We start from the raw sequence: 115343 nt of genomic DNA, 5'->3' as shown, positions 1-115343 counted from the left end.
AATACATCTCGATTAACAAAATGCGGATGGCTAGCTAATATTTGGGTGAAAGGTGTTTGCGGCCAACGTTCTATTTCGGCTGTTATAACTGAATTTTGGTAAGGAATGGTTGCTGGAACAACATCCAAACCAACCGGATAGACATGAATACCTAAAGGCTCACCGGCCTGTCTTAACATACGCCCTAACTGGCCATTTCCTAAAACACAAACTGATTGAATTGTCATATTAGATGTCGACTCTCGGATCTGGATTATTTAAAACTTCATCGGTTTGACTTAATCGCCAATTTGATAAACGTTGATAGATATCTTGATTATGCAATGCTAAAATTTGTGCGGCTAATAACGCGGCATTTGCGGCCCCAGCTTTACCTATGGCTAAAGTCCCGACAGGAATACCTTTCGGCATTTGCACGATGGAATAAAGACTATCCACACCACTGAGTGCTGCACTTTGCACTGGAACACCCAATACCGGTACTAACGTTTTCGCGGCTAACATTCCGGGTAAATGGGCTGCGCCACCTGCTCCGGCAATAATCACATCGAAACCTTGTGATTTGGCAGTTTGCGCAAATTCAAATAATTTATCTGGTGTTCGATGTGCAGAAACAATTTCGACATGATAAGCGATGGTTAAGTTATCTAAGATATCGGCAGCGTGCTGCATAGTGGCCCAATCACTTTTTGAACCCATCACAATGGCAATTTTAGGTTGAGTTTGCATAAACAATTTAAGCGAGAGATAAAATATTAAGTGCCCAAAGTATACACTAAAATTAAATGATAGGGCTAGCAAGAAGTAAGGTTAATTATCAATAAGTTAAATTGCTAAATAGAGCATATGAAATCCGCCAAAACATGGCGGATTAGAATGAGTGATATTATGGATTAACAGCGGCAACAATTTTGATTTCAATCAAATATTCTTGTTTCATTAACCCCGCATTAACGGTACAACGAACTGGGGCTTTTCCTTTGGCGACCCATTCGTCCCATGCTTGGTTCATGGCGGTAAAATCACTTTTGTTTACTAAAAATAGCGTAGCATCCAAAATGCGAGTTTTATCACTATTTGCCCTTGCCAAGATCAGATCTATCTCGGCTAATGCACTTTTTGTTTGTAGATAAGCATCATCGCTCAAATCAGTGGGTACACTAGTGTAGTAAATTACATTGTTATGAATTACCGCCTCTGACCATCTTTCTGCCGGATCTATTCGAGTTATTGTCATTCTATTTTCCTTGAAAACTTCTTATTTAAGATACTTTTATAAAATCTGAACGTAATTTTTTAATCTCATCACGTAATACCCCCGCTTTTTCAAACTCCAGATTTTGAGCAGCTTCGTACATCATAGCTTCAAGCTCTTTGACTCTAGCTTGAACCTCTTTTATTGAAACATAATTATACTGACCACCTGGTTCAAACGCTTGAATTTTAGCTGTGGCTTTTTTAGTGCTTAAACCTGCATCTAAAATATCTTTGATCTCTTTGCGCACTGATTTCGGCATAATACCATGTGCTTGGTTAAAATCTTCCTGTTTTTTACGACGCCTTGCTGTTTCATCAATAGTGAGCTGCATGGCTGGAGTAATTTTGTCTGCATACAATATTGCTTTTCCATTAACGTTACGCGCGGCACGGCCAACAGTTTGAATTAATGAACTTTCGGAGCGTAAAAAACCTTCACGGTCAGCATCTAAAATCGCAACTAATGATACTTCAGGAATATCTAATCCTTCTCGTAGTAAGTTAATACCAACTAATACATCAATCTTACCTAAACGAAGATCACGGATAATTTCCATTCGTTCCACAGTGTTGATATCGGAATGCAAATATTTAACATTAACATTATGTTCAGATAAATAGTCAGTTAAATTTTCTGCCATACGTTTAGTTAATGTTGTGACTAAAACGCGTTCATCTTGATTTATGCGTAATTTAATCTCAGACAATAAATCATCAACTTGAGTTGCTACCGGCCTAACTTCAATGATTGGATCTAATAATCCTGTTGGCCTTACCACTTGCTCAATGATTTCACTACTTGATTTTTCAATTTCATATTTAGCCGGGGTTGCCGAAACATAAATCGTTTGTGGCATAATATTTTCGAATTCAACAAATTTTAATGGCCGATTATCTAAAGCTGATGGTAAACGAAAACCATACTCGACAAGATTTAATTTTCGCGATCTGTCGCCATTATACATCGCCCCCAATTGAGGGATCGCCACATGTGATTCATCAATAAACAATAAACCATCAGCGGGTAAATAATCAAATAACGTTGCTGGTGGATCACCAGCCTTACGTTGTGCTAAATAACGAGAATAGTTCTCAATACCTGAACAATAGCCGAGTTCAGTCATCATCTCTATATCAAATAGGGTTCGTTGTGTTAATCGTTGCTCTTCTAAAAGACGATTATTGTCCAATAAAACTCTTTGGCGCTCTTGGAGCTCTTGCTTAATTTCGACAATCGCATTATCCATGATATTTCTTGGTGTGACATAGTGTGTTTTGGGATAAATGGTAATCCGTGGTACTTCATTAATTGCATTACCTGTTAACGGATCAAATATAACAATCCTTTCAACTTCATCATCAAAAAGTTCAACACGCACAGCATGTTCATCAGAATCAGCAGGGAAAATATCAATAACATCACCACGAACTCGAAAAGTACCACGACTAAAGCCAATCTCATTACGAGTATATTGTAATTCGGCTAAACGCTGTAAGATTGCCCGTTGATCAGTAATAGTACCTCTTGCCAAATGTAATATCATTGACATGTAGGTTTCTGGTGCACCCAACCCATAAATAGCTGATACCGAGGCAACAATGACAACATCACGACGCTCTAATAACGATTTAGTTGCCGACAGTCGCATTTGCTCAATGTGTTCGTTAATCGATGCATCTTTCTCTATAAAGGTATCAGTTGAAGGCACATAAGATTCTGGCTGATAATAATCATAATACGAAACAAAATATTCCACCGCATTGTCAGGGAAAAAGGCTTTCATCTCACCATATAATTGCGCGGCCAAAGTTTTATTTGGCGCTAAAATTATGGTTGGGCGATTATGCTTAGCAATAACATTAGCCATAGTAAAAGTTTTACCGGATCCTGTCACGCCTAATAATGTTTGATGTGCAATTCCATCATCAAGATTTTGATTAATACGTTCAATCGCTGCTGGTTGATCTCCAGCCGGTTTAAAATCAGAACATAGTTTAAATTTTCTCATTACATCGCAACCTAAAATTTTACCTATTAATAAAAATTATCCCCAAAAACACTTGACCTTCAAAAATGTTATATTTTTTGTTCAGTTAAGTTAAAAGTATGTAAAGATATGTAAAAAAAAGAACCTTGATTTATGATAACATATTGATAAATATATATTATTATATTCATGCTTAACTTGTAACCAAATTAAATAAAAACCTGATAGGCATTGAAGTTAGCTCACTTTTCAATTAACTATTCACAGACTTATCCACAGGCAACGGGGATAACTTGCTAAGTGTAATCAATATAAACTTTTTTGAAGTTTTAGGCTAATAAATAGCCGCTAGAAAAAAGTTTTTATATCGATTATTCCTATTTTTAAATCATGTTTTAATAGTTTTTATCTAATACTTTATTTAATACTCTCTATTTTATATTGATAGCCAACAGTCTCATTAGGCACAAATGTTAATCGATGAGTGATGCATTTTGGCGCATCTTCTGCATGATGTGAAACAAACAACAATTGCGTATCACCTTTATCAATTAAATTATCTATCCAACTTTTAACCAATTCTCTGTTTAGCTGATCCAGTCCTTGTAACGGTTCATCTAAGATAAGTAAAGTTGGATGTTTAACTAACGCCCTAGCAATCAGTATTAATCGCTGTTGACCCCACGATAATGAGTGAAAAGGTTTTTCGGCTAAATCGGTTAAATCTAGTAATTGCAACCACTGCTTAACTAATTTTGACTGCTTATCACTAATCGCTTGGTAGACGCCAATTGAATCAAAGTAACCTGATATCAATACATTTTCTACACTCAAGCTAACGCGATAATCAAGATGTAAACTACTACTGACGTAACCAATATGGCGTTTAATGTCCCATATGGTTTCACCAGATCCTCTTTTACGCCCAAACAGTGTTAAATCGTTACTATATCCCTGAGGATGATCACCCGTTATTAGACTCAACAATGTCGATTTGCCCGCCCCATTTGGCCCAACTATTTGCCAATTTTCATTCGCTTTTACTAACCAATTTAGTCCATTAATAATTGCTTTACTATCATATTGAACATAACCATTATTTAAAATAATGCGGTCCAACGTATCGGGTAGTTGAATGGGAGTTTCATCCGGTTCGGGTAAAGTAAAGTTTGATAATTGTTCTAAATTTGCCAGTTGCTTGATGGCTACGTCATCTAATATGGTGTCTTTAGGTCCAAATTTCAATAGTTGACAATTAGCCAGTAAACCAATATTTTTTACAAATGTTGGAATTTCATTAAAACGATTTAATACCATTATAATCGTAATAGTTTGTGCAGATAATTGGCTTAGTTTTTCAGCTAAATTAGCTCGAGATGCCACATCTAAACCATCAAAAGGTTCATCTAATATTAATAGATCCGGTTGACTCATCAAGGTACGGCAGATCAATGTCTTTCGAGTTTCGCCAGTTGAGAGATATTTAAAACGGCGCTCTAAGAGATGTTCAATACCAAATTGCTGCGCTAAGTGTCTACAAAGTTCTGCGTCTTGATGCGTTTCCTGGATGATTTCAGCAGTTGTTAGTCCGGTATCATCTTCGTTGTCACTAAGCATATCGGTATTATTACGTTTCCATTCATCGTCTATTATTTTTTGTAGATGTTCAAATGAAATATGGGCTATTGATTTAAATTGATTAATTACTTCACCTGACAATAACGGTTGATCACCAGCTAATGCTTTAGCTAATACCGATTTACCCGCTCCATTTCGTCCCACAAAAGCAACAATATCACCATCATTAATGGTTAATGATTCAATAGTAAATACACGGAAATCACTTATCTTGAATACTGCATTTTTAATTTGTAACATAAATAATACCTCAAACAGCTAGACTAATGTAGCAACTATGATGTGCTGGGGATGAATGGATATAGTCGTTTGTTGACCTTCAATTAGTTTTAGTTGATTAACCTCATTAGTTGCTTTACTTGCATAAAGCATTATTCCAGACGGTAATGAAAATGAAATTTCAGATAATTGACCATCAATGACTATTTTTTCCACTTTAACTATTAACTGATTCTCATTTAAGTTATTCAATTCTATTAATGGCGCTTTAATCAGTAACAGAACCGTTTTATCAATGTTCAGTTTTAAACGTTTAATACTTTGCTGTGTAATATACGCTTTTAATTCGGTTTGATTATCATTCAATTTTACTTTTACCAAACCAGCAATATGAGTTGCTTCAATGCTTGAGACACTACCATAGATTTGATTGCGAGCACTAGTTTGTAAGGATAATTTAGCTGTTATTTTTAAAATATCATCAAGCAGTATATTGTCATCATTTAGAATATTAAAGGCTTTATATTGTAATTGGGTTAATAGGTCATAAAGCTGAATGAACCTTACCGCATAAGCACTGAGTTTTGTACCTCCACCATTTTTACCCCCGGTTGCGGTAATTAAAAAAGGTTTAGGTGCTAACTGGTTGATTTCATTTATCGCATCCCAAGCTGTTTTATAACTAATCCCTATTTGCTTTGCCGCTTGACTAAGTGAACCACTCTGTTCTATTGCTCTTAATAAATCAATTCGTCTTGGATCAGTAAATAATTGCTGATTGATATTCAAAGTTAATAATATGTCAGGTGACAGCATTATGTTATGCCTTAATTAAAAAAGCTACTTTTAGTAGAAAAGTCATTCTATTGTAGACGCTTTTTTCTTTTCCTTCAAAAAATGTACTCAGCAAAATTGATTAAAAGCAGTGTAATCTGCAAACTTTAATTGTACTTTATAAATAAAGTTTGATAGCATCGCTATATATTAAATTACATAACGATTGTGAGGAGTAAAATGAAAAAAATCATTGGAGTATTATTATCTTTAGCCACTTTATTTGTTAGTTTATCAACATCTGCTAGTCAAAAAATCACAGTATTTGCAGCAGCATCACTGACTAATGCAATGCAGGAGATTGCAACTTCCTACCAAACAGAACATCAAGATTGTGAAATCGTTTTCTCGTTTGCTTCATCTTCTGTATTAGCCAAACAAATTGAACAAGGTGCGCCTGCTGATATTTTTATGTCAGCGGATCAAAAGTGGATGGATTACCTTATTGAACACAAAGTCGCAACGGATAAACAAAATTTGTTAAAAAACGGTTTGGTATTAATTGCCCCTAAACAATCTAAATTAGAAAACGTGGTAATCAATGCCAATACCAATTGGCAAGCTATTTTACCCAAAGGGGAAAGATTAGCGATTGGTGACCCTGACCATGTTCCAGCAGGCCTTTATGCTAAAGAGTCTTTAACCAATTTAGGGGTATTTGATAAATTATTACCGCAAATGGCACCAGCAAGCAATGTTCGAGATGCATTAATGTTAGTCGAACGCAATGAAGCAGCCTTAGGTATTGTTTACAGCACTGATGCGAAAGTAAGTGATAAAGTGAAAATTATTGGTAGCTTTCCAGCTGATACATTTAAATCTATTGAATATCCAATTACATTACTCAAAGCTGATGCAACAGAATTTTATCAATATTTAAATTCAGAAAAAGCCAAAACTATTTTTCAAAAATATGGATTCATAACTGACTAGTATTTAAATAAGATGATATTAACTGAGTTTGAATGGCAAACATTGCTGCTAAGCTTAAAAATAGCCGGTGCAGCAATTATCTTCAGTCTTCCAGTAGGAATTTTGACCGCTTGGATTTTAGCGAGATGTCAATTTATTGGCAAATCACTCTTTGATAGTATTGTTCATCTTCCTTTAGTATTGCCTCCTGTGGTTTTAGGTTATCTATTACTTTTAACCATGGGACGCCATGGTTTTATTGGTGAATGGTTAGATAAGTGCTTTCATTTAAGTTTTAGCTTCAATTGGCAAGGTGCCGCGTTAGCTTCTGCGGTGGTTGCCTTTCCCCTTATGGTGCGATCGATCCGATTAGCAATTGAGTCCATTGATTGCCGGCTAGAAAACGTAGCTCGAACCCTTGGTGCTAAGCCATTTCGGGTCTTTATGACAATCACTTTACCGTTAGCTTTTCCGGGTATTTTAATGGGAATCGTACTCGGCTTTGCTCGTTGCTTAGGTGAATTTGGCGCCACAATTACCTTTGTATCAAATATTCAAGGTGAAACGCGTACTTTACCGTTAGCGATGTATACCCTATTACAGATCCCAGACGGCGAGTCAGCTGCATTACGACTTTGTATTGTTTCGATTATTTTATCGTTAGTCGCCTTATTCCTTTCAGAAATGTTAAATCGCTGGCACAAAAAGAAATTAACAGGATCGAAATAATGTTAAATATTAATGTAAGCAAAAAACTCGCTTCGTTTGTTTTTGAGTTTAAGCATGAAATTAATTGCCAAGGTGTAACGGCTATCCTTGGGGTTTCTGGTTCAGGAAAATCAACACTCATTAATCTTATTAATGGTTTGATTAAACCTGATATTGGTTATATCAATCTAAATCAGGAAACGTTAGTAAATACCGAAAAACATGTTTGTATCGCCCCAGAAAAAAGACAAATTGGTACGGTTTTTCAAGATGCGCTCCTCTTTCCACATTATAGGGTGATTAAAAACCTAACCTATGGGGCAAAATCGCTAAATTCTGAAAGATTTGATGAGATTGTAACGGTGCTTAATATCGGCTCCCTCCTTAATCGTTATCCTGCGATGCTCTCAGGTGGTGAAAAACAGCGGGTTGCCATTGGTCGAGCTTTATTAACTAATCCGCAATTATTACTGATGGATGAACCTTTATCAGCTTTAGATATGCCTCGTAAAAAAGAGTTGTTAAGTTATATTGATAAACTTGTCAGTGATTTAAATATACCTATTATCTATGTCACTCATAATATCAATGAGGTAAAACGTATCGCACAACATGTAGCCGTATTGGAGCAGGGAAAATTAATCGACTATGGCTCGACCGAGCAAATATTACAAAGTAATTATTTAAAAGAGTGGTTATAGAGCTTTAACGTAGCACTATTCGCTTCTTGTTTTATATAACTAACACCATCATGCCAAGCACCAAGTACCAATCTGGTTACTGATTCATCATTAATGATAAGATGATGGGTAGCCGGTTTATGGGTATGCCCATGAACCATAACATTGGCATTATGCTCAATCATCATATCAATCACTGCTTGTTGATTTACATCCATGATAGTTTCAGATTTTATTTGATTATGCTGATTACTTTCTTTTCGTAATTTGCTAGCGATTTTTAAGCGAATAAACAGTGGCATTAATAAAAATAACCTTTGTAACCACTTTTTATGCATGATTTTTCGAAATTTTTGATATTGAGGATCATCAATACAAAGCAGATCACCATGTAAAAAAACAATGTTTTTATTCTGATTTGCTAAACAATTTATATCCCCTAATAGCGTCATATCACACCGCTTAGCGTACTGCTTGCCAATCAGAAAATCACGATTACCGTGAACAAAAAACTTTTTAATTTGCCTTGAGGATAACGCATTTAAAGCGTCTGAAATTTGATTGTGTAGTGTTGAACGAACATCATCACCTACCCAATAATCAAACAAATCGCCTAGAATATAGAGTTCACATTGATTAGGTAGTTGTTCAAGGAAAGACAAAAAGCCTGCTGTAATATCAAAGTGATGTGCAGCAGGCTCATTTTCACCGAGATGAATATCGGCAATAAAAAAACGAACAGGATTATTCAACCGTCACACTCTTAACAAGAACGTCTTCGACAGGCACATCAGAATGCATCCCGTTACGTCCAGTTTTGACTGCTTTGATCTTATCAACCACATCCATACCATCTACCACTTCAGCAAACACACAGTAACCAAAGCCATTGATATCAGAAGAACGATAATTTAAATAATCATTGTCCACAACATTGATAAAAAATTGAGCAGTCGCAGAATGTGGATCGGTTGTACGCGCCATAGCTAAAGTACCACGACTATTTTTTAAACCATTATCAGCCTCATTTTTAATTGGAGCTTTAGTTTTTTTCTGGTTCATACCCGGTTCGAATCCACCACCTTGGATCATAAAATTGTCGATCACTCGGTGAAAAATGGTATTGTCATAAAAACCTTCTTGGCAATATTCAATAAAGTTTTTGACTGTTTCTGGAGCTTTGTCATCAAAAGTATTAATCTTAATATCACCTAAAGAAGTATGAAATATAATCATAAAATGTCCCTTATTTTCATTTTATTAATACATAAAATTTGAAAAAAATAAGCCTTTTAATAATGGCTTACTCACTAAATCTTTCACATGCTTCTAATGTATTGCTCATTAACATTGCAACGGTCATTGGGCCTACACCACCGGGAACAGGGGTGATCCAGCCTGCATATTGGCTAGCAACGTCGAATTCAACATCACCAACGAGTTTGCCATCAGGTAAACGGTTTATACCAACATCAATCACGATGGCACCGGGTTTTATCCATTCCCCTTTAACGTAATTAGGAATCCCAACACCAGCAACAACAATATCAGCATTACGAACATGTTTTTCTAAATCAACAGTTCGGCTATGAGTTATTGTCGTAGTACAGCCTAATAGCAGTAATTCTAATGCCATTGGTCGACCAACAATACTCGATGCACCAACAACAGTGGCATTCAAGCCGGATAAATTAATACCTGTTGATTCTAACATTTTAACCACACCATAAGGTGTACATGGGCGTAAAATTGGATCGCGTTGTAACAAGTGGCCAATGTTATAAGGATGAAAGCCATCAACATCTTTACGCGGATCGATACGTTCTAGCACTTTTGTCTTATCAATATTATCCGGTAGGGGAAGCTGAACTAAGATACCATGCACGTCAGCACGTTGATTCAATTCATCAATTAACGCTAATAGTTCCTCTGTAGTTGAGGAAGGATAATCATAAGCAAAAGAAGCAAATCCCACATCATCACAAGCTTTCTGCTTATTTTTAACATAAATTTTTGAGGCCGGATCTGAGCCGACTTGTATAACAGCTAATCCAGGAACCGATAAACCTTGTTCAGTACGTGATGCTACCTTTTTGGCAATTTCGTTACGTATTTGTTGTGCTAACGCTTTACCATCAATTATTTTTGCAGTCATAAGCGATTACTTCTTTTACCTATTCATTGTGAATGAGGTATTCTCGCAAAAGTTTTTATTGTTGTCTATTCACTTGTCGATTGATTGGTGAAGTTCTGTCAAAATCTGTTGATATTGTTGATCTACATCAGTAATTACCGAACAGATATGCGCATCAAATGCCTTAAGTTTTGGTTTTTGAGTTTTCCATTCATTTTTTGAAATATCTTTGATAGCACCGAAGTTTTTAAAAAAGTTAAATTCTACAATACTCCCCCCAACTACGTTATAAAAAATGCGTTCACCAATATCCTCCCCATCTTTTTTTATATTATTAAAGTTTTGATAGTAAAACGTTGTAGTGCCATTTTCTGTATTAATTGAACGATGCAATAATTTAACTAACCGTTTATAAAGTTTATTTAATTCACTATGTAGTTCACGATCATCACTCAATTTTCTGGTTATTGCTTGATCAAAAGCAACTTTTACTTCTAACAATAAATTTAATGATTGTTGTTCTAGTTGTGGTAGTTGTAAACGTAGACTTTTCTGAAACTCATTAAGTTTTTTACGTAACGACTTATTCACTAATACTGTTTTTGCATTTAATACCACTTGCTCATCACTCATGATGGATAAATCATTTGATTGATTAACGATATGGATGTTATTTTTATTTATCACAATATCGTAACTTGGTTTGACTGGGCACTCTTTTTTAGCGGCAAACGCTGTTATTGATAATGTTAATAAAAAAAGAAATAGTATTTTTTTTAGCATGCTGACATCCATTTAATGATTGAAATTAAAATTATAGCGAGTAATATCAAATTAGCACTAAATTTAAAAGTTAAAAAAAACCATCCTCAACTTTTTAGATAAAAATCGATAAAATATTCGATTAATTATTCAATTGATTAAAACGCATACCTAACTCGCTATGCAAGTAAAGTATCAATAGATATAATCTATTATATTAACTAGGTTTAACTACTTTTTTTTATTTCAAACTAAAGTATAGTAAATCCATCAAGCAAATTTAACTTATTCGAGGTGATATATGTATGCTGTAATTTTCGGACGTCAAGGATGTCCATATTGTGTGCGAGCTAAAGAGCTTGCTGAAAAGTTATCTCAAGAACGCGATGATTTTTCTTATCGTTATGTTGATATCAACGCTGAAGGTATTACCAAAGAAGATCTTTCAAAAAGTGTTGGTAAACCGGTCGAAACCGTACCACAAATTTTTATCGATGAAAAACCAATTGGTGGTTGCACTGATTTTGAAGCCTATGCCAAAGCTAATTTGGGATTATTTCAAGGATAAATATTCTGCATAATAAATACAGATAGACCACCTCGGTGGTTTATCTGATCTTAACGACCCGGTAATTTTTGCCAAGTCACTTCATTACGTAAATAAGTTGGTTCAACATCTTCAACTTTAACAACGTCATTTTTCAACCATTTCTTATGGGCGATGACAACTAAATCTTGCGCTTCTGGTAACCATACTTCACTTTGCTTAATCTCTGGTAACATATTAGGATAAGTTTGCCACCCGGTACCAGCCAAATAATAGTTATTATCAATATACTGAATTTTTGATTTCACATATTCAGGTTTGATAACACATTCAGCAATAATCGCTTGCCACTCTTGATTTTGATATTGATATTGACCTAAATAGACCTCACCCATTCTAGCATCTATCGCCGGAATAACTTTCGTTGATCCAGTTGTTCTATAACATCCTTGCGCCAAAGTCATCAAGGTTGACACACCTATCATCGGTTTATCAATGCCCAATGCTAATCCTTGAGCAACCCCTATACCAATTCTCACGCCAGTAAAACTACCAGGACCTTGCGCAAAAGCAATAGCATCAAGTTGTGAAAGGGTACAGCCTGATTGATTTAAAATATTATCAACCATTGGTAAGATCTTTTTAGTATGATCTCGCGCCGAAATCATGAAATCGTGGGTGATTTCATTTCGATAAAATAATGCTACGGAACAAGCTTCTGTTGAAGTATCAATGGCTAAAATAGTACTCATTTGTTTTCCAAATTATCAGGTTCATTGTTAGATAATAAAAAATCGATTACCTTGTTAACATCTCGGGTTCTTGGTGATGGCGGTAAACTATTAATAAACGTTGCGCCATAAGGGCGCATCACTAATCGATTATCACAAATTATAATCGCTCCACGATCGTTATGATGACGGATCAATCGCCCCACCCCCTGTTTTAAGGTAATAACAGCTTCAGGTAATTGCACTTCATTAAAGGCATCACCACCTTGCATTTGGCAATCCTCCATGCGTGCTTTCATTAAAGGATCATCCGGTGAGGTAAACGGTAACTTATCTATAATAACACAAGATAAAGTATCGCCCCTAACATCAATCCCTTCCCAAAAACTACTGGTTGCGATTAATAGTGCATTACCGCTTTCAATAAATTGTTCAAGAAGTTTTGTTTTGCTAGTTTCACCTTGAACCAACACCGGTAATTTGGTAAGCAATCGAAATTTTTCAGCTAATGCATTCATCATTGCATAAGATGTACAAAGAAAAAAACAACGACCATTATTAGCCTCAATAACCGGTAATAAAATATCAACGAGTTTTTCTGCATTGCCTCGTTCATTTGGTGATGGTAGATAGCGCGGTACACACAAAATCGTCTGATTGATATAGTCAAATGGGCTTTCTAAAATTAAGGATTCAGCGTTGGTTAGCCCTAAACGTTTAGTAAAATAATCTAATTGATTATCGACTGATAATGTTGCTGAGGTAAATATCCAGCTACCTTCTCGCTGGGTTAATAATTCTTCAAATTTTTCCGTTACCGATAATGGTGTTAATGCAAAGAGAAAAGAACTATAGGTGCTTTCATACCAATAGCTATAACCAGGTACATGAGTTTCTGTCAACTTTTTTAACAATTGCTGGTACTGATTAACCCGGTCATAACAATTATCTAATGTGGTAGATCGACCTATGGCTAACAATAAAACTTCTTTACAAAAATCAAGAGCATCAAACAGATAAGATAATTCTTGTTTAATACTGGATTGATTAAATAGAAAACGAAGATTACCTTTGTTATTCTGCTGACTGATTAATATTCGCAAATCTTGAGTACATTTTTGCAGTTTATCAGCGCACTGCTGTAACTGAGACATATCTTTAACTTCGGTTCGATAAGCCAAATTTATCTCTTTAGCTAAGTCAAATAGTTGTCGACTCGTTAACTGCTCGCCAAAATAGTGACAGGCAAGATCGGGAAGTTGATGAGCTTCATCAAATATCATTACATTAGCTTTAGGAATTAGCTCGCCAAATCCGGTATCTTTAACCACTACATCAGCCAAAAATAGATGATGATTAACCACCACAATATCCGCATTTAACGCCCGTTTACGGGCTTTAACCACATAACAATCATTATAATGCTCACAATCACTGCCTAAACAATTATCGTTAGTACTGGTTAAGATTGGCCAAATTGGATTGTCTTCAGTCACCGTAGTACATTTACTGATATCACCATCTTTAGTTTTGATTGACCAGTTTTTTACCCGAACTAAATCTGTACGTAAACTCTTATCTAAATCTCCTGCTGTCGCATATTGGTGATACATACGCTCTAAACAAAGATAATTGGCTCGCCCTTTGAGAAGTGAAATTTTACCCGTATAGTCCAGCGCTTTTTTGATAATGGGTAAGTCTTTACTATACAACTGTTCTTGTAAATTTTTAGAACCCGTCGAGATAATTACTTTTTTATCACTACGTAATGCAGGAACCAAATATGCAAAGGTTTTACCTGTTCCCGTTCCCGCTTCCACTACCAGCGAATGTTGGGCGTTGATTGCTTCAGTGACTTTATTTGCCATACGCCTTTGTGGTTCTCGTGCAACAAAACCATCTATAGCCGTCGCAAGCAAACCATTTTCTGCAAAATCATCAATCACTTAAAATGCACCTAATTAAAAGATAAATCTAATTTGTCTATCCACACTGGAAAATTTATTTAATAAATAAGCTAACGTTAGAAAAAAACAATTATCTATTTGAAATGAAATTATTATCCTGAAATTGAACAATTAACCATCAAAATAACGATTTATAATATAGCAATAACTGAAGCAAAAATATAGACAAGAATAATCACTATAAAGAAAAAGCTTAGTTAGAAACTGATTAATTTTCTTAAATCTACAATCTAAATAAGCGCATAAAAAATAGAATTATTTACCCATTATTACTTTTTCAATTTAGTTTTTAAATAAATAAGATAGTGTTTTATCCCAGCTAGATATTTTTTTTGTTTAAACATCAGTTTTGAATAAGCGCGAATTGAAGAGGTCTTTTTAGGACTATATAATGGTAAACAATCATTTCGCCATGGTGATTTTTCTAAATAAGAATCAAATAATATAGATCGATAAGGTTCATGCCAAGGTTTATTCTTAGTTATGTAATGAATAAAGACTGTTTCATCGGGAATTTTCGCATCTTCATTACCATTAATTGATAATGCCAATAAATTATTAAATTTTCTTGGTAATATTAGCCTTTTTTCACCGACACAAATATTTAAAACATCTTGATCCGGATATTGATATTTTTCACCACCATTTAATAGTTTCAACGTTTTATCTGTAATTTCATGTTCGCACCAAAGTGGAATGTTAATGAGCATAACACCAGAATTAAAATAAGTTCCTTCAATAACGCTATATTTGGTACATTGAGATTTTTGCATGTATGGTTCGTCAGCAACAGCTGCAAGTAAAATGCCTGTAAGATCGATATTATCAATATCGGATAAGCTATTCGTACATAAAGTATCACTATCAACATAAAGTAACTTATCAGTGGTATTCTTTAGTATCATTGGTGCTATTAGGCGCACACAAGCTGAAAGCGGAAACTGTTCGGTATTTTGCTCATCGACTTTGAACTGATCATTAATAACATATTCAGTTATTGATATATTATTGAATTTAATTTCTCCAAATTTACGTCTATTCTCATCAGAAAGATTATGGGTAAATAGATGAAAATGAATTGGCCTTACAGCATTATTTTCAAAAACAGAGAAAATATTTATACCTGCTGATAACGCATAATTATCATCAAAACATAATAAAATATGTATGACAGATTGATCATTGTCAAAATTATGTGACAGTAATTCATTCCTTTTATTAACAAATCTATCAACTTGAATCACGATTTACATCCTTATCGCTTTTTAAAAGCTTTATGCTTGAGATAAAGTAAATAATATTTGAACGCCGAAAAATATTTTTTTTGACTTACTAACAATTTTGCATAACGTCTTGTAGTTGAAGGCGCATTTTCGTTAGCTAATAATAATTTTTGATTGGCCCATGGCGAAGAAGCAATATAACGTTGATAAAGTGGTGTTAGATATAGCTGATACCATGGTTTATTGCCGGTAACATAATGAATTATAACAGTATCATCACTTAATAAGTTATCTTCATTACCACCAACGGAGAGTGAGGTGAGTTGATTATAATTTTTAGGAAGAAAAAGAGTTTTACCTTGCATTAGTATATTCAAAACGTCTTGATCAGCAAATTTGTAAACTTTGCCGCTATTAATCATTGCGAAAGCTTTTTCTGTTAAGTTATTAGCTACCCACATATCAGTATTAATATAAATCATTCCTGCATTAAAGTATTCACCGTATGGAATATTGCAAGCTGGGCATTGTTTTTCTTGAGTCTTATCTACATCGGCAACTACAGCCGCATATTTGTCAGTTAAATCTTTATTTATTAAATCATCCAGTTTATTTGTACAAAGGATATCACAATCTAAATACAACACTCTTGAAGCTACTTTATTTAGCAGTTGTGGCACAATAAAACGTAAACATGTTGATGCCGAAACATGCAGTACTAAAGTATCAGGATTTATCGAGAAATCATCACTCACTTCATAACAAATTATCGAGGTATTCTTCTGACTAAGTTTATTAAAATTTTCAATTTTTTTATTAGATACTTTATTAGCAAATAAATGAAAAAACAGATTTTTATCGGGGTTATTAATAATAACTGATGACATAGCAATACCCGCTGGCATTGCATAATTATCATCAAAACAGAATGCAATATGCAATGTTTCTTGTGATTCAATAATATGACTAAATAAAGTGGTAATCTTACTAATAAAAAGATTTTCTGTTAACATGTTCTAGTAATACCAAGCATTTGAAATTTAATTTATTGTAGCATAACTAATTATTATAAAAAAATTAACTATCAATTTCATTTTTATTTAACTATTTTGTAATACATAATTAGCCATGATATATTTAAAACATTGTGTTAATGAGTGTTTGAAATGAATAATAGTATTATTAATATTGTATATTGTACAGATTCCAATTATCTAGAACATGTTGGTGTTTCTATTACATCGATCATACTCAATAATAAAAATAATAATATTCATTTTCATATTTTTTTGTATGATGTTTCAGATGAAGAGAAAAACAAGCTAAAAGAAATTAACTCCGCAATTACGCTTTATTCAATTCCAATTGATGAACTAAATAAATACATTGACATTAAGAATGATAAAGTAAAACATATCAATCGTTCAATGTATATTCGCTTATCTGTTCCAAGATTATTACCTGATTATATTGATAAGTTTATTTATTTAGATGCTGATATTTTATGCTTTGGCGATATTTCTCCTGTTTTAAATATCAATATTGATTCGGTAGTTTGTGCGGTAACAGCTGATTCTTTAAATGATGATAATCTTTTAGCAAATGCAAATCGTTTATCGTTAGGAAATAAAAAATACTTTAATTCTGGTTTTTTATATATTAACACCCAGAATTGGAAAAAATTTGACACAGAAAACAAAGCCAACCAAATATTATTATCACTAGAGAATTATAATTTAATCTATCCAGACCAAGATGCTTTGAACATAGTTTTGCAAGAAACTGTTGTGTTCATTGATGTTAAATGGAATTATTTATTTACTTGGATGAATGAAAAAGAAAAAGAATCTTTTTTTCATCATAAAAAATCGTTACCTTATTTTGTGCATTTTACAGGTCCAAGAAAAATATGGTACGCAGAACATAAAGGTTTAGCCCAAGATTTATACATTTTTTATAAACATTTTACACCTTGGAGCGCTGTACTATTGAAATCTTACCAAAGCAAAATGAGACCAGTTGATTATAGGGTATATGCAAAAGATTTTTTCAGAAAAAGAAAATTTCTAAAATGTATTAAATATTATTTAACTTACTTAGTTAAAAAATAGATTAAATAAGAAATTTTAATATCGTAACTTTTTATAATGCTACAACTAAAAAACTAAAATAATTATTTTATGAAGAAACAAAATATACTGATTTTTATATATTTCGCTATTATATTCATCTCATATTATATAATAAACATCAATAATCTAACTAATATTAGTTATACACTCTTATTCTATTTACTTTTATTAGTGATGTTACCAAATTTAAAATGGTTAAGGCTCTCAATATTCATAATAATAAACTTTATTTTAGGATTAGAATTATTCTTTAATTTAAAATACGGTTACATTTCTGAATCACTTTTAAGAACCGCATTAGAAAATGATAAAAATCAAAGCATTACAATGATAATCAACGATTTTCTACCTATTATATTACCTTCAATTCTTTTTTCTTTGATTTACACTTATTTTATATACAACAGAATTAAAATTTCTTTTAAAAATAGCATTTTATATTGGATAATCATTATTATTACTAGTTTTTTCTTATTCAAAAATACAGTTTACTACTATTTAGCTGATAAACGCCATATTGTTGAATTTAATGTTGATCCTTTTTTTTCTTTAAATAAATCTGTACGAGTTAAATATCCTATAATAATAGGTAATTCAACAATAATGCTTATTAGTTACTTAGGTTTTACAGAGAAATACACAAATGTTATTGAACATGAAAAATTTAATGCATCAATTCTTGATTCAAATAATATTATTACTAATAATAAATATAAGCATATTATTTTTATATTGGGAGAATCGGCCTATCGTGCACGACATAGTCTCTATGGTTATAATGTTGACACGACACCTGAGATGAAAAAGATTTTTACTCAAAATAATAGTTGTGTTTTAAACGAAGTGCATTCTCCTTCATCAATAACTCGCGATGCAATTCCCATGCTATTTTCATTTGCAAAACCAAATGATGAAAAACCACTACTTGAAGAAAAAAATATAGTTGAAATGGCTAATATCCAAAATTATAATTCTTCATGGATTTCTAAAAATGGAGAATCAGGGCCACATAGCAGTAAATACTCTATCATAGCAAAATTAAGCAACAATTTTGTTGAAGATCTTAATGATGATTTAGAACTTGCGAATCAATTAGTTAAAACTAATTTTGAAAAAAATGAAAAGAACTTTATTGTTGTTCATCTTGCGGGAAGTCATAAACCATATAATTTGGGATATGATAAATTTGATTTACAGGCATTGCCTCATGCCAATGATTATGATTTAACTATACATCACACCGATCGAGTTATTAAACAAATTTATTCTATTTTACGAGAAAAACTAGATAACTTCATCTTGATATATACTCCAGATCATGGAGAAATCGTCAATTTAGGGCATGGACTTCTGAGGAGATCGGAAAATTTTAGTAACCAATTTGAAATTCCTTTAATGATTTATTCATCATACGATAATTTTCCTTGTGAAGAGATTGAAAAGTACCGAAACTCACAAGGAATGATAAATACCTCAAACCTAGTTTACTTATTAAGTAATCTGTTAGGCTATTCAATAAAAATAGATCCATCTTTTATAAACAATGATTTAATATTGTCTGTCGATGGACAATCTTATGAGTATCAGACAATCATAAACCAATATCAAAACTGATCAATGTCTAACAATTAAAATTATATAATTTAAGTTATATAATTTTAATTGCTGTTTTTTACTAGTTTATTAAATAGATAAAAATAGTAAAATTTAACAGCTGTAAACACTCGACCTCTTTTTAAACAATATTTGGCATAATGTCTTAACCATGATTTTTTTAATGCTTTCGGTCGTTTGGTATTTTTCCAAGGAGATAAATCATAAAATTTTCTAAATAACTTAGAATCAAATGTTTGATACCATGGTTTATAGCCTGTTACGTAATGTAATAACACAGTATAAGGCGCAATTAATTGTTCTTCTTCACAAGAAATACTTATGTGAATTTTAGTATTATATTTAATAGGTAAAAGGATTGTTTGGTTTTCTAATAATATATTCAAAACATCCTGATCTGCAAAACGATAGACATTGCCATCGTTTACCTTGTTTATACATTTGTTGGTTAAATCATTTTTCATCCACTCATCAGTGTTAATTAATAAAACTCCCGAATTAAAATATTTTTCAACATCAATAGAATATAAATTTCTTACTTCATTTTGCATCGGTTTATCGTCAGGAATAACTCCAGCAACATAATTAGATATATCTGTGTTATATAGTTCGGAAATAGATTTCAAGCAAAGAATGTCACTATCAAGATATAAAAATTTTTTAGTCTGAGAATGTAATAAAGCCGGAAGAATAAAACGCGCACAAGAAACCACAGATAAATAACCTAATACCAATGTATTCGGGTTAATGTCAAAGTTATCATTTAAATAATATATTTTAATACTAACGTTGTTTCTAATAAGTTTTTTAAATTTAGTTATATTAACCAAAGATACATTATCAACTAATAGATGAAAACAAAAATTTAAATTGCTATTATTTTCAATTATAGAAGTTATAGTTACCCCTGCTGGCATTGCATAATTATCATCAAATGCAAATGCAATATGCAATATTTCTTTACTGCTATTTTGAGTAAACTCTTCAACTTTACTTATGTATTTATTGAAATTAAACATTTATTACTTCACTTTTTAAAATTTTTATTATTCTAAATAAATACTATAAAAGTGTAAATTTATTTAATCTGTCAAAAGTTATTAAATCTTCATTTTTTTATTTATATAAAGCTTTTACCTATATTTTGTTAACAAACGAATATATAATTAACATAATAGATTATTAACCATAACTTAAATTAGAACGGATTAAATGTTTAACATAAATAACTTTATTGATCAAATTGAACCTATAAGTACTAATCTTGAGCCGCATTTTCCAACTCTTAATATTGCTTTAGGATTTGACAATAATTATGCAATGCCAGCTGGTGTAGCAATATTATCAGTTATTCAAAATACACCAAATTGCAACCTACATTTTCATTTATTTATCGATAATGTGTCACATGTAAACCTTGAAAAGTTTAAAAAGTTCAATTATCCGAATGTATCAATTACGCTGTATTTTTTAAATAACAATTTTGTCATCAATCCCAAAACGTTAGTTTTGCATATTCCGACAGCATCAACCTGCATACGCTTTATTATGCCAAAACTCCTTGTTTCAGTAACTGATAAATTAATATATCTTGATAGCGATATAATTTGTTTAAAATCATTAGCCAAATTAGCGGAATACGATATTGAAAATTATATTGCAGGAGTTATAAGTGATAGCGAAGATATGCAACAAACTATTAGTGAAATGTATGATATTGATTCAACAAGATATTTTAATGCAGGCGTATTACTAATAAATACTACTAAATGGTGTGAAGAAAAGATTTCCGAAAAGGCATTAACTATGATTAATGATGGAAATATTTATAAGTTTGCCGATCAAGATGTTTTAAATATTTTACTGGAAAATAAAACACTGTTACTTCCAATAAAGTTTAATACTAAGATAAAAATTTCAGTCGATGCTCATCAGGAAAAAGAAATCAGACCTTATACTGTTATTTTACATTATATTTCACAAAATAAGCCGTGGTATAAAGTTTATCTTTCTGAAATTTTTAATAATTATTTTAATTTGTCTCCATGGAAAGACGATCAATTACCTTTAAGTGGTAATAGCTCATCTATAAGAAATTATGCTAAATATTTATTTAAACAAAAAGCTTATTTTAAATCTATTTATTACTTTAGTATTTATTTAAAATTTAAGTTATTTCTTAAAAAATAATTATCTATTTAAAATTTTATGATAAATAAAACTGTGCGTCTTACTATTATTATACCTTGTTATAACGTTGAAGATTATATTGAAGATTGTTTGATTTCAGTTACAAAAGATGATACTTATCCTCTAGAAATTATATGTATCGATGATGGTTCTACTGATAATACCTTACTAATATTAGAGCAATATCAATCAAAATTTAGTAATATCAAAATAATTAAACAACCAAATCTCGGTGTCAGTCAAGCCCGAAATAAAGGAGTTGAATGTTCGTCTGGAGACTACATTCTATTCATTGATTCTGATGACATTATAAATCATAATTTACTCAAAGAATTTAGATATTATCTAAAACTTATACCTCAATTAGATTTGTTTTACTTTGATTATACGTCTTTTAAAGATGGAGAAATGATATCTTGTATGACCAATCTTGAAAATAGTAAAACAAAAAACTTCATTTCAGGCGTAGATTTATTAAATCATTTATTAGAAAGGAGAAATTATTCTGGCGTTGTATGGCGATTTATTTTCCACCGAAAATTATTTACTGAAAAATTTATCGAGAAAAACCACGAAGACCACAGCGTCTCACTATCCATTATCTCGAAAGCAAAATTAACTAATTATTATATAAATAAAAATTCTTATTTTCACCGTGTACGTGCTTCTTCATTATCTGAACAATACATTGATGATTCTAATTTGAAAACTTTGAAAAGAGTTTTAGAACACTGTATAACAGAAATTAACACCTTACAATTATCAGATAATGCAAAACGCAATTATATCTGTGCTATGAATATCACTTACTTAGAATCACTGTTGAGATCTGATAAAACATTTCAAAAACAAATTAAAAATGAAATTATAAAAGAACTCGGTTTACTTAAACTAATGATACGAGTCTACAATAGTAAAAAATGTAATCCTATAAGAAATATTTTCTACATTTTAAAATTTGTAAAGAAAAATCCTTGCACATTCACTGCAAAAAAAATATTACTAAAATGCGCTATAACCAAAAAATATCCTTATATGAATATTGAAAAAGACTACAAATACTACTCATCCCTAAATAAATTCTAAAAACCTATTTAGAGTTATGATTAAAAATTAGTAAACCATTATTCATTAAAATTACTTTTATACAATTTTGTATATGCACCATCTTTATTTAATAATTCGGTATGAGTACCTTGTTCGATAATAGTTCCATCACCTATCACTAATATTTTATCAGCATTTTCAATAGTAGATAATCGATGAGCTATAACTAAAGAAGTTCTTCCTTTTTGTAATTCATCTAACGCTTTCTGTATTGTCTTTTCAGACTCAGTATCTAATGCTGAAGTGGCTTCATCTAAAATAAGAATCGGATTATCTCTTAAAAGCGCTCGAGCAATAGCTATACGTTGACGTTGACCTCCTGATAATAAAACCCCATTTTCACCAACTACTGTATCGAAACCTTTATCAAATTGTTTTATAAAATCATAAGCGTTTGCTTTTTTTGCTGCTTCCTCTATTTGCTCTTGAGAAAACTCACCAATTTTTCCATATGCTATATTGTTTGCAATAGTATCATTAAACAAATGTACGTTTTGGGAAACTAAGCCAATTTGGTTTCTCAAACAAAATAATGTATATTCACAAATATCAACTCCATCTATAGAGATTTCACCATCTGTAATTTCATAAAAACGCGTTAATAAATTTGCAATTGTTGTTTTTCCAGATCCTGATCTCCCAACTAAAGCGACGGTTTTGCCTGCAGGTACAGTAAAACTAATATTATTTAATGCTAAATCATCCCGAGTTTCATATTTAAATGAAACATTCTTAAAAATAATATCTCCTTTAACTCTATTCACATTTAAACTACCATTATCCTTTTCAATAGGTTGTTCAAGTATAGAAAACAGTGTTTGACAAGCTGCCATGCCTTTTTGAAATCCTGCATTAACACTTGTTAAACTTTTTATGGGTTGCATCAAAGCTACCAAAGAAGAGAAGACGACAGTAAATTCACCTGGTGTGATATTCAAATCTGGATTACTAGCAGTTAATAGTACAAAAGCAATTGCAAAAGAAATGACAACTTGAACAATAGGCGTTGATAAAGCGGAAATAGAGACTAATCGCATGCTATCTCGGCGAAATTTGTTACTCACTTTTTCAAAATTTTTAACTTCTTCTTCTTGAGCTCCAAATACAATTATTTCTCTATGCCCTTTTAACATCTGTTCAACCGACATCGTCACATTCCCCATTGAATTTTGCATATTTTTGGCTAAGCGACGAAATCTTATTGATATAAATGATATAAGAGCTATTACTATCGGAGTAATGATAATCAAAGACAAAGATAATTGCCAACTATTGTAAAACATTGTGTAGAATAGACCACAAATAAAAGCTGTTTCGCGGATTATTGTTATTAATGCGTCTGACGAGGATGCTGCAACCTGATCAGTGTCATAAGTAATACGAGACAATAATCGACCAGTTGAATTTTGATCATAATAGCTAACCGGAGCTTCAACAAAATGACTAAATAACCTTTGTCGAATTTTCATCACAATCTTTCCGGAAATTAGTGATAATAATACAGAATAACCATAGTTTGCAATTCCACGCAATAATACTAGCCCAAAAATATAAAAAGGCGCCATTAATAAAAAATTTTGGTCATTCATTGAAAAACCACGATCTAATAATGGTCGTAATAAGGCGATTAATGAGGTGTCAGCAAATGCGCTAGCAATCAATAAAATAATGGAAAAAGATAAGACCAACTTATGTTCCATAATTAATGGACATAATTTTAAAAAGGTTTTCCATGTAGAATAATCTTTATCTATATCATTAATATACTTCTGATTATTTTGTCGATTCATACTGTTCATTATCTATTCTATTTGCCTTAACTATTAAATTGCATTTTATGCATTTGTGCATAAATCCCATTTAATTTTATCAATGCCTCATGATTACCATCTTCTATTACTTTTCCATCATCAATAACTAGAATACGATCTGCTTTTTCAATTGTAGACAAACGGTGAGCAATGATGATTGATGTTCTATTTTTCTGAAGTACTTCTAACGCTTTTTGTATAAGTTTTTCTGACTCATTATCTAGTGCAGAAGTAGCTTCATCAAAAATTAATATTGGATTATCACGTAACAAAACACGAGCTATTGCAATTCTCTGCCTTTGTCCACCAGATAATAAGATACCATTATCACCTATTTCTGTGTTTATTCCATGTTCTAACTTATTAATAAATTCAATAGCATTTGCTTGTTTAGCCGCTCTTAAAATATCATCTTCACTATGAAGTTCTTTTTCACCGTATGCAATATTTTCAGCAATAGTACCATTAAATAAATGAACATTTTGAGATACATAACCAATTTGCTTTCGTAATGATTTTAAAGTGTATTGTTGAATATTTATAGAGTCTATTAAAATTTCACCTTTAGAGATATCATAAAAACGTGGCAATAAGCTTGCAATTGTCGATTTACCTGCCCCTGAACGACCTACAAGAGCTATAGTTTGACCCGCATCTATTTTTAAACAGAAGTTATTAAGTGCTGGAGTATTTCGTGTAGGATAAGTATAAGTGACATTTTTGAACTCAATATTTCCTTTTACTCGATCAACAACAATAGTTCCATTATCATGCTCTAATGGGGAATTAAGAAGTTCAAATAGTGATTCACAAGCAACCGCACCTTTCTGAAGCTCAACATGTAAACTAGTTAATTCTCGTAATGGGCGCATTACAGCAACCATTGCAGAAAAAACTACAGTAAATGAACCTGGTGTAATATCTAAATTTTGACTAGCTACTAAATAAAGTATGAAACCTAACCCAGTTGTTGCAATCAATTGGATTAACGGTGTTGATAATCTTGAAACTATTTCTATTTTCAACATTCCACTTCGAACTTTATCCGTTATAATATTAAAGTTACGTTTTTCATATTCTTTTGCATTAAAAATCAAAACTTCTTTATGCCCTTTTAACATTTCATCACTAGCGACTGTTATTTGTCCCATTCCAGCTTGCATTGAAGCAATGGTATGTCTAAATTTTTTGGCTATGAATTGAGCTATAAAAATAATCAATGGAACTAAAATAATTAATACTGAAGCTAATTTCCAACTACCATATAACATAACAATACATAAACCGACTGCATAAGTTATTTCACGAATGAGTATTATCAAAGCGTCGGAAGAGGCTTTCGATAACATTTGAGTATTGAAAGTAATAACAGAAACAAGATCTCCTATGGATTGCTTATCATGGAAACTAATAGGGCTTTTAATCAAATGATGAAATATCATCTGCCTAAATTTAGTCACAACTTTTCCTGATAACCACGAAAGACAGTATGTCGAAATATAATTAGATAACCCCCTAAGTAATATTAATCCAACAATTGTAATTGCAATAAGAATCAAAAGAGAATAATTTTTATCCATTAATCCATTGTCAAGTAATGGCTTAGTAAGTGATATTAATGTAGCATCTGTTGCTGCATTCAATAACAGTCCAAAAACGGCCACAAATAATGCTTTTTTAAAAGGTTTAATGAATGGCCATAGTTTTTTTAAAGTAGTAATTGAGTTTAATTTTTGAGGCATAATAGAATATTAAAATAGTAAATTATCAACAATTATACACTATTATAAGACTTTCTCGTTAATTTTATTCTATTGAGATTATAGAATAAAAAACAAATATTTATTTATAATCTTATGCATATTAGCTATATATATTTGAATTATTTTTTTATTTTTATCTTGATTCCTAGAAAACATAGAATATAAAACTTATCAGCATCCCAAATTCCAAATAAACGTTGCCTTTTATTTAAAAACAATTGATTTATTTTACTTATATTATGATAGTTTTTATTATACATAGAGTTTATAAAATCATTATCAGGAAAATAAGACGTTAAATTAAAGAGATTAACTATTCTAGTTGCTTGATTTAAAGCTAATATTCTATCTTTGTTAGGTACACGACGCATCGATTCTAACAACTTATGTTGAAACAAATCAATTAAAACAGGTTTGAATTTATCAAACAATTGCCAACGATCAACAAATTGCATTAAATATTCAAAACATAACAATGAATCTAACTCATGAGAAGTTACACTATACTTATGATTTTTTTCCGTATGGCTCATTATAGATCCATCTCTTATAAGATAGTTATAAAATTTATCGTTAATAAAATATGCAGCATTACACAATAATCCATAAGACCAAAAAAAAGGATTATCTTCATACCAAAGTCCGTCAGGGAAATAAATATTATGCTGTCTAATGATTGAAAGCTTATAGATTTTATTCCATACACAAACGTCCATATTTCTCATAACATCATTAGATAATTTAACAATACCTTTATATTTGTGTTCAAAATAACGCTCATCTTGAATTCGATTACAATTGTTTTCAATTATTAGCTTAGTCGAAAAGTAAATTAAATCAACTTCCGGTTGATTGAAGTGACAAATCGTTTTCTCATAAGTATCTAATTCAATAAAATCGTCTGAATCGACAAAAGTAATGTATTTTCCTTTAGCATTTTCAATACCCACATTTCTAGCAGACGACAAACCTCCATTTTCCTTATTAAGGATTCTTATTCTAGTATCAATTTCTGTATATTTTTTTAAAATAGAAAGAGAATTATCTGTTGAGCCATCGTTAACGCAAATAATTTCAATATTTTTGAAAGTTTGATGTATAACACTATTTAAACATTTGTTTAGATATTTTTCAGTATTATATACAGGAATGATTACAGATAAAATCGGTTGCATTAAAATTCGGCCTTAATTGTTTTTTTATTAACATTTAAAAAAATTGTTAAAATCGAGAAAGAATAAATCATTCTGATTTTTTTGAAAACATTTCCATTTTTATAATTTTTTTTTGTAATTTATAAACTTTATTCTTCACAAGACAATAAGGAAATAAATTTAATATATAAAAAAATACAACCCGTTTTATATATTTAAATTTTGAATATTGAGTTAACTTCTTTTCTTCAATAAATTCAGTTTTAATAACATCAAAATCAGGACCATGTTTAAAATTAATTGGATTTATATTTATTCCTTTTTTCCTCCAGAAATTAGCCCACCAAACTTCCATACAATAAAAATCTCCAGATTGTATATTATCCTCAAAGTCAGTATACAATGATGACGCATTATTAATAGTATTCGGACTACCAAAAAAAACTAAATCTGAACCGGCCAGAAAGTGAGGATCTTCAATCATATTTCCACGACCGAATGGATTAAAACCATGAAAAATGGTATTCTGAGGGATTGGTAACTGAAAATCTAAATAACAACTTAAAAATGAATCAATTCTAAATGTTTTTTTGAAAAAAATATCTGGTCTGGTTACTATCACCCAATCATATCTAATACTATTTTCAGTTTCAAATTGATTACGTAATTTATTAGCCATATAAATGGTATAAGAATTATTTAAACATCCTTTTTTAGCTCTAGGAAATTGACCGATTTTTTCAACTAATACTTCATCTATATATTCTAATTGAGGTTCAATAAGTATTTTTTTAGGTTGATAAAGTTTATTGACTAATAAAAGTTTCTCGTTAGTTAGCCTTTCTTGCGTTAAGACATTCCCATCGACATTACGATAATTGATAGTTGAATGCTCTAACTCATCCCAAGTATGAATGAAAATATCTATTTGGTAACCATCTTGTATGTTTTTTTCTAATAAATTCTTTCTAAATGAATCAAATGTATATTCAAAAGTTCTCAAATGCCCAAATAGTTGAATTGCAATTCTTTTTAAATTAGCCATTAAAACAATCTCTGATATTATTTATATATGTTTATTATTTTTTTCTACAAATAAATGCTAAAATCTTCCTTAAAAAAGATCTTTTTTTTCTAATCTTTTCCATCTTTGAAATAACATTTTCTACCAATTCAAATAAATCTCCATAAGTTCTAATATTTAATTCTTGTTGAATTGATGATAATTTGGAAAAGCTATTGTTAGATTGAGATGGTATATCTATTTTATTTAGATCAAAAAAATTGATATTGTAACCCCAATAACAATTTAAAGATGCTCGTAAGATATTAGAATTATTGAAAGAAAAATCTGAAACTTCATTTGTATTTTTGAATATTGATTTCAAAATATTTTGCCAAAACACAGGAGAAAAATATTTATTGTTTACGAGAATAAATTTTGATGATTCAAAATCATCATTTTCATCACAATAATCAATATATTTATGACTTATATAGTATACTTTCTTATCGAAAAATTCAGCTTCACTTAATACTCCAGAAGACAATCCAGATATTGCAGAAATATTTTGATTAGACATTAAATTATAAATATTTTCATTAATTACAATTAATTTACTATATTTTTCTAATAATTCTATTTCATGTTTATTATTATTCGAAAAAGGATGAGGTTTATAATAAATGCAGTCATAATTAGAAAAAATATCCGAAAGAGTATCTTTATAATCCGCCAAACAGACCATTTTTCCATCTTTTATTAAAGAACTATCTACTGAAGTCTGCCCTACATACAATATTGAATTAGGGATTATGTCAATTGAGTTTCGCCTATTATAATAAGCTTTCATATAATTTGCTAAAATATACAAATCGCTTCTTGGTAATTTGTACTGTCTTATAGTTTTACTAATTTCTAAATTATTAGTTTTAAAAGAAAAAATTAGATCCTCTGCAAATCTAAAAGAAGATTCAAATAGATTAATATAAATGATATCTAATTCATTTAAAATCTCTAAAAATGCAAAATTTGCATGATGAATAATCAAAATATATCCTGAGAATTTTCTCTTAATATATAATATTGCTTGCTTTGTCCATTCTTCTTTATCAGAAAGTGTTATCCATGATTCTTCAGAAAGTGGGAGATTATTTAACTCATAAAGGTAATCTCTATCGATTAACGAATGAGGCTCTCCTGTGACTAAAATAGGATCTAAGTTTGTAGCTAATTTTATTTGATAATTAAATAAATTATATATCCACTGTGTTGTAGATTTGAAATAATATGGATTGTAATTATCACCGATTCTAAGAAAGTCAGAGGTGATAACTATTCCTCTAATGTAATTTTTATCGCAATACTTTCTGTAATTATAAGTGAAGAGATCATAATCCCAAATACCTAATTCCCCAAGTTGATAAGTTGCTTTTGAGGTAGTCAAATCAGGCTCAATCATAGAACGGATTCCATGATGTTCAAAGTTTAAAAAAATGTAATTATTGGATAAAGCGATTTCAGATTGCTCAATGTTTACTGGGTTCCAATCAGAACAATCATCAAATTTAAGGTTTTTGAAATATCTTTTAAACGCTGAAAAACAATAATATTGATCACTTAAAAATCTTTTTTTATTAGATTGAATAATATTTTTTTCAGGATAATTGAATTTATAATCAAAAAAGTCTTCTTCAACTAATGGTGTATCATCAAAATAGATTTTTAAATCACTGGTATAACCAAAAAGCCAAGAATGTGAAGGATAAAATAAAACTGGATGCAAAATATTATTTGAAAAAGAATTAGAACAATTGCTTGGAATAAGTATTCGGTGATCAAATAATTTATAATGTTCATTTCTTTCTGGAAAACAATCAAAATATTTTAAAAACTCACTACTATCTAATAGTAAATCTGTTCGAAACTTTAAACAAAATTTACGTGTAGCCTTTTTTAAACCATTCTTAATTAGAAGTAATTCGCCATTAATATTTTCTAACCAATTGTGATTTGTTCTAATAAGATCATCAGGATACTCATTTAGTACTAAAATAGAATAATCCAAATTATCAACATTAGCATCTTCCCATACTGATAATATGATCTCAGCATAAGGAAAATGTTTTCTTAAGCTTTTGATAGAAGCATTTGTTATATGCTCAATAACAGGCCCTTCTATAACAATTGATAGATTATCATAATTTATTTCCGTCATCATCATCCTAATGTTTTTCTTTTTCAAGTATGTTTATTATTTTCTTTCTAATCTGATTTCTTTTATTTTTGTTTTTATTTCCGTAAAAAGGCATAGCTACAATGTTTGAAATCAGCTTGTTTAGTTTTTTTAATCTAAATTTTTTTGTTTTATCGCTTTTCTGTAATAAACCAAATTTTATAGCAGTTTTTATTAGACGTATCCTTTCAGGATCTTTTTTAGGTATTATAACTTGTTCATCAACATATTTGCCGTATAGTTTCAGCCATTCAATATGAGTAATACATGTCATGAAATCATTTAAAATAAAATCATTAAACTTTTTTGGAGCTATAAGATTTAATTGATTCCAATTATAAAATACAAAATTAGATACAAAGTACTTTTCTGTTTCTTCAACTACAGTATCATTAAGATCTGATTGATCGGAAAAATTAACTGTTTTAAAATTTTTCCGTAAACATTTTATAAATAGGTATTGTTCTGGTACATACCTATTATACTTAATTCCATTTATTGTAAGGTAATAAGCTTCATCCTCATTCATTAGTGGAATTTGATATAAATTTAGTAAATCTTTTTTCAAACCCAAAAAAGCAATATCTGAAGGATGAAAAACATATCGAGAACACTTTGGATTCCGAGAAAAGTAACTACAGGCAATAATTTTATTAGTAAATACTTTATAATCAACAAGACTATTTTCATACTTATTTACTAAATTTAGAAAATTATTTCCATTTATCTGAAAATCAGAACGTAACTTCAAAACCCATTCATTAGAAGCAACTTTTAAGCCGGCAAATGTTGAAAGAATTTGACGGTTAATATTATTAACTTTATCATTTTCATTTAACGAGTAATAAAAAAAACCCGGATCCTCACTCAATACTAATTTATCATAATCTAATCCATTAACATTACAAGAGTTCCAAGTTGAAAGTATTATCTCAGCATTAGGAAGATAACGACGGATACTCTTCAAACATTTTGGAGTAAGGGAAGTATTAATTGCACCTTGTACAACCACTGAAACTGCATGATCAAAAATTCCCATATTAAAACCAACTTATTTAATCTAATAAAAATTTGTCATTGTTTAAACCTGGATATTTTACTACAACATTAACTGTACCATCTTCTAAACATTCAAAATCTGTAGATTCGTTTGGTTCCATAACAATAATATCTCCAGCCCCATATTCAATACCGTTCATTCTAACTTTCCCCGAAATAATAACAGTATATTCAGTAGCCACTTTATGATAATGTTTAGCTTCGTAATCACCTTTTGCATATCTTTTTACGGCAATTTCGAATTCATTTGTTTTGAAAAGAGATGGTTCAAAATTACCTATGAACCATCCTTTTAACATATCATCAAGTTTTGCTACTTTCATTATTTACTTTCCTTAACATCCATTAATTCTGTAATATATTGAGCTAATTGCATTTCTGTTTTTAAAGAATGGAATTTTTCATTTGTAAGTTTGTAGATCGAAACTTTTTTTTGTTTCAATATCATTTCATTTAAAGTTTGACTTAAATAAAACGCTCCATTAATTAAGTTATCCTTCCGAATTACATTTTTAGCACATTCAACAAAGTCAGCACCTCTTTTGTAATAATAGAATGAGACCAATGCATTTTTACTTATAGGTTTTTTTTCTGAGACTTCTATTACTAAGTCATTTTCATCAAGCTTAGCAAAAGAATATCTTGGGTGAACAGAGTTAAAAGATACAACACCTGCATCACTTTTATTTTCCCTGAAAAAGTTTAAAATATTTTCACTTGAAACTTCTATAAAATCATCAACTGCCAATAATATTAGTTCTTCTTCATTATTTATATATTCAATTCCAAGCAGAGCGGTACAGACCGCCCCCATTGTTTTATCATTTATAATGATAATTTCACTATCAGGCACCAATTGTTTAATAACCGAATCTACTTGAAAATTTTTTATATCTTCATCTTTAATACAAAATAGAAATTTTCTTGGATTTAATCCTCGACAGTAATCAATTTGTTTCTCAATTATCAACTTTTCATTAATTTCTGTTAAGTAAAGAGGGTATTGCTCTCTATTTTTTTCAAAATTTTGCCCACCCATTAAAAAAATGATTTGCATTAGTTATATCCCTCTTCAATTTCTAAAATTCGTTTTTTAATATTATCATAATTGACTTCATCAACTGTTTTAACTACTAACACGTTAGCACCGGAAGCAACAGCGGCTTTAATACCATTTTCATTATCTTCAACTATCAAACAGTCTTCTGGTTTGATATTCATTTTAGACATCGCAGTCAAATAAATTTCGGGATCTGGTTTAGCATTCTTAACATCTTGATTACTTAGCATAAAATCAAAATAATCTGTCAATTTTGCATAATCCATCATCATTTCTATAGTCATTCTTATAGAGTTCGAGCCAACTGCAAGCCTATATCCTTCCGATTTTAATTTTGACAATGCATATTCATGATTAAAACGAGGACGGCATAAGTTTTGGATCATTGATACAGTATATTGTTGCTTCATTTCATTTATGAATTTATGAAGCTGTGAAGGTAAACCTTTTTCTAAAGTTAATTTTTGTAACTTCATTGATGTCGGTAAACCATCATAACTGGTTAAATGTTCAAATCTGCTTATTTCATAACCAAATAAATTTAAAGCCCGATTTAAAGCTTCATAGTGCCAATCTTTAGCTTCAATCAATACTCCATCCATGTCAAATAAAACAGCTTTAATTTTCATTGAAATACTCCCTCGCTTTTTCAGGAAAATCTGTGCAAATCAATAAATTATCACTATGCAAAAACTTACTCTTTTTAATAATAGACCACTGATTCAAATTTTCTCTTTTATGTAATTCAGCTGAAACTAAGCAAACTTTTTTACCCTGTCCCAAAAGATTATCTATGACAGACCAATCATACCAATCAGAATTAAAGCAATCCAGCCAGACACCTTCACATTCAGACAACAAAACTGGCTGAATTAATAAATCATTTAAACCTGTAAAGACTTTTAGTTTATTTTTTAAGTGACAAACCATATCTGGTATAGACATATCAAAAGTGAAATAATTAGTATGATTATATTTTTCTAATTTACTTTTAATTTTTTCATATAAACCATCGGCTTTAATGTTTAAAGCAAGCGGTAAATTTCTCCCTTTCATAATGACTAATAGTTCTTCAAAAGTTCGTTCATTACCTTTAGGCATATCATGAGCAATAACTATTTCACCGTTATAATCTCTCAAATCTGTCTCTGTCCCAAAGCCCATATTGAAACTTCGCTCAAAAGCTTCGAAAGAATTTCTTTCTTGTAAAGTTTTCCAATATCCTCTATGTGAAAGAACAATCATATTTTTACCCGTTGAGAAATTGGATGATTTATAAAGAAATCAAGATCCTTTGGTATTCCTAGACCATACATACCATTGTATTCTTCACCAATTCCATAAATGCCTATTTTTTTACCTTCTTTGATTAAGTAATTATAACATGGGCAAGTATAAAACTCGTTATTTACTCTAATATTATCTTTAATCATTTGTTCAGCTGCTCTAACCAAATCTTTTCCTTTCGAGAAATTGAAAATACCGACTGTTGCATCATCTGAAATAACTTTCTTTTCCGCTGTTTCAATAACAAAACCATCACTATTGGTTTTTGCATACGACCATTTTGGATCTTGTGATTTCATCGTCATAATCAAACCATCCAAATTTCGCGAAAATATAACATCCAAATATTCATTAATATCAAAATCGATATATTGATCCGCATTAGCATTCATTAAGGGTTCATCATTATCGAAAAATTTTTTCGCTAACAAAGCAGTACATACTTGACCTTCGGTAATACCATTTATACCTATAATTTCTACATTCTTAGCATATGATTTTAATTTAGGTATTAAATCATACTGATCTATATGTTGTTGTTGGCAAATAAAAATAAAACGGTGATCGCAAGATGGAGTTAAATTGTCAACTACCACTTTAATCATAGGCACATCATGAATAGGAATGAACGGTTTTGGTATAGAATACCCAGCATCTGCAAATCGACTTCCTCTACCAGCCATAGGCAATACAATGTTTAACATGTCATACTCTTTTTCGTAAATTAAAATTAAGTAATAGTAAAATTACATATTATCAAAAAATATTATTAATTTCCTGTTATTTTCTTTCTAATTTTTTTCCTTAATTTTTTATTATTTTTACCAAAAATAAAAAAAGTAATAAATTTTGCAATAATTTTCAATAATTTATAATATTTTAGAACCAAGTTTAATTTAATCCTTTCAAAATCAAATCCTACAAATTTGTTTGGTTTCTGGATAACATGTTTATAATATAGCTTCTTCCATTCAATATAAGTAATACAAGAAAAGTGATCTAATTCTCTATATAGTTTTAACTTTTTAGGCGGTTTTAAATTAAAAAAGCGCCATTCTAAAAAAATAAAATTTGAAGTAAAATACTTTTCAGTAAGCTTTATTTGTTTTTTTGTAATAGGAAATTGATTACTGAAAGATACATTTACACCTTTTTTTCTTAAAAAACTTATAAAAATATATTGTTCAGGTGCGTATTTTCTTTGCCATTCACCATTTTCAAATATATAAAATTCATCCGATTTTGGCATTAAGTTGATATCAAATAAATCGAGCAAATCTAATTTCAAACCAAAAAAAGCGATATCTGAAGGATGGTAAGCTAAATTAATTTTCTTGGGGTTACGTGAAAAATAGCTACACGCTAAAACTTTATGTTTAAATAACGCAAAATTAGGATCAGTTAAATTATATCTATCAAAAAAATTTAAAAATGTGTTTCCAGTTAACAGAAAATCCGTTCGCAATTTCATTACATATTTAGTTTTAGCCGCCTTAATCCCATTTAGACTTGAAAGAATCAATCTATTTACATTATTACATTTAGCCTTATTTAAATTGGTGTGATTAAACCCTCCGGGATCTTGATTGAGTACCAGCTGATCAAATTCCAATCCGGTTATTTCAGAACCATTCCAAGTAGACAATATAATTTTAGAATTGGGTAGAAATTTTCTAATGCTTAATAGTGTAAGCTTCGTAATATCAGGATGAATAACACCCTGTACAACAACAGAAATATTTTCAAATTTTATCATATTTTGATTATTCATAAGTTATGATTAAACATTTATATTATTAATAATTGTCTTATATAGTTTTAGATTATATATCTGAGAAGAATTTAATAGTCCTTATCAGTCCAGAATCTAGCCTTTCCTTAGGCTTCCAACCTAATTGCCGAATTTTGGATGAATCTATAGCATATCTGAAATCATGACCAGGTCTATCAGAAACAAACCTAATTAATTCTTTATAACACCCAATTCCTTCTTGTTGTATTGGTAAATATGTATCAAGAATAGAACATATTTTTGTAACTATATCAAGATTATTGATTTCATTATTGGCTCCAATATTATACGTTTCACCAATTTTACCATTCATTAAGATAAAATATAAAGCACTTGCAGTATCTTCTACATAAATCCAATCGCGAATTTGTAAACCTTTACCATAGATTTGAATTGGTTTACCTGCTATAGCATTAGTTATAGTTGATGGTATTAATTTTTCTTCATGTTGATAAGGTCCATAATTATTAGTACTATGAGTTATAATAGTTGGTATACCATAAGTACGACACCATGCAGAAACAAGATGGTCACTTGACGCTTTAGATGCCGAATAAGGGCTACTTGGTGCATAACATGAATATTCATTAAAAGCTATATCACAAGCTTTCAATTCACCATATACCTCATCGGTAGAAACATGAATAAAACGAAAATTATTTCTAATCTCTTTAGATGAATGAATCAAATAATTTCTGATAACTTCAAGTAATGTAAAAGTGCCCAAAATATTGTTTTTTATAAAAATTGATGGACAAACTATCGAACGGTCAACATGACTTTCTGCAGCTAAGTGAATCACTGCATTCGGGTGATGCAACTTAAATACACGATCTAAATCTTGATGACTACAAATATCAACTTTTTCAAAAATATATTTTTCACTATACGAAATATTTTCGAGCGCTTTGGGATTAGCTGCATAAGTCAATTTATCAATATTTATAACATAATGTGGAGTATGTTTAATAATATATCGAACTACTGCAGAGCCAATAAAACCCGCACCACCAGTAACTAAAATCTTCATGGGAGTTTTTAATAAATCCCTCTATTCACCGTCCCACCCCATAATCCCTAAGCTTATTAGCAATTGCAGTATGTGATACGCCTAATCTTTTTGCGAGCTTTCTAGAACTTGGATAATCGATATACAAGCTTTTTAAAACTTCTTTTTCAAATTGTTTGGTCATCTCATCAAGAGTTTTATTTTCGATATTATTGATCCATGATATTTGAGTCGACGTTATCGCTGGTAGAACAATATCTTTTACGGTCAATTGTGATGATGTCAACTGAGCTAATGCGGAATAAAGTACATTTTTAAGCTGTCTTACATTACCCGGCCAAGAGTACTGAGTTAAATAAGCAATAACATCTTGACTCACAGTTGGCGCATCGATGCCCTGCTTATTAGCAAATTCATCAATAAAGATATGTGTCAGTGGCGCAATGTCATCCTGGCGTTCTTGCAATGAAGGCAAGTTTAAAGATAACACATTTAAGCGATAATAAAGATCTTTCCTAAACTTCCCTTGTTCCACCAACTCAGCTAAATCTACTTTAGTCGCACAGATGATTCTAACATCAACATAAACTTCGTTATCATCACCTACTCTGCGAAAATAACCATCATTGATAAATCGTAATAATTTGGTTTGCATTTGGAATGACATTTCATCGATGCCATCAAGCAAAACAGAACCGCCATTTGCTTGTTCAAAAAAACCTTTTTTACTTTCGAGTGCACCTGGATAAGCGCCAGCAGCATGACCATAAAGCTCACTTTCAACTACCTCATCAGGCATGGCGGCGCAATTTAGACCTAAAAAAGTTTGCTCACCTCTAGGGCTATATTGATGACATGCAGTAGCCAGTAAATCTTTACCAGTCCCGGTCTCACCAGTAATAAGTAATGGCTCTCGTTGCATGGAAAACGCTTTAGCTTGAGCAATCAATTTTTGCATTGGTTGACTTTGAGTCGCAAAAATATCAAAAGCATGACTGCCAACAACATTGATTTTTGATAATCGTCTTTTTAAATATTCAACCGGTTGCAAAATAAAGGTAGTTTTGGATGATTCATTAACTTTTTGCAATAAAAAATATTGTGAATTTAAAACGATGATTGAGTCATCTTCTGCAGTTAAATTAACTGTCATATCCAAATTGAGAATATTTTGATAATCAAATTTTCGGTTTAACTGGAGTGAATTAGTAGGAAATAATGCTTTTGCTGCATTATTATAAGCAACCAATTGTGAATTACTATCGATTTCAATGATGGCAGCTTGCATAATAATCTTCCCACTTCTCATTTAATTTCATTAAATTGTTATGACGAATTCGCCACTCATCGCTGTTTATCAACTCGGTATAACTAATTTTTGTATTCACCAATAACTGTTTTACCTTGCCTGTTAATAACGATTGTTTTTCATTTAAGATAGACAAAGCCTCTAAAATAGTTAATGTACCTTCACGATTGTTACAGGCTAATAATAGGTCACAACCGGCATTAAGGGCTGCTTCTGCTCGCTGAGCATGATTACCTAGAACTGCTGCCCCTTCCATCGATAAATCATCAGAAAATATAACACCATCAAAATGCAATTGTTTGCGTAATACGTTTTTAAGCCAAAATGCTGATCCGCTAGCTGGTTGATCATTAAATTCTGGATAAATAACATGAGCAGGCATAATTGCATCAAGTTTCTTTTCAGCAATCAATTTTGTAAAGATCTGCATATCACTTTCAATAAGTGCTTTCGAGCGATGATCAACTGGCGTTTCTTTATGAGAATCAGCAATAACATGACCATGGCCAGGAAAATGTTTACCGGTGGTTTTCATGCCCGCTGAATGCATACCATCAATCATAGATGAAGCAACTTGATAAGCAATATTAATGTCGGAATGAAAGGAGCGACTGCCAATCGCTAAACAATCGTGACCTAAATCCAATACTGGCGCATAACTGAGATCAATATCAAAGGCAATCAATTCCATAGCCAGTAACCAACCTGCATCAAATGCCAATGATTTAGCTTGTTGCAGATCATTGAGCAATGCAAAAGATTGAGCCGGTGGAATAAGAGTAAAGCCCTGTTTAAACCGTTGAACCCTCCCCCCTTCGTGATCGACTGAAATTAATAAACGTTCATTTGTCGCTGTGCGAATTTGTTTTATTAATTCGTTTAATTGTTGAGGAGATTGGTAATTACGACTAAATAAGATAACACCAGCCACCAACGGATTTTGCAAAAGTAATACGTCATCATTAGTTAACGACGTACCTTGCACATCAATCAATAAAGGTCCCATTACTTGTCAGACCCTTGACTATTGTCTGAATCAGTTGCCTCTTTGGGTTGGACATCTTTTGATGTTACCCGTTGTAATATTTCACCTGTTTGTGTTGAAAGCAATTCCATAGAAATATCAGCGACGTCATTTTCTGATGGTGATTTATAAAGTGTTGTAAAAAGCACATATCCAGCATTCATGTTTTTAGCCAGACCAATCATTTTACTTCGTGAAACAAGCCTATCATCTACAGAAATACCTAAGGCTTGTTTTGCTTGGATAATAGATTGTCTATCAGCGACAGCAAAAAGATTCTGGTTATTCATTAAACGATGTAACATTTGATCTATCTGATTGGTGGCTAAATAATCACCACTACGATTTTGAATATCACTAATCAGTAAAACTTTATTACCTTCAATGGAAGTTGAAGATTGCAATATTTTATTCACCAGTGGTGATAATATAGAATTCCAATCAATTGTTTTTACAATTTGTGGAGGGGTTTCAACCACGCCTATGTCATCGGGGGGTTCTATTGGCGGATTAACCTCAACCTTCTGATTATTTCCAAGAATTTGACAGCCAACTAAGCCAAAAGCCAACATGCCAATTAGCACGGTACGTTTAAATTGTTTCATATAAGTTAACCTATTAATCGACCTAAATTCTTACCGCCTAATAAATGCATATGAATATGAAAGACCTCTTGGCCAGCATCTTTATTACAGTTCATAATTAAACGGTAACCACTTTCATCAATGCCTTCTTGTTTGGCAATTTTAGCTGCTACCACTACCATATGACCAAGTAAAGCTTCATCAGATTCTTCAATATGATTTATGGTGGGAATCAATTTGTTGGGAATAATTAAAATATGTGTTGGTGCTTGCGGAGAGATATCCCGAAAAGCAGTAACTTTATCATCTTGAAAGACAATATCAGAAGGAATTTCACGGCGAATAATTTTACTAAAAATGGTCTCTTCAGCCATACAAACACTCCTTTAAAAATAGCTTTAAACCGTAAATTTTTATTTCGCTAAGGATAGCATACTTTAATGACAAAAATGTATAGATATCGTTACATTTTTACATTTAGATCGGGTTTTCTGATGAAAAAAGTTAAAAATAGGATTTTGATGATTAAGTTTATTTTTTTGCTTATAAAACCCTATAGGGTATTTTTATAATTTATTCATTTGTTAAAGACGTAATTTTAATATATAATGCGCCGTCGATTTCAACCGCTCAATTTTCATGTTCCTTGCTTTCAATGGGTTGCGGTTGCCCCGACAGAAAGCTGATTAATCCGTAGGGAGCGATAATGCGTCATTACGAAATTGTATTTATGGTTCACCCAGATCAAAGTGAACAAGTACCTGGTATGATTGAACGTTATACTGGTACGTTAACCACTGATGGTGGAAAAATCCATCGTTTAGAAGATTGGGGTCGTCGCCAATTAGCCTATCCTATCGAAAAACTGCACAAAGCACACTATGTGTTAATGAATGTTGAAGCAACTCAAGAAGCAGTAAATGAGCTTGAAGATAACTTCCGTTTTAATGATGCAGTAATTCGCAGTTTAATTATGCGTACAAAACACGCTGTAACTGAAACATCACCTATGCTAAAAGCTAAAGATGAACGTCGTAGTTCTGAAGAAGATTATAGCGATGTAAACATGGACGATGATTCAGAAGAATAATCGTTTAGTTTTATCGGGACTGGTTACCAAAACCCCGGTAAAAAAAATGAGTCCCAGTGGGATTTCACACTGCCAGTTTTATTTAGAACACGTTTCCGAACAAATCGAAGCAGGATTCCCCAGACAAGCATGGTGTACCTTGCCCGTTATTGTCAGTGGACTACAAGATTTAAGTTACAGTATTAAAAAAGGCAGCAAAGTATTAGTAAGTGGCTTTATTAGCACACATACTAAACGAGATAAAACCAGTCAATTAGTTTTACATGCTGACCAAATTAAACTATTAGGAGAATAGCCAAATGGCACGTTATTTCCGTCGTCGCAAATTCTGCCGCTTTACTGCAGAAGGCGTTAAAGAAATTGATTATAAAGATGTTTCTTTATTAAAAAGCTATATCACAGAAAGTGGTAAAATCGTACCAAGCCGTATTACTGGTACTAGCGCAAAATATCAACGTCAACTAGCTCGCGCTATCAAACGCGCTCGTTACTTGGCATTATTACCATATACTGACAACCATCAGTAATTAGCAACAGAGGGAACATATAATGCAAATTATTCTACTCGATAAAGTTGCTAATTTAGGCAGCTTAGGTGATCAAGTTAATGTTAAAGCGGGTTATGCTCGTAACTTTTTGATTCCACAAGGTAAAGCAGTACCTGCGACTAAAAAGAATATTGAATTCTTTGAAGCGCGCCGTGCTGAATTAGAAGCAAAACTAGCAGAAACATTAAAAGCCGCTGAAGAGCGTGTATCTGAAATCAATGCATTAGGTAAAGTAACTATTACTTCTAAAGCAGGTGATGAAGGTCGTCTATTCGGTTCAATTGGTACTCGTGATATTGCTGATGCTGTTAAAGCTCGTGGTATTCAAGTATCAAAAAGCGAAGTTCGTTTACCAAATGGTGTCTTGCGTACTACTGGTGAACACGAAGTGTTATTCCAAGTACACAGCGAAGCTTTTGCAAAAGTTATTGTTGATATTATTCCTGAATAATCATCAAATAAATAACAGTAAAAAAACCCGTTTTTATAACGGGTTTTTTATTACCTCAAGAATCTATTATGTTTTTACTGTTTTTTATCAAAACAAGAATAGATTCGACACCAACCTGCAATTTATTCCTCTGTTTGACTTTTGCTTTCAGATTTAACTTGTTCTTCTTTATAAAGCTTGTTGTCGTACATTTTGACAAAAGGTAGGTAAATTACTAACGCTAAAATTGCTGAAAGTATCGCAACAAACATAGCTCGATAGTCCCCACCAGTACCAATAAACGCCCCTAATCCCATTGGTGATGGCCATGGTATTAATGCAATAATTGGATTCATAAACCCATTACTAATCGCAAAGTAACCTAAAGTACCACATGCCATCGGTGCTAATAAAAACGGTAAGGCAAGATATGGGTTATACACTATCGGCATACCGAAAATAATTGGCTCATTGATATTAAAAATTGCCGGGACAGCTGAAGCTCGACCCAAAATTTTTAATTGACTCGATTTAGCACAAAAAGCAATAAAAAAAGTCATAAGTAGTGTTGAACCTGAACCACCTAAAATAACCAATGAATTGTTAAATTCACCTGCAAACGGAATATTAGCACCACCAATATTATCAGCCATATTGGAAAGTGTCATCGGTGTAATAAAGGCACCTATGATACTCGCACCATGAATACCCACCACCCAAAGTGCATGGATTAAAAATAGAATCACCATTATACCAAGCCAACTTTTAGTTAAATTGGTTACAAAGGTAAATGGAACACCGATAATATCAAATATATCCGTACCAAAATACACCAAAATTCCGTTTAGAATAAGAATTGTGAATGCAATAACAAAAGTTGGAATTAATGCAGTGAATGATCGGGATACGCCTAATGGAACGGTTTCCGGCATTTTAACCACCCAATTACGACGTACACAGAGGAAATACAACTGTGTTGCAATAATCGCCATAACAATGGCAATAAAGATACCAGATGTACCTAAGCGATAAACAAACGGTTTTAAACGTAATCCATTAAAGACTAATTGACTTTGATCACTTAATAATACCATTGCACCATTTTGCATTACCAATTCTGGTAAAGTCATAATAAAAGCGAAAACGGATAACATTGCTCCATTAAGTGCATTAACTTTTAAACCAGTTTCTTCTTCCTCAATTTTAGTTAATTCATAACCGACAACAATATTAAAATAGAGCGCTAATATTCCCATTGTCGCCGTATTTGCTATCATATAAAGATCACTTACTTTGAAAACAGTATTTTCAAATACTGTTTCTAAGCCAGTAAATGTCATCGGCAAAGTATTAAACACCAAAAACATCGATCCAACGATACAAAAAGGAACAGATGCCATCCCTGCCGCCATTACTGCTCGAACAATTTTAAACTGCGATATTTTAGCCATCGGAGTCATCAAATACTTCTGTAACAACACAAATCCGGTATTCATTTTGTTTTCCTCATTTAATTAATGATTTCTTGATAAGCTTGAATTCTTTTAAAATGTTTATCCTCATTACGCGCAATTTTTTTCAATTTTATTAATATAAGAATTGTAAAAAATAAACTTGCTAACAAAATTCCTAATAATATGTTCATCGCCTCTGGTGAATTTTTTAAAAATGGAAAAAAGAAGTGAAATAATGGGGTGAATATCGAGACGATTAACACTGTGATAGCTATCAACATAAATCGATAAAACAAACTCGCGTAACGCAAATGGTTTTTATGATTTCGGTAAAGTTTTATTTGCTCAAAACTAGTTAACATAGCAAGCACAATGACTACCAAAGGTAGTACAGAGGCTATTGATAAGCTCCCTAGCAAAAAAACTGCCCAGTAAAGGTTAATAAACAGAAAAAATGCTGTGATATAACGAACCGCTAAAAAACGATTAAAATAGAGATTAGTCAAACTGACTTTTTTATGCATACTAAGTTGGCTTTCTAGTGGAGTCTTCATCACTAACTCCTTTATTCATTTGATAGCTTATAGGTTTGCTGATAAAGATGAGACATCTCAATAGCAATTTCTCTTAATGTCATTGTGTTCATCAAATGATCCTGAGCATGAACAATAATGATCTCCATCTCGATTTTAGTGCCACTCGCATAGGATTGAAGCAAATTGGTTTGCGATTTATGCGCTTCTAAAATCTCTTGGTTTGCCTCTTCAAGTAATTGAGTTGCCAGTTCGAATTCAGCTTCTCTCATTGCTTTAAATGCAAGATGGATTTTGGTTTTAGCATTACCACTATGCAAAATAATATTGAAAGCAGTAATTTGAATATCCTCCGAGCTCATTATGTCTGTCATTGCTACGCTCCTTTTTCAATTAGTTGGATAAAAAGTGATTTAAACTGATTAAAATCTGAAATTTTTAACATCGCTTGTTGAATAGCCAATTCGTCAATTAAATTAACAATCGCTTTAGTCATCATCGCTAAGTTGGAATTTTGATAAATGGATGGTGAAATCATAAAAATAAACTTGATATCTTGATAATGTTCATCCCAAATTAAACCTTCAGGAATAACCGCAATAGCGATTTTAGCTATCTTACCTACTGGAATCGCTGGATGAGGAACCACAATGGTTGAGCTAAAGATTATTTCACCAATAGCCTGCCTTTTTTCCATCTGTTTGTTCATCTCCTGCTTGAAGGTTTTTGCTTCATTGACAGATAATAAATTGAGTAAGTGATCTAACACGGCTTGTTTAGTTGGCTTTTGATGACACAAATAAAAATAATCAGCAGCAATTTCATCAAATAGTTCAGCAATATATTTTGAATGATTCTGCTTTTTATCATCAGATACCAGCGGTAAAACATTTTTAGGTAATGAATTAGGGGCTTGTCGATGAGAAAGATAACGACGGATTGCTTGCACATCCTCTTCACATAAGAAGACTGATACATGAAATACTGGTACTTTAAATACTTTGGAAGATAAATCGACTGAGGAAATAATAAAATCGATGTCATTTAACATCGCTGGCTCTATTTCATAATAACCACGTGTTGCTACAATTTTCACTCGCTCATCAAATTCTCTTTCTACTCGATTTTTAAGTAGTTGAGCACTGCCCAATCCTGTTGCACAAATAATCAATACTTTAGCTTTTTGGTCATTTTTTAATTTTTCTAGAGATGCCAAAAAGTGCAGCGCCAAATATCCCCATTCATCATCATTAACATCATATTTATTTAAGTTTGGTAATTGATTAAAATAGTGTTTAACTAACCGAAAAACTTCACCATATTGTCCTTTTATTTCATCTATTAGCGGATTTTCTAACTTTATATTTTGTTGCAAACGCACTAACATCGGTTTTAAGTGCTGAATTAATCCATTTTTTAACTGTTCATCGTGCCAAAAAGGAAAACCAGTTTCTTGTTGTATTTTTAAAAGTAAATTAGCTAATGAAGATGCAAGCTCCTCATCTAAATCATTTTGGATTAAATTGGATTTACTCATTAAATGTAGCGTAAGATACATCTGTTCTTCTTTAGGAAAATGAAAACCAATTATTGATTCAATACGAGCAATAATTCGCTTTGCGACTTGGTATTCAAGAGTTGAATCTGTCGAAAGGGGCAAATCAAGATTTTGTATCGAAAGCCCTGATTGCAAACGTTTAATACTTAATGAAAGATGCAGCACAATATTTTGAATCATAACATCAGACAATTTGATATTGGCTTCACGACATTCATCTAAAATGATGATAGTTAAGGTATCAAAACTAATCGCTTCACAGGTTTGGGTAAAATAGCTTAAGTGGTGTAAAAAATTAATTGACTCTTCATGAAAAAAGTAACTCATAATAAAATGACGTTTAGCTTTTTCCTCACCATCAACATAAATTAACGAATGACTTTTTTTAAGGGTAAGCTCATAAGATTGTAATTGCGACTTTATTTCTGCAATATCTTTATTTAATTGTGATGAACTAATAAAAAGCTGTTCAGATAAAGTTTCAACATCAATTTTTTGACTTTCAAGTAATAATAAATTAAGAATATAGTGTTTTCGTTCACTTGCTTCTCGACATTGAGATTGCTCAATATTTTTATCTAATAAATGATGTTCAATTAAAAATAAATTAAAGCTTGTACGATCTAAAATTTCCAGTTGAAAACCATAACCTTGTTTACTAACAATATTGCCTCCATTATTTTCAATTAATGCTTTTAAATCTTTAAGATAAGTACGAACAGTACGATCTGATAACGATAATTCTGCAGCGAGTTCTTGACTACTTTTATAACCATTTTTAGAACGAATTAATAAACTTATAAGTTCTCGTTGTTTCTGTTTTATCATTATCTACTACACCTTAACTATTAATGAAAATTATCCCTAAGGGGCAAGTCTTTAAAACATAATCCTCTTCTATGATGCGATTATTTAACTAATAATCGCATCACATTAAGAATGGTAGAACTAAATTTTTCTTATATTTTAATTGATATTGTCCTCAACTAATTTTGCCAATTGTTCAATTCCTGATTGAATCGGGATATATGCTTGAAAAGGAATACTAACAACCGGTTTACCCACTTCATCACCTAATGCTTTCAATTTATCAAACATCATCATAGTTTGTGGACTAACCAAAAACAGCGAGAAATCACTATTTTTAATCTTATTACTACCTTCTGTTGCAGATACCGCATCAAGCTCAATCGCTATATTTTTGTTTGCAAAAAATTCAGTTACCTTTTTAGCCATAAGCGATGATGACATGCCTGCAGCACAAATAATTAACGCCTTTTTCATAACTTCTCCTAATGAATTTAAATCGTTATAAAGTTTCACCATTTGACTCAATGACTTTTTTATACCAAGCAAATGAATCTTTACGACTACGTTTTAAGGTTCCGTTGCCCTTATTGTCTTTATCGACATAGATAAAACCGTAACGTTTTTCCATTTCACCGGTACCGGCTGAAACTAAATCAATACAGCCCCAAGGGGTATATCCCATTAAATCAACGCCATCTTCTTCAACCGCTAACTTCATCTGTTTGATATGTTCACGTAGATATTCAATTCGATAACTATCATGAACACTACCATCTGCTTCAACTTTGTCATAAGCACCAAAACCATTTTCAACAATGAAAAGCGGCAAGCGATAGGTATCGGTAAGCCAATTTAATGTGTAACGCAAGCCTTCAGGGTCAATTTGCCAACCCCAATCGGATTTTTTGACATATTGGTTGCCGACTAAATCGGTTTTTTCATTATAATCATAATGATCATTACCCTTATTGTGTCTAACTACATTCGACATGTAATAGCTGAATCCAATATAATCAACCGTTCCTTTAGTTAAGACTTCTAAATCTTGCGGGGTAATATCAAGTTTGATATTTTTTCGTTGCCAATATTTTTGAATGTAATTTGGGTATTTGCCATGAACATGCACATCAGTAAAGAAGTACTTACGTTCCATCACTTTTTGCGCCATTAAAATATCGCTTGGTTTGCAAGTTTCAGGATAAATTGGCACTAAAGCAATCATACAGCCAATTTCAAAATCCGGATTAATCGCATGCCCAATTTGGACCGCTTTTGCGCTAGCTACTAATTCATAATGCGCGGCTTGATACATGATTTTTTCACGGTTATCGCCAGGTTTATAGTAAATACCTGAGTTAGTAAAAGGCGCAAAATCTTCATTAAAATTAGCTTGGTTATTGATCTCATTAAAGGTCATCCAATATTTCACTTTACTTTTATAACGATCAAAACAGACCGCAGCAAAGCGAACAAAGAAATCAATTAGTTTACGATTACGGAAACCACCATACTCGGTAACTAAATAATAAGGTAGCTCAAAGTGTGAAAGGGTAACAACTGGCTCAATATTATATTTTAAACACTCATCAAAAAGATCATCATAAAACTTCAACCCTTCTTCATTTGGTTCAAGCTCATCACCTTTGGGAAAGATTCGCGTCCAAGCAATCGAAGTTCGAAAACACTTAAACCCCATTTCAGCGAACAATTTAATATCATCCTTATAGTGGTGATAAAAATCAATTGCCTCGTGATTAGGGTAGTACTCACCGGGAATAATACCTTCGGTGATTTTTCGATAACTTTTAGGCGATCCAACAGTCATCACATCAGCAACACTAGGCCCCTTACCACCAGCTTGCCAACCACCTTCCAATTGATGAGCGGCAACTGCTCCTCCCCATAAAAAACCTTTTGGTAAACCTTTATTATTCATAATCAAGTACCTATGTTTATTGACGATTCAAATTTAGTATAAAAGGAAAAATGAATAATTACTAACCAACTTTTTCCGTATTGATAAGGAAAAATTAGGCATAATACGGAAATTCTTCTTATAAAAAAGAGAGGATTGAGGAAGGAAAAAGCAAACTTAGTTAATTAAATTGGAAAACAGTTAAATTGATAATTAATCCTTTAACTAATTAATTACCAATGTTTAAAATTCTAATAGTAATAGATTAACTATGTGCCTGTTCAGACAAGCGCATAGCTAATAGACCATGAGCCATGGTTGCGCCTGCTCTTACTGAGGCAGAAATAGCAATCAGTTCAGCCAACTCTTCTGAACTAGCTCCGGCCTTTTTTGCCCCTTTGACATGAACGTCAATACAATAAGCACATTGCGTGGTAAGTGCTATCGCTAATGCAATTAACTCTCTCGTTTTTGTTGGAATAACCCCATTAGTTCGCTTAATCGTTTGATGGTCAAAACCAATAAATGCTTGTGTCTCATTAGGCGCATACTTCAATAAAGAAGTGAGATATTTAAAATCATCTCTTGATTGATAATTCCCCATATTATTCTCTCTTGTTAGTTTGTAGTTTATTAATCAAGTTTAAAAACCCGCATACCGGACAACCTCGCAACAAAAGAAATGCGCAAATAACAAATAATAGTTTAATGAAAAGTGATAGTTGAAGTACAAAGACACCTATAATCAACATTAGTGCGCTTAAACCTCTGATTAAATGTCGCGTTATTGAATTATAACAATACATATTACTCTCCTATATATGCTTTAAATATCAGCATTTTTTGGTGTTTTAATTTGTTGTTTTATAATTGTTCTAGCGCGGTGCAATCTGCTTTTTACCGCTTCAACAGTGATCCCTAATTTGGCCGCAACCTCAGGAGATGAATATTCTTCAACATCTTTTAAAATAAACACTTGCCGATAAATTAATGGTAAAGCAGTAATTGCATTAATGAAGTCAATTTTTAGATCGATATTGGAATATGATGCAGGTAAATCATCGAGTTGAAACTCGTCATTAATTTTATTCGCTTGCCTGGTTCTAAATAATCGATAACATTCTCGTTCGATAATACGAAATGACCAACTAGTAAAAGCAGCTACCGTTTTTAACATTCCTATTTTTCGATATAACTGCCATAAGGCAATTTGCACAGCATCTTCAATATCTTCTGAAGTTGAGCATGTTCGTCGCGCGAATCGTTTAATATCGGGTTGACAAATCAACAATAACTTTTCAAGTGCTTGTTTATCGCCCTGACAAGCTAATTTGATTAGTTGTTCTTTGTTTTTGCCCATATTTTTTATCTCTATCTAATCTATTCAAAACAGAAACTTAAATTTAAATAAATTTAAAATAATTTTATTTATTGAATCACCTATTTATTAGAGGTTTGAAAAGTTAAAAAGGATTCAAACAAATTTATTAATTTTGTTGATGTGAGTATTTAATGAGCAGATTGATTAAATAACTCAATATAATTTGCCAGCGAGTGATGGTTAATACCATGTTTAGTTGATAACTAAATGTAAATTAGCGACAAATAGCCGCAATTTTAATTTTCCGCTTTAATGATAAAATTTTTAATATTCAACGACTATTTACAGGAATATATCAAATCCTTCTGCATATTTAGTAGGAATAAACTCAATCACTTCATATTTGGCAATTTGATGAATATAGAATGGATCTTCCTGAATAATTGACATGGCTTGGTCATGACTATCAGCACGACAAAGAATGACACCGCCTATGCGCGGTACTTTACGTCCTGAGCTGATAAAATGACCTGATTGATAATAACGATTCAAATAATCGATATGTTGTGGTAAATGTTTTTCAACTTCGTTAATAGGTTTAAGATAAGTAAGAGAAAAAATAAACATTTCATTCCTTGATTTTTGTCTAAATAAGCCAACCTTAAATGTTGGCTTAGATTTTAGACTAAGTGACTAATACTTTTTTTAATACTAGCACTATCACATATTAAAACAAACTTTGATTACTATTTGTGGCGTTATTTTGTCACCCATTTACCATCTTCACCTTTGCGATACACTTTTTCAACTGCCGCCCAAGCCACTCGAAAAGCGACTTGTTCCGGATTACTGTTATCGCGTCGTTTTTTGGGGTCTTGATACTCTTTTATAGCGCTATTAAAAGCCTCTTTAAAAATATCTTGAGCATGAGCAGGTAAAACATGTCGCACTGATTCTGGTAGGTCATCTCGTGTTTGATAAGGCATATCACATTCCCCTTTAAATTAATCATTCAATATGGATAATTCTAACGGTCATTGCGAACTTTACTTTAAAAACAACTGAACTTGAATTTAGTCTGATTTTACGGGAAATACAAGAACTATTAGGCAATAATTTGTCATTTAAATCTAAAAGTGAATAAAGCGATGATAAATTACATCGCTTTATTGGTGATTTATTTACTTATTCACATCAACCACAAAACGACCTTTAATTTTACCGGCGATCATTTCAGCGGCAACATCGGTGCATTCATTTAAGGTGATGGTGTTAGCTATATGCGAATATAGCTGTTCGTCCATATTTTGCGCAATTAATTGCCAAGCCTCAATCCGTTTATCATAACTGGCCATCACACTATCAACGCCGGCTAATGTTACTCCGCGTAAAATAAATGGTGCAACCGTGGTCGGTAAATCCATACCTTGAGCAAGACCACAGCAGGCGACAATACCACCATATTGGGTTTGAGCACAAATATTGGCTAAAGTGTAAGAACCTACCACATCGATCGCTGCTGACCATAACTCTTTTTGTAATGGTCGATTAGGCTCTTTCAAAGATTGACCATTAATAATTTCAACAGCACCGAGTTTATGCAGATAATCTTCATCAGTCACTTTACCCGTAGAAGCGGTTACCTGATAGCCTAATTTACTCAGTAACGCAACCGCAACGGAACCAACACCACCTGTTGCACCAGTAACTAAAACCTTGCCATCTTCTGGTTTAACGCCAAAATCAACTATACGCTTAACACATAAAGCCGCCGTATATCCCGCAGTACCGATAATCATCGATTGATAAGGGGTAAGATTTTTGGGTAAAGGAATTAACCAATCCGCTTTCAAATAGGCATATTGAGCATAACATCCCCAATGCGTTTCACCACATCCCCAACCATTCAAGATAACTAAATCGCCGGCTTGATAACGACCATTTTGACATTCAATAACGGTACCTACTCCGTCAATTCCGGGAACCATTGGCCATTGTCTAACAATGGGACTTTTATTAGTCAATGCTAACGCATCTTTGTAATTGATACTTGAATATTGAATTTGAACTAAAGTATCACCTTGTTGTTGTAATAATTGTTGTTTAGCTAAGGTTTTTAATGAATGTGAAAACCCATTAACCTCATCTTTTTCTAAAATAAGAGCCTTGAATGACATATATATTCCCTATTGTTCAATGGATATTTAACCAATTAACGATGGCTGAACTGAATTGGTTAGAATGCCAGTTAACGAATGTAATCATTATTAATAGAGGATCGGTCTAAAAAATTATAGACCGATCGTCTAGTTAAAAGCAATAAATTATATAAAGGTGATAATAAAAAATAAAAATTTACATAAATTAAATTGATAGTTACTTTTTACTGACCATATTGATAAAGGTATTTATGAATAGATCTAAAGGATCAGATTTTTTTACCAATTTACTGCGCGTTACAGCACCTTCCCACCCTAACCAAAAGAACCCTGCTAATAATTTACAATCCATATCTGAACCAATTTCATTTAGATTTTTGGCTAACAAAAGACAATTTTCAATTTTTACCTGCCAATTTTGTAAAACCTGTTCAAGCAACACGGCATACCCTTCGGGTAATAAGGATTCCTCTTGTATTAACTCACCAATTAAACATCCACGATTATAATCATATTTTGCCATACCTTGCTTTGCATCTTCATAAAAGGCGGTAATTCTCGCCAAGGGGGATTTAATCGACGCATTAGTTAAATGTTTATCTAATTTATGAGCAAAAAAACTGTCATAGCTAGCAATAATCGTTTTGCCAAACTCTTCTTTACTTTTAAAGTAATAATAAAACGACCCTTTAGGTACACCAACTTGTTTTAAAATACTTTCAATATTCGATGAGATATATCCATAAGTGGTCATAAACTCTACCCCACTACGGATCAATGCCGTTCTTGTCTCATTACCTTTTTTAGAAAGTGTTGATGCAGAAATATTAACTGGCATAAGATTCCAAAATATTGTTTGAATATAAATAATTTAATATTCAGTCATGATAAATAGTCAAATCAGCAAATGCAATAATTTGCGGTTAATCAGGTTGTTCAATTAATAAAAAAGCCTGATAGTTATCAGGCTAAATAGTAAAGCTTCGCCAGTTTAGGCATAAGACCGAATTATTGTGTTTTTCGGCGTTTTACTTTTTCGGAAACTGCACCAATAAAGACAACATCACTAGATGAATTAAGTGCGGTTTCAACCGAGTCTTGAATGACGCCAATCGCAATACCAATACCAATAACTTTTGCTGAAATTTCGTTAGGTATACCAAACATACTACAAGCTACTGGAATAAGTAGTAACGAACCGCCGGCAATACCGGATGCACCACAAGCACAAACACTGGCAACAATACACAGTAACACCGCAGAAAGAATATCAATACTCATCCCCATCGAGTAAACTGTCGATAAGGTTAAAACGGTAATGGTAACCGCAGCGCCAGACATATTGATGGTCGCGCCTAATGGTACCGCTACCGAATAAGTATCTTCATCCATTTTTAATTTTCGACAAATTTCCATGTTAACTGGAATATTGGCAGCCGAACTTCGAGTGAAAAAGGCTGGAATAGCACTCTCTTTTAATGAAGTAAAGACTAATGGATATGGATTTTTACGCATTACTAAAAATGCTAATAGTGGATTAATAATTAATGCGACTATCAACATACATGAAACTAACACGACCAATAAATGTGCATACTTAGCAAGCTCACCAAAGCCAGTTTCAGCCAATGTAGAAGCAACTAAACCAAATACCCCAATTGGTGCAAAACGAATAATAATTTTAACAATAAATGAAATAGCCAAAGAGAGATCGTTCATCATCGTTTTGGTGGTTTCGCTCGAGTGCCTTAACGCAATCCCAATACCTACCCCCCAAATAATAAGACCGATATAGTTAGCATTAACTAGTGCATTGATCGGATTGTCTATCATCCTATCTAATAACGTTTTTAATACTTCAATTACACTACCCGGCGGGGTTAATTTACTTTTATCAATTGAATCCCCCAAAGAAATTTGTGAAGGAAAAATAAAACTGGCTACTGTTGCCAATAGTGCAGCCAACATCATACCGGCAAAATAAAGTGCAAGTAATTCGCTCATATTGGCACGTTTGCCATGTTGGTGATTAGAAATTGAAGCAATAACTAAAATAAGGACCAAAATTGGTGCTACTGATTTTAAGGCATTAATGAAAAGGGATCCAATAAAGGACATATCTAATGCGACTCCTCTGGAAATTGCGGCTAACGCAATCCCTAAGAGTAAACCTAAAACAATTTGAGGTATTAATCCTACTTTAAAATAAAAACGAACCAAAGGGTTAGTTGAATGAGCCATGAAGTTTCCTTATAGAACAATATAACGGCTAAACATTACCATAAATAAATCTAAAAACTATAAAAAAATTATTATGATAACTATTTTTTATATGGCGTTATTCAATTATTAAGATTAATTATTCTCTTAATTAAGGATTTTTGTTTGCTGACATAACTCGGGCAATTATGTAGATAAGCGACACTAATTCTTATAATTTTTTAAGCAATGCTAATTTGATATAATTAACGCTAGGTTTTTACAAAAAATATCCGCTGACGGTATAAACTTCTCGATTATTTTGATAACAGGTAACAATAAACGATTCTAAAAGGTATTGTTGATTAGGATAGTTGTATCTACCTATTTCTTCCTTAGTAAGTAGGTGTAAAAAATAGGTAGATAAATAGTAGTTATAATGTTTTAACCTGCATTGATAAACGTTTTATAATGCCTCTCTAACTAATGTAGCAATTTTTTCAACTTTAGGTCCATAAATTACTTGTACTTGAGTATCACTGTTTATAACCACGCCAAGTGCACCCGTTGTTTTTAATACCTCTTGATCGATAATTGAAACATTTTTAAGATCCACACGTAATCTGGTTAGGCAATTATTTACCACCTCTATATTCTCTTTACCACCTAAAGCGTTAATAATCATCACTTCTAATGAATTTTCATCAGCGGTTAGTTCATCGTTGGTATTTGCGTTATTAGCGGTATCTAAAAATTCATCACTGGTGTCAATTGAGATTTTTTTACGGTTTAAATACCATTTGAAAACATAATAATAAATTGGGGCATAAAAGATTCCAACAACAATTTCCATATACCATTTAGAGTTTTCAACTAAAACGCCATAAAGAATGAAATCAATAAATCCACCACTGGTATTACCAATACCGACATCGAATGCACTCATTAAAAAGAAGCCTAAACCAGCCATAAAAGCATGAAATAAATATAAGATCGGGGCGATAAAGAGGAATGAAAACTCTAATGGTTCAGTAATACCTGTTACAAATGCCGCAGCTGCGCCAGCAATCATTAGTGCTTTAACTTTAGTTTTTTTCTCATGTGGCGTTGTTTTATAAATCGCATATGCAGCAGCAGGTAAGCCATACATCATAAATGGCATTTTGCCTTGACCAAGATAACGAGTAAACGGTTTTAATTGTTCAATATCAACATGCCCAAAATAGTGCATAAACACATTTAATGTTCCATCAATACCACCTAATGAACCACCGACAACCGTTGTTCTAAATAATTGATTGATAATATGATGTAACCCAGTAGGAATCAGTAATCTTTCTAGAAAACCAAACAAAAATACCCCAACTCCACCTAATGCGCTAATAGATGTTCCGATTACTTCTATACCGGCCGCGATTGGTCCCCAAATCAATGGCATAATTTGCCCTAAAATTGAAGTCCAAAAGATAACAGCGATTGAAACAAATCGTTTGCCCCCAAAAAAAGCAATAGCTACTGGAAATTGAATTTTATAAAATTTATTATGCAAGTAAGCACTAATAACACCGGTTATCATCCCTGCTACCGCGCCCATTTGTAGAGTATTTTCTATGCCGAGGATATTCGCTAATATTGACTTATCAATATCAACTAAACCTGACTTAATCATTATTGAGGCACTAAATAACATCATATAGTACCCCATAAAGCCGGCTAAAGCGGCAATTTCTTTCTCTTGTTTAGCTAAACCAAATGAAACTGAAATTGAAAACATAACAGGGATTAGTTCAAAAGCCTTACCTGATATGAAACGAATAGTTGTAATAATATATATGGCAATGTCACTTTTTAGAAATGGTAATAGATCTTGTATTTGTGCTCTTAATAATGCCGCAGATAGACCTAAAAGTAATCCAGTCAAGGCTAAAATGGCAATAGGTAAAAGTAAACTACGACCAAAATCAGAAAAGAAATCCATAATCTTTAATCTGCTAAATTTTTGCATCTTTTGCTCCTAAGATAATACGTCTTGGCTTCCAATATAAATAGAGGGGAGTTGTCTCCCCCAATTGTTATTTGAGTTCTGGCCAATAGTCTTTATTAGCCTCAATTAAGGCATCAAGAATGATTCTGGCTTTTTTGGCATCGTTTACTGTGCGATTGATCGTTAATGATTCAAGCGCTTTTTGGTAAGAACCTTCATAATAGGCATCAATAGCAAGTTTTTCGGAAGCAAGTTGATTTTCTAATAATCCTTTATAGAAAGTAGGAATATTACCTACACGCATTGGTTTTGGTCCATTACTGCCCAATTCGGCAACAACTTCAACCATTCCGTCATCCGGTAGATTATTAATTGCACCATAGTTCTCAACAATGATAATAAACCGATCGTTTTTGTTATATGCAATTGACATTGCTACCTCAATCATAAATTCAGCATGGGCATCTTCATGAATATTGATATAACCCTTTGTAGTACCAGCATTAATAATCACTTTACACTCTTCAAAGACTCGTTTTTCACGACTTGCCATCACTTCATTGGCACGCGTAAAATTCGGGTCTAAATGCTTGGCTTTATAATCAGGATAAAGGTAATATTGGTTATATGTATTAGGTAGATAATCCGGAAAATCTTCCATAAGTTGTTTAACCATGCCATAAGTTTCTAGCCATGATTTATCTCGTTGCTCAGCATCTTGAGGTAAAAATCCTCGTTCAGCAATTAACGCTCTTAATTTAGGTAATAGATCTTCACCGGTTTTCTTATTATAAATATGAGTAAACCAACCATAGTGATTAAGACCAAAGTAAACGGGATCAAGCTCTTTAAAATGACAACCTAATAAACGGCTACATGAACGCACAACATTTTCCGGTTGGTCACAAATATTAAGAATTTTTTTATCATTCGGAAATTCACGGCGTAAAGCTTCAGCAACAATTGCTGCCGGATTTGAGTAGTTGAGTATCCAAGCATTAGGGGAATACTGACGTATATCATAAATCGCTTTTATCATCTCTTTGGTTGAACGCAAACCATAAGCAAAACCACCTGGACCACAAGTCTCTTGACCAATTATTCCATGTTGCAAAGGGATTTTTTCATCCAGTTCACGCATTTTATAACCACCAACACGCATCTGCATAAAAACAAAATCCATATCTTGATATGCCTCGGCAATATCAGTGGTATAATGAAATATCGCTTCAGGATATAACTCTTTAAATAAAATTTTACCGAATTCTCCAATTACCGATTGACGCTCAGCATCAATATCAAATAAAACCAGTTTACCTAAAGGAAATTGCTCCTTCATACGGCAAAATGATTTCAAAAAACCTGGAGTAAAAGTACTACCGCCACCAACGATAACTAAATTATATTTTTTCATGTTAATTCCTTTTTTTGAATTAGATTAATGTGTTACAACAAATACACTATAAAGAGAGGAAAATTGCGAAAATATAAGATGACCAATGAATTGTGATCTTTATCACATTGTGATTATTTTTGACTTATTTAATATGGTTAGCATTATTTACATATGTTAAATTTAATTATTAAATATTAAAAAGTTAACATTTTTTATTTGTATGAAAGTTGTATATTTAAAAATTGCTGAAAAGATTCGTAATCAAATTAATGACAACTATTACCCAATTAATAGCTTCTTACCGAGTGAAAAAAAACTGGCTAAGGAGTATCAGGTTTGTTCATCCACTATTCGCCGAGCATTAAAACAACTAATAGATGAAAAAGTGATAGAAGCCAAACAGGGGAAAGGATATTTAGTTATAAAAAAAACCAATTATAAAAATAGACCTTTAACCGGCTTTTATAAGGTAATGGAAAATGCCGGTGAGAAGAATATTATCAATCTAGTCACTCAATTTGCCGTAATTTCCGCTAATAAAGATATAGCTGATAAGCTTAATATTCCTCTTAATAGCCAAGTTTATGCTATTCAACGATTGCGTTTACTTAACGATATGCCAATTTTATTAGAAAATAGCTTTTTAGCCGTTAGTTTGTTACCTCATTTAACTATCACGCATCTTGAAAAATCAAAATTTAAGTATATTAGAGAAGAGTGTAACATCCCTATATTAGACGGTTATCGGACTTTTTTGCCCTATTTAGCTGATGAAGGGGTAGCAAATTTGCTTAAAGTGACGGTTGAGCAACCATTGTTACTCATGAAAACCACTGTGTTTTCAGAAAATAGTCAACCTATTGAATATTCTGAACAATTCCTAGTTACCGAACGTTATAATACCCAGCATTATTTTAAAGCATAGTTTACATTTACTATTAGCTCTCATCATTAAAGCGTAATATAAAATGATGATTATTTTTTTCACAACAAAACGAGGTGATTGAGTAATTGATACCTAAACCTTGTTTATTCGTTACCAACAAAATCTGCTGCTGAAGTAATTTTCCTTTATCAATATTCAAAGCATTGGCTGTAATTGAATCTGCAATACAAGGAGTAAAATATAGATAACTATTAATATCAGCTAATGATATATATTTTTTTATTATCTCAAAAGTAGGGTGAAGCACATCATCATAACAAAGTTCAGGGAAAAACTTTACCGGTAAAAAAATTTCTTGAATTTGTTGTGGTTGATTATCAAAATAGACAAGCCTTTGGACATAATAAGCCCTATCATTAATAGACAAATTGAGTTTATGAGCAATGGTAGTCGGGATAGTAACTAACTGATAATGCAATATTTTAATAGTAATATTGTCATTATTTGCTGTATAAGCTTCTATAAAAAGTTTAGTCGTTGGGCTGGGTTTATTTTTAACAAAACACCCTTTTCCTTGATAGCTAATAACAATATCTTGCTCTATTAATTGCTTAATTACTTTTCGTAATGTTGATCTGGCTACATTAAATTGTAATGATAATGCATTTTCAGTGGGTAGACGGTCACCAATAGCGTATTGACGATTAATTAAATCACAAAGTTTTTTATAGACTAAATCAACTTTCATTATCTCTTTTCTAAATATGACGTTCTAATCAAAGTATATCGCTGCAAAACTACAATATCAAATCTAATACGATGATAATTATCGTTTATAATATCTTAAATAATATAGCTATTTTCTCTCAATGGTTAGATAAGAAAAGAGTAATCAATTCAAATTAGAGCCTAGTTTTATTAAAGTTAATTCACTAATCCATGTTTTCCCCCTCCTAATTATAATATTAGCTGATTATCAAAAAGTTGAATTTAGGGAAAATCAATAAAATTAAAAATCTCATAGAATTGCCTTATTTTTTAGGAGGATTGCCTTCTAAAACAGCGGAAATTACTCGATAGTTGTTTTGAGATATTGGGTATCACTCGCTCATTGAGCCATAACGGATGTTCTTATGATAGTGTCGTTGCTAAAGCAACATTTAAGACAATTAAAACTGAATTTGTTAAATATGAGGTGTTCACCAATACCAATAAACTACGATAATAAACTAAAACCGTGAACTAAGACATTGAACTAAGACACGGTTTTTCTGCTTATACACATTGGTGCAATAATAATCGGCTACATTCATTATTAGATTATTTGGCACCGATGGCATTGAAATAAACGTTATCCTTTAATTTTATTGAATGAAAAAGGGTAGACATTCCTAATCATACTTTAAAATAAAAACAAAGAGTTAGGTGAATGAGCCATAAAATTTGCTTAAAGAACAATATAACGGCTAAACATCACCATAAATAAATCTAGAAACTATAAAAAAATTATTATGATAACTATTTTTTTATGGCGTTATTCAGTTATTAAGATTAATTATTCTCTTAATTAAGAGTATTTGATAAACCAAATAGTGATGACAAATAGATAAAGAAAGTGGAAGTACAGTTTTTTCGAGGATGAAAAATTTTATTAAAAATAACAACTATAAGTATTTACTAATTTTATTATTAATTTGGGCACATAGTTTAACGTATATTTTTATATTTAAATTTAACAGTATTTTAATTATTACTAATAATTTTTATTTGCATAGTTTTAATAAAATTAAACTGACTTTAACGTGTGCCCAACCATAATAAATAATAATTTAATCATAAGCCAATTTATTTGCTTATTTCCAGCTCGATTAACATTATTAAAATATGAATAATTTTAATATGTATTTCTTGAATTCTATCTGCATAACCATGGTGAGGAATTCTAATCTCTATATCAGCATAAGAAGACATTAATCCACCATCATTACCCGTTAATGCAATAATCTTTAAACCTTTTTCTTTTGCTGTTTTCATCGCCTCAATAATGTTTATTGAATTACCAGATCCTGAAAAACATACAAGTACATCTCCTTCTTGACCAATGCCTTCAATGTATCTAGAAAAGATATAGTTATAACCAAAATCATTAGCCACGCAGGATATATGGCTCACATCAGAAATTGCAATAGCTGGATAAGCAGATCTATTTTCACGATATCTACCAGTTAATTCTTCAGCAAAATGCATTGCGTCACAATGAGATCCTCCATTACCACACGATAAAACTTTCTTTTTTGATTTAAATGCATTAGCGACTACCAAAGCAGCTTCTTCAACTAAAAGTAAATTTGTGTCATTATTCATAAATGTATTTAGAACAACAGATGATTGTTCCAATTCAGCTTTTATTTTTTCAATATACATCTTTTCAACTACCTTATTTTGTATTTTGGTAACTTTTCTCAAATGGATAAACTTAACCTAATTTAGTAAGTAAGAATTCATTATTTCCCAAGCTTTTTTAATGTCGGTATCGTAGTTAAACAAACCGGAAGATCCTAATATTAATGATTCAGCGCCAGCATTTAATAATTTATTAAAGGTTTTATGGCTACATCCGCCATCTATTGATATTACATAGTTTAAATTGTTATTGTCTTTATACTCTTTAAACTCTTTTATTTTAAATAACATATTTTCAATAAACGGTTGTCCTGCAAATCCAGGATCTACTGTCATAATTGTTATGAAATCAGCATAATTTATATAGTATTTAGCTAATTCTAACGAAGAGTTGGGATTAAAGACTAAGCCGCATTTCAAACCATGTTTTTTTATTTTTTCAATTATACGAAAAGCACATCCCTCCAAAGTTTCAACTTGTAAAGATATAATATTGGCGCCTCTCGCCTCCAACTCATCGATATAATTAATCGGGTCAGTTACCATTAAATGGCAATCAATTGGTTTTTCTACGATTTTTTTTACTTCACTAACAAAAAAAGGACTTAATGTTAGATTGGGTACAAAATGTCCATCCATTATATCAACATGATAGTAATCAATTCTTTCATCCAAAAAAGTCAATTGTTCTGTAAATTTTGTTAAATCCATGCACATTAATGATGGTGCTATCATTATTTTTTTATTGTTCATCAACTACAAACCTCACTCTATAGTAAACATAAAAATTTGAATTAACGTAAATTAGCAAGTAGTGAAAAAAATAATTTAGGTGTTTGTTTCAAATTTTTAGAAAATTTACGCTTTAACTGTAGAAATACTCTTATTAATAACTAGTTTACATAAAGACATTATTAATTAATTGTTTACGCACATTACTTTACAAGTAAACTCTTTACCTTCTTTTATGATATAAAACATATCTTTCAATTTTTTGAGATTTACTTTATGAGAAATTAAATCATCTACTTTTAATCTTCCTTCATATATTGCCTGTGCAGCTTCAGACCATTCATCGTGAGGATATTTTTTATAAACAGAATTAAATGTTCCTTTTAAAGTAGCTTCTTTACGCATAAAGCTATCGTAAGTTTTTCTAGTAATAGTGATATTTTCATGAGGATTTCCCAATATAATAACTTTTCCCATAATTGCACATGACATCAATGTATTATTAATTCCATCACTAAATCCTGTACCTTCTATGCATACATTTCCGCCTATACCGTTGGTATGTTCCATTATCCATTTAATAGGATCTTCGGTTTTTGAATTGCAAACATATTTGAAACCTAGCGATGAACAGAAATCTATTTTCCTTTGATCAATATCAATTAAAAAAACTTTATTAGCTCCATACAAATATGCCCATCGAGCAATCATAATACCTATCGGACCGGCACCATAAATAACGACATTATCATTGAGATCTAAATGAGCATTTCTTATAGCATGCAAAGCGACAGCTGCCGGTTCTATCATTGCTGATGCAACAACATCAGCATCATCTTCTAAAAAAATTAAGTTAAATGTTGGAACAACAACATATTCAGAGAAAGCACCGTCTCGTCTTGAACCAAAATAACTATAATTAGTACATCTTGCATAATATTTTTCGGCACAAAAGGTGCATTTATTGCAAGGTATTAATGGAAATATAGCTACTTTCTTTCCTATAATAGAGCTATCTACACCATCCCCTACTTTTTCTATCACACCAGAAAACTCATGCCCTAACACTAAAGGAAAGTGGTAAGCGCCCGTTGTAAATGTTCTTGGAATATCCGAACCACATATTCCCGCTGCTTTAATTTTTACCAAAACTTCTTGAGCGTTAGGATTTGGTATGGACCGATCCTGATACTCCAATTGACCGAGCGCTGTTAAAGCTAATACTTCCATAAATTTCTCCTCAATAAATTCTTATTTGATAACGTTCAAAATATTTGTATAAAAACCGACAATCCCTACAACAAAAATTATTAATATCATGGTATTAGGTTTAATTTTTTTATTAACCATGTGTAAAACGCCTAATGTTAGTAATAATGGGATTAAACAAGGAATTAAAGTATTAAGGAGCTCTTGGAAAGAGATGGTGATTTTACCAACTTCAATTTTTAAAGGGGTATAAACCGCTACTCTAGATGCCGCCATTCCACCAACAACCATCAAACCGATTAAACCAAACATATCTGTTAGCTTATCCATCATTCCTTTTTTGAGGATATCTAAAATAAATGATTTACCCTTCCTATATCCAATGAAAAACATATTCAGACTAATAACAATCATTATCACTTTATAGAAAATTTCAAATAAAATGGGGCCTAGAATATTACCTTCAACAGCCATATTACAGGCAACGGCGGCTAGAATTGAGTATATGATTGCTTGAAGAGTATCTCCTATACCTGCGACAGGTCCCATAAGGCCTGATCGAATTGAAGCAATTGACTCAGGAGATACATCACCATCTTTCGCCCTAGCTTCCTCCATAGCTACAGTTATTCCAGTGATCCCCAAACCACAAAAGGAAGGTTCGGTGTTAAAGAAGGTTAAGTATTTTTTTAATTCTTCACATTGTTTGTTTTTATCATTAGGATACAATTTTCTTACAACTGGCACCATTGCATTTGCTTGACCTAATGCTTGTAATCGCTCATAGTTATATGCCGCTTCTGAACTAAAATTCAAAGCCCATGTTTTTAATAATTCTTTTTTGGTTAAAATAGTTTGGTTACTCATAATATTATCCTTTAATTTGCCAAAATATTGACGACATTGAGAGTGCCCTATTTAGTTCTCTCTTTTTGTAGTGAGCATATTTATAATAAAAGCAGCAATAGCAGCAAAAATAGCTAATCCCATAATATCTATTTTCAGATAGGCAACCACAAAAAATCCTAAGAAGAAATAAGGCATTAAGTGTTTTTTGCCCAAGAATGAAACCAACATTGCAATACCTAATGCAGGCATGATGCCACCAACAACTTCAAATGCGGATACTAGATGGTTAGGTATGTGTTTTAAAAAATCTTGCATATATTCCGCGCCAAAATAAACAAGAATAAATGCAGGAAAACCATTTAAGATTAGGGCTACAAAAAATGAGGGAACATAATTCATCATCCTCATACCAGTAATATTCCCCCTATTTAAAAAGGCCTCAGCTTTATTTACCCATATTGCATTAATACTCATAGATACTTGCCAAGAAAGAATGCCTAATAATGAGAATGGTAATGCGAAAACAACAGCTGTAGATGGATTTGCTTTACTCAAGATTGTCATAGCCGTACCAAAAACTGAGGCTACTGGTAAATTACCCGGCATAGTACCGCCAACAGTCATCCAACCTAAATAAGCTAAGTTGATGTATGCTGCGGCCTTCATACCTTCTATAGGTTCACCTAAAGCTAATGCAACTAAAAAACCTGATACAATTGGATACATCCATGTTCTGGTAATCAAATGACTAAACCACCAACAACTGAAAGTTGCAATTAAACACACTAATATTGCAGAAACGAACATAAATCCTCCTGATGATTATTTAATAATAGATGAAAGATTAACCGCTTTATCGCTAGGTATAGCTTGAATTTTAATACAAATTCCCGATTGGATTAGAGTTTTAAAGGAAGCCATCTCTTCTTCTGAAGCTGCTAAATTTCTATAAAAGTTCTTACGTATATTACTTACGCCCATACCACCTAAAATTATATTTTTTAAAGGAATATTATTTTGTACAAGCTTTAATAATGGATTCGGCCCCTTAGTTAATATTAAATATTTCTCATTATCTGCATCTGTTGATAAAGTAGTTATAGCCGAACTCACATCGACAACTTTCAGGCTGATTCCTTTTGGTACTGACATTTCTAAAACAGAAACCATAAAATCATCATTAACTAAATCATCATCAATTATTAAAATTGTTGTAGTTTCTACATGTTTAATCCAACGAGTCATTACTTGTCCATGTATCAACCTGTCATCAATTCTTATTAAACTAATTTCACTCATTTGCTAACCTCTGCTGTTTAAAAAAATTTAATTGAGCTTTCTACTACCGACATTAAAGCTTCTTTCATTTCGTTAATCGTTGAATAAGCGCCTTTTTCCAAGGATAAAAATAATAAAATGGGAAGATTAACCCCTGTGATTATTAGGATGTTGTCATTGTTTCTTTTGCTTAAACAAGCCGCATTAAAAGGAGTACCGCCTAAGATATCTACGCAAACTACAAATTCAGTATTTTTATTATTAACTATGATTTCATCTATTTGGCTAGTCACCTTCTCAATCGTATCTCCGAGTTGAACTGAAATTCCAAATGTATCTATTAATGTTCCTGAAAATATTTCACATGTTTTAATGAGATTATTAACAAAATCACCGTGAGTAATAATTATGGTTTTAATCTTTTTCATTTAATTCTCCAAAAGCATATTGCTCACCCAAAAAGTTTATACATTTAAATAATTATGTAAACTTTAATGTTCTACTTTTGAGATCAAAATCACACTTATTCAATCCACTAAAAATATAAATATTTGTATTTATTGTATTTTTATGATAATTATTAATGTTTTAATAGTAAAAATTATTATTTAATAAAATATGAATACGTAATTTTTGCACGAAAATAAATAATTATTATAAACTTTTGAGTTTTATTTATATTAAATAAACATTAGAAAAGTAATGTGATATGATCCCAATTATGAGATTAAACTTTAAAATTCAAATAACTATGAACAATGATGATGAACTAAAGAAGATTGCTAAACTTAAATTATTAATTAATACATTAAATCGAACTGAGATTGTGATTATTAATTGGCTTTTTATCCCTAAAAATTTAGTAGAAAATACATCAATAAAAGAAATAGCCGATACGCTAAATGTTTCTAAATCACTTATCGTTAAAATTGCAAAAAAATTAGGCTGTTCAGGATTTAAAGAATTAAAAAAATTGTTGCTCAATTATTTTCAAACTAATGATTACCAACAATTGAATATCACTGAAGAAAACCCTTTCAATAATATTATTAAAAATGTCGAATTTAGTTTGATTACTTCAATAAAAGAGACTATATCCCTAATAAATGAGAAAAAAATATCTGAAGTTGTAAAATTGATTTTGGAAAAAGAGAAAATTTTATTGTTCGGCGTAGGTGGATCATATCCAATCTGTCTTGATTTCAATCATAAGCTACTAAGACTAGGTATTTACAGTGAAACTTATAATGATTTTCACTTAATGTCATTAGCTTCTACTCATTTAAATTCAAATAGCTTAATAATTGTAATTTCAACATCTGGTAATTCGTTAGAATTAATATCTTCAATTGAAATTGCCAAGAAAAATAAATCAACAATTATCGGAATAACCAGCAATATCAACTCCAAATTACAGAAATTATCTGATTTGATCTTATATTCCCCGGTATTTAAAGATCCACTACAAGGTCATAATGGACTTGCCAGAATATGCCAATTATTCATTTTAGATATTATTTATTTAATGTTAGTACAAAATAATCCTAGTCTATTATTAAGAAATTTAAACCATACGATTGAGAGTAACAGCGCCACCCACAAACAATATATGAATAAAAAAAATCTATAAACACATAAGAATAATTTTTAATGTGAAACAAATCTTCAATCATAATGGAATATAAAACAGATACAAAATCGAAAAATATCAGAATGCTAAGTTTAAGTATCACTATGATTAAAAAGATTAAACTCATCCACAAGGAAATATGAATTAAATTACTTATTACCACTCCTCATCACAGCTAATTTAGTAAATAGATAATTTCCTGAGGGATTTTTAAAAAAGTTAGCTAGATTGCCGATAATCGTAGATAATTTATCGAAGATTTATCTGAACCAATAGTTAAAAAATAATTAATAAACCATTACTAATGGTTTTTAAGCTGATTAGGTAACAAAACTATTTTGACCAAAATGAATTTGTCTTGTCTTTACTAAATAAAATGATTAATAATTAATCCTAAACCAGATAATAACACTAGTTATTTTCAATTAACTTCATGCTAGAAGTGCTGATGATGAAAACGATAAAATTAAATAATGGTATTGAAATGCCTATTGTTGGATTTGGAGTATATCAAATTGATGAAAAGCAGTGTCAGCAAGCGGTATTGGATGCAATTGATGTTGGTTATCGTCTGATTGATACCGCAACGGCCTATCAAAATGAACGCCAAGTAGGCGATGCGATTAGAGTTAGTGGAATTAACCGAGATGAGCTGTTTATCACCACTAAACTTTGGTTAAATCGGGCTAGTTATGAAGGTGCTAAAATCCAATTTGAGCAATCCTTAAATTTATTACAACTAGACTATATTGATCTGTATTTAATCCATCAACCTTTTGGTGATATTTATGGCGCTTGGCATGCGATGGAAGAACTTTATGAGCAAGGTAAAATCAGAGCAATTGGTGTTAGTAATTTTAGGCCGGATCGTTTAGCCGATTTAATGGCATTTAATAAAATAAAACCGGCCGTAAATCAAATTGAAGTTAACCCTTTTAATCAACAATTACAAGCTGCACCTTGGATGCAAAGTAAGACTATTCAGCCGGAAGCATGGGCGCCATTTGCTGAAGGAAAGAATGAGATCTTCAATCATCCAATTTTAACTGCAATTGGAAAAAAATATAATAAGTCGGTTGGGCAAATTATTTTACGTTGGTTAATTCAACGGCAAATTGTCTGTTTGGCTAAATCAGTTAGAAAAGAACGTATGATGGAAAATTTTAATCTATTTGATTTTCAACTATCAGATAAGGATATGATCGATATTACCGCAATTGATACAGCAACCAGTGCGTTTTTTTCACATAGCGATCCGGCCATTGTAGAGTGGTTAACTCAACGCCGACCAAATATTTAGTTTTAAAATTGTTACTATATGTAGAAAAAACTAGAAAAAGCCGATAGTTAGCATACAATATCGGCTTTGCAAATTTATTGAGATTTTTTTACATTTACCATTTAGCTCGTATGCCGACAGAAGCACTAACAGGAGCTTTCACTCTGGCATCACCACCATGAGTCCAGGTATGCCCTATTTCGCTATATACATTGATTTGATTATTGATTTCATAACTACCACCAATTGCTAATTCCGAACTTAAAGATTTACCCCCATTATTAAATTCGCTACTAGCATTTTTACAATCAAATTTAACATGATCCGCACCATTTGGAGAATAGAAAAGGTTTACTCGTGCGTAAGGGCGCAATAAAGTATCTTCAGTTTTATAATTACCTTCTAACCTTGCACCAAAACGGAATAACCAACTATTATTATCACTATGTTTTACTGTGGTTTTACCACTGATATGACTATCTTTTAAATCAAGCCATTGGTGGATTATTTGTGCTTGAGGCTCTAGTTTCCAATTGCTCTCCATTAAAACAAAAGGTTTGCCAGTTTCAATCGATGCGCTCAAACCTTTAGCTTTTTGTTTACTATTTTTATTTCCATTTGGATTGAGATCAACCCGATGACGAACTCCTTGTAAAACCATATCAAAATAACTACCATCATCCTGCATATAGGTACTATATGCAGCTAAAAAGTAAGAATTTATCTCATTATTACCTACTCGTTTATATTTACCACTAGCGAAACCATCAACACTCAAATCACCATTTAAATAACCGAAATAGGCCCCAATTCGCCAATCATCATTCTGCCAAATATCACTGCCTAATTGGAAACCGCTATAGTTTCCTTTGCTATGCGCATTAGCGATGCCATTTTGTTTTAAATTCACTCGCTTGGTTATAATTCGTCCCCAACTTATTGGTGAATTCAACAATGCCACATTACCGATGCGTTGGTGCAAATTACTCTGCATAATATTATCCGCAAGGCGAAGCTGTGCTGCAACAGCACCAAACAACGGAACCTCTTTACGATAAGTTATCTGGAATACGGGTTTGCCCGGTTCTGGGTCAATAGTTGGATTGGTTGGATCTGTCGGATTAGTCGGATTGGTTGGATTCGTCGGGTTATGAGGCAAGTAAGAACGTAAATACCAGTTATTATTTTGGTTATTAATATCACCTTTATGTAAATAATATTCATAAGCACCGACATCTAAATGTTCTGTTTGCATTCTAAATGCATCATTACTACTGGTACCACCAACATGGATTAATTCAATACCATTCGTATTACCTGTATCAGCACCTAAACCATTAATATCATTGATTTGTATTAATGTGTTGCCTGAAACATTACCATTTACCAATAAGCGATCGGTATCACTATCACTATCTTGAAGAACAGTATCAAAAATTAATTTACCACCATTGCCTATATAATCGCCTGTAACAGTTAAACGGTCACCTGCAAAAGCGTTATTAAGATTAATTGAGCCTCCATTATTGACGTTACCTGTAATTATAGATTGGTGCAAACCTGATTGCAGTTCAACTATTGCACCAGAATAAAGCGTCAAATTATCAGTATTTAAATTACCCGTTAACGTTAGTTTACCGCTACCGCTCAAATTAATATTTTCCCACCCCAAAATAGCCACATTATTTAGCGAACCATCAGAGGAGGATGATCCAATAAGATGCGTATTTAAGTTTAGCGTATCATTATCTGAAGAGCCAGCAACACGAGTAAATTTATTACCGCCATCAACCATAATCAGTTGCGATATATCTGCACCTTCATTAATAAACAAAGTATCATTACCAGTTCCAAGTACAATTTTACCACTGATTTTTGCACCATCATTTAAAGAGACTATAGAATCTGTTTTATCATTTTTAATCGCAATACCGCTAGCCGATGAAACATCTGCACCTTGATTCAGATTTATATAGGTTTTAATCCCTTCTCGACCATTGCTATTTATGGCTATTCCGGATGTACTATTGTTGGCGATTACTTTACTTGATATATCAATTTTGGTGTTACCACTAGCATTATTGAATACAGAAATCCCCTTATCAAAGCCACTAATAACCCCATTTGTTTGTTGCAATAATAGATCCTGTGCGCTACCATAATTAGCGGCAACAATTCCAGAACCACCTATACCAGAGACATCGCCATCAATAAAAATCTCGGTCGAGCGCTGACCTCGATTTACCAAATTTACACCATTATTTCCACCTTGAATAACACTATTAGTGGTTTGCTTAAATATTAACTCATTAGTGTTAAACTCATTACCCGCCATAACGGCATCTAAATTTCTGCTCGTAACTTTACCCGCAATGTTAATAGTAGTTACACCTTGGCCACTATTAGTAAGATTAAAACCACTAGTTTGCCCAATAATCTCACTATCTTCAGTTTGATCGATAATTAAATCAGAACTATATGAGCCATTATTCACCCAAACACTGTCATTATTACTTACGACTTTACCCGCTAAACTGATCAGTGTTGAACGTTGCCCATCATTAGATATATTGAATCCATAATTATTGGCATTGATTTCACCTCCTGCTTGAATAATATTAATCTCCTTACTATTGCCTCTAATTGCCGCGGTAATCCCATCTTTCTCCTCAGCGACTATTTTACTTTTTGTAGTGATATTCGTTGCACCTTGACCTGTACTGATTATATTTATTCCATTTTCCTTACCTTGAATATTACCAGCTAATTGATCAATTTTAATATCATTTGTATTTTCATAATTTACTACAGTTATTCCATCATTCTGTGAGCCGATAACGTTACCAGAAACACTTACCGACGTAGTACTTTTACCACTATTAAACAAAATAATCCCATAAGCGTTACCTTTAATATTGCCACTGTTCTGAGAAACCGTTATACCTTGAGTATTTTCACTATTAACTACTAAAATACCATTATTTTGAGTGCCTATAATGTCGCCATCTGCTGTTATTGTCGTGGTATTAACTCCATTATTATCAATATTTATTCCGTCTAATTTACCTTGAATACTTCCTCCAGACTGAGTGACACTTGCTTCTTGGCTGTGTCTATCGTTTTTAATATAGATACCATAATGCTGAACACCAATAACTTCACCAGTGGTATCAACAGTGGTTGACCCTGTGCCATAATTTGTTAGAGAAATTCCATTTAGACCACCTTGGATACGCCCTGATTCTTGTTTAGCTGTAATATTTTGGGTATTTGTTTGAATCGTGGCTTTGATACCATTGCCATTTTCACTAATCACTCTGCCTGTGGTAGAGATAATTGTTGAACCTGTTCCATTATGGTTAACATTAATACCATCTGTAGTACCATGAATTTCACCTGATGCTTGAAAAATAGTAATATCCTTGGTATTAGTGTCAGTAGCAGCTATAATGCCAGAATTATTATTGCCAGTAACATTACCTTTGATAGTTACATTAGAAGAACCAGTACCTCTATGGGTAATATTGATACCAGTGTTTTGACCATAAATCGCGCCACCATTTTGATTGATAATGAGATCACGAGTATTAGTTCCATTGATTATACGAAGCCCATCATCCCCAGAACCTGTCACTGTACCATTAGTGTTAATTTCGCTTGAACCATTACCTTGATTAGTTAGAATCATGCCATAACTTAACCCTTTGATATTACCATTCGACTGTTCAACCTTTAAACCAGTCGTGTTTACCCCACTAAATACAGACATACCTTCTTGATGTTGGCCTTCAATATCACCCATAATAGAAATAGACGTTGTTTCATTGCCATTATTAATAATACCAACACCAGATCCTTTTCCTATAATGGAACCTGCTACCTGATTAAAGGTTAATTTGTGAGTATTCGCAAAATTAGTAATAGATACCCCTGTACTTTGATTAGCCACTATCTTACCGGACGTTGTGACTATCGTTGAACCATTACCACTATTAACAGCATTAATGCCGTTTGCCAAACCATTGATCTCACCTGATTTCTGACTGATGGTTAAATCATGAGTGTTGGAATTGTTATTGGCAAAAAGACCGTCATTTTGTTTACCGACAACTTTTCCGGCTACCGTGATAGTAGTTGAACCATTACCAAAATTATTTGCTTTGATTCCATTAAGTTCGCCCGAAATTAAACCACGATCTTGCGAAATAGTTAAATCGCCTGCATTTTGTTCATTAGCTGCATTAATCCCTTCTTTCTCATCACCAATGACATTGTCATTAGTTTCAATATTTAATTTGCCTTTTCCTTTATTATCAGCATTAATACCATTTTTTTTGCCATGAATATCACCCGATGATTGAATTATATTCAATCCCTGAGTATCTCCATCATTCACAGCCAAAATACCATCAAGATCATCACCAACCACAGAGCCAATGGTCGATATCGTTGTGGTACCATGACCATAATTAACCGCATTAATTCCATTTGATTTTCCATGGATACTAGCATCAATAAGTTCCATGATATTCAAATCATGAGTGTTATTTGAGTTTACCACATGTAAACCATCATTTTGCTTACCCGTGACATCACCCGAAATATTAATCGTTGTAGAGCCAGAACCATTATGGCCAAGATTGATTCCATTTTTACCACCAATGACCTCTCCATCAGACTGATTTAAATTGATATCATTGATATCATTACCACTCATATAGTTATAACCATCGTCATTGGACTCAACATGGTTAGATATAGGTAAATCGACAGAATTGCTAAAGTTAGTCATTGCCAAAAATTGACTTATAAAAGTTGGTGATTGTTTGCCAACAGAATTTTTATTCGGGTATTGATTAATAATATTTTTCCCACAATATTTGTTGAGCGATGAACTATCACATTGGGCATAACTGAAAGGGATCATTGCTAATGATAAACCGGCAACTGATAATAAATTAATAAAGAATAATTTACCTTTAGATTGCGATTTTTCTGATGTCACTATATAGGCTTGACGTCGTACACTCCAAACTAACTTATATACTTTATTCATTATTTTCTCTCCCGAAATAAATCTATGCTGGTCAAACAACATCTTCATTGGAAAAATTAGATAAAGAATTAATACACAGTACTAATAAGTCCTAGTCCATTTGGGAATTAAAGGTTAGAAAAATCATTACTAATTGTGGAACTGTCAGGAATCTTAAATAGCTATAAGATTCAATTTATAACAACGTGATTAAATTGAAAAATAATTTAAAGCAGAAAAAAGATATGTTGTTGATGAGTTTAAATTTACATATAAAAAAACAATATTAGTTCTCTCTTTTTACCACATAGTAGATATCTTAGCAATCAAAAGAACAAAATATGTCGATGCGAATTAAAAAATCCAAATTTGCTTATATAGTTATACTATTTTTTATACGTATGGTTTATCGATAGTTTTTTTGCAAGATCCATAGGTATTGCTCTATAAATAAACTTAGATTGTAAATCAACGACTTTAACCAATATTTACCGTTGAGGACCAATTGCTAGATTACCTTTCCACATTGCACAGATAAAATCTTCATGATGTTGCCCATAATTCACAACATCTTCTACGAGGTTATAAAATAAATAGTAAAAAAAGACAATTTAGATAAATTGTTGTAAAGAATATATTAAGATATAATTCAATAAATTCGCAGATGCGATAAATAAAATTATAAAGGATTTAGAAATGTCTAGTCAGGTTATATCTTACGTTGATAGAGCGGTTCAATTATTAAATAAAATCGGAATTATTATTAAACCACAAGCCGATGCACCGATTTTAAAGTTATTGGATAATGTTGCTGAGATTGATAAAAATCGAGTTATTACAATAGCTCGAACTTTACAACAACAAAGCGCGTTCAACCAAGTGGTTCGCGAGCAAATTGATGGTGTTGAAGTTTCACAACGCTATACCCAAATTGTTAATCATTTTGATAGTATCCGAACGGATATGGAAAAGATGTTAGGTTGGCTTGATGATGGTAAATTAGATTTTTTTGAAAGAATCAAAATTGGTTGGATGAAACTGCAACGAGGTTCTATTCCCGACCGATTTAATCTTATAAAAAAGACCTATTTACAAGTATCGCAAGAAACCGGCAATCAAATTGAGCGTGAACATACTATTTTAAATGCTTATCAAGATTTTCGATTTGGATTGAAACAAGCACAAATCATTGCTCAGGAATTAGTGCAAATAGCAACAGATCGTCTTGAAGAATGTAAAGCTAAATTAGCCTCTGCCATTGCTGACGTAGATAATTTTAATGAAGATGATCATGTGGCAAAAGCACGTTTAGAGCTTATCCGCGACGAAGCATTACGTAATGTGCAACAAGAAGACAGCCGTTATCAAATTATTTTGGATTTAGCCAATAATTTAACCGTTTCTTATAATTCAGCCGAAGCCGTCTTTGCTCGTATACAACAAACAACTTCCGTGAAAGAAAGAGTTTATCAACAAAGCGTTAGCTTTTTTTCTACCAATGAAATTGTCTTTACAGCATTAAGTGCGTCAATCACCTCTTTGACTGGTTTAAGCGAAAGCACTAAGACATTAGAAGCAATGAAAGATGGCATGAATAAAGGTATTGAAAGCATTGCATCTGCTGGTAATAAGCAATTAGAAGAAAGTCTACGTGCTGGATATGGTTCAACCATTAAAGCCGATTCTCTACGTGCTTTAGTGGAAGCGATTGTCAATTATCAAGAATCAAGTCAACAATTAATTGCCGAGCTACGGAATGAATCGATTGATAATGCCAAAGAGATAGAGCGTATCGTTGAAGATGGCAAACAACGCTTTAATAATATTATTTTTAAGGTTAATAATTAATGTCCAATATTAAGCTTAGTGAACAACTAGGTGCAATGGCAATCATTGACGAACTTTATCAAAAACAACAATTGTTACTTGAGCACCTAAATTATGACGCTTTGCGTAGTAAATTAGCCGAAAATATAAAGAATTATTATCAAGTTAAAGGGCAAATTGTTAACGACGAACTCATTGAGAAAGGAATTAATCTTTGGTTCAGCCAAAGATTACAATTTGTTGCGCCTAAACATAATTGGTTAATCCGTTTTTTTGCTTTTTGTTACGTAAAAAGAAAAAAATTCTATCCATTTATTGCTGTAATCTTATGTATTCTATTGTGGCTAAATTGCAGTGTATTCAGCAAAATGTTTGAACGCAACAACAAAATCGATAAAACTTATAGCCATATTTTAATTGAAAAAAAAATCTTAACTGACCTAAACACAAAATTTTTGGAACTTGATAAGTTGCCGGTTTATAATGCACAGGTACCTGTAAAAAATTTAAAAACCTCAATTAGTTATTCACTCAACCAAGAGTTTAATCTTCCTTTTTCAGAATCTACAGAGAATTCATCTCCAACTTTTAATTATGATCAAGAAACATTTTATAAACTAGAAGAAATTGATTTCTCAATCACTACAATTTCATCTCAAGCTGCCAGAGAAATATCAAAATTAAGTGAATTGCTTGAGGAAGATAGAAAACTCACTTATTTAATTAAAAGTGATGAATTTATACAGGCTAAAAAAATATATCCTATTTTACAAATTTCAGTTGATAAAGCGCTTGATAGGCTTAATCAAGGACAACAGGATATTGATCTTGAATCAATCGAATCACTTTATAATTCTGTTGGGCGTGCAGAAACGCTTGAAAATAAAATTCAATCTGACTTGAAACAGTTACAAGCATTAAATGTGCCTAACTCTGATATGAGTGAGGTTATTGCCTTGCAAAATGCTTTAAGTGCTGATTTAAAAAATTTGAATTTTAAGCATGTCGAGCATTATCAAGAAATGATGGCTTACTATATAAAACTTGCTCAAACCAATTTAACGTTAACGATTGTTGATCACCCAAATTATAAATCAGGAGTTGAGCGTACTCATGACAATACTAATGGTAAATCTTGGTACTTAATCGTCAGACCGATGACAACAACCAACAATCCAGATTCATTATGGGTAAAAAGTATTGAAACTGGCGAATCAAAATTGGTGGATACATTTGGTCAACAAGTCACTTTAGAACAATATAACAGTGTTAAAGCCGATAAAATGAAAGATGGGCATATTGATAACAATAAACTTTGTACTAAACCACAGGGAAGATTAATATTCAATTGTCCAAAATCAGTTAAATCAGGTCGGATTTTGGAGTGGTAAACCATGCAACCGAAAAACATTGAAAAGAAAATTTGTGCTGAGGCAGAAAAAATTAAATCCTCGTTAGATATAGCTTATCAAAAAAGACAAGATATCCTTGTTGATATTTTAAATTTAAAGAATGAGCAAGCTAGTATATATCAAAAAATTGCCACCATTTATTTAAAAGAATCACCCCATAATGATAATTTTCAAATACAAAATATTATTAAGCAATTACAAGGATTATCTAGTGACTTAACTAGCAAAGTTAGTCATTTAGATAAAGTAATAGCTCAATTTCAACAGGAATTGCAAGATATTCATGCAAAAATAGATGAACTCACTACCCAAAAGGTGCTGCAACTTGAAAGCGATCCTGAATATGTCGCATTGTTTAATCTTTTTACAAAGGAAAAAGGATTTTTAGAAAAAATAACAAAAGATTACGAACTATGCCAAGAAGAGTTCACCAAAAAATTAGCAGAGTACAGTAAAAATTGTTATTACAATTATTTGCGCAAAAGAAACTATGGTGAAGATAATTATAAAGGTCGTTGGATTTTTAGAAATCTAGATGAAACGATAGCTGGATTTATTCATTTTAATGAAAATTATAAAAATCAAAAAATACTCGAATCATTAATAAAAGAATCGCAAATAAAATACGAAAATCAAAAAAAATCATATGAGTTAGCCAAAGATAAAAAATTTGATAAAGAACAATTAGTTGAAAAAAGTTTGAATCTACCGCAACTAAAATCTCAATTGGTAAACATTGAATATGATTTGGAAGATGCCCAACGACAAAGGAAAAAGGCTTATGACACCTTAAATGGCACACAAAAAGGACAAAGTGATCAGTTTAAACAGCTATCAGCGCAATTGGCAAAATTATTAGAAAATCAGTCAATTAAACAACTTGAGCGGCTAACCTTACAAACAGAATCTAAGGAGGATGATTTCTTACTTAAAAGAATTCCTGAAATAGGTGATCAAATAAATCAACTTGAAGAACGTATACCACATGTTCAAAAATCAATTAATAATCAGGAAAAGATTTATATTCGCTTTAATCAGACGCTGAAGCTATTTAGACAAAATAATGTTCCTAGCTCTTTTTATGAATATAACATTTCTTCATACACTCTCAATGACCTATTAGAAAACTTAAAAAATCATGGTTATTCTCCTGAAAAAATGGTTATGGAGCTTCTAGCTAGGCGTGTACTAAGAAATAATACAACTTCATCAAATACCAAGAGTGGTTGGTCGGTATTAAGTAGCTTAAGTTCATCGTCTAATCGTTCAAGGCGATCATCATCAAGCCGGTCATCCAGTAGTGCTCGTTATTCGTCGAGTTCCTCATCGAGTAGTAATGGTTATTCATCGAGTTCTTCGTCTGGTGGAGGCGGATATCGTACTACGGATAGTTTTTAACTATAGAAATAATAAAGAGATTAAAGTTATAAAAAGATTTTATTGATGAAATAATATAAAGAAATTAGTAGACATTAAAGATAGAAAAAACTATTTTATAGATAAGTTAATTTTTATATAAATAAAATTAGTTTTATACGAGTAAGTTTTTTAATATTTTACTAAATAATTCGATTAAGTAGGTGCATTAAATGCAACCTACTTTTAACATATCATATCAGATATTTTAAACGCAATGACTTAATAAATTAGGCGAGATTTTAGATGCTTGAAATAAGGTAAATTCTAAATCAACTAAGTCATAAACACAAAATGGATCTAATTTCATAATATTTTTAACTTCTTCAAGTGAATCACTCATTACTATAATAATAGCACCTGTTTTACTCTCTAAAGGACCAGAAGCTATAAATTTATTGTTGGCAAAATACTCATCTAAAAATTTGTTATGTTCTTCAAATTTAGCTAATAGTTCTTCCAAAGGTCTTTTAAACTTAAATGTTACAATTATCATTATACATTCCTTATATATTTTAAATTAGTTACTTAAATCTTTAGCTAAATCTTGCTAGCTAAAAAATCTTGCTTATTATGCCTTCTGTTGTCATACAAAAAAGAGTTAAAAAAGTTAACAGTTCGATTAAAAATCAACCCTGATTTACCAATACATTCATTTTTTAGCGTTAAGATTTCTCAAAAGTCTATTGACGATAAATGGATGTAGAACAGAAACTGGCACCATATATAACTTGCCAATTAAATTATGATTTTTGACAGAAGTTATTACATATAATTTATTTTGTTTATCATTATCATCAATTAAACGAAGATGTAAACAAACATCTAGATGATGATCTTTAATGACTAAGGTTAATTTATCTTTTTCTAACTCAAAAACAGTAAAAAAATGTACGAAATCGCCAATATTAGGTATATCCTCAGTTAATTGATTAAAACCTTTAATTGTTCTAATTCCGACCATTCTCCCTAAAAAATCTCTCATCTGAAACAATATTTTAAGCCATTTAGGTTGAGATTGAGTCATTATTCTATAAGCGTCATAAACAGAAATATCTTGAGGAAGAGAAGCAGTTTGGTAACTTAAATAATCAATATTTTCTGCAACTAAGGTAACCTGATTAAATAGTTTATTTAAGTTATCGATAACAAGCTTAGTTTTAGAATTCATAACACACTCAACAGCTTTTTTATTTTATTTATCAATTAGATTGCTAGCTTAAAAAAAGTTTTCTATTAATTTTAGAGAATAACTTATTAAATTTATTAGCAAATTTTTAACTGTTATTTATATCTATAAATTATGAATAAAGGTTTATCGATTAGCAAGAGTAAATTAATCGTTGTTTCATCCTGAGCAACTCTATTTGCCGACAAAAAATGATAACCCTGTTATTCAATAGACAAGTACACCACTGCAATATAACCACAGTGGTTAATTATTGTTATTATTTTAAATAAGCGCACCTAAAATGGTAAACTTTTCATCAATATTTACTAGTAATAGCAAGACCTATCAGCGGTTGGTAAATGATTTAGTATTCAATTTAGCTAATAAGGTTTTATAAGAACCAGTAGCCAGGATTACGCCACCAATAACAATTAATGCGCCACTGATTTGTACTGGATTAGGCTCTAATCCAGTAAATAAAGCTAAGATCATCGTAAATATAGGTACTAAGTTAAAAAATACTGCAGTATTGGCCGCTCCGATTTCTTTGATACCCAGATTCCAAAATAAATATGCCAATACCGTACCACATACCGCCATATAGGCTAATAATAAATGATTTTTTATAGTTATATTATCTATTGAAATAAGTTAATTATTATAAATGGTAAATAATATGATGCCGATGGTACCAAATAACATAGAATTTGAGTCTATTTTTTGGAAATCGCTAGGTTACTAGGCTTTATGTAGGCAAGTAAAACCCTATAGTTTATTGTGAAAACAATAAGTGAGAGATTTTAATAGTTTTAATAGATTGACAGTTAAGTATGAATTTAAATTGGAGCGGGAAACGAGGTTCGAACTCGCGACCTCAACCTTGGCAAGGTTGCGCTCTACCAACTGAGCTATTCCCGCATATTGAATGCTTCGAAAGAAGTGGTGAGCATTATACAAAAATATTCGTGTATGGCAACTTTTTTTAACCATTATTTTTTGTTCTTCCAGCTAAGTGTTTCAAAAACACCAAAAATAAAAAGTCTAAGTGCTTTAAATTTATCCTGCTGCTTTTCTTGATTGGTCATCGTTGATTGTAATAACCAAGCTTGTAAGCCATGAGTTATAACAAATGCGGCCAATCCAACGTATGCAACAACATTGGCTGGCTTTGGAAATGGATGAACTAAGTTAAATAATAAAAATAACCAGATAAATGAATAGACTAGTTTACCTAAAAGTATGAACATTATCTCTCTTCTCGTATAAATAGGTAGCTATGAACTTGCCCTGCGATTTTTTCTCGATGTAAAAACCAATTGGTTGGAATATAACCGGTTAAATCATGCTCTAGCTCAGACTCAATATAAATATAAGCTGACGGACTTAACCAATGGTTATTTTCAAGGAGTTGCACTGTTTTTTCAATCAATGAATGATGAAAAGGCGGATCGATAAACGCAATATCGAACTGTTTTTCGGCCGGTTTATCAAGCCATTGAAATGTATCGATTGAATAGATTTCGACATTATCACATGCAATTAATTGTTTATTTTTCTTTAACTGATTAGCAACTTGTTTGTCTTTTTCTAATAGTGTGACATTTTGAGCACCGCGGGATGCAGCTTCAAAACCTAAAGATCCACTACCGGAAAAACAATCCAGACAACGACTATTGGCTATAACTGGCATTAACCAGTTATATAAAGTCTCTTTAACTCGATCGGTTGTCGGGCGCAAACCTTGTTTATCGAGTACCGATAATTTTCGTCCACGCCACTTACCACCGATAATTCTTATTGAACCATTCATATAACTATAAAATTTTACTTAGAATATTTCTTGGGAAACACCTTCTGAATTGGTCACTCTGGTACCAACTTCTTGTGAACTATAGCTAGTTGGTTCCGTTCCTTTAATAAAGTATTCAGACATGGATTTAGATCCATAGCCAGCTAACTTTCCTGTTCGTTGGTCAATTTTCAGCGAAATAACATTATCAGGTTTTACATCTTCTTTTTCTGGAACATTCTCAAGGGCAACTTTCATATAGTCAACCCAGAGAGGATTCGCGGTAACGGCCCCTGCTTCGGCACGGTTAGTTCGTCCTAAAGCACGACGGTGGTCATCAAAGCCCATCCAAACTGAGGTGACAATGTTACCACCAAATCCGGAAAACCAAACATCTTTCGATAAGTTAGTCGTACCAGTTTTACCACCAACGTCTTTACGACCTAGTGCTTTTACGCGCCAAGCGGTACCTTGCCAATCGGAACCACCAAATACGATACTTCGAAGGCCATCTTTCATGATAAAAGCAATGCCACTATCAACCGTATGTGGTGCATATTTAGGTGAAACATCTGTCGTTTTATTGTCAGCACTAATATCAGGTAAAATTAGATTATCTTCTGATTTAAGATTTGCCACTTCTGGCTCTTCATTACCTGTATCATTTATCTCGTTTTCAACGTTATCTAACGACAATGAAACCGAATCAAATTTCACTACTTCACCTTTGCAGTTTTTGCAAGCAATCAATGGTTGATGTTGATAAATTACGCCACTATCATTGTCATATTCAATTTTTTCGATTAGATAAGGGGTAATCAAATAACCACCATTAACAATAACCGAATACGCACGAGCAACTTGCAATGGTGTAAATGACGCCGCACCTAAAGCAAGTGATTCATTATGCGAAATATTCTCTTTAGGGAATCCAAAACGCTCTAAATACTCAGCCACATAATCAATACCAATTGCACGAAGTGCCCTTACCATCATAACATTTTTAGACATACCTAAACCAACTCGCATACGTAAAGGACCTGCATAAGTTGGCGGGGAATTTTTAGGACGCCAAATTACACTACCTGTTTTGCGTACAATAGGTGCATCGTTTAGCAGGGTTGCCATAGTTAGTCCTTTTTCTAACGTGGCCGTATAGACAAATGGTTTTATATTTGAACCTAATTGACGTAATGCTTGAGTCGCACGATTAAATTTGCTTAAGTTAAAGTCATACCCGCCAACAATAGCCTTAATAGCCCCATTATTTGAGTCTAAAGAAACCAGTGCTCCATTTACTGCGGGTATTTGTGCTAGCGTCCAATTATCGCCCGATTTTTTAACCCAAATTAGTTGGCCAGGATTTAAGGTATCATTTACTTTTTTCGGGAAAGCACCTTGTCTATCATCATTAATAAATTTTCTTGCCCATTTCATATCTTGAAAGGCAATCGTAATATTTGTTTTATCAGACAATACGGCTTTTGCTGTTTTATCTGAAGATTCTAAAACTACGGCAGGACACATACCGCTATAACAAATATATTTATGTAAAGCTTCTTGAATTTGTTTGGCGTTTAATGGTTTTTCATTATTTTTCCATAATACTTTTTCCGGTCCACGATAACCATGCCGTATATCATAATCAATAATATGTTTTTGCACTGCTTCTGTTGCCGCTAACTGATCGTTTTTAGAAATAGTGGTATAAACTTTATAACCATCGGTATAGGCATTTTCGCCAAATTTGTCGTACATAAACTGTCTGGCCATTTCAGCAACGTATGGTGCTGAAAATTCGATTTTTTGCGTATGATAACTGGCATTTAATGGTTTTTTTATTGCTTCGTTAAATTGGGCTTGCGTTATATAAGATTGATCTAACATTCGCCCTAACACCCAATTGCGTCTTATTAGCGCTTTTTCTGGATGAGATATTGGATTATAGGCTGAAGGTGCATTTGGTAAACCTGCCAGTAATGCGGCTTCGTCAATAGTTAACTGATCTGGTGTTTTTCCAAAGAAAGTATATGACGCAGCAGCCACCCCATAAGCACGCGATCCAAAGTTGATCATATTGAGATATAATGCCATTATCTCATCTTTAGATAACTCTCGCTCCATACGAACTGCAATAATCATCTCTTTTACTTTACGAGTTATACTTTTTTCCGGCGTTAAGAAAAAGTTTTTCGCCACTTGCTGTGTGATGGTACTACCACCTTGTGAGAAGCTTTTTTCCTTAACCCCTATATACATGGCTCGCATGATACCAATGGGATCAATCCCAAAATGTTCATAAAAACGCGCATCTTCGGTCGCGATAACCGCATTGACAACAATTTGGGGAATTTCATCATATTTTAATGGAATTCGGTGACGCTCGCCAAAAATCGCAATTAATTCACCATCCTTACTATAAACCTGCATTGGAGTTTGCAAACGAACATCTTTCAATGTCGCTACGTCTGGCAAATCTTGAGCAAAATGGTCGTAAGTAGCCATACAAAGCAACAAGCCATAAAGCGCTAGACCGGTGAAAAGTTTAACACCATATTTTAATAGTTTTAATATTATCACAAATCATTCCTATCCAATTGATTGAAAATCAAAAAAAGATAATAAATTTATTTTTTACTTATTGATTTCAATCTATTTTTAGCAGACGAGTATACTACTTACTTGAAGAGACTCAAAATAAAAAACGTTTTTTTATCTATGTTTAGTTAACTGTTTAATTGACTATTTAAATTAATTAAACTAATCAATGCATTATATTCATACGGAAATTGATTATTCATGTTATTTACACGATGAAATTTGATAATTAATTAGTTAAGTGTTTAATTGTTGTTAAACACTTAATTAAAATAGTTATAAATAAAATGCCATATAGCTAAGATATGGGTAAACAATTAATTGATTTTAAGCGCTCTATTAGTAAATTATTAAATAATATTGCATATTATCTCACAATTTTTTCATATTTTTAAATAAAAATGATAGAGCAATTTGATAATTGTGATTTATTCTCTATTTAAAGATATTGATATGTGGAGCACAAATCTCACCCCTTCATTATTACACTTTTTTAGTGCTAGCTGCTTCTATCTAGTTTTGCTTATAAGCTGTATAGTTCAGTTAGCACATACTACCTTAAATTGTTATACCTTTATTTTAATTTTGATATTAATCATTGAATGGTGGCGTAGTATTTGTTATTTCAAAACCATCAAGGGCGAATTGGCGCTATTTGAGTACATAAATCAAATTTATTGGCACAAACAACGTTGGTATCTAATGCGAAAACCATTGTTGTTACGTTATATGATGATTATCGATTTAAAATCACGTCATAACGGTAAAAGACAAGTACTGTTTTTGATGATAGATAACCTTGCGCCTAATGATTGGCGCACACTTCGTTATCATTTTAAAAAGATTGATTTAGCAAAATAGGGGATTAAAAATGATTTTACGCATAGTATCAATTCAGACGTAGTATTAATAAAAACACAATATCAATAAAAACCAGCATTAATGCGATTTTTTAATCCAATATTCAAATGGAACGGATTCAATCTGCAAGTTAACTAACTCGTGATCCATATGCCGACAAAAGCTAGGAATATCACGCGTTGTAGCCAAATCATCAGCAACCACGTGTAATATTTGGCCAACGGATAATTCCCTGATCGCTTTACGAACAAGCATAATCGGTTCAGGACAACGTAAGCCCAGTGTATTTAATTCTTTATCAACAATCATAATTATCGTTAATAAAAATAATTAAAGTAACAAATTAGCTAAATAATGAGGTACTGCATCATCAGCATTAGAGCCAATAACTTCCAGTTCAGGTAACAGTGCTTTAAGCTCAGGACTCGCATCTTTCATAATACAACCCTTACCGGCCATTTTTAGCATCTCATAATCATTCATACCATCACCAAAAGCAATACTGTCTTTAAGCTGATAACCTAAGCTTTCAACAACTAACTTTAATGCACTACCCTTGGTCACATTTTCGGCCATAACTTCAAGGCAGTTTGCGGTTGAAAATGCGATACTAACTCTATTGCCGAACTGTTTTTCAATTTGGTGTTTCAATTCTACTAAATGACGATTATGTGCAATATCAGATGTTGTAAAATAAATTTTCGCAATATCATCCGTTTCAAAATCAGTTGGCTCGAAAAATTGATATTTAAATTGCGTATCAACAAAAAAGCTTAGTGAATAGGCATCAGGTCTATTAATTAACCAATCATCTCCACGAAACACATGCGTATAAATATATGGACTATCTTTGCAAATTTGTGCCAACTCACTAGCCGTATTAGGTTCAAAGCTACGACTAAAAACTAAATTTCCTCTACTATCGTGAACTCTTGCACCATTTGAAGTAATCATAAAAGCATCGATTTCCATATTTTTACGCATTTGAGCAACATCAATATGATGTCGACCAGTGGCAAAAGCAAAATGAATCCCCATTTCTCGTAATGCTTGAAGAATTTTTTTAGTAAATGGTGATAAGCTATGTTCGGTATTTAATAAAGTACCATCCAGATCAGAAGCGACAAAATGAAACATGATATTCTCAACTTTTATAATAATTGGTGATTCGAGTAATTATACTTTGCCATGAGTTAATTAATTCAATACAAAGTCATAAAATATGGTAGCGTATGATACAACTCCATCGCTATTTACTCAACTAATTGCGGAGTAATAAAAATCACTAATTCGCGTTTTTGATGTTTTTTTGCGTTATGTTTAAAAACATTACCTATAATCGGCAAATCCGCAATACCTGGTACTTTGTTTTTTCCATTACTACTAACTTGCTGAAAGATGCCACCCAATACTACCGTTTCACCACTTTTAACTTTTACTTGTGTTTTAATTTCTTGTGTTTCAATAGCTAAAGCTTCCCCGCCATCACGGCGTTTTATTGAACGACCAGCAGTGTTTTGCGTGATATATAGATCCAATATCATCTGATTTTCGGCAACGATTTTCGGCGTAACTTCTAACCCTAGCACTGCTTGTTTGAATTCAATAGACGTAGAACCATTACCACCATTCGATACTTCGTAAGGAATTTCCGTTCCTTGCTTAATTGACGCCATATTTTGATTTGCTGTTAATAAATTGGGGCTAGCAATAATTTCCAACTGATTTTCGGATTCTAATGCCGAAAGTTCCAAATTTAACAAACTACCCGGACGTTTAGCTAAATTAAACCCGACTGAAGACGAAGGCTGAGCCACACCAAGATCAATATCCAACTGATTAAAAAATTGTGAAGATTTACCGGAATATCCCCATTTGATTCCTAATTCCTGCATACTCTCATCACTCATCGTTACAATATGGGCCGAAATATGAACTTGTGGAATGGGTTGATCTAAAGTTTTAACTAACTTTTTAATATCAGCAAATTGCTTAGTTACATCGGTAATCAGTATTGAATTGGTTCGCTTATCAACCATCACCTTTCCTCGTCCTGATAACAATCCTTGCTGTTGAATAGTTTCAATTAAATTATTAGGATCAGCATGATTGATCGGAATTGTTAACAAATTCAACGGTTCATTCAACTCCTGTTCCTGCTGTTCTAATAACTCTTTTTGCGCTAACTGTTCCGGAGCAACATATTTAGAGACAAATAAGATATTGTCTTCAGTTTCGGCTTGTAAATTTGCAGAATTTAATACAATGTTTAATGCTTTTTGCCAATCGACATTCAGAAGCTTAATGGTTTGCTTAGTCGATATATCATCCTTCATTACCAAATTCATCTGCTTATTATCAGCCAGTGCCTGCAAAATAATCGCAACATCTGTTTGATAAAAATTTATTGAAATAAGATTCTCTGCTTCATTCGTTGTTGATGTTATAGGAGCAGCTAAGCACGGTATTGAGAGAAGGATGAAAATAAGTAAAATCATCAAGCATAGTTGCCTTAATTTTTTTACTAATTGGTTGACTAATTGACCAAATATTTGGTTGGCTTGATTCATTAATTACCACCTTAAATACATATAAATCTTATTTTGTTAATGGCATGGTCCATAACACTTTATGATTGCAATATGCAGGTAGATTTGCTTGCCATAAAATCTTATCGCCTAGTACCGCTTGAATTGTCCACGGAAACAAAATATGTGGCAGATTATTATCGGTAATCGCTAACCAATCCCTATCGGCAGAAAGCCATATTTGCTGATAACCACTATTAACGCCCTGAATGGTGCCTTTAAATTGCCATACTTTGATCTGCTTAGTTAAAAGATCAGTCTGTTCTTGGCAATTAAGCTCTGTCGTCGGCAAAAAAGGATCGCGCCTAATATTCTGATCAGCATAAATTTTGCAATAACAGATCATTAATAATGTAAGTGCAATTAAATGGCGATTCATTGCATATCCTCTTCTTAAAACAGTAAACTAAATCTAATTTGCAAATAAGTATCCTGTTTAGCAATAGAGAGATTTTGAAAGTTCAAAAAATAAAAATTGTTATTAAAATCAGTAATAAAATGCATAAAATCGACAAACTGACCATTCAGTTCTATTTCCCAATAAGTTGCCGAATCATTTTGCTGATGTTTGAACGAGGCTAACCTTAATTGATTACGATCAATAGCTTTGGCAAGTTCATGCTCAGTTATTAACGTTAAAGAACTGTTTTGAGCCATCTGATAACGTTCAAATTTTGCTTGAAGCATTTCAATTTCAGCTTTTTTTTCTTCATACAAGATCATTTGTTGCTCAACCTGTTGATTTAAATCCTGAATAAAAAATTGATAACCAATAAAAAACAGCGTTGACGTTAACAACACACAAATAAAATATTGTTGCCAAATGGATATATTAAAAAAAGTGCTATTCATTCAATTCAATATCCATCTGAAACAATAAATTTTCATGACTATTTTCGATATTCTTTACTTGGCTTTTCTTCACTGAATAATTCGCGGAAAGTAGCTGGTTAAAATTGATAATATCTACATAATTGACACTCCCCCCAGTAATTTTTATTTTTGGCGGTTCATATGTGTACAAATTTAGCCAAATCGTTGCCGGCAGTTTTTCTGAGAACATCTTTAGTGATTGTTCGATCTGTTTCTGGCTGGGAGATGGATTAGGAATATATCCTTTTGATTTTATCGTCAACTCTTGTTGCAATGCTTGCTGTTCTAATAATTGTTGAGAATAGAGATCAAAGTTTGATTGAGCGTTTATCAACAGATAAAAAAAATAACAGATCATTACCCCAATCAAACTAACCACAAAAAGAAGTAACCGGAATTGTTGCTGTTTCGCCTTTTGCTCGCGCCAAGGTAAAAAGTTAAATGAATTATTTTCAAAGTGACTGCCCACAAATAATAAAGTCAATCCATATTTTCGCGACAAATCTAACCAATAATTAATGATATCCCGCTCACAAACCGCGATTATCAGAGCTTTAGGCGAACTGAGTAATGAAACAAAATCAAAAAAAAGAAGATTACTAGATTGTTGAAAGAGTTTATAAAGAGAGGCTTGAACATATAGGACTAATTCGGTTGCCGTCAATTCGATATCAGGATAAGCGATTTTCTGATACCTCACATAATTATCACTTAACTTTAGTTCAATTGCGGTTAATCTAGACAATTGCTGTTTTAGATTCTGTATAAACTGATCGATATCAGCCAAATCTTGATAAGCAATATCAATAAAATTTTTATTGTGACTTTCTTTTTTGCGCGTTTTTACTTCTATTATTTGATAGCGCAATTGGTTTGGCTCGAGACAAATCACTAATCGACTTTTATCAAAAATCATCATTTCTAGCTTAAATAGGTTGATTTACAATATCACCCAATCTTAGTCATAAAGATTGCGATACAAACCAACAAATGCCTTTTTTGTGAGGTATTATCCAAAAAACGACTAAAATTACACCGAACAAAGCTAAATTTTGGGAAAAATGAAAAAAAAGGTTGACTCAAATAAGACACGCCTTATAATGCACATCCACACGGTAAGGGTGATTAGCTCAGTTGGGAGAGCACCTCCCTTACAAGGAGGGGGTCACTGGTTCGAACCCGGTATCACCCACCAATTCTTACCGTGAAGTTTTTCGAAAGAAACACTTGGGGTGATTAGCTCAGTTGGGAGAGCACCTCCCTTACAAGGAGGGGGTCACTGGTTCGAACCCGGTATCACCCACCACTTACTACTTATTTTATGGGTTGTTAGCTCAGTCGGTAGAGCAGCGGACTTTTAATCCGTTTGTCGAGCGTTCGAATCGCTCACGACCCACCATTTTCTCTCTATTCAAAAAAACGAGAACTAATCAAGTATATTAATTAATAGCAATACTAATAATCCTCGACATTATGTTTGAACCCCTTTTGAACAACACATAGAGTTGATATTAAAGATACCATTTCAAGTCGCTGGCATACAATGCGCTAAATAGTCAAGCTGATGCCTCAACCTTTTTCCTATTTTTTATAAAATATAACGCTAAAAAAAACCTATCGATTATTTTGTAAACTTACTTATAAAAAATAAATCTATTAATGGTTATATTGTTGTTCAACCATTACTAACCCTTTGTTGTAACGAGACTACTAAATACCTAATAAAAATTAATATTGATCTTACTATTATGTTTAAATATTTGTTGCTCAGTTATTACTGATGATCCACCAAAACTTAATTTCGTAGCGACATATCGAAAAGCTACAGAATAAAACGCTCCAGAAGCTCAATAGTAAATTGCGCTAATGCTTGTTTATGGCAAAATTGCTGGCAAGCAGGTATTCAAAATGGCTAAACAAGGAACAATCGATAGCCAAGCGTAAAAAAATGAACCTAATTATAGTTTAGCTAAAAATGGTTTGGAAATGCCGCTAATCAATATTACTTAGGTGCTCTACATAGTTTAGCGATGCTCTATCATAATGAGGAAGATACTAGACAAAATTATCTAAAAGGTATCGAGTAAAATACTAAAGCGGTTAACAAAAACAAGCAGCATACTCAATACTCTTTAACAAAAATCTATCATCAAGGTAATGGCGTAAAACAAAACTATTTCAAAGCTCGACAACGGTACGCCAAAACCACAGCACAATATAATCTCGATGCCAAGAAAACAGAGTGGTAGTACTTCACAAAAGTGCAAGTGATTATCAAAAAAAACATACTGCTATTGCCTTAAGGCAATAGCATTAATAAAACAACTACAGTGTTAAAGCTTCAGACCATAACCTAATGGATAAAGTGCTTGCATATCATTAGGCAAATCAGAAGATTGTTTTAAAACGCTATCCATTGAGTCTGGTAGTGCAAACGGTAATTTAGCGTTATATGGATTGCTATCGAATAATCGGTTAAATAACACCTCATCTTTTACCCCAAAATTGGCAATGACAGCCTTAGCGGTTTGTTTTATTGGCGTCAAAACTGCCGGTCTATCTAAATAGATAGTGACAACAACGGGACGTTTTTTACTGGCTTCATTAATAAATTGGATATCTTTATCATCGGCAGCAAATTCTAATGAACCTTCATGATATCTGGCACCAAAAAAGTAATTTTTGTGTTTCTGTTCATAAGGTGCATTTAACCGAGCCACCACTACATCAGCTTGCTCTAACTTATCAACAATAGTAGCTTTATCTTTGAGGCTATTTTTAACGTCATCAGTAAAACCATATAAATAGACTTTACTTTTAGCTTGTAATGGTAATGTTTTATCTCTATTTTCTAATAAAACCAATGAATCAAATTGCGCTTTGTCAGCTACTTTTTGGAAATCTTGATTACCGACAAAATGACTCGCCTGATTAGGATCGACATAAGGGTTTTCAAATTGACCTAACTTAAATTTTTGCGTCAAAATGGCTAAAACAGCACTATCGATAGTCTTTTCGTCCAATTTATTACTTTTCACCGCGGAGACAATAACCGAACTATCACTCACACCACCAAATTGTTGGACACCCGCTTGGATTGCTTTGATAAACCGTTGCTCTACAGTCAGATCTTCAACTCCCCACGACATACCTTCTGCTTTAAGAGGAACATCTGGCGGATTGCCATTGATACACATCTCATTACAATCTTTGGTGATATTCCAATCACTAATAATCACCCCATTAAATTTATAGGTATCACGTAAAAGATCTTTTAATAAATAGCTATTAAAACCACCGCCAACCTGTTCGATTTTGTGACCATTAAATTCGGCATTTTTTAAGATGGAATAAGTCGGCATTACAGCAGCCACATTAACCTCGAATGCGCCAATAAATGGAATGATATGTTGTTGCAAACTATCTTTTTGGGTATAAAGGGCATATTTTCCATAAGCACTATGGCTATCAAAGCCATTTTCGGCAGCGCCATAACCAACCCAATGTTTAACCACTGCCGCCACACTTTGTGAATTTAACCCCTGTTTTCCATTTTGCACACCTGCGATATAACCACGAACCATGCTTTTACTCAGCAAAGGGTCTTCGCCAAATGTTCCTTCAAAACGAGACCAACGAGGTTCGGTTCCCAGATCGGCCATAGGTGACAGCGCTTGGGTTATCCCTAATGAACGGTACTCTTGTCGGATGATATCGCCATACTCATTAATTACCAATTCATCGCCAATCGCCGCCATTCCTAAAGTGCCAGGCCATTGACTAAAACCGGCTTTACTTGTCACTTTATTGCCATAATAGAAGGTATTTCGCGGATCAACACTTATCGTTAAAGGAATCGCCAAACGGGAGGACTCTGCAATTTGTTGTAATTGATTATTCTGTTCAGCAAAATCCTTAGGACTGACTTCCAGACGAGTAATTAAACTATTTACTTTATCGTCAAGCACCAACTGTTTAATTTTTTCAAAATTATACTTATCACCATGGCCAAGCTCATCGCCGATACTTTTAGCATTGCCATGCATCATTAATCCAGCTTTTTCTTCTAACGATAATTTTGTCAGTAAATCTTGGGCACGAACTTCAGGAGACAAACGCCAATCTTCAAAAGGAGATAATTTATCATCGCGATCAAAGTCCTTAAACTCTAGATTATCAACCACAATTTTTTTTAATTGCTGACTTTTTAGCTCGGCTTGTTCAATAGCTAGGGCTTGCCCGGCAACCAGTGTTGCGCTAACCAACAGTGTCAACTTTACTATTTTATTTGTCATATGAACTCCTTATCTGATTACATCATATCCTATTAAGTTTGAACGCATTACCCGCCGACTAAGTTATAGTTATTTGGTTATAGTTATTTGGTTATAGCTACTTAGTTGTATTTAGTTAGCTAGAGTCACTTGACTTTATTTGCTTGACTGTATTTATTTAACTGAATATATTCAACTACAGTTATTTAGCTATGGTCACTCTGCTAGAGTTTTTAACGGTCTTTGGCAAATTTAGAGCAAAAAAAACCTAAACACTTTACATACAAAGTGTTTAGGTTTTGCCTGAATAAGTAGCAATAAACAAATGGCTAAGTAAACAGTAACAATCCAAACTGTTACTAAATAACTTAACACTAAGCAGATATCAGTAAAAATAGAAAATCTGATAATTGTGATGAGTATCACGTTATGTAAGCAATTAACGATGAACAAGAATTAATGAGTGGATTAATTAAAAAATATGGCGCCCAAAGCACCACATTTATTGACCAGATATTACATAAAAGATAAGTCGATAAGCAATATAAAACATTACTAGTCCAACAACTGTATCCAATATAACCCACATTCTTTTCTGTTTAAATAGTGGGGTAAGTAGCCTGGCGCCATATCCAATACCAAAAAACCAGATAAATGAAACACAAACCGCACCGATTAAAAACGCCCATTTTTGATCAGTCGACAAAGTACCAGCAACTCCACCAACAATAACAACCGTATCTAAATAAACATGCGGATTAAGTAAAGTCACAGCTAGGGTCGATAATACAACTTTAGCTAAAGAATTTTTCTGCGGTTGTGCTGAATCCACTTGCATACTGCTATTGCCCTGCACTGCGCTTTTAAATGCATTAAATCCATACCAAAGCAAAAATAATGCTCCAAAAATGGCAAGCGTATTGGTTATTAAAGGATTACGTTCAATAAAAGAACCTACCCCCCAAATACCGATCGTCATTAAACTAAAATCACAAAAAAAGCAGATGGCAGCAACAAAAAAGATATGATTTTTTAATAACCCTTGCTTAAGCACAAACAAATTTTGGGCTCCAATAGCAATAATCAAACTCGCTGAGATCATCGCGCCACGTAATATTTCAGTTAGCATTTAACTTAATTTCCTAAAAAAATAAAAAATATTATACAAAAAGTTATTAAATTTTATATCAATATAAAAACCGATGGTTATTACTCATTTATAAAAAAACGGTTATGATAATCCCACTTGGTAATTGAATTTATTGCTAATAAAATTAAAAAAGTACAAGGATATCTGATGATAGTCGAATTTTTAATCTTTTTAAGTATAGGCGCATTTGCAGGATTACTGGCAGGTATGTTCGGTGTGGGTGGCGGTGCTTTGATTGTACCTGCATTAATTATGGTACTTGATTACTTTGGTCACGGTGGGCTGTGGATAAACCATATCGCAGTTGCCTCATCGCTTGCGACCATTATTGGTACTAGCTTATCATCAAGTTGGGTTCAGAATAAAAATCATAATATCGAGTGGTCGATTTTAAAGAAGATGTTGCTAGGTTGTATTATTGGCACCATTGGTGGATCATATATGACACCTTATATTCCCGGTATTTGGCTGAAATGGATTTTTATCGTTTTCCTTATCTACACCGGTAGTAAATTTATCCTCAAAACGGGCAAGGTAGCCGAAAATAAGAATGTTCAAGCTGTATCACTCCATAATGTAGTTTATGTCAGTATTGGAGGTCTAATTGGTGTATTTGCTGCATTAGTTGGTGTGGGTGGAGGTGTATTAGTGGTGCCCTTTTTAAAGAAGTGCGGGGTAAATATGCGAAAAGCCATCGGAACATCGGCAGCTTTTACTCTACCTGTTGCTCTCGGTGGGAGCATTGGTTATATCATCGCTGGATGGGATATTAAGGCGTTACCGGAATATAGTTTAGGTTTTATCTATTTACCAGCAGTACTATCAATTATGTTAGCTAGCATACCAATGGCAAAAGTGGGGGTGCAAATTGCCCAACGTTTATCGATAAATAAATTAATTAAATATTTTGGTACTTTTCTGTTATTGATTGCGATTAAGCTTATAATTTCCTAATTAATAGGTTCTAGCGTTTGTTCAACTTTTTAGATAGGTTTTAAGACCTATCTAGAAAATTCGATGAGTCCTGAACGTTTTATTCATCTTGATTGTTTCATTTCCGAGAGCACGTCAATGCAGATAGTATAAGTAAATACCCTTAACAATCACTTGTATCGTAGAATTATTTATCTCAATGCGATCATCTTCGTTTAGCTCAGATGTTAAGATTTTTTTCAGAAACATCAGCATGGTACCTTCCATGTTTGTTTTGAAAATTAGTTTTTATGTTTCATAATCGCTTGAATTTGCGGAGGATTAAAAGGTTTAAACAAGCTATTCCTCAACTTTTTAATGATTAAAATTTTTCGAAAAATAATGACTATATGCGTTATCAGGTATAAAAAATCATTCTATAAAGTTATCGACTGATTTTTACTTTATGTTGTAATTATTCGACACCAATAAGAATTACAACTATTTTCACCAACACCACTTGCAGCCTTAGAGATTACTCACCTAAAAATAATACCCTGAAATTACCCATTTTATCAGTTCGTTTGACGCTATTAGTCAAATATCATCTTTTATTTAAAATGAGATGACATTGCAATATTTTTTATCCTTCTCTGCCTTGATTTAAAATTAAAGACAAAAAGTATAGGTTAAGTGGCAGAAACACAGCCCCCCTTGCCATTCTCGTAAATTGACTTATCATTACCAATTGTACCATTGTGTGCACGGAAAACAAACTGCCTTCCAAAATCATTAGCATCAGAAACCCAGTAACCTAAAGGGGTGTCGAAATTAGCTCCTGAGTAATATTACATGCCTCCCTACTCAGAATAGAATCCAGCGCCAATGATACGCTGGTATAGGTTATTCGGTGGTGTTGGCGTGGTACCAACACCGACTCTACAAAAAGTACCCAACGCTAGTCCCTGGCAAGAAGCATTAGTTAAATCCTTCAACCGCGAAAGATGGTACCTATTTTATTACAGCAAGAAAGTGTATCATAATAACCAAATCCCCCAGGACCAAGATTGACGAACCATTGCTTTAACTGAAAACCATACTTAATCATAACATTGCCATGAGCGTTTTTAGCTAATAACTCGAAAGTTTGCGACAATACTGGATTAGGTATAGTACCCGGCTCCTCAACTTTTCATTGAGATGGTTTCACTACCGGACTGGTTAACGTGACACAGGCACTTTTACTTGCTGAATTGGTCATAGTAGCATTTATACTACCTATTACTTTGGCGTAATTATCAATATGGTTTAAAACAGGTAATAATAAAGTAATAGCAATGGTACGAATTAATATATCCCCCTAAATAAGAATATAAGCTAGAAGATCTTTGTTAACTTTAAAATAACCTTTAAAGGATAGAAGCAACACAATAAATGCGCTTACATCGACAAGTGAGACTAACAATAGAATAAATTTGTGTTTTTTTAATAATTTATATTGCAATAACGTTTATAGTTATTTAATTAGTTGCTTGGCACTTCTGATTAATATTTTGCAGAAGTTTGTACAAATTATAAAACAGACCGCAATTGGCGACCTATTTTATAATTTAATTAGGAGAGATTTATTTTACTTGTTTAACCGCTAAGCCTAATTGCCATACTGCCATCGCATAATGGGTACTGTGGTTGTAACGGGTGATGACATAGAAATTAGGTAAGCCATACCAAAATTGGTAACTATCTCCTGTGTCTAGCCGTAATAAACTGACAACTTTATGACCATCTATTGAGCTTTTGGGTTTTAGACCTGCTTTGGCTAAATGTTGAACTCGGTATTTAGTGTGAAACCCCGTATCGAGCTCAAGTGCTTGACCATCAACAACTACAGCGACTTTGCTATCACGTTGCCAACCATGTGCCTTGAAGTAGTTGGCTATACTGCCGATGGCGTCAACCGGATCCCATAAGTCTTTATGACCATCATGGTTAAAGTCGACCGCATGATTTCTAAAGGCAGATGGCATAAATTGACCATAACCCATTGCCCCCGCAAATGATCCACTTAAATCAAACGGATCAACTCCCTCATCACGGCACATGACTAAGAAGTCTTCGAGTTCATCAGCAAAGTATTGTGATCGTCTTGGGTAATAAAATGCCAGAGTAGATAAGGCATCAATAATCCTTGTTTTGCCCATCACTTTACCCCACCTGGTTTCAACACCTATGATACCAACGATGATTTCGGGAGGAACGCCATATTCTTGGTAAGCTCGATTGAGTTCTTTCTCATATTTTTTCCAAAAATCAACTCCGGTGTTTAAGTTATCTGGTGTGATGAACTTATTTTTATAGCGCGTCCAAGCACCATTAGGTACGTTCAATGAGCTTGATTTTGGTGCTTGTTGATCCATTAACCTAATCACTGAGTCGAGTTTATTGGTTTGCTGGAGAACATTTTTAAGTTGTTGACGATTAAAGCCATGTTTCTTAACCATCATATTGATAAATTTTTCTTTATCGACTGTTAAGTTTGTGCTATTTGCTTTCGGCTTTTCGTGTTGTTTTTCTAAATAAAAGCCACCTTTTACATTCGACTGGCCTCGGTGCTGCTGCATCGGTGATTTCATTGCCCCACCAGTTGAGCATCCGATAAGCCCGAAAATCATTATGATACAAATAACGATATTTTGCATAAATCATCCACGAATTGAATAAGTTAAAAAAGCACTATATTAAATTATTTATTGTTATTTAACAATGTTTTGGCACTCTTTCCCGCCGGATATTAGCGCAATATTGTTTAAGGTGGTATCAGAAATATTTAATAATGCTTCTTGGGTTAAAAATGCTTGATGACCAGTAAAAATCACGTTATGACAAGCTGAGAGTCGACGAAATACATCATCTAAAATGACATCATTGGATTTATCTTCAAAAAATAGATCTCGTTCGTTTTCATAAACATCCATACCTAAAGCGCCAATTTTGGTCTGTTTTAATGCATCAATCGCAGCGGTTGCATCTAATAATCCTCCACGGCTAGTATTAATAATCATTACACCATTTTTCATTTTGTTAAATGAATCTTTATTGAGTAGATGATAATTTTCCGGTGACATTGGGCAATGTAAAGTTATTACATCTGATTTGGCATAGAGTTCGTCCAATTGAACGTACTGAGCACCTAATTCGACAACGACATCATTTGGATAGGGATCATAAGCCAGAATATTCATGCCAAATCCTTTTAGAATACGGATCACCGCTTGACCGATTTTACCTGTGCCAATCACTCCGGCAGTACGGTTGTGCATGTTAAAACCTGTTAGACCATCTAAAGAAAAGTTAGCATCGCGCGTACGCTGATAAGCCTTGTGAGTTCGGCGATTTAATGTCATCATTAAAGCAACAGCATGTTCAGCAACCGCTTCCGGCGAATAGGCAGGCACACGAACAACAGTGATTCCTAATTTTTTGGCTTCTGCCAGATCAACGTTATCAAAACCAGCACAACGTAATGCTAAGATTTTGATGCCATAATGGGCTAATTTTTGTAGCACAGCTCTATCAACTTCGTCATTAACAAATACACAAACTGCATCATACCCTTGGGCAGTAACAACCGTTTTGTGGCTTAATTTGTGCTCGTAATATTCAATATCGAAACCAAAGTGTTTGTTGGCGATTTCGAGATGTTCTTTGTCGTAATGTTTACTGCTAAAAACAGCAACTTTGACTGTTCCTTTCATACTATGCCCCCCTTGTAGGCGATTAATTGATGTATTGTTTAAGCTTTACGATGATCGAAACACATTGCTTACTTGATATTCTGACAACAATAAATGTTGAATGTTGATTAAATACTTGCCTTGAAATATTGGTTTCTAAAAATCCACATATAGTAAAACGCGTAATGCTAGCTTTAGCAATTATTTTTTTTATTAGTGTGCTATCATAGCACTTTGCTATAAAACTCACCAATAATGTTAAATAATGAATAAACAATTAACCCACGCTTTCTTGAATAAAAAAATGTTAATGTGTGTTTATACTGGCTTCTGTTCCGGATTACCATTTTTCTTTATTATTCAATTAATCCCTGCATGGTTAAAAGTAGGCGGCGTTGATATTAAAACAATTGGCGCTTTAACCCTTACCCAACTACCTTATTTATTAAAATTTCTTTGGGCTCCCTTATTGGATCGATTCTCTCCTTTTTCATTAGGATATCGCAAAGGATGGCTATTATTAACGCAAATTGGTTTATTGTTAATTATGCCAATTTACGGATTTTTAATACCAAGCAAAAATATAGATATAATTGTAATATTAAGCTTATTGACCGCTTTTATTTCTGCTACACAAGATATTGCTATAGATGCATATCGAAGAGAAATTTTAAATGATGATGAACTTGGCAGTGGTAACAGCATACATATTAATATTTACCGTATTGCTGGATTCATCCCGGGGGGACTATCACTGATAATTGCTGATTACTTTTCATGGATTGAAGTATTTATTTTCACAGCAACATTTATTCTTCCTATGATAATAATTACCTTCATGTTGAAAGAACCGTCACACACTCTTACAATTTCTCCTCATAAATCTGTTTTTAAAGAATCAACTTCAGAATTTGTTGATCGTTTAAGTTTATCCAAAGCACTATTCGTACTGGCTTTTGTTGCGTTATATAAATTAGGAGATAGTCTTGCAACCTCCCTTGCTACTCCTTTTTATTTAGATATGAATTTTGAATTAAAACATATTGGTACAGTGGCCAAAAATGCAGTTGTATGGCCTAGCCTTTTGGGTGCGCTCATTGGTGGTATTATTATTTCTAAATTTGGTTTAAACCGTGCTTTATGGATTTCAGGTTTTATCCAGATGTTTTCTATTCTAGGATTTGTATTCTTGTCTTATCAAGGTCCATTCCTTACAATAAATTATGTAAAACTATTTATATTAGCAACAGTTATCAGTTGTGAGTCGATTGGTGTTGGAATGGGAGCAACCGCACTTGTTACTTATATTTCGAAAAATACCAGCCCGTTATATACTGCAACTCAATTCGCATTATTAACAGGTTTTTCCGCAATTCCTAGAACATTAATTAATTCCTTATCAGGGGTTTTAACTGCATATCTAGGTTGGACAAATTTCTTTTGGCTATGCTTTATTTTAGCCATCCCCGGAATGATGCTATTATTCAAAGTAGCACCATGGAATTCAAAATCTTAGGAGACTTTATGGACAAACTATCTTTAGCTTTCGAGTTTAGACACGCTTGTAAAAGGTTTGATGAATCGAAAAAAATTAATCATACCGATTTTGAGACGATTTTAGAGGCTGGTCGTTTATCGCCTTCATCATTTGGTCTGGAACCTTGGCATTTTGTAGTTGTCGATAATGCAGATATCAAAGCAGAGTTACGTGCAGCTTGCTATGACCAAGAACAAGTCACGAGTTGTTCGCATTTTGTGATCTTACTTTATCGTAAAGCAAATAACTTCACTTTACAAAGTCCTTATTTGCGTCAAGCAATAGCAAGAATAGTGCCAGATCAAAATGATGAAACAGCTATTGATATCGCTAGCCAAGATTTTCTTAACTACATTACCCATGGTTTAGGTGAAGGATTAAGTACTAACCACTGGTCAGAAATGCAAGGTTATATCCCCGCTGCAAATATGATGACCGCCGCAGCCTATCATGGTATTGACTCTTGCGCACTTGGTGGGTTCCAATATCCTAAAGTGCTGAGCATTTTAGAAAAACATATTCCATCATTTAGTAGTGAAGTTTTTGGGGTGGGGCTATGTTTAGCGTTTGGTTATCGTATTGATGAGCAGCCACCACATATTCGTTGGTCACTGCAAGATGTAACGACTTACTTATCTTAATTTCAGTTATCTGCCTTCTGTCGCCTTTTGGCGGCATGAAGGTTGAATAATTAATGTGACTTATTTTGATGTATGATTTGACACTTGAGCAAATATCTAAATCCTTCCTAAATAAACTCAATTCTTAATAAGAAACTTTTCGAGTTACACATCATCAATGTATCGCTTTATTGAATATAACATTTCTGGTAACTAATTGATTATAGATAATTGTATTTCAATTTTGGGTAAAAAGTTAATCGTGTTATTTAGACCAGATAGCGTAGCATCCTCAAATGAGTAAATACCGATAGCGCTTAAAAACTCTTGTTGAACTTTTAAAGTCACGCTAAAAACAAAATTGTAAAAAAATAAATTAAGTTATATAAGGTCAATGAACTATCGAAAATACAATAGTATAGCGCATTACTTAACGTAATTATCTTCACCTATTGCTACAATAAACAATTTTTTTACACGAATATGATTGATAATGTTAGACTTATCAACTATAAATTGCGTTATTTATAATTGATTCAGCCAGAAAATAAGAAGGATAAAAAATGAAAACCAAACATGCCCGTCTATTAATTTTAGGGTCAGGACCTGCTGGCTATACCGCAGCAGTTTATGCTGCACGAGCAAATTTATCTCCGGTATTGATCACTGGCTCTCAGCAAGGTGGCCAACTCACCACGACTACCGAAATCGAAAACTGGCCAGGGGCAGATCCTGAATTAACTGGTCCTGATCTTATGGTAAAAATGCAACAACATGCCGAACGATTTAATACCGAAATCATTATCGATCACATTGACAGTGTTGATTTTAGCCAAAAACCATTCAAACTTTTTGGGGGCGATACCGAATATAGTTGTGATGCGTTAATCATTGCCACTGGTGCATCTGCACAATATCTGGGGTTACCTTCTGAAGAAGCATTTAGAAGCAAAGGTGTATCAGCCTGTGCAACTTGTGACGGCTTCTTTTATCGAAATCAAAAAGTGGCCGTTGTTGGTGGCGGTAATACTGCTGTCGAAGAAACTCTTTATTTAGCTAACATTGCTAGTCAAGTGCATTTAATCCATCGTCGCGATAGCTTTAGAGCAGAAAAAATCTTAATGGATCGCTTGGCAGAAAAAGTGAAAGAAGGTAAAGTCATCTTACATACTCATCAAGTCATCGATGAGATCCTTGGTGATAATATGGGGGTAACCGGGGTTAGATTGCGAAGCAGTCAAGATGCTAATCTTACTGAAGAACTTTCAGTAATGGGAGTATTTATTGCCATTGGTCATAAACCCAATACCGCTATTTTTGCCGGTCAACTTGAACTTGATAACGGTTATATTAAAGTAAAATCCGGTACACAAGGTAATGCAACACAAACCAGTGTTGAGGGAATTTTTGCTGCGGGTGATGTTATGGATCATATTTATCGACAAGCAATCACTTCAGCTGGAACGGGATGTATGGCAGCCTTAGATGCCGAACATTATTTAGATAACTTAAAATAAAAGTAACTAAATTAAATGTCATTAGATAAAAATCGTCAAACTTATTTACTCAGTTGGTTAAAACAACACACCAAAAAGCATAAGTCAGATTTGCGTGCTTCAGTTCTATCTGGCTTTTTGCTGTGTTTATTAATGATTGCTCAAGCGGCATTATTGGCAATTATTCTACAAAAGTTAATCATTGATCAGACCGCTTTTTTGACGGTTCTTCCCTATTTTTTATCTTTAATCGCCATTTTATTCGCTCGGGGCTTGCTTATTTATCTTCGTGAGAAGATTAACTTTGCCCTCGGGCAAAAAATCCGTCAACAAATTCGGCAAAAAATTATCGATCAGTTTGAATTGTTTGGTCCTGGGTATTTAAATCAAAGCACAACCGGCGCTTGGAGTACATTAGTCATTGAGCAAGTCGATAATTTACATGATTTTCTTGCTCGTTACTTACCGCAAATGCGCTTAGCTAGTATGGTGCCGCTATTAATCTGTATTGCCGTCTTTCCGTTTAATTGGGCGGCGGCTGTTATTTTGCTGGGTACTGCACCACTAATTCCTATTTTTATGATTTTAGTTGGAATGGGAGCTGCGGATATTAATCGTCGTCACTTTAAAGCACTAGCTTATTTAAGTGGACACTTTTTAGATCGCCTAAAGGGACTTAGTACCATTCGTTTATTTAATCAGGGTGAACAACAAACCGAACAAATTGCCCATGCCTCTGAAGATTTTCGGGTAAAAACCATGCAAGTATTAAAGATGGCGTTTTTATCATCAGCAGTTTTGGAATTTTTTACCTCGATTTCGATTGCCATTGTGGCGGCCTATTTTGGGTTTTCTTATTTAGGGGAGTTTGATTTTGGCGCTTACAACGGTACCGTTACCCTATTTGCAGGATTCTTTGCCTTAATTTTAGCACCAGAATATTTTCAACCACTGCGTGATCTTGGTGTCTATTATCATGCCAAAGCTGAGGCCATTGCCGCGGCAGACAATATCGAAACATTTTTAAATAAAAAGTTGCCACTGGATAATGGTCAACAAAAAAAAACAATTAATCAATCATTATCAAGTAGTCCTTCTGAAATAAGCGTCTTAAATACCATTGAAGCAGAAGATCTTATCGTGTTATCTAACGAAGGTATGCCAATAGTTGGTCCGCTTAGTTTTTCACTACAGGCACCATTTAAATTAGGGTTAATTGGTACTAGTGGTGAAGGTAAAAGCTCGCTCATGCAGGTATTACTGGGATTTTTACCTTATCAAGGTTCACTAAAAATTAATAATATTGAATTTAATCAACTTGATTTGACTAGTTGGCAACAACAGATCAGTTGGATTGGGCAAAATCCTTATTTAATTAATGGCTCGATTAGAGAAAATATTCTTCTCGGTAAACCAATGGCAACCGACAATGAACTTAACGAAGTCATCGGCAAAGCACAATTGGCCGATGTTATTGCACAATTACCAGATGGCGTTGATACGCAAGTAGGTGAAGATGCGGTAAGGCTATCCGTCGGACAAGCCCAACGTATCGCCCTCGCCAGAGCAATGCTAAAACCTTGTCAATTACTAATTCTTGATGAACCAACCGCCAGTTTAGATAAGCAGACAGTCCAAAAGTTAGCGCCCTATCATATTGCGACCAATAGTATCACTATCACTCATCAACATGATGATATGCAGGATTTTGACCAAGTTTGGAGACTGTCGAATGGACAACTTTACGCCATTAAGGAAAGTTTATGCTAACGCTATTACGCCCCTATATTGCACTTTATAAGCACTATTTTTGGCAAATTGTTATTGGACTGAGCTTAGCTATTCTGACGTTATTTGCCAGTGTCTTTTTACTTTCTTTATCAGGTTGGTTTTTAGCGTCCACCGCAGTGGCTGGTGTTGCGGGGTTATATACATTTAATTATATGTTACCCGCTGCCGGCGTGCGCGCCGCAGCCATTGTGCGAACGACATCGCGTTATGCTGAACGTTTGGTCGATCACAATACTACATTTAAAATATTGGCGTATTTAAGAACGCTAGCATTTAGCAAGATTCTACCATTGAGCGCCAACCAATTAGCTCAATATCAAAAAGCCGATCTGCTTAACCGTTTTATTGTGGATATTGATGCGCTTGATCATCTCTATTTAAAACTGTTTTCACCGATTGTGACGGCACTAATCATTATTGTGATGCTATTTGTCGGATTGAGTTATATTAACCTACCTATCGCCTTAATCATCAGCATTGTATTAACTATTGCGTTACTTGCCATTCCGGTGATCTTCTATCATGCCGGAAAACAGTTAGGTGAAACTTTAGCTAAACAGCAGAGTGAATATCGAGCGTTATTAATTAACTATCTTCAAGGCCAAGCTGAACTGACTTTATTTAATGCACAAGATCGTTATCGAGTAAAATTGAACCAACTTGAATCAGACTGGCTTTATCATCAACAAAAACAATCCACTTTAGTGGCTCTCTCTAGCGCACTTGTGGTATTGATAGCCGGATTTTTAACTTTGTTGGTGCTTTGGCTTATCACCCACTACACATTATCGCCTTTAGTTGCCCTATTCGTATTTGTCTGCTTGGCTAGTAGTGAAATTTTGGCTCCTATTCCCACCGCATTTATCTTTTTAGGCCAAGTATTAGCATCAGCAAAACGTACTACTGCTTTATTTAATCAAACGCCCGATATCAAATTTACCGAGCAAGGTAAAGTAATAGATTTAACCACTGCCAAACTACAATTTAATGACATTAGTTTTAGCTACCCAAATCAACCATTTGCGGTCTTAAATCACTTTTCATTAACCATTGAAGCTGGCAAACATATTGGCTTAATCGGCAAAACCGGCTGTGGTAAATCCACATTACTTAATTTAGTCACTCGTACGTGGGATCCTACTTCGGGTAATATTTTTATTAACGATACACCGATTAATCAACTAGACGAGCCAACTTTGCGTAAAGTAATTGCCGTAGTACCGCAAGTGATTACTATTTTTAGTGATACGTTGAGGAAAAATTTGTTAATCGGTGATCCAAAGGCTTCAGACCAACAATTAATCGATGTTTTACAGCAAGTTGAACTATCAAAATTGCTATCAACTGAGCATGGATTGAATTTGCCTTTAGGACAAGGTGGGCGTTCTCTATCGGGTGGTGAAATTCGACGTATCGGTATTGCCAGAGCATTATTGCATAACTCACCATTAGTCCTAATGGATGAACCAACCGAAAGTCTTGATCATCAAACGGAACAACAGATTATTCAACTTATAAAACAAACCTGCCAGAATAAAACCTTATTGATGGTAACTCATAGATTAACTGATAATCCATTATTTGATCAGGTGATTGAGTTGTAAGTTTTGGATGATAATAGGGTTTTAAGCGATTGTGGGGTTTCTAAAAAAACCCCGCTCCGGAAAATTCTCTATCCTAGGGATTAAGCTCTGAGCGCAAAGCTGATACACATAGACCACCGTGATTATAGTCCAGTCCAAAACTGTTCACAAAACCACTACTAGAGGAAACAACGAACTGTTTATTGCTAGTTGCAGGATCACCAGTCCAGTAAGCATGATCGCCATAGTCAAAATTTGCATTGTCATAATAGAACATATAACCCCATTCTGAAAAAAAACCGCCGTTGATCATACGTTGATAATTATTGTTAGGTGATGATGGAGTAACGCCAACAGAATTCTTACAATGGGAACCTGAGCCAACACCTGTACAAGATGCATTAGTTAAATCCTTAACCTCTGGAAGACGATAACCAATATTCCTACACCAAGATGACTGGTTGTCAGCTTTAGCTTTTACTGTACCTCGATTAATGAACCATTGTTTTAGCTCAAATCCATACTTAACTACCACATTATCATGGTTATCTCTACCAACTAACTCAAATATTTGCGGTAATCTTGGCCTAGTTAGGGGTGTTGGTGAATCTGATTTCCATTGAGGTTCATTGGCAACAGGACCGGTTAATTTAACTCTTACTAGGGTACCTGTCGAATCTGGTTCCATCGTAGCTTTAATACCATTAAGCTCGACCGTTCTCCAATTCAATGGACCACTACCTGCGATCTTTAAATCAAAATATAAATTGTTAGCAGCCGTAGTCGGGAAATTTAAGTAATACCGAGAAGGAACAAAAGATTGCGGGATAAAACCCTCTTTTTCATTCCACATTGAGGCTGAACCGCGGAAATCGACGCCTGCAACTTCCGTAGTTGAACCGAATTTTGTATTAGGTTTTACAAAACACACCTTTGGCGTGTCCTTAGGCTTAATATAGTAAATCACATTACTTCCACTAAAGTTACTACTCTTAGGAACGCCATATAGGGTATTTAATGTTCCATTGGTAGTTGTCAATGTGAGTTTATAAGGTGCGTTACAGTTTGTCAGTGCATCACTACGGGCTACAGTTAGATTATTTTTATCCACGATGGATAAACTCAAATTACCACTGACTGAAATTCCATCCCTTCCTTGACCATCGCCATCATCATCGCCCCAATAATTATTAGGTGAACCGATAAGGGAATTTAAGGTGATCGAATTGGCGTTGAGGGGAACTAACATAGCAACATCAGCAAAACTCTCACCAAAATTTGGTAACTCTATTGGTGTAGTTGACGAATTATTTGTTGCGGGCGTAAATTTAGTTCCATCGGATAAGGTTATCCAAAGCAGACCTTCAGTATTTACAACACGAGTGCGGCCACCATCGAAGGTTAGAAACGGGGGATTACCTTGAATAAAATTGGATGTTTTGGCGGTTAATGCCTGACTATAATTTGAAGTTAAAATTAATAAAATAAGCAATATGACTAAAAAGATCCGTTGAGCTAAAAAAGATCCTAGGAACCATTTGATCCGAAAATCTGAAATTTGATGAAAAAATAAATTATCGTAAAAAACAGAACTTTGATGATAAAAATTTGATGAAGTTAGATCATGGGTTGAGCAGATTGGCTGTTGGCTGTTGGCTGTTGGCTGTTGAAAATTATAATGCATTTCGACATTCCTGTCAATTAATATTTTGTTTTATTTGAATTTATTCCCTTCAATCAGTTTGCTTTATAGCCGAATTGAAGATGAGGGAATTATAATGACTTGAAAAAACCACGCAACTGATTTAGAAATTTAAATTGTTAATTTTTGTAAAAATTCGCTTTTAGTTATTTTTTCCTTCACAGTTTTAATGATAATAATGAGCTAGTTTTAATTGATAAATTTTCTCTTAAGTGCTTATTTAGGCTTGCTTGGCTAAATTTTGCCACGACCAAAAACTTTACTTAATTTTTTAGTTGTGAAAAAAGACATTTTTCACATCTTTTGTTTTTTTTGATATAGGATATGTTATTGGTGAGATGTACTATTTTCCAAGCGATTTCCAAAAATATGCTATACTAGTACTTTAATTTAAATAATAGAGAGTTTATTTTGCAACAATCATTACAAGATTTTATTATTGATAAAATTGATGATCTAAAAGGCCAGGATATTGTTACCCTTGATGTAAGAGGTAAGTCAACTATTACCGATTATATGATCATTTGTACCGGAACCTCCAACCGTCACGTTTCATCAATCGCCGGACATTTACTTGATGAAGCTAAAAAGCAGGGACACTTGGTGTTAGGTAGTGAAGGGCAAAATGATGCTGATTGGGTTGTGGTTGATATGGATTCAGTGATAGTTCATATTATGCAAGAAGAGAGCCGACAACTATACGAACTTGAGAAGCTTTGGAGTTAATCAGGTGAAAATACAGCTTATTGCTGTTGGCAATAAAATGCCAAGTTGGGTAACTACCGCTTTTAACGATTACCAATCGCGTTTTCCCAAAGAGCTGCCTTTAGAACTAATTGAAATCCCCGCAGGTAAACGGACTAAGAATGCCGATATAGTGCGAATTTTAGATAAAGAAGGCGAGCAGATGCTAACCGCCTGTGGTAAGGGCAATCGCATTGTAACGTTGGATATTCCTGGTAAGCCTTATACAACGTCTGATTTAGCTAAGCAGTTAGAGCGTTGGAAAGCGGATGGGCGTGATGTAAGTTTGTTGATTGGAGGGCCTGAGGGGTTGTCTCCTGCTTGTAAAGCTGCTGCTGAGCAGAGTTGGTCATTGTCCCCTTTGACGCTACCACACCCGTTAGTGCGCGTAATTGTCTCTGAGAGCCTTTACCGTGCTTGGAGTTTAACCGCTAATCATCCTTATCATCGAGAGTAGGTTAGGTATTAAAATGAGTACTGTTATTTTAGATTTACAAATTGCCACCGAACAGCAAGATAACCTGCCAAGTGAGCAACAAATTATGCAGTGGTTAGAGGTGATTTTACCGCAGTTTGTGGATAATGCTGAGATCACTATTCGAATTGTCGATAAGGAAGAGAGCCAACATCTTAATCATACTTATCGTAATAAAGATAAGCCCACCAATGTGTTGTCTTTTCCATTTGAATCGCCAATTGAGATTGAAGTTCCATTACTTGGTGATTTGGTGATTTGTAAGCAAGTGGTTGAAACCGAAGCTAGCGAGCAACACAAATCGTTAACGTCACATTGGGCACATATGATCGTCCATGGCTGTTTGCATTTGTTGGGATATGATCATATTCTTGACGAAGAAGCCGAAGAAATGGAAAATATCGAAATTGATATAATGGCACAATTAGGATTTGATAATCCTTATTTATTAATTGATTAGATAAACGTTTTTTAATAGTCTGATAGATATTAAAATAATAACAATAATTTTAAAATACAATTTGTATATTACCAACAGAAAGGAAGAGAGCAAATGAGCGATGATAATCACCGGAGACCCAAAAAAAGGTTTACATTATGGTTAAGTCAATTATTCAATTCAGAACCGAAAGATAAAGATGAATTGATTGAAGTGATTCGCGAAGCTGAAGAGAATGAACTTATTGATCCAGATACGCTTGATATGATCGAAGGTGTAATGGATATAGCCGATCAACGCGTTCGCGATATCATGATTCCCCGCTCTCAAATCGTAACAATCAAAGATAATTTTACCCTTGATGAATGTTTAGATATTATTTCTGAACATGGCCATTCACGTTATCCTGTTATCAGTGAAGATAGAGACCACATTGAGGGAGTGCTTTTAGCTAAAGATTTACTGATTTATATTCGACAAGGTGTTAACAATTTTGATTTAAAGAAGATCCTTAGACCAACCATTGTTGTACCTGAAAGTAAACGCGTTGACCATATGTTAAAAGAGTTTCGTATGCAGCGTTATCATATGGCGATGGCCATTGATGAATTTGGTGGTGTTTCGGGTTTAGTGACTATCGAGGATATTTTAGAACTTATCGTTGGCGATATCGAGGATGAATACGATGAGGTTGAAGATCGCGATATCCGTCGTTTATCACCGTCTATCTATTCTGTTCGCGCTCTTACACCTGTTGAAGATTTTAATGAGATCTTTGGTACCTCATTTAGTGATGATGAGATGGATACTATTGGCGGTTTGGTCATGCAACATTTTGGGCGTTTACCTATTCGAGGTGAGATGATTACTATCGATGGTTATCAATTTAAGGTAACGATTGTTGATCGGAGACGAATTATTCAACTACATGTCACTATCCCTGAAGATGCAACTGTACCTCATTTAGAGCAGCTGGAAAATGCTTAAACAAATTGGCTTAAGTTTACTTTTGGGTGCAGTAGCCGTATTTAGTTACGCCCCCTTCCATATTTGGCCGCTTGCTTTGGTCTCGTTTGCCGGGCTTTTGTGGTTAATTGCTGATAAACCTAAAAAACGAGCCATGCTGCTTGGCTTGAGCTGGGGCGTTGGTTACTTTTCAGCAGGGGTTCACTGGGTTTATATCAGTATTAAACAATATGGTGAAGTGCCAACTTCGGTTGCTATTATCATTTTGGGGCTGTTAGTTGTTTATTTAGCGCTATATCCAATGTTATTTGCTTGGTTATTAAGAGCCGCAGATCGCTTTGCAACTAAATTTTCGCTGAAACAACTGGTTTTGCTCGCGCCGATTTTATGGCAAATAACTGAATTTCTCCGAGGCTATATTTTAACTGGTTTTGCTTGGTTGGAATTAGGCTATAGTCAACTTGATAGTCCGTTACGCGGTTATTTCCCGATTGTCGGAATTAACGGGGTAACCTTACTGCTGACAATGTGCTGTGGATTGTCTGTTTATTGTTTGTACAAACTCACACATTTGTCGTTTAAAAAGCACATATTTGGTGCAATTATTGCACTGTTTGCGATCATCGTTGCACCAATTTCATTCAATTTAATTAATTGGACTACTGTTGATCACTCCCGCTCCGCTAATTTTACCTTGATTCAAGGCAATATTTTGCAATCATTGCGTTGGACTAACGAGCAGTTAAATAAGACTTTAAATACCTATGCTTCCTTAACTGAAAAGAATTGGGGTAAAGATAATATTATTATCTGGTCTGAGGCCAGTATTACTGATTACGAGATAAATCAACAACCTTTTTTACATTATTTAGATAATGAAGCGAGAGCTAATGGTAGTGAAATTGCGGTCGGTATTATTGATTATCATATTGCTGATAATGGTTACCAAATTAATCCAGATATCTATAATACCTTAATGGTGTTAGGTGAAAAGACCCCGTATCAATACCCTAATGCCAATCGATATCAAAAGCATCACTTAGTACCTTTTGGTGAATTTACGCCATTTGCATTTTTGCTAAATCCTATTGCCGATCTGCTTGATATCCCTATGTCTTCAATGCAAGCAGGAGCAGAAAAACAACCACGGCTGACGATGAAGGGATTTAAATTTACTACTGCGATTTGTTATGAGGTGATTTTATCTAACTTGATGTGGAAAAATTTTGCACCTGATACTGACTTTCTATTAACGGTTTCAAATGATGCTTGGTTTGGTGATAGTATTGGCCCGAAACAACATTTACAAATGGCACAGGCTAGAGCACTTGAGTTTGGACGACCAATGATTCGTAGTACGAATACGGGGATTACGGCAATCATTGATCATCATGGGTATATCATTGAGCAATTACCACAATTTCAAACCAAGGTTTTAAATTATACCTTGTCACCAACCGTCGGCTTAACCCCTTATGCTAGATTTGGGGAACTGCCTTATTATCTTATAATATCATTACTATTTATTTTGCTTTTTGTAAAAAAACGTCCCTAATCAAATTTTTGGCACAGATATTGCTTGTATATTATTGAAATTCAAAAAAATATCTGTGTTAAAATTTCGTAAAATTCTAGATAAACCTAGGTCGTAGCTTATCCTTTTAATCGATAAATATACAGTAAAAAGTACTTTTATACTGAAAAATAAGTTATAATATACCCCCTTTGTAAAAATATTAAATTTATTTAATATGATACAAATTAAACAGTAGGAGATGAGTATGAACAAAAAGACAAAATTAACCAAATTAGTGTTATCATTAGCAATGCTTGGCCTAATGAGTGGTACCGCTGTTGCTGAAGAATTAAGTGGTACATTAGCCAAAATTAAAGATAGTGGTGTGATTGTTGTTGGTCATCGTGAATCTTCGATTCCATTTTCCTACTATAATGAAAAACAAGAAGTTGTCGGCTATTCACAAGATTATTCTAATTTAATAGTAGATGCTGTTAAAAAAGAGTTAAATATGCCGGATCTTAAAGTTAAATATTTACCGGTCACTTCTAAGACTCGTATACAATTACTTAATAACCACACTTATGATTTTGAATGTGGTTCAACAACAAACAATCTAGAACGTCAAAAAGTTGTTGATTTTTCAGATACTATTTTTATTGTAGGTACTCGATTCTTAGTTAAAACGGACAGCAATATCAATAGTATTAACGATTTAAAAGGTAAAAATGTGGTGACTACTGCTGGTACAACGTCTGAAGTACGCCTAAATCAAATTAATAATCGTGATGGATTGAAAATTCGAATTATAGCGCCTACCGATCATGGCAATGCTTTTAAATCACTTGAAACTGGTCGTGCTTCAGCATTCCTTATGGATGACGCATTATTAGCGGGTGAACGTTCTAGAGCAATTAATCCAGCAGAATGGAAAATTATTGGCGAACCTTTATCCTATGAATCTTATGGCTGTATGTTAAGAAAAGGCGATACCCAATTTAAACAATTAATTGATAAAACCATTGCTAATGCACAAACATCAGGTAAAGCATTAGAATCATATAATCGTTGGTTCACACAACCTGTTCCACCTAGTGGGGTAAACCTAGAACTTGAAATTTCGCCGAAAATGGTCGAGCTTTTCGCTAATCCTAATGACAAAGCTTTAGATTAATAATCTATTAACTTACTAATCAACATACTGAATGTTAAACGCATTCAGTATAAACCAAATAAAAAATACATAAATTATGACTTTTAATTGGACTTTATTTTTTCAATCAACACCTTACGGTGATGGGATTTACTTCAATTGGCTATTGAATAGTGCAATGCTTACGCTTTCACTGGCTGCTACTGCTTGGATTATTGCTTTTATTCTAGGTTCAATAGTTGGCATAATGAGAACTGTCGATAGCAAAATTTTGAATAGATTAGCTATTGGTTACATTGAACTTTTTCGTAATATACCATTATTTGTTCAAATGTTCATTTGGTATACAATCATGCCATTATTTTTAACGGGCAGCTTTAAGGAATGGTTTATACAAGAACTAGATCCTGATATTCAAACTTTTATATTGGTTTCTATTGCTTTAGGTCTATTTACCTCTGCACGAATTGCCGAGCAAGTTAGAACTGGAATTCAAACTTTACCAATAGGTCAAAGATATGCGGCTACTGCATTAGGGTTATCTAAATTTCAAACTTATAGATATATTCTTTTACCTAATGCCTATCGAAAAATAGTGCCTACTTTAACATCAGAGATGACCAATATTATAAAAAATTCATCTATTGCCTCCCAATTTGGAGGATTAAGAGAACTTGTCGGGTTAATTACATCAATGAATGATCAAACAAATAGTATCATTGAAATATTATGTGTTATAACAATAACTTATATGATTATCAATTATTCGGTTATTACGATTATGCGTTTTGTAGAAAAGAAAACACGTTTACCTAATATGATGAGTGGAGGTTAATTATGCAATTGTTTCAATGGATTGCTGATATACCTACACTTGTAATGAATAATTATCCTATATTATTACAAGGATTATGGTTAACAGTTCGAATCACATTTACAGCTATTGTAGTTGGCATTATATGGGGTACATTCTTAGCTTTGATGCGTTTATCCAATAATAAAATATTGAATAGTTTCGCAAAAATATATGTAACCACATTTCGTTCAATACCTTTATTATTGGTATTGATGTGGTTTTACTTTGCATTACCACAAATGATCAAACACCTATTTCATTTAGGACCAGATGCGGATATAGGAACAAGCTGTGCAATAATAGCTTTTACATTATTTGAAGCCGCTTATTACTCTGAAATTATTCGAGCAGGGATTAACGCTGTTAGCAAAGGACAATATCATGCCGCCTCTGCATTGGGAATGACAAGAAGCCAATCTATGCGTCTGATTATTTTACCCCAAGCGTTTAGAGCCATGGTTCCATTATTGCTAACTCAAGGCATTATTTTATTCCAAGATACTGCGTTAGTTTCAACTATTGGTTTAGTTGATTTACTTGGTGCAGCAGTTAAGAGAATTGGTGAGAACATTGGTTCAACCGCTGAATACTCAATGATAATTTTCGTGGCTATAACCTATTTCATTATCTGTTTTGGAACTCCACGTTTAATTCGTAAAATAAGTTATTTTAAGAAGGGCTAAAAATGATTACCTTAGAAAATGTATCAAAATGGTACGGAAAATTTCAAGTGTTAAAAAACTGTACTACAAAAGTAGGAAAAGGTGAAGTTGTTGTTGTGTGTGGCCCTTCTGGCTCAGGTAAGTCAACGCTAATTAAAACCGTGAATGGTTTAGAACCAATCCAACAAGGTAAAATTATTATTGATGATACAGAAATCACTAATCCATCGACTAACTTAGCAAAACTACGTTCAAAAGTAGGGATGGTGTTTCAACATTTTGAGCTTTTCCCTCATTTAACAATTTTGAAAAATTTGACACTTGCGCAAATTAAAGTACTAGGTCGATCAGATGAAGAAGCGCGTGAAAAGGCTCTTTCTCTTTTAGATCGAGTTGGTCTGTTAGCACATGCGAATAAATACCCAGCTCAACTTTCTGGTGGTCAACAACAACGTGTGGCGATTGCTCGTGCGCTTTGTATGGATCCGATTGTGATGTTATTCGATGAGCCAACTTCTGCACTCGATCCAGAAATGGTTAACGAAGTGTTAGATGTTATGGTTGAATTAGCCTACGAAGGGATGACAATGATGGTTGTTACCCACGAAATGGGGTTTGCTCGTAAAGTTGCGCATCGTGTTATCTTTATGGATGCCGGTGAGATCATTGAAGATACTTCTAAGGAACAGTTCTTCACTAATCCACAATCTGATCGTGCTAAAGACTTTTTAGCGAAGATCATCCATTAATAAATCACAAAGCACCAACTATTATCAGTTGGTGCTTGCTTAATCCTCACATTATATTTCTATTTTGCCTAATTTTTTTAACTGATCAACCAATCCACTTTCTCGATGTATTTGGCTTTTAACTACCCGTTCTAAAATTTTTTCATTGGTATAAATTGATACTGTTTTTTTCGCTCGAGTTATTGCGGTATAGAGTAACGAGCGATTTAATAATGGTGAAAATTCGGTTGGCAAAATAATATTGACATGATCAAATTCCGAACCTTGGGATTTGTGAATTGTCATTGCATAGGCCGTTTCATGTTCAGGTAGTCGATAAGGCGAAAACCCTTTGATTGTTCCATCGGAAAAAGGGAAATAAACACGTAATTTAGAGCTATCATGTTCAGCAGTTAAAGTTATACCTATATCACCATTATATAGACCTAATGAAGTGCTATTACGTAAAATCATTATTGGTCGACCGACATACCATTGATCGCGCTGATTTAGTTTGATCAGGTTATGTTTTGCTAATAATTGTTCAATTTGTTTGTTTAACCCTTCTACACCAAACTTTCCTTCACGTACGGCACATAGTAATCGACACTCAGCAAATTTAGTTAAAATTGTGGCAATATCATTGTTTTGATGATGTTTGATGGCATTTAAATAATCTTTATAATGCTCAACACAGTCATTTAAAACTGCTTGATAAGTCTGGTTTGACGAGAGTTCATAATAATTCACATCCTGCAACCTATCATCAACAATCAATTTTTTGACATTAAGATACTGTCCCTCTTTTACTGCATTTGCTAATAAACCAATACCAGATGATTCGTTGAATCGATAACTTTTTTTTAGCAAACAGATGCTATCAGTGATTGTCGTTGCTGGTTGGTCTGCAATTGGGATGCGATATCCGGTTAATCGACTTAGTTCCTCAGCTCTTGATTGGCTATAGCCATTGGAGATAAAGTGACATAAATCTCCAAATACCGCTCCAGCCTCAACTGATGAGAGCTGATCTTTATCACCTAATAAAATTAGTCGAGCTGAAGCAGGTAAGGCTTCAAGAATTCTTGCCATCATATTAAGATCAACCATTGATGCTTCATCAACGACAAGTACATCGATATGCAATTGGTTATGTTTATTATAACTAAATGAACGATTATCAATTTTGGCACCTAATAAGCGGTGCAATGTTACGGCTTCCGTTTTAATATTTAATGATTCAAAAGACAATTGTTCAATTGCACGACTTAATGATTCAGTTAATCTTGATGCAGCTTTGCCCGTTGGCGCGGCTGCCACGATTCTTATTGATGGGCTGTTTAATTCTAATCCTGCTAAAATTTTAGCTACAGTGGTGGTTTTACCAGTACCTGGCCCACCAGAGATAATGGCAACTTTACGTGTTAAAGCAATAGCGACGGCAATTTTTTGCCAATCAATAGTTGCGCTCTGGTCAGTAAATAGTTGGTCGAGTATGGGTTTTAAATTGCTATCCGAAGTAACATCCAACTGACTTTGATTGAAATATTGCGCAACAAAACGTTCATCTAACCACATACGTTGAAAATAGAGTTTATTTTCAATGAACATTAAAGGGGCAAGCTGATCGCCATAACTGACTACCTGTTTATTAGCCGCTATGTTAAGTACGTTAACCCAATCATTAATTGCTGGTGAATGAAGTTCTAACCAGATTTGTGGCTCAATATTTTGTTGCTCTAGGCGAGTAATATCAAGGCATACATGCCCTGCTCTCACCTCCATACTTAACGATAATATTAAAAAAGCAAAACGTTTGGCGGTAATTTCATTTTCACTATCAATTTTATTAACCAAAAATTGTGCCAAATGCAGATCAAGTAAACTAATCTGACTGTTTTGCTTAAATTGTTCTAACCAAGTTGTTAACATTTTTTATACTTTGTTTTATAAGTTTTATAAACCATATATGTCTTTTTCTTTATCATTAGGATAAGTAATTTTAAAACTTAAATTCAGGTCTTTATTTTCATTTGGATTT

The 115343-nt window shown here is 33.0% G+C and carries 110 protein-coding genes and 4 tRNA genes (2 of these 114 cut by a window edge); 37 read left to right on the top strand and 77 right to left on the bottom strand.

Translation table 11 applies throughout. The annotated features are described in order from the left end of the window. The 6 genes from purK to DKK79_RS04445 form a co-directional block, all read right to left on the bottom strand. Nucleotides 1–221, bottom strand: the start of a protein-coding gene (gene purK, locus DKK79_RS04470) for a 5-(carboxyamino)imidazole ribonucleotide synthase (RefSeq protein WP_110423305.1). The gene continues 838 nt to the left of window position 1, outside the view; the window shows 221 of its 1059 coding nt (coding positions 1–221); its start codon is at nt 219–221; the stop codon falls past the left edge of the window. A gap of 7 nt (nt 222–228) precedes the next feature. Then, on the bottom strand, nt 229–729 hold the full coding sequence (gene purE, locus DKK79_RS04465; RefSeq protein WP_034882962.1) for a 5-(carboxyamino)imidazole ribonucleotide mutase: 501 nt from the start codon (nt 727–729) through the stop codon (nt 229–231). 157 nt (nt 730–886) lie between these two features. Further along, the gene (locus DKK79_RS04460; RefSeq protein WP_034882961.1) at nt 887–1237 is read right to left on the bottom strand and encodes a RidA family protein; all 351 of its coding nucleotides are present in this window, start codon (nt 1235–1237) and stop codon (nt 887–889) included. 25 nt (nt 1238–1262) lie between these two features. Then, complete coding sequence (gene uvrB / locus DKK79_RS04455) at nt 1263–3266, bottom strand: excinuclease ABC subunit UvrB (RefSeq protein WP_034882960.1); 2004 nt, start codon at nt 3264–3266, stop codon at nt 1263–1265. Nucleotides 3267–3662: 396 nt separating this feature from the next. Beyond that, a complete protein-coding gene (gene modF, locus DKK79_RS04450) occupies nt 3663–5123 on the bottom strand; it encodes a molybdate ABC transporter ATP-binding protein ModF (protein WP_034882959.1) in 1461 nt (486 codons plus the stop codon). Nucleotides 5124–5141: 18 nt separating this feature from the next. Next, nucleotides 5142–5918, bottom strand: coding sequence for a TOBE domain-containing protein (locus tag DKK79_RS04445; RefSeq protein ID WP_110423010.1), 777 nt, complete (start codon nt 5916–5918; stop codon nt 5142–5144). A 198-nt stretch (nt 5919–6116) separates the two neighbouring features. Here DKK79_RS04445 and modA point away from each other — a divergent pair, with 198 nt between their 5' ends. From modA to modC, 3 genes are read left to right on the top strand one after another with little or no spacing between them, the layout of a single operon-like run. Continuing rightward, nucleotides 6117–6869 (top strand): molybdate ABC transporter substrate-binding protein, encoded by a 753-nt coding sequence (gene modA / locus DKK79_RS04440; RefSeq protein ID WP_110423009.1) that lies wholly within the window; start codon nt 6117–6119, stop codon nt 6867–6869. 12 nt (nt 6870–6881) lie between these two features. Beyond that, entirely contained in the window at nt 6882–7577 is a 696-nt protein-coding gene (gene modB / locus DKK79_RS04435) for a molybdate ABC transporter permease subunit (RefSeq protein WP_110423008.1), read from the top strand. Beyond that, nucleotides 7577–8257: a molybdenum ABC transporter ATP-binding protein gene (gene modC, locus DKK79_RS04430; protein ID WP_110423007.1), complete on the top strand. Its 681-nt coding sequence runs from the start codon at nt 7577–7579 to the stop codon at nt 8255–8257. Before modB ends, modC begins: the two co-directional genes overlap by 1 nt. On the opposite strand, the gene DKK79_RS04425 is transcribed toward modC, so the two are convergent. From DKK79_RS04425 to DKK79_RS04410, 4 genes are all read right to left on the bottom strand, one after another. Continuing rightward, nucleotides 8236–8988 (bottom strand): UDP-2,3-diacylglucosamine diphosphatase, encoded by a 753-nt coding sequence (locus DKK79_RS04425; protein WP_110423006.1) that lies wholly within the window; start codon nt 8986–8988, stop codon nt 8236–8238. The two genes, modC and DKK79_RS04425, sit on opposite strands and share 22 nt — an antisense overlap. Continuing rightward, entirely contained in the window at nt 8981–9472 is a 492-nt protein-coding gene (gene ppiB, locus DKK79_RS04420) for a peptidylprolyl isomerase B (protein ID WP_110423005.1), read from the bottom strand. Before ppiB ends, DKK79_RS04425 begins: the two co-directional genes overlap by 8 nt. A gap of 67 nt (nt 9473–9539) precedes the next feature. Beyond that, nucleotides 9540–10391 carry a bifunctional methylenetetrahydrofolate dehydrogenase/methenyltetrahydrofolate cyclohydrolase FolD gene (gene folD, locus DKK79_RS04415; protein ID WP_110423004.1) on the bottom strand — a complete coding sequence of 284 codons (852 nt, stop codon included), beginning with the start codon at nt 10389–10391 and terminating at the stop codon, nt 9540–9542. Nucleotides 10392–10460: 69 nt separating this feature from the next. Then, nucleotides 10461–11153, bottom strand: a complete 693-nt coding sequence (locus DKK79_RS04410; protein WP_181415228.1) for a DUF2884 family protein — start codon at nt 11151–11153, stop codon at nt 10461–10463. 280 nt (nt 11154–11433) lie between these two features. On the opposite strand from DKK79_RS04410, the gene DKK79_RS04405 reads away from it, so the two are divergent. Beyond that, nucleotides 11434–11700 carry a GrxA family glutaredoxin gene (locus DKK79_RS04405; protein ID WP_034882950.1) on the top strand — a complete coding sequence of 89 codons (267 nt, stop codon included), beginning with the start codon at nt 11434–11436 and terminating at the stop codon, nt 11698–11700. Between the two features lie 50 nt (nt 11701–11750). Here DKK79_RS04405 and tsaB read toward each other — a convergent pair whose 3' ends face one another. The 4 genes from tsaB to DKK79_RS04385 all read right to left on the bottom strand — a co-directional run bounded on the left by tsaB (nt 11751) and on the right by DKK79_RS04385 (nt 16613). Next, nucleotides 11751–12431 carry a tRNA (adenosine(37)-N6)-threonylcarbamoyltransferase complex dimerization subunit type 1 TsaB gene (tsaB, locus tag DKK79_RS04400; protein WP_110423002.1) on the bottom strand — a complete coding sequence of 227 codons (681 nt, stop codon included), beginning with the start codon at nt 12429–12431 and terminating at the stop codon, nt 11751–11753. Then, nucleotides 12428–14356 (bottom strand): ATP-dependent DNA helicase, encoded by a 1929-nt coding sequence (locus DKK79_RS04395; RefSeq protein ID WP_110423001.1) that lies wholly within the window; start codon nt 14354–14356, stop codon nt 12428–12430. The genes tsaB and DKK79_RS04395 overlap by 4 nt, the downstream gene beginning before the upstream one ends. 290 nt (nt 14357–14646) lie before the next feature. Then, entirely contained in the window at nt 14647–15621 is a 975-nt protein-coding gene (locus DKK79_RS04390; RefSeq protein ID WP_110423000.1) for a glycosyltransferase family 8 protein, read from the bottom strand. An 11-nt stretch (nt 15622–15632) separates the two neighbouring features. Continuing rightward, nucleotides 15633–16613 carry a glycosyltransferase family 8 protein gene (locus DKK79_RS04385; RefSeq protein ID WP_110422999.1) on the bottom strand — a complete coding sequence of 327 codons (981 nt, stop codon included), beginning with the start codon at nt 16611–16613 and terminating at the stop codon, nt 15633–15635. Between the two features lie 153 nt (nt 16614–16766). On the opposite strand from DKK79_RS04385, the gene DKK79_RS04380 reads away from it, so the two are divergent. Beyond that, entirely contained in the window at nt 16767–17711 is a 945-nt protein-coding gene (locus DKK79_RS04380) for a glycosyltransferase family 8 protein (RefSeq protein WP_110422998.1), read from the top strand. 69 nt (nt 17712–17780) lie between these two features. Next, nucleotides 17781–19346: a phosphoethanolamine transferase gene (locus DKK79_RS04375; protein WP_110422997.1), complete on the top strand. Its 1566-nt coding sequence runs from the start codon at nt 17781–17783 to the stop codon at nt 19344–19346. 44 nt (nt 19347–19390) lie between these two features. Here the strand turns inward: DKK79_RS04375 and DKK79_RS04370 are convergent, their stop codons facing one another. Further along, entirely contained in the window at nt 19391–20365 is a 975-nt protein-coding gene (locus DKK79_RS04370) for a glycosyltransferase family 8 protein (protein WP_110422996.1), read from the bottom strand. A 193-nt stretch (nt 20366–20558) separates the two neighbouring features. On the opposite strand from DKK79_RS04370, the gene DKK79_RS04365 reads away from it, so the two are divergent. Together DKK79_RS04365 and DKK79_RS04360 are read left to right on the top strand one after the other, a co-directional pair. Next, on the top strand, nt 20559–21536 hold the full coding sequence (locus DKK79_RS04365; protein ID WP_110422995.1) for a glycosyltransferase family 8 protein: 978 nt from the start codon (nt 20559–20561) through the stop codon (nt 21534–21536). Nucleotides 21537–21554: 18 nt separating this feature from the next. Continuing rightward, a complete protein-coding gene (locus tag DKK79_RS04360; RefSeq protein ID WP_110422994.1) occupies nt 21555–22622 on the top strand; it encodes a glycosyltransferase family 2 protein in 1068 nt (355 codons plus the stop codon). A 38-nt stretch (nt 22623–22660) separates the two neighbouring features. On the opposite strand, the gene msbA (DKK79_RS04355) is transcribed toward DKK79_RS04360, so the two are convergent. The 17 genes from msbA (DKK79_RS04355) to DKK79_RS04275 all read right to left on the bottom strand — a co-directional run bounded on the left by msbA (DKK79_RS04355) (nt 22661) and on the right by DKK79_RS04275 (nt 40105). After that, complete coding sequence (gene msbA, locus DKK79_RS04355) at nt 22661–24433, bottom strand: lipid A ABC transporter ATP-binding protein/permease MsbA (protein WP_181415242.1); 1773 nt, start codon at nt 24431–24433, stop codon at nt 22661–22663. A 26-nt stretch (nt 24434–24459) separates the two neighbouring features. Further along, nucleotides 24460–26196 carry a lipid A export permease/ATP-binding protein MsbA gene (msbA, locus tag DKK79_RS04350; RefSeq protein ID WP_110422992.1) on the bottom strand — a complete coding sequence of 579 codons (1737 nt, stop codon included), beginning with the start codon at nt 26194–26196 and terminating at the stop codon, nt 24460–24462. A gap of 140 nt (nt 26197–26336) precedes the next feature. Next, nucleotides 26337–27392 (bottom strand): glycosyltransferase, encoded by a 1056-nt coding sequence (locus tag DKK79_RS04345; RefSeq protein ID WP_110422991.1) that lies wholly within the window; start codon nt 27390–27392, stop codon nt 26337–26339. Nucleotides 27393–27459: 67 nt separating this feature from the next. Continuing rightward, nucleotides 27460–28416, bottom strand: a complete 957-nt coding sequence (locus DKK79_RS04340) for a DUF7796 domain-containing protein (RefSeq protein WP_110422990.1) — start codon at nt 28414–28416, stop codon at nt 27460–27462. Nucleotides 28417–28450: 34 nt separating this feature from the next. Further along, on the bottom strand, nt 28451–30589 hold the full coding sequence (locus tag DKK79_RS04335) for a WavE lipopolysaccharide synthesis family protein (protein ID WP_181415227.1): 2139 nt from the start codon (nt 30587–30589) through the stop codon (nt 28451–28453). 7 nt (nt 30590–30596) lie between these two features. Further along, nucleotides 30597–31646, bottom strand: a complete 1050-nt coding sequence (locus DKK79_RS04330) for a WavE lipopolysaccharide synthesis family protein (RefSeq protein ID WP_110422988.1) — start codon at nt 31644–31646, stop codon at nt 30597–30599. Nucleotides 31647–31662: 16 nt separating this feature from the next. Further along, nucleotides 31663–31989 carry a cupin domain-containing protein gene (locus DKK79_RS04325; protein ID WP_110422987.1) on the bottom strand — a complete coding sequence of 109 codons (327 nt, stop codon included), beginning with the start codon at nt 31987–31989 and terminating at the stop codon, nt 31663–31665. Then, nucleotides 31989–32723: a glycosyltransferase family 2 protein gene (locus DKK79_RS04320; protein WP_110422986.1), complete on the bottom strand. Its 735-nt coding sequence runs from the start codon at nt 32721–32723 to the stop codon at nt 31989–31991. Before DKK79_RS04320 ends, DKK79_RS04325 begins: the two co-directional genes overlap by 1 nt. Continuing rightward, the gene (locus tag DKK79_RS04315; protein WP_110422985.1) at nt 32723–33355 is read right to left on the bottom strand and encodes an HAD family hydrolase; all 633 of its coding nucleotides are present in this window, start codon (nt 33353–33355) and stop codon (nt 32723–32725) included. The genes DKK79_RS04320 and DKK79_RS04315 overlap by 1 nt, the downstream gene beginning before the upstream one ends. After that, nucleotides 33345–33971, bottom strand: a complete 627-nt coding sequence (locus DKK79_RS04310) for a phosphodiesterase (protein WP_110422984.1) — start codon at nt 33969–33971, stop codon at nt 33345–33347. Before DKK79_RS04310 ends, DKK79_RS04315 begins: the two co-directional genes overlap by 11 nt. Continuing rightward, nucleotides 33968–34717: a glycosyltransferase family 2 protein gene (locus tag DKK79_RS04305; protein ID WP_110422983.1), complete on the bottom strand. Its 750-nt coding sequence runs from the start codon at nt 34715–34717 to the stop codon at nt 33968–33970. Before DKK79_RS04305 ends, DKK79_RS04310 begins: the two co-directional genes overlap by 4 nt. A gap of 65 nt (nt 34718–34782) precedes the next feature. Then, on the bottom strand, nt 34783–35784 hold the full coding sequence (locus DKK79_RS04300) for a WavE lipopolysaccharide synthesis family protein (protein WP_110422982.1): 1002 nt from the start codon (nt 35782–35784) through the stop codon (nt 34783–34785). Nucleotides 35785–35836: 52 nt separating this feature from the next. Next, complete coding sequence (rfbB, locus tag DKK79_RS04295; protein WP_110422981.1) at nt 35837–36835, bottom strand: dTDP-glucose 4,6-dehydratase; 999 nt, start codon at nt 36833–36835, stop codon at nt 35837–35839. 25 nt (nt 36836–36860) lie between these two features. Continuing rightward, nucleotides 36861–38123, bottom strand: a complete 1263-nt coding sequence (locus DKK79_RS04290) for a sigma 54-interacting transcriptional regulator (RefSeq protein ID WP_110422980.1) — start codon at nt 38121–38123, stop codon at nt 36861–36863. Beyond that, on the bottom strand, nt 38083–39129 hold the full coding sequence (nagZ, locus tag DKK79_RS04285; protein WP_110422979.1) for a beta-N-acetylhexosaminidase: 1047 nt from the start codon (nt 39127–39129) through the stop codon (nt 38083–38085). The genes DKK79_RS04290 and nagZ overlap by 41 nt, the downstream gene beginning before the upstream one ends. Then, the gene (locus tag DKK79_RS04280) at nt 39129–39752 is read right to left on the bottom strand and encodes a penicillin-binding protein activator LpoB (RefSeq protein ID WP_110422978.1); all 624 of its coding nucleotides are present in this window, start codon (nt 39750–39752) and stop codon (nt 39129–39131) included. Before DKK79_RS04280 ends, nagZ begins: the two co-directional genes overlap by 1 nt. 5 nt (nt 39753–39757) lie before the next feature. Next, nucleotides 39758–40105: an HIT domain-containing protein gene (locus DKK79_RS04275; protein ID WP_034882520.1), complete on the bottom strand. Its 348-nt coding sequence runs from the start codon at nt 40103–40105 to the stop codon at nt 39758–39760. A gap of 332 nt (nt 40106–40437) precedes the next feature. Here DKK79_RS04275 and rpsF point away from each other — a divergent pair, with 332 nt between their 5' ends. Genes rpsF through rplI form a run of 4 tightly spaced genes read left to right on the top strand, consistent with a single transcriptional unit; the run spans nt 40438 to nt 41820 of the window. Further along, nucleotides 40438–40821: a 30S ribosomal protein S6 gene (gene rpsF, locus DKK79_RS04270; RefSeq protein ID WP_034882519.1), complete on the top strand. Its 384-nt coding sequence runs from the start codon at nt 40438–40440 to the stop codon at nt 40819–40821. After that, the gene (gene priB, locus DKK79_RS04265; protein ID WP_110422977.1) at nt 40805–41116 is read left to right on the top strand and encodes a primosomal replication protein N; all 312 of its coding nucleotides are present in this window, start codon (nt 40805–40807) and stop codon (nt 41114–41116) included. Before rpsF ends, priB begins: the two co-directional genes overlap by 17 nt. Nucleotides 41117–41120: 4 nt before the next feature. Then, entirely contained in the window at nt 41121–41348 is a 228-nt protein-coding gene (gene rpsR / locus DKK79_RS04260) for a 30S ribosomal protein S18 (protein ID WP_025314965.1), read from the top strand. Nucleotides 41349–41370: 22 nt separating this feature from the next. Beyond that, nucleotides 41371–41820, top strand: a complete 450-nt coding sequence (rplI, locus tag DKK79_RS04255) for a 50S ribosomal protein L9 (protein ID WP_034882514.1) — start codon at nt 41371–41373, stop codon at nt 41818–41820. 122 nt (nt 41821–41942) lie between these two features. Here the strand turns inward: rplI and celB are convergent, their stop codons facing one another. The 15 genes from celB to DKK79_RS04175 form a co-directional block, all read right to left on the bottom strand. Beyond that, nucleotides 41943–43295: a PTS cellobiose transporter subunit IIC gene (gene celB / locus DKK79_RS04250; protein WP_110422976.1), complete on the bottom strand. Its 1353-nt coding sequence runs from the start codon at nt 43293–43295 to the stop codon at nt 41943–41945. A gap of 14 nt (nt 43296–43309) precedes the next feature. Continuing rightward, on the bottom strand, nt 43310–43807 hold the full coding sequence (locus DKK79_RS04245; protein ID WP_110422975.1) for a hypothetical protein: 498 nt from the start codon (nt 43805–43807) through the stop codon (nt 43310–43312). Nucleotides 43808–43818: 11 nt separating this feature from the next. Further along, complete coding sequence (locus tag DKK79_RS04240) at nt 43819–44160, bottom strand: PTS cellobiose transporter subunit IIA (RefSeq protein ID WP_110422974.1); 342 nt, start codon at nt 44158–44160, stop codon at nt 43819–43821. A gap of 2 nt (nt 44161–44162) precedes the next feature. Further along, complete coding sequence (locus tag DKK79_RS04235; RefSeq protein ID WP_110422973.1) at nt 44163–46172, bottom strand: BglG family transcription antiterminator; 2010 nt, start codon at nt 46170–46172, stop codon at nt 44163–44165. A gap of 138 nt (nt 46173–46310) precedes the next feature. Next, complete coding sequence (locus DKK79_RS04230) at nt 46311–46628, bottom strand: PTS cellobiose transporter subunit IIB (RefSeq protein WP_110423304.1); 318 nt, start codon at nt 46626–46628, stop codon at nt 46311–46313. A 25-nt stretch (nt 46629–46653) separates the two neighbouring features. Further along, nucleotides 46654–48090 carry a 6-phospho-beta-glucosidase gene (locus DKK79_RS04225; protein WP_110422972.1) on the bottom strand — a complete coding sequence of 479 codons (1437 nt, stop codon included), beginning with the start codon at nt 48088–48090 and terminating at the stop codon, nt 46654–46656. Nucleotides 48091–48334: 244 nt separating this feature from the next. Then, complete coding sequence (locus tag DKK79_RS04220) at nt 48335–48673, bottom strand: carboxymuconolactone decarboxylase family protein (RefSeq protein ID WP_110422971.1); 339 nt, start codon at nt 48671–48673, stop codon at nt 48335–48337. Nucleotides 48674–48895: 222 nt separating this feature from the next. Next, nucleotides 48896–49429, bottom strand: coding sequence for an RNA polymerase sigma factor (locus DKK79_RS04210; RefSeq protein WP_110422969.1), 534 nt, complete (start codon nt 49427–49429; stop codon nt 48896–48898). A 303-nt stretch (nt 49430–49732) separates the two neighbouring features. Beyond that, the gene (locus DKK79_RS04205; RefSeq protein ID WP_086359603.1) at nt 49733–50017 is read right to left on the bottom strand and encodes a YciI family protein; all 285 of its coding nucleotides are present in this window, start codon (nt 50015–50017) and stop codon (nt 49733–49735) included. 131 nt (nt 50018–50148) lie between these two features. Then, on the bottom strand, nt 50149–50376 hold the full coding sequence (locus tag DKK79_RS04200; protein WP_034882497.1) for a ChaB family protein: 228 nt from the start codon (nt 50374–50376) through the stop codon (nt 50149–50151). A 195-nt stretch (nt 50377–50571) separates the two neighbouring features. After that, the gene (gene acuI, locus DKK79_RS04195) at nt 50572–51567 is read right to left on the bottom strand and encodes an acrylyl-CoA reductase (NADPH) (protein ID WP_110422968.1); all 996 of its coding nucleotides are present in this window, start codon (nt 51565–51567) and stop codon (nt 50572–50574) included. 199 nt (nt 51568–51766) lie between these two features. Further along, entirely contained in the window at nt 51767–52387 is a 621-nt protein-coding gene (gene acuR, locus DKK79_RS04190) for an acrylate utilization transcriptional regulator AcuR (RefSeq protein ID WP_110422967.1), read from the bottom strand. A gap of 170 nt (nt 52388–52557) precedes the next feature. After that, nucleotides 52558–53790, bottom strand: a complete 1233-nt coding sequence (gene sstT, locus DKK79_RS04185; RefSeq protein WP_110422966.1) for a serine/threonine transporter SstT — start codon at nt 53788–53790, stop codon at nt 52558–52560. Between the two features lie 424 nt (nt 53791–54214). Beyond that, nucleotides 54215–55753, bottom strand: a complete 1539-nt coding sequence (locus DKK79_RS04180) for a PTS transporter subunit EIIC (protein WP_110422965.1) — start codon at nt 55751–55753, stop codon at nt 54215–54217. A gap of 67 nt (nt 55754–55820) precedes the next feature. Next, a complete protein-coding gene (locus DKK79_RS04175) occupies nt 55821–57146 on the bottom strand; it encodes a 6-phospho-alpha-glucosidase (protein ID WP_110422964.1) in 1326 nt (441 codons plus the stop codon). A gap of 202 nt (nt 57147–57348) precedes the next feature. On the opposite strand from DKK79_RS04175, the gene DKK79_RS04170 reads away from it, so the two are divergent. Further along, nucleotides 57349–58053, top strand: a complete 705-nt coding sequence (locus DKK79_RS04170; RefSeq protein ID WP_110422963.1) for a GntR family transcriptional regulator — start codon at nt 57349–57351, stop codon at nt 58051–58053. A 13-nt stretch (nt 58054–58066) separates the two neighbouring features. Here DKK79_RS04170 and DKK79_RS04165 read toward each other — a convergent pair whose 3' ends face one another. From DKK79_RS04165 to DKK79_RS04125, 8 genes are all read right to left on the bottom strand, one after another. Further along, a complete protein-coding gene (locus DKK79_RS04165) occupies nt 58067–58762 on the bottom strand; it encodes a GntR family transcriptional regulator (protein ID WP_110422962.1) in 696 nt (231 codons plus the stop codon). Nucleotides 58763–59859: 1097 nt separating this feature from the next. Continuing rightward, nucleotides 59860–60438: a D-sedoheptulose 7-phosphate isomerase gene (lpcA, locus tag DKK79_RS04155; RefSeq protein WP_110422960.1), complete on the bottom strand. Its 579-nt coding sequence runs from the start codon at nt 60436–60438 to the stop codon at nt 59860–59862. Between the two features lie 57 nt (nt 60439–60495). Next, nucleotides 60496–61155, bottom strand: coding sequence for a D-allulose 6-phosphate 3-epimerase (gene alsE / locus DKK79_RS04150; RefSeq protein ID WP_110423303.1), 660 nt, complete (start codon nt 61153–61155; stop codon nt 60496–60498). 180 nt (nt 61156–61335) lie between these two features. Then, on the bottom strand, nt 61336–62379 hold the full coding sequence (locus tag DKK79_RS04145; protein WP_110422959.1) for a galactitol-1-phosphate 5-dehydrogenase: 1044 nt from the start codon (nt 62377–62379) through the stop codon (nt 61336–61338). A 21-nt stretch (nt 62380–62400) separates the two neighbouring features. Then, a complete protein-coding gene (locus DKK79_RS04140; protein WP_110422958.1) occupies nt 62401–63225 on the bottom strand; it encodes a PTS system mannose/fructose/sorbose family transporter subunit IID in 825 nt (274 codons plus the stop codon). 51 nt (nt 63226–63276) lie between these two features. After that, a complete protein-coding gene (locus tag DKK79_RS04135; protein ID WP_110422957.1) occupies nt 63277–64014 on the bottom strand; it encodes a PTS mannose/fructose/sorbose/N-acetylgalactosamine transporter subunit IIC in 738 nt (245 codons plus the stop codon). Nucleotides 64015–64029: 15 nt separating this feature from the next. Next, a complete protein-coding gene (locus DKK79_RS04130) occupies nt 64030–64506 on the bottom strand; it encodes a PTS system mannose/fructose/N-acetylgalactosamine-transporter subunit IIB (RefSeq protein ID WP_110422956.1) in 477 nt (158 codons plus the stop codon). Between the two features lie 17 nt (nt 64507–64523). Further along, nucleotides 64524–64913 carry a PTS sugar transporter subunit IIA gene (locus tag DKK79_RS04125; RefSeq protein ID WP_110422955.1) on the bottom strand — a complete coding sequence of 130 codons (390 nt, stop codon included), beginning with the start codon at nt 64911–64913 and terminating at the stop codon, nt 64524–64526. Between the two features lie 293 nt (nt 64914–65206). Between DKK79_RS04125 and DKK79_RS04120 the strand changes: the two genes are divergently transcribed. Then, complete coding sequence (locus DKK79_RS04120) at nt 65207–66115, top strand: SIS domain-containing protein (RefSeq protein ID WP_181415226.1); 909 nt, start codon at nt 65207–65209, stop codon at nt 66113–66115. A gap of 451 nt (nt 66116–66566) precedes the next feature. Continuing rightward, complete coding sequence (locus DKK79_RS04115; protein ID WP_110422953.1) at nt 66567–67415, top strand: aldo/keto reductase; 849 nt, start codon at nt 66567–66569, stop codon at nt 67413–67415. A 94-nt stretch (nt 67416–67509) separates the two neighbouring features. On the opposite strand, the gene DKK79_RS04110 is transcribed toward DKK79_RS04115, so the two are convergent. Then, on the bottom strand, nt 67510–72450 hold the full coding sequence (locus tag DKK79_RS04110; RefSeq protein WP_181415225.1) for an autotransporter outer membrane beta-barrel domain-containing protein: 4941 nt from the start codon (nt 72448–72450) through the stop codon (nt 67510–67512). Nucleotides 72451–73125: 675 nt separating this feature from the next. Between DKK79_RS04110 and DKK79_RS04105 the strand changes: the two genes are divergently transcribed. Genes DKK79_RS04105 through DKK79_RS04095 form a run of 3 tightly spaced genes read left to right on the top strand, consistent with a single transcriptional unit; the run spans nt 73126 to nt 77066 of the window. Then, nucleotides 73126–74277 carry a merozoite surface protein 3b gene (locus DKK79_RS04105; RefSeq protein ID WP_110422952.1) on the top strand — a complete coding sequence of 384 codons (1152 nt, stop codon included), beginning with the start codon at nt 73126–73128 and terminating at the stop codon, nt 74275–74277. Continuing rightward, nucleotides 74277–75647: a DUF6384 family protein gene (locus tag DKK79_RS04100; protein WP_110422951.1), complete on the top strand. Its 1371-nt coding sequence runs from the start codon at nt 74277–74279 to the stop codon at nt 75645–75647. Before DKK79_RS04105 ends, DKK79_RS04100 begins: the two co-directional genes overlap by 1 nt. A 3-nt stretch (nt 75648–75650) precedes the next feature. Continuing rightward, entirely contained in the window at nt 75651–77066 is a 1416-nt protein-coding gene (locus DKK79_RS04095) for a hypothetical protein (RefSeq protein WP_110422950.1), read from the top strand. A gap of 226 nt (nt 77067–77292) precedes the next feature. Here DKK79_RS04095 and DKK79_RS04090 read toward each other — a convergent pair whose 3' ends face one another. From DKK79_RS04090 to DKK79_RS04060, 7 genes are all read right to left on the bottom strand, one after another. Beyond that, nucleotides 77293–77580, bottom strand: a complete 288-nt coding sequence (locus DKK79_RS04090) for a YciI family protein (RefSeq protein ID WP_110422949.1) — start codon at nt 77578–77580, stop codon at nt 77293–77295. Nucleotides 77581–77736: 156 nt separating this feature from the next. Next, entirely contained in the window at nt 77737–78255 is a 519-nt protein-coding gene (locus DKK79_RS04085) for a DUF2867 domain-containing protein (RefSeq protein WP_110422948.1), read from the bottom strand. A 345-nt stretch (nt 78256–78600) separates the two neighbouring features. Then, entirely contained in the window at nt 78601–78882 is a 282-nt protein-coding gene (locus tag DKK79_RS04080) for a DMT family transporter (protein ID WP_258363437.1), read from the bottom strand. Between the two features lie 215 nt (nt 78883–79097). Then, a tRNA-Gly gene (locus DKK79_RS04075) sits at nt 79098–79173 on the bottom strand. A gap of 71 nt (nt 79174–79244) precedes the next feature. Next, nucleotides 79245–79502: a DUF1145 domain-containing protein gene (locus tag DKK79_RS04070; RefSeq protein ID WP_034882463.1), complete on the bottom strand. Its 258-nt coding sequence runs from the start codon at nt 79500–79502 to the stop codon at nt 79245–79247. Beyond that, nucleotides 79502–80065 carry a 16S rRNA (guanine(966)-N(2))-methyltransferase RsmD gene (gene rsmD, locus DKK79_RS04065; protein WP_110422946.1) on the bottom strand — a complete coding sequence of 188 codons (564 nt, stop codon included), beginning with the start codon at nt 80063–80065 and terminating at the stop codon, nt 79502–79504. Before rsmD ends, DKK79_RS04070 begins: the two co-directional genes overlap by 1 nt. 18 nt (nt 80066–80083) lie before the next feature. Next, nucleotides 80084–82624 carry a penicillin-binding protein 1A gene (locus DKK79_RS04060; protein WP_110422945.1) on the bottom strand — a complete coding sequence of 847 codons (2541 nt, stop codon included), beginning with the start codon at nt 82622–82624 and terminating at the stop codon, nt 80084–80086. Between the two features lie 471 nt (nt 82625–83095). On the opposite strand from DKK79_RS04060, the gene DKK79_RS04055 reads away from it, so the two are divergent. After that, nucleotides 83096–83503 (top strand): protein YgfX, encoded by a 408-nt coding sequence (locus tag DKK79_RS04055; RefSeq protein ID WP_034882460.1) that lies wholly within the window; start codon nt 83096–83098, stop codon nt 83501–83503. Nucleotides 83504–83581: 78 nt separating this feature from the next. On the opposite strand, the gene tusA is transcribed toward DKK79_RS04055, so the two are convergent. The 6 genes from tusA to DKK79_RS04025 all read right to left on the bottom strand — a co-directional run bounded on the left by tusA (nt 83582) and on the right by DKK79_RS04025 (nt 87880). Next, the gene (gene tusA / locus DKK79_RS04050; protein ID WP_034882458.1) at nt 83582–83812 is read right to left on the bottom strand and encodes a sulfurtransferase TusA; all 231 of its coding nucleotides are present in this window, start codon (nt 83810–83812) and stop codon (nt 83582–83584) included. Nucleotides 83813–83833: 21 nt separating this feature from the next. Then, nucleotides 83834–84640 (bottom strand): Cof-type HAD-IIB family hydrolase, encoded by an 807-nt coding sequence (locus DKK79_RS04045; RefSeq protein WP_110422944.1) that lies wholly within the window; start codon nt 84638–84640, stop codon nt 83834–83836. 116 nt (nt 84641–84756) lie between these two features. Beyond that, entirely contained in the window at nt 84757–86073 is a 1317-nt protein-coding gene (locus DKK79_RS04040; RefSeq protein WP_110422943.1) for a secretin N-terminal domain-containing protein, read from the bottom strand. Nucleotides 86074–86101: 28 nt separating this feature from the next. After that, the gene (locus DKK79_RS04035; RefSeq protein ID WP_110422942.1) at nt 86102–86470 is read right to left on the bottom strand and encodes a hypothetical protein; all 369 of its coding nucleotides are present in this window, start codon (nt 86468–86470) and stop codon (nt 86102–86104) included. Between the two features lie 14 nt (nt 86471–86484). Then, nucleotides 86485–86943 carry a hypothetical protein gene (locus DKK79_RS04030; protein ID WP_110422941.1) on the bottom strand — a complete coding sequence of 153 codons (459 nt, stop codon included), beginning with the start codon at nt 86941–86943 and terminating at the stop codon, nt 86485–86487. Then, nucleotides 86936–87880, bottom strand: a complete 945-nt coding sequence (locus DKK79_RS04025; RefSeq protein ID WP_110422940.1) for a hypothetical protein — start codon at nt 87878–87880, stop codon at nt 86936–86938. Before DKK79_RS04025 ends, DKK79_RS04030 begins: the two co-directional genes overlap by 8 nt. Before the next feature lie 203 nt (nt 87881–88083). Here DKK79_RS04025 and DKK79_RS04020 point away from each other — a divergent pair. The 3 genes from DKK79_RS04020 (at nt 88084) to DKK79_RS04010 (ending at nt 88363) form a co-directional block, all read left to right on the top strand. Beyond that, nucleotides 88084–88159, top strand: a tRNA-Val gene (locus DKK79_RS04020). A gap of 35 nt (nt 88160–88194) precedes the next feature. Next, nucleotides 88195–88270, top strand: a tRNA-Val gene (locus tag DKK79_RS04015). A 17-nt stretch (nt 88271–88287) separates the two neighbouring features. Continuing rightward, nucleotides 88288–88363, top strand: a tRNA-Lys gene (locus DKK79_RS04010). A gap of 934 nt (nt 88364–89297) precedes the next feature. Here DKK79_RS04010 and DKK79_RS04005 read toward each other — a convergent pair. Then, on the bottom strand, nt 89298–91259 hold the full coding sequence (locus DKK79_RS04005) for a glycoside hydrolase family 3 protein (protein WP_110422939.1): 1962 nt from the start codon (nt 91257–91259) through the stop codon (nt 89298–89300). Between the two features lie 481 nt (nt 91260–91740). Next, nucleotides 91741–92367: a LysE/ArgO family amino acid transporter gene (locus DKK79_RS04000; RefSeq protein WP_110422938.1), complete on the bottom strand. Its 627-nt coding sequence runs from the start codon at nt 92365–92367 to the stop codon at nt 91741–91743. 168 nt (nt 92368–92535) lie between these two features. On the opposite strand from DKK79_RS04000, the gene DKK79_RS03995 reads away from it, so the two are divergent. Then, entirely contained in the window at nt 92536–93342 is an 807-nt protein-coding gene (locus DKK79_RS03995; protein WP_034882445.1) for a sulfite exporter TauE/SafE family protein, read from the top strand. 818 nt (nt 93343–94160) lie between these two features. Here DKK79_RS03995 and DKK79_RS14680 read toward each other — a convergent pair. The 3 genes from DKK79_RS14680 to DKK79_RS03985 form a co-directional block, all read right to left on the bottom strand. Continuing rightward, nucleotides 94161–94295 carry a hypothetical protein gene (locus DKK79_RS14680; protein ID WP_258363432.1) on the bottom strand — a complete coding sequence of 45 codons (135 nt, stop codon included), beginning with the start codon at nt 94293–94295 and terminating at the stop codon, nt 94161–94163. Nucleotides 94296–94925: 630 nt separating this feature from the next. Further along, nucleotides 94926–95999 carry a lytic murein transglycosylase B gene (mltB, locus tag DKK79_RS03990; protein WP_110422937.1) on the bottom strand — a complete coding sequence of 358 codons (1074 nt, stop codon included), beginning with the start codon at nt 95997–95999 and terminating at the stop codon, nt 94926–94928. Nucleotides 96000–96053: 54 nt separating this feature from the next. Continuing rightward, on the bottom strand, nt 96054–97055 hold the full coding sequence (locus DKK79_RS03985) for a 2-hydroxyacid dehydrogenase (protein ID WP_110422936.1): 1002 nt from the start codon (nt 97053–97055) through the stop codon (nt 96054–96056). Between the two features lie 244 nt (nt 97056–97299). Between DKK79_RS03985 and DKK79_RS03980 the strand changes: the two genes are divergently transcribed. From DKK79_RS03980 to cydC, 5 genes are all read left to right on the top strand, one after another. Continuing rightward, the gene (locus tag DKK79_RS03980; protein WP_220018997.1) at nt 97300–98550 is read left to right on the top strand and encodes an AmpG family muropeptide MFS transporter; all 1251 of its coding nucleotides are present in this window, start codon (nt 97300–97302) and stop codon (nt 98548–98550) included. Nucleotides 98551–98558: 8 nt separating this feature from the next. Further along, a complete protein-coding gene (locus DKK79_RS03975; RefSeq protein WP_181415224.1) occupies nt 98559–99212 on the top strand; it encodes an NAD(P)H-dependent oxidoreductase in 654 nt (217 codons plus the stop codon). A gap of 542 nt (nt 99213–99754) precedes the next feature. Next, complete coding sequence (trxB, locus tag DKK79_RS03970; RefSeq protein WP_110422934.1) at nt 99755–100708, top strand: thioredoxin-disulfide reductase; 954 nt, start codon at nt 99755–99757, stop codon at nt 100706–100708. A 15-nt stretch (nt 100709–100723) separates the two neighbouring features. After that, entirely contained in the window at nt 100724–102457 is a 1734-nt protein-coding gene (gene cydD, locus DKK79_RS03965; protein ID WP_110422933.1) for a heme ABC transporter permease/ATP-binding protein CydD, read from the top strand. Then, on the top strand, nt 102451–104082 hold the full coding sequence (gene cydC, locus DKK79_RS03960; RefSeq protein ID WP_110422932.1) for a heme ABC transporter ATP-binding protein/permease CydC: 1632 nt from the start codon (nt 102451–102453) through the stop codon (nt 104080–104082). Before cydD ends, cydC begins: the two co-directional genes overlap by 7 nt. 73 nt (nt 104083–104155) lie before the next feature. Here the strand turns inward: cydC and DKK79_RS03955 are convergent, their stop codons facing one another. Further along, entirely contained in the window at nt 104156–105745 is a 1590-nt protein-coding gene (locus DKK79_RS03955) for a hypothetical protein (RefSeq protein ID WP_110422931.1), read from the bottom strand. Nucleotides 105746–106174: 429 nt separating this feature from the next. Here DKK79_RS03955 and rsfS point away from each other — a divergent pair, with 429 nt between their 5' ends. The 9 genes from rsfS (at nt 106175) to DKK79_RS03910 (ending at nt 113323) form a co-directional block, all read left to right on the top strand. After that, nucleotides 106175–106489: a ribosome silencing factor gene (rsfS, locus tag DKK79_RS03950; protein ID WP_375334970.1), complete on the top strand. Its 315-nt coding sequence runs from the start codon at nt 106175–106177 to the stop codon at nt 106487–106489. 4 nt (nt 106490–106493) lie between these two features. Beyond that, nucleotides 106494–106964, top strand: a complete 471-nt coding sequence (gene rlmH / locus DKK79_RS03945; RefSeq protein WP_110422929.1) for a 23S rRNA (pseudouridine(1915)-N(3))-methyltransferase RlmH — start codon at nt 106494–106496, stop codon at nt 106962–106964. Nucleotides 106965–106977: 13 nt separating this feature from the next. Further along, nucleotides 106978–107442: an rRNA maturation RNase YbeY gene (gene ybeY / locus DKK79_RS03940; RefSeq protein ID WP_110422928.1), complete on the top strand. Its 465-nt coding sequence runs from the start codon at nt 106978–106980 to the stop codon at nt 107440–107442. A gap of 93 nt (nt 107443–107535) precedes the next feature. Next, nucleotides 107536–108408: a CNNM family magnesium/cobalt transport protein CorC gene (gene corC / locus DKK79_RS03935; protein ID WP_110422927.1), complete on the top strand. Its 873-nt coding sequence runs from the start codon at nt 107536–107538 to the stop codon at nt 108406–108408. Next, nucleotides 108401–109942 carry an apolipoprotein N-acyltransferase gene (gene lnt / locus DKK79_RS03930; RefSeq protein ID WP_110422926.1) on the top strand — a complete coding sequence of 514 codons (1542 nt, stop codon included), beginning with the start codon at nt 108401–108403 and terminating at the stop codon, nt 109940–109942. Before corC ends, lnt begins: the two co-directional genes overlap by 8 nt. A gap of 226 nt (nt 109943–110168) precedes the next feature. Beyond that, complete coding sequence (locus DKK79_RS03925) at nt 110169–111077, top strand: glutamate/aspartate ABC transporter substrate-binding protein (RefSeq protein ID WP_110422925.1); 909 nt, start codon at nt 110169–110171, stop codon at nt 111075–111077. 76 nt (nt 111078–111153) lie between these two features. Then, nucleotides 111154–111891: an amino acid ABC transporter permease gene (locus DKK79_RS03920; RefSeq protein ID WP_110422924.1), complete on the top strand. Its 738-nt coding sequence runs from the start codon at nt 111154–111156 to the stop codon at nt 111889–111891. A gap of 2 nt (nt 111892–111893) precedes the next feature. Further along, nucleotides 111894–112595, top strand: coding sequence for an ABC transporter permease subunit (locus DKK79_RS03915; protein WP_110422923.1), 702 nt, complete (start codon nt 111894–111896; stop codon nt 112593–112595). A gap of 2 nt (nt 112596–112597) precedes the next feature. Then, nucleotides 112598–113323: an amino acid ABC transporter ATP-binding protein gene (locus DKK79_RS03910; RefSeq protein ID WP_110422922.1), complete on the top strand. Its 726-nt coding sequence runs from the start codon at nt 112598–112600 to the stop codon at nt 113321–113323. A 51-nt stretch (nt 113324–113374) separates the two neighbouring features. Here DKK79_RS03910 and recD read toward each other — a convergent pair whose 3' ends face one another. Next, nucleotides 113375–115234, bottom strand: a complete 1860-nt coding sequence (recD, locus tag DKK79_RS03905) for an exodeoxyribonuclease V subunit alpha (RefSeq protein ID WP_110422921.1) — start codon at nt 115232–115234, stop codon at nt 113375–113377. A 24-nt stretch (nt 115235–115258) separates the two neighbouring features. Further along, nucleotides 115259–115343, bottom strand: partial view of a DUF4139 domain-containing protein gene (locus DKK79_RS03900; protein WP_110422920.1) — the 3' portion only. The gene runs 1499 nt beyond the window's last position; 85 of the gene's 1584 nt are visible here — the last part of the coding sequence; its start codon lies beyond the right edge, outside the window; the stop codon is at nt 115259–115261.

Source organism: Gilliamella apicola (assembly GCF_003202915.1).
Classification (GTDB): Bacteria; Pseudomonadota; Gammaproteobacteria; order Enterobacterales; family Orbaceae; genus Gilliamella; species Gilliamella apicola_Q.
This window is presented reverse-complemented; position numbering and strand designations above follow the sequence as displayed.

What these genes read in the sequence shown, in the direction of transcription:
- DKK79_RS04210 (WP_110422969.1), bottom strand. Translation starts at nt 49,429, where the DNA reads ATGGGCAAAAACAAAGAACAACTAATCAAATTAGCTTGTCAGGGCGAT.
- DKK79_RS04040 (WP_110422943.1), bottom strand. Translation starts at nt 86,073, where the DNA reads ATGAATCAAGCCAACCAAATATTTGGTCAATTAGTCAACCAATTAGTA.
- lpcA (WP_110422960.1), bottom strand. Translation starts at nt 60,438, where the DNA reads ATGTATATTGAAAAAATAAAAGCTGAATTGGAACAATCATCTGTTGTT.
- cydD (WP_110422933.1), top strand. Translation starts at nt 100,724, where the DNA reads ATGTCATTAGATAAAAATCGTCAAACTTATTTACTCAGTTGGTTAAAA.
- DKK79_RS04230 (WP_110423304.1), bottom strand. Translation starts at nt 46,628, where the DNA reads ATGAAAAAGGCGTTAATTATTTGTGCTGCAGGCATGTCATCATCGCTT.
- DKK79_RS04305 (WP_110422983.1), bottom strand. Translation starts at nt 34,717, where the DNA reads ATGTTAAACATTGTATTGCCTATGGCTGGTAGAGGAAGTCGATTTGCA.
- DKK79_RS03925 (WP_110422925.1), top strand. Translation starts at nt 110,169, where the DNA reads ATGAACAAAAAGACAAAATTAACCAAATTAGTGTTATCATTAGCAATG.
- DKK79_RS04170 (WP_110422963.1), top strand. Translation starts at nt 57,349, where the DNA reads ATGAAAGTTGTATATTTAAAAATTGCTGAAAAGATTCGTAATCAAATT.
- priB (WP_110422977.1), top strand. Translation starts at nt 40,805, where the DNA reads ATGATTCAGAAGAATAATCGTTTAGTTTTATCGGGACTGGTTACCAAA.
- DKK79_RS04140 (WP_110422958.1), bottom strand. Translation starts at nt 63,225, where the DNA reads ATGAGTAACCAAACTATTTTAACCAAAAAAGAATTATTAAAAACATGG.
- DKK79_RS04030 (WP_110422941.1), bottom strand. Translation starts at nt 86,943, where the DNA reads ATGAATAGCACTTTTTTTAATATATCCATTTGGCAACAATATTTTATT.
- DKK79_RS03975 (WP_181415224.1), top strand. Translation starts at nt 98,559, where the DNA reads ATGGACAAACTATCTTTAGCTTTCGAGTTTAGACACGCTTGTAAAAGG.
- DKK79_RS04055 (WP_034882460.1), top strand. Translation starts at nt 83,096, where the DNA reads ATGTGGAGCACAAATCTCACCCCTTCATTATTACACTTTTTTAGTGCT.
- DKK79_RS04070 (WP_034882463.1), bottom strand. Translation starts at nt 79,502, where the DNA reads ATGTTCATACTTTTAGGTAAACTAGTCTATTCATTTATCTGGTTATTT.
- DKK79_RS04090 (WP_110422949.1), bottom strand. Translation starts at nt 77,580, where the DNA reads ATGATAATTGTAACATTTAAGTTTAAAAGACCTTTGGAAGAACTATTA.
- DKK79_RS04380 (WP_110422998.1), top strand. Translation starts at nt 16,767, where the DNA reads ATGAATAATAGTATTATTAATATTGTATATTGTACAGATTCCAATTAT.
- DKK79_RS04135 (WP_110422957.1), bottom strand. Translation starts at nt 64,014, where the DNA reads ATGTTCGTTTCTGCAATATTAGTGTGTTTAATTGCAACTTTCAGTTGT.
- DKK79_RS04095 (WP_110422950.1), top strand. Translation starts at nt 75,651, where the DNA reads ATGCAACCGAAAAACATTGAAAAGAAAATTTGTGCTGAGGCAGAAAAA.
- modF (WP_034882959.1), bottom strand. Translation starts at nt 5,123, where the DNA reads ATGTTACAAATTAAAAATGCAGTATTCAAGATAAGTGATTTCCGTGTA.
- rsmD (WP_110422946.1), bottom strand. Translation starts at nt 80,065, where the DNA reads ATGAATGGTTCAATAAGAATTATCGGTGGTAAGTGGCGTGGACGAAAA.
- DKK79_RS03995 (WP_034882445.1), top strand. Translation starts at nt 92,536, where the DNA reads ATGATAGTCGAATTTTTAATCTTTTTAAGTATAGGCGCATTTGCAGGA.
- DKK79_RS04280 (WP_110422978.1), bottom strand. Translation starts at nt 39,752, where the DNA reads ATGAAACAATTTAAACGTACCGTGCTAATTGGCATGTTGGCTTTTGGC.
- msbA (WP_110422992.1), bottom strand. Translation starts at nt 26,196, where the DNA reads ATGCCTCAAAAATTAAACTCAATTACTACTTTAAAAAAACTATGGCCA.
- purE (WP_034882962.1), bottom strand. Translation starts at nt 729, where the DNA reads ATGCAAACTCAACCTAAAATTGCCATTGTGATGGGTTCAAAAAGTGAT.
- mltB (WP_110422937.1), bottom strand. Translation starts at nt 95,999, where the DNA reads ATGCAAAATATCGTTATTTGTATCATAATGATTTTCGGGCTTATCGGA.
- modB (WP_110423008.1), top strand. Translation starts at nt 6,882, where the DNA reads ATGATATTAACTGAGTTTGAATGGCAAACATTGCTGCTAAGCTTAAAA.
- nagZ (WP_110422979.1), bottom strand. Translation starts at nt 39,129, where the DNA reads ATGGGACCTTTATTGATTGATGTGCAAGGTACGTCGTTAACTAATGAT.
- trxB (WP_110422934.1), top strand. Translation starts at nt 99,755, where the DNA reads ATGAAAACCAAACATGCCCGTCTATTAATTTTAGGGTCAGGACCTGCT.
- rfbB (WP_110422981.1), bottom strand. Translation starts at nt 36,835, where the DNA reads ATGAAGATTTTAGTTACTGGTGGTGCGGGTTTTATTGGCTCTGCAGTA.
- DKK79_RS04225 (WP_110422972.1), bottom strand. Translation starts at nt 48,090, where the DNA reads ATGAATAATAAAGGTTTACCAAAAGGTTTTTTATGGGGAGGAGCAGTT.
- DKK79_RS04035 (WP_110422942.1), bottom strand. Translation starts at nt 86,470, where the DNA reads ATGAATCGCCATTTAATTGCACTTACATTATTAATGATCTGTTATTGC.
- corC (WP_110422927.1), top strand. Translation starts at nt 107,536, where the DNA reads ATGAGCGATGATAATCACCGGAGACCCAAAAAAAGGTTTACATTATGG.
- sstT (WP_110422966.1), bottom strand. Translation starts at nt 53,790, where the DNA reads ATGGCTCATTCAACTAACCCTTTGGTTCGTTTTTATTTTAAAGTAGGA.
- acuI (WP_110422968.1), bottom strand. Translation starts at nt 51,567, where the DNA reads ATGTCATTCAAGGCTCTTATTTTAGAAAAAGATGAGGTTAATGGGTTT.
- DKK79_RS03920 (WP_110422924.1), top strand. Translation starts at nt 111,154, where the DNA reads ATGACTTTTAATTGGACTTTATTTTTTCAATCAACACCTTACGGTGAT.
- DKK79_RS04370 (WP_110422996.1), bottom strand. Translation starts at nt 20,365, where the DNA reads ATGTTTAATTTCAATAAATACATAAGTAAAGTTGAAGAGTTTACTCAA.
- DKK79_RS03980 (WP_220018997.1), top strand. Translation starts at nt 97,300, where the DNA reads ATGAATAAACAATTAACCCACGCTTTCTTGAATAAAAAAATGTTAATG.
- DKK79_RS04340 (WP_110422990.1), bottom strand. Translation starts at nt 28,416, where the DNA reads ATGGCTAATTTAAAAAGAATTGCAATTCAACTATTTGGGCATTTGAGA.
- DKK79_RS03910 (WP_110422922.1), top strand. Translation starts at nt 112,598, where the DNA reads ATGATTACCTTAGAAAATGTATCAAAATGGTACGGAAAATTTCAAGTG.
- ppiB (WP_110423005.1), bottom strand. Translation starts at nt 9,472, where the DNA reads ATGATTATATTTCATACTTCTTTAGGTGATATTAAGATTAATACTTTT.
- DKK79_RS04085 (WP_110422948.1), bottom strand. Translation starts at nt 78,255, where the DNA reads ATGAATTCTAAAACTAAGCTTGTTATCGATAACTTAAATAAACTATTT.
- DKK79_RS04125 (WP_110422955.1), bottom strand. Translation starts at nt 64,913, where the DNA reads ATGAAAAAGATTAAAACCATAATTATTACTCACGGTGATTTTGTTAAT.
- DKK79_RS04245 (WP_110422975.1), bottom strand. Translation starts at nt 43,807, where the DNA reads ATGAAGACTCCACTAGAAAGCCAACTTAGTATGCATAAAAAAGTCAGT.
- DKK79_RS04000 (WP_110422938.1), bottom strand. Translation starts at nt 92,367, where the DNA reads ATGCTAACTGAAATATTACGTGGCGCGATGATCTCAGCGAGTTTGATT.
- DKK79_RS04175 (WP_110422964.1), bottom strand. Translation starts at nt 57,146, where the DNA reads ATGAAAAAATATAATTTAGTTATCGTTGGTGGCGGTAGTACTTTTACT.
- DKK79_RS04385 (WP_110422999.1), bottom strand. Translation starts at nt 16,613, where the DNA reads ATGTTAACAGAAAATCTTTTTATTAGTAAGATTACCACTTTATTTAGT.
- DKK79_RS04115 (WP_110422953.1), top strand. Translation starts at nt 66,567, where the DNA reads ATGAAAACGATAAAATTAAATAATGGTATTGAAATGCCTATTGTTGGA.
- DKK79_RS04310 (WP_110422984.1), bottom strand. Translation starts at nt 33,971, where the DNA reads ATGATTGTTCTTTCACATAGAGGATATTGGAAAACTTTACAAGAAAGA.
- tusA (WP_034882458.1), bottom strand. Translation starts at nt 83,812, where the DNA reads ATGATTGTTGATAAAGAATTAAATACACTGGGCTTACGTTGTCCTGAA.
- DKK79_RS04200 (WP_034882497.1), bottom strand. Translation starts at nt 50,376, where the DNA reads ATGCCTTATCAAACACGAGATGACCTACCAGAATCAGTGCGACATGTT.
- DKK79_RS04045 (WP_110422944.1), bottom strand. Translation starts at nt 84,640, where the DNA reads ATGTTTCATTTTGTCGCTTCTGATCTGGATGGTACTTTATTAAATACC.
- DKK79_RS04130 (WP_110422956.1), bottom strand. Translation starts at nt 64,506, where the DNA reads ATGAGTGAAATTAGTTTAATAAGAATTGATGACAGGTTGATACATGGA.
- modC (WP_110423007.1), top strand. Translation starts at nt 7,577, where the DNA reads ATGTTAAATATTAATGTAAGCAAAAAACTCGCTTCGTTTGTTTTTGAG.
- DKK79_RS04240 (WP_110422974.1), bottom strand. Translation starts at nt 44,160, where the DNA reads ATGACAGACATAATGAGCTCGGAGGATATTCAAATTACTGCTTTCAAT.
- DKK79_RS04220 (WP_110422971.1), bottom strand. Translation starts at nt 48,673, where the DNA reads ATGGGGAATTATCAATCAAGAGATGATTTTAAATATCTCACTTCTTTA.
- rpsR (WP_025314965.1), top strand. Translation starts at nt 41,121, where the DNA reads ATGGCACGTTATTTCCGTCGTCGCAAATTCTGCCGCTTTACTGCAGAA.
- modA (WP_110423009.1), top strand. Translation starts at nt 6,117, where the DNA reads ATGAAAAAAATCATTGGAGTATTATTATCTTTAGCCACTTTATTTGTT.
- DKK79_RS03915 (WP_110422923.1), top strand. Translation starts at nt 111,894, where the DNA reads ATGCAATTGTTTCAATGGATTGCTGATATACCTACACTTGTAATGAAT.
- DKK79_RS04410 (WP_181415228.1), bottom strand. Translation starts at nt 11,153, where the DNA reads ATGCTAAAAAAAATACTATTTCTTTTTTTATTAACATTATCAATAACA.
- ybeY (WP_110422928.1), top strand. Translation starts at nt 106,978, where the DNA reads ATGAGTACTGTTATTTTAGATTTACAAATTGCCACCGAACAGCAAGAT.
- DKK79_RS04025 (WP_110422940.1), bottom strand. Translation starts at nt 87,880, where the DNA reads ATGATTTTTGATAAAAGTCGATTAGTGATTTGTCTCGAGCCAAACCAA.
- DKK79_RS04445 (WP_110423010.1), bottom strand. Translation starts at nt 5,918, where the DNA reads ATGCTGTCACCTGACATATTATTAACTTTGAATATCAATCAGCAATTA.
- rplI (WP_034882514.1), top strand. Translation starts at nt 41,371, where the DNA reads ATGCAAATTATTCTACTCGATAAAGTTGCTAATTTAGGCAGCTTAGGT.
- acuR (WP_110422967.1), bottom strand. Translation starts at nt 52,387, where the DNA reads ATGCCAGTTAATATTTCTGCATCAACACTTTCTAAAAAAGGTAATGAG.
- DKK79_RS04110 (WP_181415225.1), bottom strand. Translation starts at nt 72,450, where the DNA reads ATGAATAAAGTATATAAGTTAGTTTGGAGTGTACGACGTCAAGCCTAT.
- DKK79_RS04405 (WP_034882950.1), top strand. Translation starts at nt 11,434, where the DNA reads ATGTATGCTGTAATTTTCGGACGTCAAGGATGTCCATATTGTGTGCGA.
- DKK79_RS04205 (WP_086359603.1), bottom strand. Translation starts at nt 50,017, where the DNA reads ATGTTTATTTTTTCTCTTACTTATCTTAAACCTATTAACGAAGTTGAA.
- cydC (WP_110422932.1), top strand. Translation starts at nt 102,451, where the DNA reads ATGCTAACGCTATTACGCCCCTATATTGCACTTTATAAGCACTATTTT.
- DKK79_RS04145 (WP_110422959.1), bottom strand. Translation starts at nt 62,379, where the DNA reads ATGGAAGTATTAGCTTTAACAGCGCTCGGTCAATTGGAGTATCAGGAT.
- DKK79_RS04235 (WP_110422973.1), bottom strand. Translation starts at nt 46,172, where the DNA reads ATGATAAAACAGAAACAACGAGAACTTATAAGTTTATTAATTCGTTCT.
- msbA (WP_181415242.1), bottom strand. Translation starts at nt 24,433, where the DNA reads ATGAATCGACAAAATAATCAGAAGTATATTAATGATATAGATAAAGAT.
- tsaB (WP_110423002.1), bottom strand. Translation starts at nt 12,431, where the DNA reads ATGAGTACTATTTTAGCCATTGATACTTCAACAGAAGCTTGTTCCGTA.
- DKK79_RS04335 (WP_181415227.1), bottom strand. Translation starts at nt 30,589, where the DNA reads ATGACGGAAATAAATTATGATAATCTATCAATTGTTATAGAAGGGCCT.
- DKK79_RS04180 (WP_110422965.1), bottom strand. Translation starts at nt 55,753, where the DNA reads ATGCAAAAATTTAGCAGATTAAAGATTATGGATTTCTTTTCTGATTTT.
- DKK79_RS04105 (WP_110422952.1), top strand. Translation starts at nt 73,126, where the DNA reads ATGTCTAGTCAGGTTATATCTTACGTTGATAGAGCGGTTCAATTATTA.
- rpsF (WP_034882519.1), top strand. Translation starts at nt 40,438, where the DNA reads ATGCGTCATTACGAAATTGTATTTATGGTTCACCCAGATCAAAGTGAA.
- uvrB (WP_034882960.1), bottom strand. Translation starts at nt 3,266, where the DNA reads ATGAGAAAATTTAAACTATGTTCTGATTTTAAACCGGCTGGAGATCAA.
- DKK79_RS04345 (WP_110422991.1), bottom strand. Translation starts at nt 27,392, where the DNA reads ATGCAACCGATTTTATCTGTAATCATTCCTGTATATAATACTGAAAAA.
- DKK79_RS04165 (WP_110422962.1), bottom strand. Translation starts at nt 58,762, where the DNA reads ATGAAAGTTGATTTAGTCTATAAAAAACTTTGTGATTTAATTAATCGT.
- DKK79_RS03985 (WP_110422936.1), bottom strand. Translation starts at nt 97,055, where the DNA reads ATGAAAGGAACAGTCAAAGTTGCTGTTTTTAGCAGTAAACATTACGAC.
- folD (WP_110423004.1), bottom strand. Translation starts at nt 10,391, where the DNA reads ATGACTGCAAAAATAATTGATGGTAAAGCGTTAGCACAACAAATACGT.
- DKK79_RS04100 (WP_110422951.1), top strand. Translation starts at nt 74,277, where the DNA reads ATGTCCAATATTAAGCTTAGTGAACAACTAGGTGCAATGGCAATCATT.
- celB (WP_110422976.1), bottom strand. Translation starts at nt 43,295, where the DNA reads ATGAATACCGGATTTGTGTTGTTACAGAAGTATTTGATGACTCCGATG.
- DKK79_RS03955 (WP_110422931.1), bottom strand. Translation starts at nt 105,745, where the DNA reads ATGCATTATAATTTTCAACAGCCAACAGCCAACAGCCAACAGCCAATC.
- DKK79_RS04330 (WP_110422988.1), bottom strand. Translation starts at nt 31,646, where the DNA reads ATGGGAATTTTTGATCATGCAGTTTCAGTGGTTGTACAAGGTGCAATT.
- DKK79_RS04275 (WP_034882520.1), bottom strand. Translation starts at nt 40,105, where the DNA reads ATGGCTGAAGAGACCATTTTTAGTAAAATTATTCGCCGTGAAATTCCT.
- DKK79_RS04315 (WP_110422985.1), bottom strand. Translation starts at nt 33,355, where the DNA reads ATGAAAATTAAAGCTGTTTTATTTGACATGGATGGAGTATTGATTGAA.
- DKK79_RS04375 (WP_110422997.1), top strand. Translation starts at nt 17,781, where the DNA reads ATGAAGAAACAAAATATACTGATTTTTATATATTTCGCTATTATATTC.
- recD (WP_110422921.1), bottom strand. Translation starts at nt 115,234, where the DNA reads ATGTTAACAACTTGGTTAGAACAATTTAAGCAAAACAGTCAGATTAGT.
- DKK79_RS04325 (WP_110422987.1), bottom strand. Translation starts at nt 31,989, where the DNA reads ATGAAAGTAGCAAAACTTGATGATATGTTAAAAGGATGGTTCATAGGT.
- DKK79_RS04290 (WP_110422980.1), bottom strand. Translation starts at nt 38,123, where the DNA reads ATGAGAAGTGGGAAGATTATTATGCAAGCTGCCATCATTGAAATCGAT.
- DKK79_RS04300 (WP_110422982.1), bottom strand. Translation starts at nt 35,784, where the DNA reads ATGAATAATCAAAATATGATAAAATTTGAAAATATTTCTGTTGTTGTA.
- DKK79_RS04120 (WP_181415226.1), top strand. Translation starts at nt 65,207, where the DNA reads ATGAGATTAAACTTTAAAATTCAAATAACTATGAACAATGATGATGAA.
- DKK79_RS04460 (WP_034882961.1), bottom strand. Translation starts at nt 1,237, where the DNA reads ATGACAATAACTCGAATAGATCCGGCAGAAAGATGGTCAGAGGCGGTA.
- DKK79_RS04005 (WP_110422939.1), bottom strand. Translation starts at nt 91,259, where the DNA reads ATGACAAATAAAATAGTAAAGTTGACACTGTTGGTTAGCGCAACACTG.
- DKK79_RS04320 (WP_110422986.1), bottom strand. Translation starts at nt 32,723, where the DNA reads ATGCAAATCATTTTTTTAATGGGTGGGCAAAATTTTGAAAAAAATAGA.
- DKK79_RS04365 (WP_110422995.1), top strand. Translation starts at nt 20,559, where the DNA reads ATGTTTAACATAAATAACTTTATTGATCAAATTGAACCTATAAGTACT.
- lnt (WP_110422926.1), top strand. Translation starts at nt 108,401, where the DNA reads ATGCTTAAACAAATTGGCTTAAGTTTACTTTTGGGTGCAGTAGCCGTA.
- DKK79_RS04360 (WP_110422994.1), top strand. Translation starts at nt 21,555, where the DNA reads ATGATAAATAAAACTGTGCGTCTTACTATTATTATACCTTGTTATAAC.